Annotated in this window: 100 protein-coding genes and 1 pseudogene; 55 read left to right on the top strand and 46 right to left on the bottom strand. The window is 71.5% G+C overall.

The features are described 5' to 3' along the window. Nucleotides 1-86: 86 nt before the first annotated feature. Complete coding sequence (locus tag ABD932_RS05345) at nucleotides 87-674, bottom strand: sigma-70 family RNA polymerase sigma factor (protein ID WP_345009091.1); 588 nt, start codon at nucleotides 672-674, stop codon at nucleotides 87-89. A 364-nt stretch (nucleotides 675-1038) separates the two neighbouring features. Between ABD932_RS05345 and ABD932_RS05340 the strand changes: the two genes are divergently transcribed. Next, nucleotides 1039-1419 carry an STAS domain-containing protein gene (locus ABD932_RS05340; RefSeq protein ID WP_093904510.1) on the top strand — a complete coding sequence of 127 codons (381 nt, stop codon included), beginning with the start codon at nucleotides 1039-1041 and terminating at the stop codon, nucleotides 1417-1419. Nucleotides 1420-1598: 179 nt separating this feature from the next. Next, nucleotides 1599-2111, top strand: coding sequence for an EF-hand domain-containing protein (locus ABD932_RS05335; RefSeq protein ID WP_345009087.1), 513 nt, complete (start codon nucleotides 1599-1601; stop codon nucleotides 2109-2111). Between the two features lie 72 nt (nucleotides 2112-2183). Here ABD932_RS05335 and ABD932_RS05330 read toward each other — a convergent pair whose 3' ends face one another. Then, nucleotides 2184-3695, bottom strand: coding sequence for a class I adenylate-forming enzyme family protein (locus ABD932_RS05330; RefSeq protein WP_345009085.1), 1512 nt, complete (start codon nucleotides 3693-3695; stop codon nucleotides 2184-2186). A 124-nt stretch (nucleotides 3696-3819) separates the two neighbouring features. Here ABD932_RS05330 and ABD932_RS05325 point away from each other — a divergent pair, with 124 nt between their 5' ends. From ABD932_RS05325 to ABD932_RS05315, 3 genes are all read left to right on the top strand, one after another. Then, nucleotides 3820-4953 (top strand): acyl-CoA dehydrogenase family protein, encoded by a 1134-nt coding sequence (locus ABD932_RS05325; RefSeq protein ID WP_345009083.1) that lies wholly within the window; start codon nucleotides 3820-3822, stop codon nucleotides 4951-4953. 3 nt (nucleotides 4954-4956) lie between these two features. After that, nucleotides 4957-5832 (top strand): acyl-CoA dehydrogenase family protein, encoded by an 876-nt coding sequence (locus ABD932_RS05320; RefSeq protein ID WP_345009081.1) that lies wholly within the window; start codon nucleotides 4957-4959, stop codon nucleotides 5830-5832. Between the two features lie 493 nt (nucleotides 5833-6325). After that, the gene (locus ABD932_RS05315) at nucleotides 6326-6802 is read left to right on the top strand and encodes an ATP-binding protein (RefSeq protein ID WP_345009079.1); all 477 of its coding nucleotides are present in this window, start codon (nucleotides 6326-6328) and stop codon (nucleotides 6800-6802) included. 371 nt (nucleotides 6803-7173) lie between these two features. Here the strand turns inward: ABD932_RS05315 and ABD932_RS05310 are convergent, their stop codons facing one another. Further along, nucleotides 7174-8100 (bottom strand): cyclase family protein, encoded by a 927-nt coding sequence (locus tag ABD932_RS05310; protein ID WP_345009077.1) that lies wholly within the window; start codon nucleotides 8098-8100, stop codon nucleotides 7174-7176. 95 nt (nucleotides 8101-8195) lie between these two features. On the opposite strand from ABD932_RS05310, the gene ABD932_RS05305 reads away from it, so the two are divergent. From ABD932_RS05305 to ABD932_RS05290, 4 genes are all read left to right on the top strand, one after another. Continuing rightward, entirely contained in the window at nucleotides 8196-9107 is a 912-nt protein-coding gene (locus ABD932_RS05305) for an SDR family NAD(P)-dependent oxidoreductase (RefSeq protein ID WP_345009075.1), read from the top strand. Between the two features lie 133 nt (nucleotides 9108-9240). Then, nucleotides 9241-10392, top strand: a complete 1152-nt coding sequence (locus ABD932_RS05300; protein ID WP_345009073.1) for an acyl-CoA dehydrogenase family protein — start codon at nucleotides 9241-9243, stop codon at nucleotides 10390-10392. Further along, entirely contained in the window at nucleotides 10392-11441 is a 1050-nt protein-coding gene (locus ABD932_RS05295; protein ID WP_345009071.1) for an alcohol dehydrogenase catalytic domain-containing protein, read from the top strand. Before ABD932_RS05300 ends, ABD932_RS05295 begins: the two co-directional genes overlap by 1 nt. Before the next feature lie 147 nt (nucleotides 11442-11588). Then, a complete protein-coding gene (locus ABD932_RS05290; RefSeq protein WP_345009069.1) occupies nucleotides 11589-12857 on the top strand; it encodes an MFS transporter in 1269 nt (422 codons plus the stop codon). Here the strand turns inward: ABD932_RS05290 and ABD932_RS05285 are convergent. Continuing rightward, nucleotides 12765-13808 (bottom strand): GlxA family transcriptional regulator, encoded by a 1044-nt coding sequence (locus tag ABD932_RS05285; RefSeq protein ID WP_345009067.1) that lies wholly within the window; start codon nucleotides 13806-13808, stop codon nucleotides 12765-12767. The two genes, ABD932_RS05290 and ABD932_RS05285, sit on opposite strands and share 93 nt — an antisense overlap. A 71-nt stretch (nucleotides 13809-13879) precedes the next feature. Here ABD932_RS05285 and ABD932_RS05280 point away from each other — a divergent pair, with 71 nt between their 5' ends. After that, complete coding sequence (locus tag ABD932_RS05280) at nucleotides 13880-15208, top strand: MFS transporter (RefSeq protein ID WP_345009064.1); 1329 nt, start codon at nucleotides 13880-13882, stop codon at nucleotides 15206-15208. A 31-nt stretch (nucleotides 15209-15239) separates the two neighbouring features. On the opposite strand, the gene ABD932_RS05275 is transcribed toward ABD932_RS05280, so the two are convergent. Then, nucleotides 15240-15611 carry a VOC family protein gene (locus ABD932_RS05275; RefSeq protein ID WP_345009062.1) on the bottom strand — a complete coding sequence of 124 codons (372 nt, stop codon included), beginning with the start codon at nucleotides 15609-15611 and terminating at the stop codon, nucleotides 15240-15242. Between the two features lie 102 nt (nucleotides 15612-15713). On the opposite strand from ABD932_RS05275, the gene ABD932_RS05270 reads away from it, so the two are divergent. Next, on the top strand, nucleotides 15714-16484 hold the full coding sequence (locus ABD932_RS05270) for a TetR/AcrR family transcriptional regulator (RefSeq protein ID WP_345009060.1): 771 nt from the start codon (nucleotides 15714-15716) through the stop codon (nucleotides 16482-16484). Between the two features lie 46 nt (nucleotides 16485-16530). Here ABD932_RS05270 and ABD932_RS05265 read toward each other — a convergent pair whose 3' ends face one another. The 4 genes from ABD932_RS05265 to ABD932_RS05250 all read right to left on the bottom strand — a co-directional run bounded on the left by ABD932_RS05265 (nucleotide 16531) and on the right by ABD932_RS05250 (nucleotide 21419). Beyond that, on the bottom strand, nucleotides 16531-17175 hold the full coding sequence (locus ABD932_RS05265; RefSeq protein WP_345009058.1) for a hypothetical protein: 645 nt from the start codon (nucleotides 17173-17175) through the stop codon (nucleotides 16531-16533). A gap of 281 nt (nucleotides 17176-17456) precedes the next feature. Continuing rightward, a complete protein-coding gene (locus ABD932_RS05260) occupies nucleotides 17457-18065 on the bottom strand; it encodes a flavin reductase family protein (protein ID WP_345009619.1) in 609 nt (202 codons plus the stop codon). A 272-nt stretch (nucleotides 18066-18337) separates the two neighbouring features. Further along, nucleotides 18338-19168, bottom strand: coding sequence for an enoyl-CoA hydratase/isomerase family protein (locus ABD932_RS05255; protein WP_425587405.1), 831 nt, complete (start codon nucleotides 19166-19168; stop codon nucleotides 18338-18340). Nucleotides 19169-19193: 25 nt separating this feature from the next. Next, nucleotides 19194-21419 (bottom strand): acetate--CoA ligase family protein, encoded by a 2226-nt coding sequence (locus ABD932_RS05250; RefSeq protein ID WP_345009054.1) that lies wholly within the window; start codon nucleotides 21417-21419, stop codon nucleotides 19194-19196. A gap of 247 nt (nucleotides 21420-21666) precedes the next feature. On the opposite strand from ABD932_RS05250, the gene ABD932_RS05245 reads away from it, so the two are divergent. The 4 genes from ABD932_RS05245 to ABD932_RS05230 are packed head-to-tail and all read left to right on the top strand — an operon-like array spanning nucleotide 21667 to nucleotide 29037. Then, nucleotides 21667-21984 carry a CU044_2847 family protein gene (locus ABD932_RS05245; protein WP_345009052.1) on the top strand — a complete coding sequence of 106 codons (318 nt, stop codon included), beginning with the start codon at nucleotides 21667-21669 and terminating at the stop codon, nucleotides 21982-21984. 34 nt (nucleotides 21985-22018) lie between these two features. Then, nucleotides 22019-23923 carry a VMAP-C domain-containing protein gene (locus ABD932_RS05240; protein WP_345009050.1) on the top strand — a complete coding sequence of 635 codons (1905 nt, stop codon included), beginning with the start codon at nucleotides 22019-22021 and terminating at the stop codon, nucleotides 23921-23923. Between the two features lie 15 nt (nucleotides 23924-23938). After that, nucleotides 23939-24928, top strand: coding sequence for an AAA family ATPase (locus ABD932_RS05235; RefSeq protein ID WP_345009048.1), 990 nt, complete (start codon nucleotides 23939-23941; stop codon nucleotides 24926-24928). After that, a complete protein-coding gene (locus ABD932_RS05230) occupies nucleotides 24925-29037 on the top strand; it encodes an SAV_2336 N-terminal domain-related protein (RefSeq protein ID WP_345009046.1) in 4113 nt (1370 codons plus the stop codon). Before ABD932_RS05235 ends, ABD932_RS05230 begins: the two co-directional genes overlap by 4 nt. A 24-nt stretch (nucleotides 29038-29061) precedes the next feature. Here ABD932_RS05230 and ABD932_RS05225 read toward each other — a convergent pair whose 3' ends face one another. The 15 genes from ABD932_RS05225 to ABD932_RS05155 all read right to left on the bottom strand — a co-directional run bounded on the left by ABD932_RS05225 (nucleotide 29062) and on the right by ABD932_RS05155 (nucleotide 44000). Beyond that, nucleotides 29062-30588 (bottom strand): flavin monoamine oxidase family protein, encoded by a 1527-nt coding sequence (locus ABD932_RS05225; RefSeq protein ID WP_345009045.1) that lies wholly within the window; start codon nucleotides 30586-30588, stop codon nucleotides 29062-29064. A gap of 184 nt (nucleotides 30589-30772) precedes the next feature. Continuing rightward, nucleotides 30773-31984: a flavin-containing monooxygenase gene (locus ABD932_RS05220; RefSeq protein WP_345009043.1), complete on the bottom strand. Its 1212-nt coding sequence runs from the start codon at nucleotides 31982-31984 to the stop codon at nucleotides 30773-30775. 208 nt (nucleotides 31985-32192) lie between these two features. Beyond that, nucleotides 32193-32921 carry an SDR family oxidoreductase gene (locus ABD932_RS05215; RefSeq protein WP_345009041.1) on the bottom strand — a complete coding sequence of 243 codons (729 nt, stop codon included), beginning with the start codon at nucleotides 32919-32921 and terminating at the stop codon, nucleotides 32193-32195. A 1-nt stretch (nucleotide 32922) separates the two neighbouring features. After that, entirely contained in the window at nucleotides 32923-34545 is a 1623-nt protein-coding gene (locus tag ABD932_RS05210; RefSeq protein WP_345009039.1) for an MFS transporter, read from the bottom strand. Next, nucleotides 34542-34757: an FAD/NAD(P)-binding protein gene (locus tag ABD932_RS05205; RefSeq protein ID WP_345009037.1), complete on the bottom strand. Its 216-nt coding sequence runs from the start codon at nucleotides 34755-34757 to the stop codon at nucleotides 34542-34544. The genes ABD932_RS05210 and ABD932_RS05205 overlap by 4 nt, the downstream gene beginning before the upstream one ends. Next, nucleotides 34754-35665, bottom strand: coding sequence for an NAD-dependent epimerase/dehydratase family protein (locus ABD932_RS05200; protein WP_345009035.1), 912 nt, complete (start codon nucleotides 35663-35665; stop codon nucleotides 34754-34756). The genes ABD932_RS05205 and ABD932_RS05200 overlap by 4 nt, the downstream gene beginning before the upstream one ends. Nucleotides 35666-35668: 3 nt before the next feature. After that, on the bottom strand, nucleotides 35669-36226 hold the full coding sequence (locus ABD932_RS05195) for a hypothetical protein (RefSeq protein ID WP_345009033.1): 558 nt from the start codon (nucleotides 36224-36226) through the stop codon (nucleotides 35669-35671). Then, entirely contained in the window at nucleotides 36223-37908 is a 1686-nt protein-coding gene (locus ABD932_RS05190) for a class I adenylate-forming enzyme family protein (protein WP_345009031.1), read from the bottom strand. The genes ABD932_RS05195 and ABD932_RS05190 overlap by 4 nt, the downstream gene beginning before the upstream one ends. Next, the gene (locus tag ABD932_RS05185; protein ID WP_345009029.1) at nucleotides 37895-38782 is read right to left on the bottom strand and encodes a hypothetical protein; all 888 of its coding nucleotides are present in this window, start codon (nucleotides 38780-38782) and stop codon (nucleotides 37895-37897) included. The genes ABD932_RS05190 and ABD932_RS05185 overlap by 14 nt, the downstream gene beginning before the upstream one ends. Continuing rightward, a complete protein-coding gene (locus ABD932_RS05180; RefSeq protein WP_345009027.1) occupies nucleotides 38779-39972 on the bottom strand; it encodes a beta-ketoacyl-[acyl-carrier-protein] synthase family protein in 1194 nt (397 codons plus the stop codon). The genes ABD932_RS05185 and ABD932_RS05180 overlap by 4 nt, the downstream gene beginning before the upstream one ends. After that, nucleotides 39962-40225 carry an acyl carrier protein gene (locus ABD932_RS05175; protein WP_345009025.1) on the bottom strand — a complete coding sequence of 88 codons (264 nt, stop codon included), beginning with the start codon at nucleotides 40223-40225 and terminating at the stop codon, nucleotides 39962-39964. Before ABD932_RS05175 ends, ABD932_RS05180 begins: the two co-directional genes overlap by 11 nt. A gap of 8 nt (nucleotides 40226-40233) precedes the next feature. Continuing rightward, the gene (locus ABD932_RS05170) at nucleotides 40234-40509 is read right to left on the bottom strand and encodes an acyl carrier protein (protein ID WP_345009023.1); all 276 of its coding nucleotides are present in this window, start codon (nucleotides 40507-40509) and stop codon (nucleotides 40234-40236) included. Nucleotides 40510-40531: 22 nt separating this feature from the next. Beyond that, a complete protein-coding gene (locus tag ABD932_RS05165) occupies nucleotides 40532-41965 on the bottom strand; it encodes a class I adenylate-forming enzyme family protein (RefSeq protein WP_345009021.1) in 1434 nt (477 codons plus the stop codon). A 5-nt stretch (nucleotides 41966-41970) separates the two neighbouring features. Then, nucleotides 41971-43155 (bottom strand): 3-dehydroquinate synthase II family protein, encoded by a 1185-nt coding sequence (locus tag ABD932_RS05160; protein ID WP_345009019.1) that lies wholly within the window; start codon nucleotides 43153-43155, stop codon nucleotides 41971-41973. Then, the gene (locus ABD932_RS05155; protein ID WP_345009017.1) at nucleotides 43152-44000 is read right to left on the bottom strand and encodes a 2-amino-3,7-dideoxy-D-threo-hept-6-ulosonate synthase; all 849 of its coding nucleotides are present in this window, start codon (nucleotides 43998-44000) and stop codon (nucleotides 43152-43154) included. The genes ABD932_RS05160 and ABD932_RS05155 overlap by 4 nt, the downstream gene beginning before the upstream one ends. A 367-nt stretch (nucleotides 44001-44367) precedes the next feature. On the opposite strand from ABD932_RS05155, the gene ABD932_RS05150 reads away from it, so the two are divergent. From ABD932_RS05150 to ABD932_RS05125, 6 genes are all read left to right on the top strand, one after another. After that, nucleotides 44368-45717: an MFS transporter gene (locus ABD932_RS05150; RefSeq protein WP_345009015.1), complete on the top strand. Its 1350-nt coding sequence runs from the start codon at nucleotides 44368-44370 to the stop codon at nucleotides 45715-45717. A 39-nt stretch (nucleotides 45718-45756) separates the two neighbouring features. Then, nucleotides 45757-46167, top strand: coding sequence for an RNA-guided endonuclease InsQ/TnpB family protein (locus tag ABD932_RS05145; RefSeq protein ID WP_345009617.1), 411 nt, complete (start codon nucleotides 45757-45759; stop codon nucleotides 46165-46167). Nucleotides 46168-46375: 208 nt separating this feature from the next. Further along, nucleotides 46376-46822 (top strand): DoxX family protein, encoded by a 447-nt coding sequence (locus ABD932_RS05140; protein ID WP_345009013.1) that lies wholly within the window; start codon nucleotides 46376-46378, stop codon nucleotides 46820-46822. After that, nucleotides 46822-47211 (top strand): Zn-ribbon domain-containing OB-fold protein, encoded by a 390-nt coding sequence (locus ABD932_RS05135; protein ID WP_345009011.1) that lies wholly within the window; start codon nucleotides 46822-46824, stop codon nucleotides 47209-47211. Before ABD932_RS05140 ends, ABD932_RS05135 begins: the two co-directional genes overlap by 1 nt. A gap of 23 nt (nucleotides 47212-47234) precedes the next feature. After that, nucleotides 47235-47870 carry a GNAT family N-acetyltransferase gene (locus ABD932_RS05130; RefSeq protein ID WP_345009009.1) on the top strand — a complete coding sequence of 212 codons (636 nt, stop codon included), beginning with the start codon at nucleotides 47235-47237 and terminating at the stop codon, nucleotides 47868-47870. A 121-nt stretch (nucleotides 47871-47991) separates the two neighbouring features. After that, nucleotides 47992-48864: a GNAT family N-acetyltransferase gene (locus tag ABD932_RS05125; RefSeq protein WP_345009007.1), complete on the top strand. Its 873-nt coding sequence runs from the start codon at nucleotides 47992-47994 to the stop codon at nucleotides 48862-48864. Nucleotides 48865-48878: 14 nt separating this feature from the next. On the opposite strand, the gene ABD932_RS05120 is transcribed toward ABD932_RS05125, so the two are convergent. The 3 genes from ABD932_RS05120 to ABD932_RS05110 all read right to left on the bottom strand — a co-directional run bounded on the left by ABD932_RS05120 (nucleotide 48879) and on the right by ABD932_RS05110 (nucleotide 51294). Further along, nucleotides 48879-49580, bottom strand: a complete 702-nt coding sequence (locus ABD932_RS05120; RefSeq protein WP_345009005.1) for a pyridoxine/pyridoxamine 5'-phosphate oxidase — start codon at nucleotides 49578-49580, stop codon at nucleotides 48879-48881. A gap of 27 nt (nucleotides 49581-49607) precedes the next feature. Continuing rightward, nucleotides 49608-50033, bottom strand: coding sequence for a pyridoxamine 5'-phosphate oxidase family protein (locus tag ABD932_RS05115; RefSeq protein WP_345009003.1), 426 nt, complete (start codon nucleotides 50031-50033; stop codon nucleotides 49608-49610). Between the two features lie 88 nt (nucleotides 50034-50121). After that, nucleotides 50122-51294 (bottom strand): thiolase C-terminal domain-containing protein, encoded by a 1173-nt coding sequence (locus tag ABD932_RS05110; RefSeq protein ID WP_345009001.1) that lies wholly within the window; start codon nucleotides 51292-51294, stop codon nucleotides 50122-50124. A gap of 76 nt (nucleotides 51295-51370) precedes the next feature. On the opposite strand from ABD932_RS05110, the gene ABD932_RS05105 reads away from it, so the two are divergent. Both ABD932_RS05105 and ABD932_RS05100 read left to right on the top strand, forming a co-directional pair. Then, the gene (locus tag ABD932_RS05105; RefSeq protein ID WP_345008999.1) at nucleotides 51371-52564 is read left to right on the top strand and encodes an acyl-CoA dehydrogenase family protein; all 1194 of its coding nucleotides are present in this window, start codon (nucleotides 51371-51373) and stop codon (nucleotides 52562-52564) included. Between the two features lie 5 nt (nucleotides 52565-52569). Next, complete coding sequence (locus tag ABD932_RS05100; protein WP_345009615.1) at nucleotides 52570-53046, top strand: nitroreductase/quinone reductase family protein; 477 nt, start codon at nucleotides 52570-52572, stop codon at nucleotides 53044-53046. Nucleotides 53047-53062: 16 nt separating this feature from the next. Here the strand turns inward: ABD932_RS05100 and ABD932_RS05095 are convergent, their stop codons facing one another. Beyond that, nucleotides 53063-53686, bottom strand: a complete 624-nt coding sequence (locus ABD932_RS05095) for a LysE family translocator (RefSeq protein ID WP_345008998.1) — start codon at nucleotides 53684-53686, stop codon at nucleotides 53063-53065. 82 nt (nucleotides 53687-53768) lie between these two features. On the opposite strand from ABD932_RS05095, the gene ABD932_RS05090 reads away from it, so the two are divergent. Continuing rightward, nucleotides 53769-54221 carry an Lrp/AsnC family transcriptional regulator gene (locus ABD932_RS05090; protein WP_345008996.1) on the top strand — a complete coding sequence of 151 codons (453 nt, stop codon included), beginning with the start codon at nucleotides 53769-53771 and terminating at the stop codon, nucleotides 54219-54221. Nucleotides 54222-54328: 107 nt separating this feature from the next. On the opposite strand, the gene ABD932_RS05085 is transcribed toward ABD932_RS05090, so the two are convergent. After that, a complete protein-coding gene (locus ABD932_RS05085; protein ID WP_250090716.1) occupies nucleotides 54329-54976 on the bottom strand; it encodes a TetR family transcriptional regulator in 648 nt (215 codons plus the stop codon). Nucleotides 54977-55098: 122 nt separating this feature from the next. On the opposite strand from ABD932_RS05085, the gene kbpA reads away from it, so the two are divergent. The 3 genes from kbpA (at nucleotide 55099) to ABD932_RS05070 (ending at nucleotide 59183) form a co-directional block, all read left to right on the top strand. Continuing rightward, a complete protein-coding gene (gene kbpA, locus ABD932_RS05080; RefSeq protein WP_345008992.1) occupies nucleotides 55099-55860 on the top strand; it encodes an AfsK-binding protein KbpA in 762 nt (253 codons plus the stop codon). A 221-nt stretch (nucleotides 55861-56081) separates the two neighbouring features. After that, complete coding sequence (afsK, locus tag ABD932_RS05075; protein WP_345008990.1) at nucleotides 56082-58463, top strand: protein serine/threonine kinase AfsK; 2382 nt, start codon at nucleotides 56082-56084, stop codon at nucleotides 58461-58463. A 168-nt stretch (nucleotides 58464-58631) separates the two neighbouring features. After that, nucleotides 58632-59183, top strand: a complete 552-nt coding sequence (locus ABD932_RS05070; protein ID WP_345008988.1) for a hypothetical protein — start codon at nucleotides 58632-58634, stop codon at nucleotides 59181-59183. Between the two features lie 7 nt (nucleotides 59184-59190). On the opposite strand, the gene ABD932_RS05065 is transcribed toward ABD932_RS05070, so the two are convergent. Genes ABD932_RS05065 through ABD932_RS05055 form a run of 3 tightly spaced genes read right to left on the bottom strand, consistent with a single transcriptional unit; the run spans nucleotide 59191 to nucleotide 61533 of the window. Next, nucleotides 59191-59964, bottom strand: a complete 774-nt coding sequence (locus tag ABD932_RS05065; protein ID WP_345008986.1) for an enoyl-CoA hydratase/isomerase family protein — start codon at nucleotides 59962-59964, stop codon at nucleotides 59191-59193. Continuing rightward, nucleotides 59961-60377: a Zn-ribbon domain-containing OB-fold protein gene (locus tag ABD932_RS05060; RefSeq protein WP_345008984.1), complete on the bottom strand. Its 417-nt coding sequence runs from the start codon at nucleotides 60375-60377 to the stop codon at nucleotides 59961-59963. The genes ABD932_RS05065 and ABD932_RS05060 overlap by 4 nt, the downstream gene beginning before the upstream one ends. Before the next feature lie 7 nt (nucleotides 60378-60384). Beyond that, entirely contained in the window at nucleotides 60385-61533 is a 1149-nt protein-coding gene (locus tag ABD932_RS05055; protein ID WP_345008982.1) for a lipid-transfer protein, read from the bottom strand. 93 nt (nucleotides 61534-61626) lie between these two features. Here ABD932_RS05055 and ABD932_RS05050 point away from each other — a divergent pair, with 93 nt between their 5' ends. Continuing rightward, a complete protein-coding gene (locus tag ABD932_RS05050) occupies nucleotides 61627-63192 on the top strand; it encodes a FadD3 family acyl-CoA ligase (RefSeq protein ID WP_345008980.1) in 1566 nt (521 codons plus the stop codon). A 76-nt stretch (nucleotides 63193-63268) separates the two neighbouring features. Here ABD932_RS05050 and afsS read toward each other — a convergent pair whose 3' ends face one another. Beyond that, nucleotides 63269-63466 carry a regulatory protein AfsS gene (gene afsS / locus ABD932_RS05045; protein ID WP_345008978.1) on the bottom strand — a complete coding sequence of 66 codons (198 nt, stop codon included), beginning with the start codon at nucleotides 63464-63466 and terminating at the stop codon, nucleotides 63269-63271. A 217-nt stretch (nucleotides 63467-63683) separates the two neighbouring features. Next, nucleotides 63684-66653: an SARP-family global regulator AfsR gene (afsR, locus tag ABD932_RS05040; RefSeq protein ID WP_345008976.1), complete on the bottom strand. Its 2970-nt coding sequence runs from the start codon at nucleotides 66651-66653 to the stop codon at nucleotides 63684-63686. A gap of 185 nt (nucleotides 66654-66838) precedes the next feature. On the opposite strand from afsR, the gene ABD932_RS05035 reads away from it, so the two are divergent. The 3 genes from ABD932_RS05035 to galE all read left to right on the top strand — a co-directional run bounded on the left by ABD932_RS05035 (nucleotide 66839) and on the right by galE (nucleotide 70815). Beyond that, the gene (locus ABD932_RS05035; protein ID WP_345008974.1) at nucleotides 66839-68068 is read left to right on the top strand and encodes an amidohydrolase family protein; all 1230 of its coding nucleotides are present in this window, start codon (nucleotides 66839-66841) and stop codon (nucleotides 68066-68068) included. Between the two features lie 127 nt (nucleotides 68069-68195). Then, nucleotides 68196-69788 (top strand): glycosyltransferase, encoded by a 1593-nt coding sequence (locus ABD932_RS05030; protein WP_345008973.1) that lies wholly within the window; start codon nucleotides 68196-68198, stop codon nucleotides 69786-69788. Between the two features lie 61 nt (nucleotides 69789-69849). Continuing rightward, nucleotides 69850-70815, top strand: coding sequence for a UDP-glucose 4-epimerase GalE (gene galE / locus ABD932_RS05025; RefSeq protein WP_345008971.1), 966 nt, complete (start codon nucleotides 69850-69852; stop codon nucleotides 70813-70815). 30 nt (nucleotides 70816-70845) lie between these two features. Here the strand turns inward: galE and ABD932_RS05020 are convergent, their stop codons facing one another. After that, nucleotides 70846-71769 carry a TIGR03619 family F420-dependent LLM class oxidoreductase gene (locus ABD932_RS05020; RefSeq protein WP_345008969.1) on the bottom strand — a complete coding sequence of 308 codons (924 nt, stop codon included), beginning with the start codon at nucleotides 71767-71769 and terminating at the stop codon, nucleotides 70846-70848. A gap of 155 nt (nucleotides 71770-71924) precedes the next feature. Between ABD932_RS05020 and ABD932_RS05015 the strand changes: the two genes are divergently transcribed. The 3 genes from ABD932_RS05015 (at nucleotide 71925) to ABD932_RS05005 (ending at nucleotide 76656) form a co-directional block, all read left to right on the top strand. Beyond that, on the top strand, nucleotides 71925-74822 hold the full coding sequence (locus tag ABD932_RS05015; RefSeq protein ID WP_345008967.1) for a bifunctional glycosyltransferase/CDP-glycerol:glycerophosphate glycerophosphotransferase: 2898 nt from the start codon (nucleotides 71925-71927) through the stop codon (nucleotides 74820-74822). Next, complete coding sequence (locus tag ABD932_RS05010) at nucleotides 74819-75910, top strand: glycosyltransferase (RefSeq protein ID WP_345008965.1); 1092 nt, start codon at nucleotides 74819-74821, stop codon at nucleotides 75908-75910. The genes ABD932_RS05015 and ABD932_RS05010 overlap by 4 nt, the downstream gene beginning before the upstream one ends. Nucleotides 75911-76026: 116 nt before the next feature. Then, nucleotides 76027-76656: a LuxR C-terminal-related transcriptional regulator gene (locus tag ABD932_RS05005; protein WP_345008963.1), complete on the top strand. Its 630-nt coding sequence runs from the start codon at nucleotides 76027-76029 to the stop codon at nucleotides 76654-76656. Nucleotides 76657-76674: 18 nt separating this feature from the next. On the opposite strand, the gene ABD932_RS05000 is transcribed toward ABD932_RS05005, so the two are convergent. Beyond that, entirely contained in the window at nucleotides 76675-77466 is a 792-nt protein-coding gene (locus ABD932_RS05000) for a hypothetical protein (RefSeq protein ID WP_345008961.1), read from the bottom strand. A 70-nt stretch (nucleotides 77467-77536) separates the two neighbouring features. Further along, nucleotides 77537-78280 carry a hypothetical protein gene (locus ABD932_RS04995; protein ID WP_345008959.1) on the bottom strand — a complete coding sequence of 248 codons (744 nt, stop codon included), beginning with the start codon at nucleotides 78278-78280 and terminating at the stop codon, nucleotides 77537-77539. 176 nt (nucleotides 78281-78456) lie between these two features. Between ABD932_RS04995 and ABD932_RS04990 the strand changes: the two genes are divergently transcribed. From ABD932_RS04990 to ABD932_RS04970, 5 genes are all read left to right on the top strand, one after another. After that, nucleotides 78457-79227, top strand: a complete 771-nt coding sequence (locus tag ABD932_RS04990; protein WP_345008957.1) for an SDR family NAD(P)-dependent oxidoreductase — start codon at nucleotides 78457-78459, stop codon at nucleotides 79225-79227. Between the two features lie 122 nt (nucleotides 79228-79349). Beyond that, nucleotides 79350-80468, top strand: a complete 1119-nt coding sequence (locus ABD932_RS04985; protein ID WP_345008956.1) for an LLM class flavin-dependent oxidoreductase — start codon at nucleotides 79350-79352, stop codon at nucleotides 80466-80468. A 120-nt stretch (nucleotides 80469-80588) separates the two neighbouring features. Next, entirely contained in the window at nucleotides 80589-82319 is a 1731-nt protein-coding gene (locus ABD932_RS04980; protein ID WP_345008954.1) for an N-acyl-D-amino-acid deacylase family protein, read from the top strand. Continuing rightward, nucleotides 82316-83779 (top strand): aldehyde dehydrogenase family protein, encoded by a 1464-nt coding sequence (locus ABD932_RS04975; RefSeq protein ID WP_345008952.1) that lies wholly within the window; start codon nucleotides 82316-82318, stop codon nucleotides 83777-83779. The genes ABD932_RS04980 and ABD932_RS04975 overlap by 4 nt, the downstream gene beginning before the upstream one ends. Nucleotides 83780-83841: 62 nt before the next feature. Then, complete coding sequence (locus tag ABD932_RS04970) at nucleotides 83842-84648, top strand: alpha/beta fold hydrolase (protein ID WP_345008950.1); 807 nt, start codon at nucleotides 83842-83844, stop codon at nucleotides 84646-84648. Between the two features lie 15 nt (nucleotides 84649-84663). Here ABD932_RS04970 and ABD932_RS04965 read toward each other — a convergent pair whose 3' ends face one another. Continuing rightward, complete coding sequence (locus tag ABD932_RS04965) at nucleotides 84664-85059, bottom strand: nitroreductase/quinone reductase family protein (protein ID WP_345008948.1); 396 nt, start codon at nucleotides 85057-85059, stop codon at nucleotides 84664-84666. A gap of 111 nt (nucleotides 85060-85170) precedes the next feature. On the opposite strand from ABD932_RS04965, the gene ABD932_RS04960 reads away from it, so the two are divergent. Further along, nucleotides 85171-85998, top strand: coding sequence for an endonuclease/exonuclease/phosphatase family protein (locus ABD932_RS04960; RefSeq protein WP_345008946.1), 828 nt, complete (start codon nucleotides 85171-85173; stop codon nucleotides 85996-85998). A gap of 36 nt (nucleotides 85999-86034) precedes the next feature. Here ABD932_RS04960 and ABD932_RS04955 read toward each other — a convergent pair whose 3' ends face one another. Then, on the bottom strand, nucleotides 86035-86763 hold the full coding sequence (locus tag ABD932_RS04955) for a VOC family protein (protein WP_345008944.1): 729 nt from the start codon (nucleotides 86761-86763) through the stop codon (nucleotides 86035-86037). Between the two features lie 97 nt (nucleotides 86764-86860). After that, complete coding sequence (locus ABD932_RS04950; RefSeq protein WP_345008942.1) at nucleotides 86861-88375, bottom strand: CehA/McbA family metallohydrolase; 1515 nt, start codon at nucleotides 88373-88375, stop codon at nucleotides 86861-86863. Nucleotides 88376-88487: 112 nt separating this feature from the next. Between ABD932_RS04950 and ABD932_RS04945 the strand changes: the two genes are divergently transcribed. From ABD932_RS04945 to ABD932_RS04925, 5 genes are all read left to right on the top strand, one after another. Continuing rightward, nucleotides 88488-88967 (top strand): hypothetical protein, encoded by a 480-nt coding sequence (locus ABD932_RS04945; RefSeq protein WP_345008940.1) that lies wholly within the window; start codon nucleotides 88488-88490, stop codon nucleotides 88965-88967. 59 nt (nucleotides 88968-89026) lie between these two features. Next, the gene (locus ABD932_RS04940; protein WP_345008938.1) at nucleotides 89027-89875 is read left to right on the top strand and encodes an LLM class F420-dependent oxidoreductase; all 849 of its coding nucleotides are present in this window, start codon (nucleotides 89027-89029) and stop codon (nucleotides 89873-89875) included. Between the two features lie 165 nt (nucleotides 89876-90040). Beyond that, nucleotides 90041-92638, top strand: a complete 2598-nt coding sequence (locus tag ABD932_RS04935; protein ID WP_345008936.1) for a bifunctional FO biosynthesis protein CofGH — start codon at nucleotides 90041-90043, stop codon at nucleotides 92636-92638. A 108-nt stretch (nucleotides 92639-92746) separates the two neighbouring features. After that, nucleotides 92747-93298 carry a hypothetical protein gene (locus ABD932_RS04930; RefSeq protein WP_345008934.1) on the top strand — a complete coding sequence of 184 codons (552 nt, stop codon included), beginning with the start codon at nucleotides 92747-92749 and terminating at the stop codon, nucleotides 93296-93298. A gap of 82 nt (nucleotides 93299-93380) precedes the next feature. Continuing rightward, on the top strand, nucleotides 93381-94565 hold the full coding sequence (locus tag ABD932_RS04925; protein ID WP_345008932.1) for a DUF418 domain-containing protein: 1185 nt from the start codon (nucleotides 93381-93383) through the stop codon (nucleotides 94563-94565). Between the two features lie 6 nt (nucleotides 94566-94571). Here ABD932_RS04925 and ABD932_RS04920 read toward each other — a convergent pair whose 3' ends face one another. Further along, nucleotides 94572-95081: a DUF2165 domain-containing protein gene (locus ABD932_RS04920; protein ID WP_345008930.1), complete on the bottom strand. Its 510-nt coding sequence runs from the start codon at nucleotides 95079-95081 to the stop codon at nucleotides 94572-94574. 134 nt (nucleotides 95082-95215) lie between these two features. On the opposite strand from ABD932_RS04920, the gene ABD932_RS04915 reads away from it, so the two are divergent. The 8 genes from ABD932_RS04915 to ABD932_RS04880 all read left to right on the top strand — a co-directional run bounded on the left by ABD932_RS04915 (nucleotide 95216) and on the right by ABD932_RS04880 (nucleotide 104892). Then, on the top strand, nucleotides 95216-98515 hold the full coding sequence (locus ABD932_RS04915; protein ID WP_345008928.1) for a tetratricopeptide repeat protein: 3300 nt from the start codon (nucleotides 95216-95218) through the stop codon (nucleotides 98513-98515). Between the two features lie 245 nt (nucleotides 98516-98760). Next, the gene (locus tag ABD932_RS04910) at nucleotides 98761-99279 is read left to right on the top strand and encodes a toxin-antitoxin system HicB family antitoxin (protein ID WP_345008926.1); all 519 of its coding nucleotides are present in this window, start codon (nucleotides 98761-98763) and stop codon (nucleotides 99277-99279) included. A gap of 96 nt (nucleotides 99280-99375) precedes the next feature. Then, complete coding sequence (locus ABD932_RS04905; RefSeq protein WP_345008924.1) at nucleotides 99376-100221, top strand: DUF4097 family beta strand repeat-containing protein; 846 nt, start codon at nucleotides 99376-99378, stop codon at nucleotides 100219-100221. Nucleotides 100222-100306: 85 nt separating this feature from the next. Beyond that, nucleotides 100307-101308 carry an ATP-binding cassette domain-containing protein gene (locus ABD932_RS04900; protein WP_345008922.1) on the top strand — a complete coding sequence of 334 codons (1002 nt, stop codon included), beginning with the start codon at nucleotides 100307-100309 and terminating at the stop codon, nucleotides 101306-101308. Next, on the top strand, nucleotides 101305-102096 hold the full coding sequence (locus ABD932_RS04895) for an ABC transporter permease (RefSeq protein WP_345008920.1): 792 nt from the start codon (nucleotides 101305-101307) through the stop codon (nucleotides 102094-102096). Before ABD932_RS04900 ends, ABD932_RS04895 begins: the two co-directional genes overlap by 4 nt. A 187-nt stretch (nucleotides 102097-102283) precedes the next feature. Then, nucleotides 102284-103399 (top strand): ADP-ribosylglycohydrolase family protein, encoded by a 1116-nt coding sequence (locus ABD932_RS04890; protein WP_345008918.1) that lies wholly within the window; start codon nucleotides 102284-102286, stop codon nucleotides 103397-103399. A 12-nt stretch (nucleotides 103400-103411) separates the two neighbouring features. Then, complete coding sequence (locus ABD932_RS04885) at nucleotides 103412-104164, top strand: hypothetical protein (protein ID WP_345008916.1); 753 nt, start codon at nucleotides 103412-103414, stop codon at nucleotides 104162-104164. 182 nt (nucleotides 104165-104346) lie between these two features. Next, nucleotides 104347-104892 carry a hypothetical protein gene (locus ABD932_RS04880; RefSeq protein ID WP_345008914.1) on the top strand — a complete coding sequence of 182 codons (546 nt, stop codon included), beginning with the start codon at nucleotides 104347-104349 and terminating at the stop codon, nucleotides 104890-104892. A 53-nt stretch (nucleotides 104893-104945) separates the two neighbouring features. Here the strand turns inward: ABD932_RS04880 and ABD932_RS04875 are convergent, their stop codons facing one another. Together ABD932_RS04875 and ABD932_RS04870 are read right to left on the bottom strand one after the other, a co-directional pair. Then, nucleotides 104946-106526 (bottom strand): sodium:solute symporter family protein, encoded by a 1581-nt coding sequence (locus ABD932_RS04875; RefSeq protein WP_345008912.1) that lies wholly within the window; start codon nucleotides 106524-106526, stop codon nucleotides 104946-104948. Between the two features lie 126 nt (nucleotides 106527-106652). Next, complete coding sequence (locus ABD932_RS04870; RefSeq protein WP_345008910.1) at nucleotides 106653-107438, bottom strand: SDR family oxidoreductase; 786 nt, start codon at nucleotides 107436-107438, stop codon at nucleotides 106653-106655. A gap of 76 nt (nucleotides 107439-107514) precedes the next feature. On the opposite strand from ABD932_RS04870, the gene ABD932_RS04865 reads away from it, so the two are divergent. After that, complete coding sequence (locus ABD932_RS04865; RefSeq protein WP_345008908.1) at nucleotides 107515-108378, top strand: hypothetical protein; 864 nt, start codon at nucleotides 107515-107517, stop codon at nucleotides 108376-108378. A gap of 124 nt (nucleotides 108379-108502) precedes the next feature. Here ABD932_RS04865 and ABD932_RS04860 read toward each other — a convergent pair whose 3' ends face one another. The 3 genes from ABD932_RS04860 to ABD932_RS04850 all read right to left on the bottom strand — a co-directional run bounded on the left by ABD932_RS04860 (nucleotide 108503) and on the right by ABD932_RS04850 (nucleotide 110869). Then, nucleotides 108503-108694 (bottom strand): DUF397 domain-containing protein, encoded by a 192-nt coding sequence (locus ABD932_RS04860; protein ID WP_345008906.1) that lies wholly within the window; start codon nucleotides 108692-108694, stop codon nucleotides 108503-108505. A 232-nt stretch (nucleotides 108695-108926) separates the two neighbouring features. Next, complete coding sequence (locus ABD932_RS04855) at nucleotides 108927-109784, bottom strand: helix-turn-helix domain-containing protein (RefSeq protein ID WP_345008904.1); 858 nt, start codon at nucleotides 109782-109784, stop codon at nucleotides 108927-108929. Nucleotides 109785-110113: 329 nt separating this feature from the next. Further along, the gene (locus tag ABD932_RS04850; protein ID WP_345008902.1) at nucleotides 110114-110869 is read right to left on the bottom strand and encodes a GOLPH3/VPS74 family protein; all 756 of its coding nucleotides are present in this window, start codon (nucleotides 110867-110869) and stop codon (nucleotides 110114-110116) included. 251 nt (nucleotides 110870-111120) lie between these two features. On the opposite strand from ABD932_RS04850, the pseudogene ABD932_RS04845 reads away from it, so the two are divergent. Next, nucleotides 111121-112624, top strand: a pseudogene (locus ABD932_RS04845) (D-alanyl-D-alanine carboxypeptidase); the annotation flags it as partial.

The raw sequence follows: 112624 nt of genomic DNA, 5'->3' as shown, positions 1-112624 counted from the left end.
CGTCTCGCCTTTCTCGTACGGCTCCTCGCCCCCGTGTCCGCCCTGCCCCTCGTGCTCGTCGTACACCTCGAACCGTCCTGGCTCGTTCACACCGCACCCCCGTATCCCGGCGGTGCCCCTGGCGCGGCTCCGGCGTCGTGGGCCGTGGAGAGGAGCTGCAGGCCCAGGCGGAGGCGGCGGCGGGCCTCGTCCTCGGTGACGCCGAGGTCGACGGCGGTCTGGCGGTAGTCGCGGCGCTGGAAATAGGCCAGTTCCAGGGCGGCGCGCAGGGGGACGGGCATCGACTGGACGATGTAGTCGGCCCGGGCGGCGACCGAGGCGTGCCGCACCTTGCGCTCCAGTTCCTCGGTGGAGCCCTGGTCGCCGGCCTGGACGAGGGCGGCGGTCTCGGTGGCGCGCAGCCGCTGCACGGCGAGGCGGTGGGTCAGCGCGGCGACCCAGGAGCGCAGCGGGCCCTGCTTGGGGTCGTAGGTGTCCGGGTGCTCCCAGACATGGGCGAAGACGTCGCGGGTGAGGTGGTCGGCGGCGCGCTCGTCGCCCAGCACGGTGTGGGCGAGGCCGTGCACCAGCGAGGCGAACCGGTCGTAGAACTCGCCGAGGGCGGCCGCCTCACCGCGGGCGAGACGCTGCTGCATCTTGCGGTCCCAGCGGGGCGGTGCGTCCTTCTTCGCCATACGGCCCCCTCACCGGTCCGTCCCTGTCCAGCGTGTGTCCGCCGTCTCCCCGAATGTAGTCGGCACGGCTGACAGCGCACGCCCCTTTGTCGCAATGTGCGCCCCTGGAAGAGCCATGGCTGGTGACGCACCTCGCACTCGTGATAGGGGGCCTCGGCGGAGGGCACAGGGCCTCGCACCCGCTCGGTTACCCGGGCATCGTGCGATCAGACCCGATCGAACAGGATTGAATGCGACTGAAACAAGCCTCTTCTGATCGGTGACCGTTTTCTGGAGGGTGTTTCAGGGAACAGCCGCTGGGCAGCCGCGCTGCAAGGAAGCGTAGGAGTCGCTTCCGGTTCGGCGGGGTCGGCGAGCGAGGGGCGTGGTGGTGACGGTGAAAGTGACCGGCGGCGAGCGGGGCGACTGGGCCGTGCTCCAGGTGTCGGGCGAGCTGGATCTGGTGACCTCGCCGGTGATGCGTCAGCACATCCATGACGTGGTGGCCGAGGGGCGCCACAGCCTCGTCCTGGACCTCTCCGAGGTCCTGTTCTGCGACTCCAGCGGGGTCGGCGTCCTCATCGCCGCCCGCCGACTGATCCGCTCCTGCCAGGGCAGCCTGCGGCTGATACTCCCCGCGCAGGGCGCGGCGGACGGATCGCACGTCAACCGGGTCCTGGGGGCGCTGGGAGTGCGCCGGCTGTTCGAGGTCTACCCGGACGTCGCGGCGGCGGTCGCGGACGACGCGGGACCGCTGTCGGCCTGAGGAACCCGCTGTCGGCCCGAGGGGCGTGAACAGCGCACATTCCCTCGAAGTGCCACACGGTTGTCCCAAAATTCCCCCGGTCTTGGCACAACCGCCGCTTTCCCGCGCCCGGACGGCCCGAGGCGTCGTACGCTCCCTGCCAGAGGTACCCCACGTGACGTAAGGCGGCCCGATAAGACATGGTCAGCAGCGAGTACGAGCGCAGGATCGCCGCCCGGTTCGCCACCTTCGACCAGGACGGCAACGGCTACATCGACCGGGAGGACTTCAGTGCGGCGGCCAAGGCGCTGCTCGCGGAGTTCGGCACCACCGCCCGGTCCGACAAGGGCCAGGCCCTGTACATCGGGGCCGAGGCGTTCTGGCAGGGCATGGCCGGGATCGCGGACCGCGACGGCGATCAGCGCATCACCCGCGAGGAGTTCGTGAACGGCGCGGTCAAGCGGCTGCGCGACAATCCGGACCGGTTCGCGGAGATCGCCCGCCCCTTCCTGCACGGCGCCCTGGCCGTGGCGGACCCCGACGGTGACGGATACGCCACCGTCACCGACACCGCGCGCGTGCTCGGTTGCCTCGGGGTCGCGCAGGACGTCGCCCAGGCGGCCGCCGCCGCGCTCGACGCGGACGGCGACGGCAAGGTGGCGGAGAGCGAGATCGTGACCGCGTTCGCCCGCTACTTCACCGTTCCCGAGTGATCCGGGAATCCCCGGCTCCCGCCCGGGTCCCGGCTCCCGCGCCGGTCCCGGCTCCCGCGCCGGTCCCGGCTCCTACGCCGATCCCGAGAAGCGCTCCCTGAGCTTGTACTTGAGGACCTTCCGCAGGGTCTCGTTGCGCGGAAGGGCGTCGACCACCTCCAGTTGCTCCGGCAGCTTGTGCCTCGACAGCCCTTCCCCGCGCAGGTAAAAGGTCAGTTCCTCGAGCGTCGGCTGCTGCGTGACGCCGGGCGGCCGCTCCACGACCGCGCAGACCCGTTCCCCGCGCTCCGCGTCCGGCAGCCCGATCACCGCCACGTCCCCGACGGCCGGATGCCGGTGCAGCAGGTCCTCGATCTCCTTCGCCGAGACGTTCTCGCCCTTGCGGATGATCACGTCCTTGAGCCGGCCGGTCAGCACCAGATGCCCGCTGTCGGTCAGATACCCGAGGTCACCGGTGCGCAGGAACCCCTCAGCGTCGAAGGCCGAAGCAGTCTGCGCCGGGTCCAGATACCCCTGGCACACCGCCTCCCCGCGCAGCCGCACCTCCCCCTCCACGATCCGTATCTCCATCTCCTCGGGCGGCCGCCCCTCCGTCGTCGCCAGGTTGTCCGCCGTGTCGTCCGGCGCCCCCATCGTGATCATCGGCACCTCGGTCATGCCGTAGCCGTGCGTGAGCTGCACGCCCATCTCGCGCACCACCGCGTGATACAGCTCCGGCGGCTTCGGCGCCCCGCCGCCCGCCAGCAGCCGCAGCGAGGGGACGACCTTCCCGCCGCCCGGCAGCCTGCGCTGCTCCGTCAGGAACATCGAGTAGAACGCCGTCGACCCGCCGGCGATCGTCACGCCGTGCCCGCGGTACGCCGCCAGCGCGTCCGGCAGCGCGAACTGCTCGAACATCACCGCGGGGAAGCCGTACAGCAGCAGCATCACCATGTAGTCGGGGCCGCCTATGTGCGCGTACGGGAAGGCGATCGACCCGATGTCGTCGGCCGTCGGCCGCAACGCGTGTGCCAGGCAGGAGCCGCCCGCGATCAGTGAACGGTCCGTGTGCAGTACGCCCTTGGGGTCGGACGTCGTCCCCGAGGTCCAGTAGATCCAGCGGACGGAGGTGCCCTCGACGGGCGGCGGGGGGAGCACGGCGGGATCGCCGTCGGGCAGGGTGTCGTACGCCTCGAAGATCCCCTTCGCGCCCAGTCGCCGTGCCATCCCGGTGTGGTCGAAGCCCCGCCACTCGCCCGGCACCGCGAAGAACTCCGCCTTCGACTCCCGCAGCGCGAAGCCGACTTCGCGGTCCCGGTAGAACGGGATGACCGGCGACTGCACGGCGCCCAGGCGGGCCAGCGCGAAGGAGAGCAGGGCCGTCTCGATGCGGGTGGGCAGCTGCCAGGCGACGACCGTGCCGGGGCGTACGCCCATGTCGTACAGGCCGGCCGCCACGCGCTCGGCACGCGCGCGTAGGTCGCCGAAGCTCAGCGAGCGGTCGTCCTGGAGGAGGACGGGTCGGTCGGGGGTCAGTTCGGCACGGCGTGCGACCAGTTCCCAGAGTGTGCGTGAGGAACCCAGGGCGTGTGCGGTGTCGTTCACGACAACCCCCTCCAGCTGACGATGTGTCAGATCGTGCGGAGAGCGTAGGGCTCACCGCCTTGTCGGTCCAGGGGTGCGGGGCTAGCCTGCGGGTGAATCTGACGGATCGTCAGGCAGGTGGTGGATGGACCTCACGTACACGCGCGAAGAGGAGGAGTTCCGGGCGCGCTTGCGGGAGTGGCTGGGCAAGACCCTTCCCGCGCTCCCGCCGAAGCCGTCCCCCGACGACTGGCCGGGGCGCCGCGCCTACGACCTCGGCTGGCAGCGCAGGCTGTACGACGCCGGGTACGCCGACGTCCACTGGGACGCGTCGCCGACCATGCGGCTGATCTTCCTGGAGGAGACCGAGAAGGCGGGCGCGCCCTATGTGGGCGCCGGCTTCGTCGGGCTGCTGCACGCGGGGCCGACCATCGCCGCCGAGGGCACCGCCGAGCAGCGGGCGCGCTGGCTGCCGCCGATCCTGCGCGGGGACGAGGTCTGGTGCCAGGGCTTCAGCGAACCGGACGCCGGATCCGACCTCGCGGCGCTGCGCACGCGCGCGCGTAGGGACGGCGACGACTATGTGGTGAGCGGGTCCAAGATCTGGACCTCCCATGCGGAAGTGGCCGACTGGTGCGAGCTGTTGGTGCGCACCGATCCCGAGGCGCCCAAGCATCGCGGGATCAGCTGGCTGGCCATGCCCATGGGCGCGCCGGGCATCACCGTACGGCCGCTGAGGACCCTCGCCGGGTCGGCCGAGTTCGCCGAGGTCTTCCTCGACGACGTGCGGGTGCCGGTCGCCAACCGGGTCGGGGACGAGAACGACGGCTGGCGCGTGACGATGGTGACCCTCTCCTTCGAGCGCGGCACGGCCTTCGTGGGCGAGGTCGTCTCCTGTCGGCGCGTCCTGCGCGAACTCGCCGTGGAGGCCCGCAAGAACGGGCGCTGGGACGATCTGGTGCTGCGGCGAAGGCTCGGGCGGCTGAACGCCGAGTTCCGGGCGCTGTGGCGGCTGACGCAGTGGAACGTGAGTGAGGCGGAACAGTCCGGCGGGGTGCCGGGTGTCGGAGGTTCGGTTTTCAAACTGAGGTACTCGCACGCCCGCCAGGAGCTCTACGACGCGGCGGCCGACGTACTGGGACCGGAGTCCCTCGACCTCGACCGGCCGTGGGCCCTCGACCGGCTGTCCTCGCTGTCGTACACCATCGCGGCCGGCACCTCGCAGATCCAGCGGAACATCGTGGCCGAGCGGATTCTCGGGCTGCCGAAGGGGCGGTGACGGATGCGCTTCCAACTGACCGACGACCAGCGGGCGTTGCGGGACGGCGTACGGGAGCTGTTGACGCGCCGCTTCGGCGCCGAGGCGCTGCGGGCCGCGGTCGACGCGCCCGGACGCCTGGACCGGGCGCTGTGGCGCGAGCTGGGGGCGGCCGGGTTCTTCGCGCTGCGGCTGCCGGAGACGGAGGGCGGCGTCGGACTCGGGCTGCCCGAGGCGGTGTTGGCGTTCGAGGAGGCGGGCCGCGCACTGCTGCCGGGGCCGCTGGTGGCCACCCACCTCGCCGCGGGCGACGTCCCCGGCGCGGCCACCGGGGAGGCGGTCGTGACGGCCGCAGGCAACGGCCTGGTGGAGTGGCTCGCTGCGGCGGACGTCGTACGGGGCGACGCGGCGGGGGCCGTACCCCTGCGGTCGGTCGACCCGCTGACGCCCCTGCACCGGGTTCCCCTGGCCTGTGCCGTGGATCCCGTCGCCGTGCTCCTCACCGCGGCCGAGCAGCTCGGCAGCGCCGCGCGCGCGTGCGAGCTGGCGGTGCAACACGCCCGGGCGCGTGAGCAGTTCGGGCAGCCGATCGGCGCGTTCCAGGCGGTGAAGCACCTGTGCGCGGAGATGCTGGTGCGCACCGAGACGGCTCGCACGGCTGTCTACGCGGCGGCCGTCACCGCCGACCCGCTCGACATCGACGCGGCCCGGTTGCTCGCCGACGAGGCGGCCGTGCACGGCGCCCGCGACTGTCTCCAGGTGCACGGCGGCATGGGATTCACCTGGGAGTTCGAGGTCCACCTGCATCTGAAGCGCGCATGGGTGCGGACACACCGTTCCGGAGCCGCTACGGACAGTGAGGAACGGTTGGCTGCCGAACTTCTCGCACACTCGACCTAAAGAGGCTTGGTCTGCGATATCGCCGACGGCGCTCGTACGGATGTCGCGGATTGTGGCATACCGGAATTACGGAGCGTTGATATCGGGTTGTGTCCTACGCGTGACTCGTCACGGCCTGGAGTCGGCGGTCTGCTCCGGTACCTTGTGTGAGATGCGAGTGGTTCCGAGCATGAGCCATGGCGGAGTTGCCCTTGAGGTGGCCCCGGATCCGGCGGTGCGCCCCGCTGCTCGCAGGGCGGGAGGGCTTTCTGTCCCCGCCTGTTCGACTCCTCGCAACAAGCGTCGCACAGTATGCCGCACGGGTACTCCTTCGCGCTGGAATATGCCCGAAGCGCTTGTTGGGGTGACTGTACGTCAACCATGCTGTCAGCTAAGGGATTCACGTTCCGTGACCCTGGCTTTGGCCATTGTTCTGGCCATGAAAAAAATGGCTAGGATCGTGGCCCTCGTGAGGCGCGGGGTTATGTGTCCGCCGGTTCGGATGGTGTGAGCGGTGCAGGTGCTTCAAGTGCAGCTGGAGATCCGGCCCGACCCCGCTGAGGTGGGGCGAGCCCGGCGGTGGGCCCGCTCGCGGCTCGCCGGATCCGGGATAGGGGTCGACGAGCCGCTCGCCGAGACGCTGATCCTGCTCGTGTCCGAACTCGTCACCAACGCCGTGGTGCACACCGGTTGTCCGGCCGTGCTGCGGCTGTCCCTGCCGGGGGCGGCCCAGGAGGCCGCCACCGTACGGCTGGAGGTGGCCGACCGCAGCGACCGTGCGCCCGTGCCCCGGTGTGTTGACGGTGACGCGACGGGCGGCCGGGGCCTCGCGCTGGTCGACGGTCTGGCGGACCGGTGGGGCTGGAGCTCCGAGGGTGCCGGCAAGCGGATCTGGTGCGAACTGGATCGTGCCGCGGAGTCGGAGGGGCCTGCCTCCGCCTACGGGAGCGGGGCGTCGGCGTATGAGGGTCTCGCGTACGAAGCGGTGTGACGGGCGCACGTCGCCACAACTGCGCCGGGTTCGGTGCACGGTTGCAGAAAGCGCTGTCTCTCCTGCTCGGGTCGGCATCGGTGCGCCCGGGCATGCTTCTGTGCGCGCCTGCTACAAATAGGGCTTAAGTAACAAATCCCCGTGTGGGTGTTGACGCCGAGTGTCCGGTTGATCACGCTTGTGGTCAGCGATTCGCCGCGAGGGGACGACGAGGGCTTCGGTGACGGAAGCCCTCGCCGAGTGTGGGTCGTGATTCGGCGTCGGTTCTCTCAGGGCAGGGGGAGTCGAGGAACCGGGGCGGGTACGCCGGAGTCGGATGGTGGCGCGGCGCCGTGCTCGGGGCGGTCGGGCCGCGCCGCCAGCCGACCTCGTCAGAGCAGGGCCACGGGTGCGACGGGAGTCCCGGTGCCGCCGACGAAGGGCTCGGGCATCGCCGACAGCAGGAACGCGTAGCGGCCCACTTCTCCACAGGCTGTGGACAACTCTTCGAGATTCCAGTTCTGGCCCTGAAGCATCCCCATTTCCACCAGGTCGAGCGCGTGCACGGGCAGCCATAAATCCTCTGTCTCGGGCGGAAAGATCTCAAACGTGAGCGTGTCGTTCGCGACCGCGGCCACATCGCGCGCGTGGAACCACTCCGGCGTACGGATCGACAGGCCGGGCGAGGGGTAGCCGTACGCGTGCTTGTCGCCGGCGAGGAAGACCTGGATCTGCCCCGTCCGGACGAGCACGATGTCGCCGGCACGCACGCGCGTGCCCGCGAGTTCCTCGGCCGCCTCCAGGTCCTCCGGGGTGACCGCGTGCCCGCCGTCGAGCCGGGCGACGCCACGCGCGCGTGCCACGTCCAGCAGTACGCCCCGCGAGACGATGTGCCGCGCCTTGTCGATGCCGCTGAACTCGGCGCCGCCGTGCGGGGTGATGGTGTCGGCGGGGCGGCCGTTGTAGAGCCGGCCCGAGTGCGAGACGTGGGTGAGCGCGTCCCAGTGGGTGGCCGCCTGCAGGCCCATGGTCACGATGTCGTCGCTGCAGGCGACGGTTCCCGGGCCGAAGATCTCCTGGTTGATCTGCACCATGGCGTGCAGCGGGTTCACGCGTCCGGGGATCATCCCGGTCTGGACGCCGTCCTGTTGCAGGGGCAGGGCGAGGGGGATGCGGCGGCCGGTGCGGACGCAGGCGGCCGCCTCGCGGACGACGTCGTCGGTGATCAGGTTCAGGGTGCCGATCTCGTCGTCGGAACCCCAACGGCCCCAGTTGTTCACGCGCTTGGCGATCTCATGGAACGCGTCCGGCAGTGACATGAGTCCTCCCCGGGGCTTGTCTCCGCGTATCTGACGGGTCGTAGAATCGATTCGAATCTAACGGACCGTCAGAAACTGCGGGAAGGGGCCGGGGCATGGGGAACTTCTTGGCAGGCAAGGTCGTCGCCGTGACGGGTGCCGGGCGAGGGATCGGACGGGCGGTGGCCCTGGCGGCCGCGGCCGAGGGGGCGCGGGTCGTCGTCAACGACTACGGCGTCTCCATGGACGGCGCGTCGCCCACCAGCGCGGTCGCCGAGGCCGTCGTCAAGGAGATCGAGGCGGCCGGCGGGGAAGCGGTCGCGGTCGGGGACGACATCTCCACGATGGCGGGTGGACAGCGCGTCGTCGATACCGCGGTGTCGGCGTACGGGCGGATCGACGGAGTCGTGTGCGTCGCCGGGATCCTGCGGGAGCGGATGCTGTTCAACATGACCGAGGAGGAGTGGGATCCCGTTGTCGCCACTCATCTGAAAGGGACCTTCACGGTTTTCCGGGCTGCCTCCGCGGTGATGCGGAAACAGCGGGCCGGGACCTTGATCGGGTTCACCAGCGGGAATCATCAGGGGTCGGTTTCGCAGGCGAATTACAGCGCGGCGAAGGGTGGGGTCATCTCGCTGGTGCGGAGCGCTGCGCTGGGCTTGAACAAGTACGGGGTCACCGCGAATGCGGTGGCGCCGGTGGCTCGTACGCGGATGTCGGCGAACGTTCCCATGGAGTTGGCGGAGATCGGCGAGCCGGAGGATGTCGCGGCGTTCGTGGTTTATCTGCTGTCGGACGCGGCTCGGGAGCAGGGGGTTACCGGGCAGGTGTACACCGTGGCCGGGCCGAAGATCGCGGTGTGGGCTCAGCCGCGGGAGCTGCGCGCCGCTTATGCCGGTGGTTCATGGACGCCGGAGCGGATTGCGGAGGTATTGCCGGGGTCGGTGGGGGTGGATCCGATGCCGATGCTTGCGCGGGTGGAGGCGATGGAGAGGGCGGCACGGGACGGTTCTCGGCCGAACGCCTAATAGCTCGGGGGGATGTGTCGTGGGGCGGCTGCGGGTTTGTTGTGGCTGGTCGCGCCCACGCGGCGGAGCCGCATAGTGACACAGCCCCTCGCCCCTGAAGGTTGGATACCTGACCGGTGCCTAGGAGGTCCCTGTGGACTTTGGATTCACCGCTGAAGACGGGGCGTTTCGGGAGGAAGCCAGGGCGTGGCTCTCCGAGCATGTCGCGGGTGCTCAGGAGCGTCGTACCTGGGAACGCACCTTAGGGAAAGCCGGGTGGATCGGGCTCGGGTGGGCCGAGGGCGGGTACGGGAATCGGTCCGCCACGCTGACTCAACAGGTCGTCTGGGCCGAGGAATACGCGCGGTCGGGTGCCCCGCCGCGTTCCGGGCACATCGGGGAGAACCTGTTGGGGCCCACTCTCCTTGCCCACGGGACCGATGAGCAGAAGGCTCGCTTCCTGCCTCCGATCGCCGTCGGTGAGGAACTGTGGTGCCAGGGGTACAGCGAACCCGGTGCCGGGTCCGACCTCGCGGGGGTCCGTACGAAGGCCGAGCTCGCCTCGGACGGGACGTACCGGGTCACCGGGCAGAAGATCTGGACCTCGCTCGCCCGTGAGGCCGACTGGTGCTTCGTGCTCGCCCGGACGGATCCGGACTCGACCCGCCACCATGGGCTGACCTTTCTGCTGGTTCCCATGGATCAGCCGGGGCGTATCGAGGTGCGGCCCATCCGGCAGATGACCGGCACCAGCGACTTCAACGAGGTGTTCTTCGACGGTGCGCACGCGCGCGTGGAGCACGTCGTCGGGGGTGAGGGAGCGGGGTGGACGGTGGCGATGGGGCTGCTCGGGTTCGAGCGAGGGGTGTCCACGCTCGCCCAGCAGATCGGGTTCGCGCAGGAGTTGGGGCGGGTCGTGGAGGCGGCCGTGCGGTCCGGTGCCGTGGGTGATCCGGTCCTGCGGGAGCGGCTGGTGCGGCAGTGGGCCGAGCTGCGGGTGATGCGGTGGAACGCGCTGCGCACACTGGGGCGGGGCGGGGACGCGGGTGCGCCCAGTACGGCCAAGCTGCTGTGGGGTGGCTGGCATCAGCGGCTCGGGGAGCTGGCGATGCAGGTGCGGGGGGCCGCGGCGGGGATCGGGCCGGTGGAGTGGTCGCCCTCCGCGCCGTACGAACTCGACGAGGCGCAGCATCTGTTCCTGTTCTCCCGGGCCGACACCATCTACGGCGGCTCGGATCAGGTACAGCGCACGATCATCGCCGAGCGGGTGCTCGGGCTGCCCAGGGAACCCAAGGGGGTTGTGTGATGCGCGGCGTGGTGTTCGACGGGAAGCGGGTCGAGGTCGCGTACGACCTGGAGGTGCGGGATCCCGGGCCGGGTGAGGTGGTGGTCGGGATCTCGGCCGCTGGGTTGTGCCACAGCGATCTGTCTGTGGTGGACGGGACCATACCTTTCCCCGTTCCTGTGGTGTTGGGGCATGAGGGGGCGGGGGTGGTCGAAGCGGTGGGTGTGGGGGTCACCCATGTCGCACCGGGGGACCATGTGGCCCTGTCCACCCTCGCCAACTGCGGGACGTGCGCCGAGTGCGATCGGGGGCGGCCGACCATGTGCCGGCAGGCGATCGGGCGGCCCGGGCAGCCGTTCGTCCGAGGAGGGCGGCCCGTCTTCCAGTTCGCGTCCAACTCGGCTTTCGCCGAGCGGACCGTGGTGAAGGCCGTGCAGGTGGTCCGGATCCCGAAGGACATTCCCATGCCCTCGGCCGCGCTCATCGGGTGCGGGGTGCTGACCGGGGTGGGCGCCGTGCTGAACCGGGCGAAGGTGGACCGTGGGGACAGTGTGCTCGTCATCGGTACCGGGGGCATCGGGCTCAACGTCCTTCAGGGGGCGCGGATCGCGGGTGCGCTGCGGATCGTCGCCGTCGACGCCAATCCGGCGAAGGAGGCGGTGGCACGGCGGTTCGGGGCGACCGACTTCCTGACGTCGGTGGAGGGGGTGCGCGAGCTGCTGCCCACGGGGGCGGACCATGCCTTCGAGTGCGTGGGGCGCGTCGAGTTGATCCGGGCGGCCGTCGATCTGCTCGACCGGCACGGGCAGGCGGTTCTGCTGGGGGTTCCGCCGGCCGGCGCCGAGGCCTCCTTCGTCGTGTCGTCCATGTACCTGGACAAGTCGATCCTGGGGTGCCGGTACGGGTCGTCGAGGCCGCAGCGGGACATCGCGCTGTACGCCGACCTGTACCGGGAGGGGCGTCTGCTGCTGGACGAGTTGGTGACGGAGACGTACCCGGTCGAGGAGTTCGAGAGGGCGGCGGCGGATGCGGAGGCGGGGAAGGTGGCCAGGGGGGTGCTGACCTTCTGAGGCGGTCGGCTTTCCGGTTCTGAGCGGCCGGCCTTCCGGCTCTGGGACGGTTGGCTCTCCGGGGGCCGCGAGGTGGTCCGGCGCCGTTTTCCACAGGCCCGGAAATCGGCTGCCGGGTTGTCGGTGGCGGCGCTTACCTTCATCTCCATGACCTATCGAGACGTCGCCTCCAAGCAGGTCCTGATCTGGGCCTGCACCGCCGTCGCCTCTCGTATGCCGGTCGCCATGACGCCGTTGGCCCTGGTGTTCCTGGTGCGGGAGCGGCCCGGCGGCTACACGCTGGGTGCGACGCTCGCGGCCGCCTATGTGCTCGGCGAGATCATTGCCGCCCCGGTCCTCGGGATGCGGCTGGACCCGGCTCGCGGCCGGCGCCGTCTGGTCGCCGGGCTCGCGGGCGGGACGGTGGGGTTCGCGGGGCTCGGGGTGCTGGCCGGGGCGCATCCCGTGGTGCTGGCGGCGTTCGCGTTCCTGGCCGGTGGGGCACCGGCCGCGACCGCCGGCGGCCAGCGGGCGCTGCTGACCGCGCTGGTCCCGGAGCGCGCCGTGGCGCAGGCGCTGTCGGCCGAGTCGATGCTGATGTCCGGCGTGTGGGCCGTCTCCCCGGTCGCGGTGGCCGGCCTCGCCCTCGAGGTGGCGCCACGGGTGCCGCTGCTCCTCGCGGGCGCCCTGATGGCGTCGTCGATCGTGGGCCAGCTGCTGCTGCCGGCCGGCTGGTCGAACGGGGAGCAGGAGGGGGAGGCGGGCCGGGCCAGGACTCGCGTGCTGATACGCGCCTGGCCGGTGTACGTCACGGGCGCGGCCAGCATCACGTTGATGGGCCTGTCCGAACTCACCCTGCCGGCCCTGCTCGAACAGCGCGGTATCGGCGTGGGCTGGTCCGGCCCGATGCTGGCGGGCATGGCCCTCGGGGCGGGGCTCGGGGCGTTCCTGTACGGCCTGAGGTCGTGGCCGGGGCGGCTCCGCGCACGCAGTGTGGTGCTGATGTGCGGGATGTCGGTCTTCGTGTCCCTCGCCGCGCTGATACCGGGCGCGGCCGGGATCGCGATCGCCCTCGTCCTGGCCGGCATGCTCCAGTCGGGTGCCCTGATCACCCGTAACCTGTCCCTGCGTGAGGCGTTGCCGCCGAGCGCCCTGGCCGCCGGGTACTCCGTGCTGTACGCGGCCGCGGGCGCGGGCTACGCGGCGACGGGCTCCCTTGCGGGCGGCCTGCTCCAGGTGGTGACGCCGTCCACGGCCATCCTGGCCGGAGTGCAGCTGACGCTGGTGCTGACCGCGCTCGGCTGGTGGGGCGAGGCCCGCCGGGACGCCTCGAGTGCGGACGCCTCAAGTGCCGCCGTGGGCCCGGACGTCGTCACGGCTCCCGGCGCGGAAGGTGCGCCGATAGCTGGTGGGTGTGACACCGAGCGCCGTCTGTAGGTGCTGTCGCATCGACTGGGCCGTGCCGAAGCCGGCGTCCCGGGCGACCTGGTCCACGGACAGGTCGGTGGACTCCAGCAGGTGCCGGGCGCGTTCCACCCGCTGCTGGGTGAGCCACTGGCCGGGGCTGACGCCGACCTCCTCGCGGAAGCGGCGTGTGAAGGTGCGTACGGACATGGACTCCTGGTCCGCCATGTCGCGCAGCTGGATCGGCTCGTGGAGCCGGCCCAGCGCCCAGGCGCGGGCCGTGGTCGTGGACGCCTGCTGCGGGTCGGGGACCGGGCGGTGGATGTACTGGGCCTGGCCGCCGTCCCGGTGGGGCGGTACGACGGTGCGGCGGGCCACTTCGTTGGCGATCGCCGTGCCGTGGTCGCGGCGGACGATGTGCAGACACAGGTCGATCCCGGCCGCGACGCCGGCCGAGGTGAGGACGTCGCCGTCGTCGATGAACAGGACGTCCGGGTCGACCTCGATCTTCGGGAACAGCTTCTGGAAGCGCTCGGCGTCGGCCCAGTGCGTGGTGGCGGGACGGCCGTCCAGGTAGCCGGCGGCGGCGAGGACGTACACGCCCGTGCAGATGGAGGTGAGCCGGGTGCCGGGGCGGATGTGGGCGAGGGCGGCGGCCAGGTCGTCGGTGAGGACTCCCTGCTCGAAGACCGGGCCGAGTTCGTACGACGCCGGGACGACGACGGTGTCCGCGGTGGCCAGCGCCTCCGGGCCGTGCTCGACCTGGATGGCGAAGTCGGCGTCCGTCTGCACCGGGCCCGGCGGCCGGATCGAGCAGGTGACGACCTCGTAGAGACGCCGACCCCGGGCGTCCCTGGGGCGGCCGAAGATGCGGTGCGGGATGCCCAGCTCGAAGGGGAGGGCGCCGTCGAGGGCGAGCACGACGACGCGGTGCGGGCGGAAGGGTTCCTGTGGGGCGCCCGCCGAGCTGATGGCCGTATCCATGGCCCGATCCTAACGAATGCTGTCCTCCGGGCCACTCGTTCGGACCGATCACAGGCCTGAAGCTCTATGTCGTGACCCAGACAACCGAGGCGGCAGCCGCCGCAGAGGACACCCGGCCGATCAAGAAGTCCCGCCCGTGGCGGAGCCGCGGAGGGTCACTGCACCGCGCGTGGTTCGTCGCCGCCGTCGCCTTCGTCACGATCATCGGCGCCGCCGCCTTCCGCTCCCTGCCGGGCCTGCTCATCGACCCGCTGCACCAGGAGTTCGGCTGGTCACGCGGCACGATCAGCGCCGCGGTCTCGATCAACCTCGCGCTGTACGGGCTCACCGCGCCGTTCGCCGCCGCCCTGATGGACCGCTTCGGCATCCGGCGTGTGGTCGCGGTCGCGCTCACCGTGATCGCGCTCGGCTCGGGCCTGACCTACTGGATGACGGCGGCCTGGCAACTGCTGCTGTGCTGGGGCCTGCTGGTGGGCCTCGGTACCGGTTCGATGGCGCTGGCCTTCGCCGCGACGGTCACCAACCGCTGGTTCACCGAGCGGCGCGGACTGGTCACCGGCATCCTCACCGCCGCCTCGGCCTCCGGCCAGCTGATCTTCCTGCCGGTGCTGTCCTGGCTGGTGGACCAGCACGACTGGCGCCCGGCCGCGGTGACGGTGGCCCTGGCCGCCCTCGCGGTCGTCCCCTTCGTCTGGCTGCTGCTGCGCGACCACCCGGCCGACGTCGGCCTGAAGCCGTACGGCGCGAAGGAGTTCGTGCCCAAGCCGCCCCCCGTGCCGGGCGCCGCGCGCCGGGCGGTCACGGTGCTTTTCTCGGCGGCCCGCACCGGCCCCTTCTGGCTGCTGGCCGGCTCCTTCGCGATCTGCGGCGCCTCCACCAACGGCCTGATCCAGACCCACTTCGTGCCCGCCGCCCAGGACCACCACATGCCCATCCAGGCCGCCGCCTCGCTGCTCGCGGTCATCGGCGTGTTCGACGTGGTCGGCACGATCGCCTCCGGCTGGCTCACCGACCGTTTCGAGGCGCGCCGGCTGCTCGCGGTGTACTACGCGCTGCGCGGGATCTCGCTGCTGTTCCTGCCGATGCTGCTGGCCCCGAGCGTCCACCCGCCGATGATCTTCTTCATCGTCTTCTACGGCCTCGACTGGGTCGCCACCGTCCCGCCCACGGTCGCCCTGTGCCGGGAGCAGTACGGCGACGACAGCGCGATCGTCTTCGGCTGGGTCCTCGCCTCCCACCAGGTCGGCGCCGCGCTGGTGGCCTTCCTCGGCGGGGTCGCGCGGGACGTCTTCGGGACGTACGACATGGTCTGGTACTCGTCGGGGGCACTGTGCGCGGCGGCGACGTTGATGGTGCTGGTGATCCGGCGGCGTACGGCGGACGGTGTGGCCGTGGCCTGAGTGTCGGGGCCGGTGCCGGTGCCTGGGCCGGTCAGGCCCAGGCGACGAGCTGGAGGATCACGCCGTTCGGGTCGGTGACCTGGAAGAGGCGCTCGCCCCAAGGCTCCTCGCGCAGCGGCATGGTGATGGAGACGCCTTCGCTCTGCAGCCGCTCGTATTCGGCGTCCAGGTCGGCCACGGTGAACGCGGTGATCACACCCGCGGCGTGCTGGTCCCTGACCCCCTCGGGCAGCACCTCGATGCCGCGCTGCAAAAAGATCACGTTGACGGCGTCCTCGTGGACCAGGGAGGCGAAGCCTTCGGCGGCCACGGCCTCCTGGAAGCCGAAGTGCCTGGTCAGGAATGCGGCGGAGGCGGGGACGTCGTCGACGGTCAGGGAGACGGCGCTGGAAGTGATCTTCATGGGCTTCTCCTGGGCTCGCGAACAATCTCTGTACGTTGTACATTATACATAGTACGGAGTTGAAGGCGAGGGGGCGAGAGTCCTCAGGGGAAGATGGAGCGCATGGCCAAGGAACGAAGTGGTGCGGCCGACCCCGCTCGCACACTGGAACTGCTGTGGCGCGAGCCCGGAAAAGGTGGCCCGCGGCGTGGCCCCAAGCAGGGCTTGACGGTCGACGCCGTCGTCCAGGCCGCCATCGAGCTCGCCGACTCCGGTGGGCTGGACGCCCTGACCATGCGCAGCGTCGCCCAGCAGCTGGGCGTCACGCCGATGACGATCTACACGTACGTCCCGGGCAAGGCGGAGTTGCTCGACCTCATGCTGGACGCCGCCTATCTGCAGATGCCGCGTACCGATCACGCGGCCGCCCCGTGGGGTACGAGGGTGGAGGCCGTCGCGCGCGAGAACCGCGACCTGTACCGGCGCCACCCCTGGGTGGCGACCCTGCCCACCACACGCCCGCCGCTCGGCCCCGGGCTCATGGCCAAGTACGAACACGAACTGGCCGCGTTCGACGGCCTCGGGCTCGACGACGTCGAGATGGACGCGGCCCTCACGTTCCTGCTCGGCTTCGTCCAGTCCGTCGCCCGCGCCGACCTCGACAACCAGGCGGCCACCCGCGACAGCGCCATGTCCGACGAGCAGTGGTGGGCCGCCAACGCGCCACTTCTGGCCAGGGTCTTCGATCCTGCCCGGTTCCCCCTCGCGGCCCGGGTCGGAAGTGCCGCGGGTGAAGCTCACCAGGGCGTGTACAACCCCGAATACGCCTTCACCTTCGGGCTGCAGCGCGTCCTGGACGGCCTCACCCACCTCATCGAGAGCCGTTCGCGGTAGTCGCGGTCCGACAGATGCGGCCACTGCCCCGTCGGGCCCGGCGTGCCTACGCCCGGTCCAGGCCCGCGCGTTCCAGTGCCCTGGTCATGGCGGGCCGGTCCAGTTCCCGCCAGTCGGGCTCGGTGACGAGGGACATCAGGAGGTCCGGCGTCAGCCGGTAGCCCTCGGCGTGGCCCAGCAGTGTCTCGGCGTCGTGGTCCGGCATGGCGCCGTGGTCCTCGTCGCCGATCGTCCACAGCACCTCCTTCCTGTCGACGAAGCGGCTCATACCGCAGTCGAGCCCGTCGTCCTCCAGGGTCGCCGGGTACGGAGCCCGGGCCCAGGTGCCCTTCTCGTACCAGTAGACACAGCCCAGTTGCCAGCCCTTCAGCAGGTCCCGCAGCTCCTCGTGGGGGAGCCAGCCGGGGGCGTCGGCGAGCATGTCGACCGGCGGCTTGTGCCACTTGGCGCCGCTGGACTCGTCCTCGCCGAAGAGCACGTAGCGCCCCTCGCCCCGCTGTGCGAAGCCCCACCATGTGCAGCCGGCGTCGTCGAGATGGAGCCCCTCGTCGTCCACCCAGGTGCCTGTGCGATGAGGGCCCGCCTCCTCGTCGGCCGTGGTGGCCTCCAGCACGGCGATGAGCGCCCAGCGTGCCCACAGCACCTCCGCCGACGGCAGGTCCCCGGGCAGCCCCGGCCTGTTGATGGTCATGCGTGTTCTCCGGGCTCGACACCGATCACGATCAGCGAAAGGCTCTCATGGGCCGAACGGCCCCGGGGCCGGGCCCGATTGCCGGGTGCGAGGCCGCCATCGGGTACATCAGCGTCCACAACGGCCGCGGTCGTGCTGGTGCTGCTCGCGTGGATCGCCCACGGCTGGGATCCCGCATGGGCGTGGATCGGGGTCGTGGTGCTGTCCGTCGCCGTGACAACGTCGGCCACGACGGCCCGGATGGCCTGGACGACTTGGGCGGCCTGGGCGGCCTGTGTGGCTCAGAGGAACCGCCCCTTGTGGAACAGCAACGGCGCCTCGTCCCCGCCGCTCGCGCCCAGGGCGTCCACCCGGCCCACCACGATCAGGTGGTCGCCCCCGGTGTGCACCGCGTGGATCGTGCAGTCGATCCACGCGAGCGTGCCCGCGAGGCGGGGGGAGCCGGACGCGGGAGCCGCGTCGTACGCCACCCCCGCGAACTTGTCCGCGCCGCTCACCGCGAAGCCACGGCACAGCTCGCCCTGGCCGGCACTCAGGACGTTCACGCAGAAGACGCCCGCGCGCGCGATACGCGGCCATGTCGTCGACGTACGGCCGACCATGAAGGCGACCAGGGGCGGGTCGAGGGAGAGGGCGGAGAAGGACTGGCAGGCGAAGCCGGCGGGGGTGTGGGGGGCATCGGCGGAGGCCGGTGCCGTGACAACGGCCACGCCCGTCGCGAAGTTCCCCAGCACACGCCGGAACTCGGCCTGCCCGACGGGCGCCCGCTCGTCCTCGCCGACGCACCGCAGCTCAGGGCGCGGCAGCACTTCCACGGGCTCCCGTTCGGGAGCTGCCTCGACCGACCTGAGGTAGCGGACGGCGGCGGCCGCCATCCCTGCGTGTCCCATCACGCCACCCATTGAACCTGACGGTGCGTCAGATTGAAAGAGGCGTGCGAAGCGCGAGGCGCGCGCGTACGCTCCGCGCATGGGCAGGACACGTACTGGACGATCGGCGGGAGCGAGCGCGAGCCCGAGCCCGAGCCTCCGTCCGGTTCGGCGGCCCGGACGCGGGTGATTATTGGATCCTCGTGCGGGCTGAGCTCCCGCACTCACCGCCCCTCGTCCTTCCGCATCAGCGCTTGGCCTCACCGCCCCCGTCCTTCCGCAAGCGCTTGCGCTCACCGCCCCTTGTACTCGGCGCTCCTGCGCTCCACGAAGCTCGCCACCCCTTCCCGCGCGTCCTCCGTCGTCATGTTGATCTCCTGTGCGGTCGCCTCCGCCGCGAAGGCGGTGGTGCGGTCGGTGTCGAGGGAGGCGTTGACGAGCTGTTTGGTGAGGGCGAGGGCGCGGGTCGGGCCGGTGGCGAGACGCTCGGCCCACTCGCGGGCCGTCTTGCCCAACTCGCCGTCCGGGACGACGCGGTTGACGAGGCCGAGCCGCTCGGCGTCCGCGGCGGTGAGCGCGTCGCCGAAGAACATCAGCTCCTTCGTCCGCTGGGGGCCGATGAGGCGGGGGAGGAGATAGGCGCCACCGCCGTCGGGGACGAGGCCGCGGCGGACGAACACTTCGATGAACTTCGCCGATTCCGCGGCCAGTACGAGGTCGCAGGCGAACGCGAGATGCGCGCCGAGCCCGGCCGCCGTGCCGTTCACCGCGGCGATCACCGGCTTCTCGCAGTCCAGGACGGCCGCGATCAGCCGCTGGGCACCGAGCCGGATCGTGCGGGCGACGTCGCCGGCGAGGCGTTCCGTGCCGGTCGCGGTTCCGCGCAGATCCGCGCCCGCGCAGAACCCACGGCCCGTGCCCGTGATCACGACGGCCCGCACGGCGGGATCCGCGGAGGCGTCGGCGAGCAGTTGGATGATGCGTTCTCGCTGGTCAGGGGTGATGGCGTTGAGGGCCTCGGGGCGGTTGAGGGCGATGCGGCAGACCCGATTGTCAGTGGCGTGCAGTACCAATGAATCAACCGAATCAACGGAATTTCCGGGCACACGGGGGGAATCGGGCATGTTCATTTCATTGTTGGTTGGCATCTCAGCGACACACCACCAACGCGTCCAGCGCCACCGCGCCCTGTCCCCTGGGCAGCACCATCAGCGGGTTGATGTCGAGCTCCGCGAGGTCGTCCTCCAGTTCCAGGGCCATGCGCTGCACACGCAGGACGACCTCGACGAGCGCGTCGAGATCCGCCGGGGGGCGCCCCCTGACCCCGTCGAGGAGGGCCCGCCCGCGCAGTTCGGCGAGCATGTCCCGCGCCTGCTCCTCGCCGAAGGGCGGCACGCGTACGGCGGCGTCGCCCAGCACCTCCACGAGCACCCCGCCGAGCCCGACCGTCACGGTCGGTCCGAACAGCTCGTCGTGCGTGGCGCCGACGACCATCTCGACGCCCCGCTCGACCATCTGGCAGACCAGGACACCGTCCAGGGAGATGTCCTCGTAGCGCGCGATGTCGGTCAACTCCCGGTAGGCGTCGCGGACCTGACTGGCGGAGGTCAGCCCGATCTTGACCAGTCCCAGCTCGGTCTTGTGGGCGATCCGCGCGCCGGACGCCTTCATGACGACGGGGTAGCCGACCTGTCCCGCGGCCCGTACGGCCGCCGCGGCGCTGGTCACCAACTGCTCGCGCGGGACGCGGATCCCGTACGCCCGCAGCAACTGCTTCGCCGCGTGCTCGCTCAGCTGCTGACCCGGGCGCATCAGTGGCTGCGCCTTGCGGAAGGAGGGCGACGGGGTGCGCGGTGCACGGTCGAAGGGGGAGCGGTAGCCGGTGACGAAGCGATGGTGGTCGAGGTAGGCGCGCACGGCCGTGATGCAGTTCGCCACCGTGCGGAAGGTGGCCACGCGGGAGGAGCCGAGCAGGACCTCGCGGTACGCCTGCTCCGTGCCGACCGGCGACCCCCACACCACGCAGACCAGCTTGTCCGTCCGCTCGGCGGCGTCCACCAGGTCCTGGACGAGCCTGTCGCTGAGGGGCGGGAAGGGCCCGGTGATCGGGCAGATCAGCACACCCACCGCGGGGTCGTCGAGGATGGCGTCGATGATCTTCCGGCCGCGGTGGTCGCCGACCGGATGCCCGCCGTTGTCCACGGGGTTGGCCACGCTCAGGTACTCGGGTATCCACTGGTGCAGCTCGGCCTGCCTGGCCTCCGGCAGCACCGGCAGGTTCAGGCCCGCCTCGCTCGCCAGATCGGCGAAGTGCGCGCCCGTGCCGCCCGAGATCGAATAGACGACGACGCCGTCCGCGCGGGGCGGGCGCGCACGGGCCAACAGGGTGGCGGTGTCCTGGAGTTCGTCCAGGCCGTCGACCCGGATCACCCCGTACTGCCGCATCGCCGCGTCCACCACCGTGTCCGCGCCGGTCAGCTTGCCGGTGTGTGAGGCGGCCGTGCGGGCGCCGGTCTCGGTGCGGCCCACCTTGACGGCGACGACCGGTACTCCACGGCGGGCGGCGCGGTCGGCGGCGAGCAGGAAGGAACGGCCGTCCTTGAGGCCCTCCACGTAGCAGGCGATGGCGCCGACCTCGGGCTGCTCGGCGAAGTAGGAGATGAAGTCGGCGGTCTCCAGGTCGGCCTCGTTGCCGGTGGGCGCCCAGTGGGAGAGGCGGACGCCGAGCTCCTGGAGGGCGAAGACGGGGCGGCCCTGGTGACCGGACTGGGTGATCAGGGCGATCGCGGGGCCGTCCAGATCGTCGCGGAACTGCTCGAAGGCGTTGAGGTTGGTGTTGGGGCCCAGCAGCCGCATCCCGGACCGCGCGACGGCTGCGGTGAGCCGGTTCTGGGCGGCGGCGCCCTCCTCGCCGGTCTCGGCGAACCCGGAGGCGAAGACGACCGCGAACTTCACCTTGGCCTCGGCCAGTTCCTCGATCACCGGAAGGGGGTCGGCGACCAGCAGTACGGCGAGATCGACCTGCTCGGGCAGGTCGGCGACGGAAGGGCGGCAGGGGATGCCGAAGACGGACGGACGGCTCGGATGCACCGGATGGAGCCGGGCGCCGACCCGCTCGGACCAGGCGATCAGCTGGCGGGTGACACCGGTGTTCGGCCGGCCCTCGGCGTCCGAGGCGCCGATCACGGCGACCGACTCCGGCCGGAAGAAGCGGTCCAGATCGGGTACGTCGGAGTACAGGGAACGGCCGCTGACGTCGAGATCGTCGACCTCGGCCGGCCGGCCGTGGACGGCGGGTCCGGGCTGCTCGCCGCATGCGATGACCCGGGCCCGGAGGGAGTCGGTGGTGAGGGTGCCGTGGGTTGATCCAAGCATCGGTCCGCCCCGCTCCTGTGTGACAGCCAATTAACTGACGCACTGTCAGATTACAGAACTGACGCACAGTCAGGAACCGGTCGGAGCCTGAATTCGACTGTTCCGCCGGACCGTTGTGAGGGTTCGGTGCACTGTCGGGCGGTTGTTGCCGGTGCCCGTCGATTGCCCTGCGGGCTGCCGTGCGACACCTTTATCGTGGAAGCCGGGAACGCCGGAACAGGGCTGGACGGGGGATATGCAGCGATTAGTGGAAGTGCGGCTTCCGGACGGGCAGGAGATCTGGGCACGGATCGAATCCCCCGGCGGGCCGCAGGATTCCGGCCTTCTGGACGGTGGGGCCCGTGCACTGCGCGGGTTCGAGACGACGTTGCGGTCGGTGGCCGCCAACGTCCGCGACGCCGTGGCGCAGGCGGCCCCCCACGAGGTGAGCGTTGAGTTCGGGGTGGAACTGTCCCTGGGGAAAGAGGGACTGGTCGCCGCGCTCGCCGGAACGAGCGGCACCGCCGCCCTCAAGGTGACCCTTTCGTGGAGCAACGGGCCGACGGGGGACGGGGCGCAGCAGTGATGAGGCGCTGTCGACTCGAGCCGGAGACCGGTCCATGTCATCGGCACAGCTGATCAGATCCGCGCAGGACTGCCTCGTCCAGGTGCGGGGGAGGACGGCGGGGAGCGGATTCCTGGCAGCGCCCGGGTACGTCGTCACCTGCGCCCATGTCTCCGGGGTCACGGGAAGCGCCGTCGAAATGTACTGGCACGGGCGCCTGCTTCGAGGCACGGTACGGGCCGCCTCGCCCGCTCCCGACGACGAGGGCCTCTGGCCGTATCCCGACCTGGCCATCGTGGAACTCCAGGACCCGCCCGAGGGCCACCCGTGCGCCTGGTGGCACGACCAGATTCCCGTGGGCGGGCAGCACCTGACCGCCGCCGGGTACTCCGACAAGTACACCTACGAACCGGAAGTCGTCACTTCCACCTTCACCTATCAGGGCGACCAGAACTTCCACGACGGACCGATGTTCCGGCTGAAGCAGGACGAGGTCACCCCGGGCATGTCGGGCGGGCCGGTGCTCGACCTGAGCGCCGGCGGAGTCTGCGCGGTCGTGAAGGCCACGCGGATGGACAGCACGGACATGGGCGGTCTGGCCACGCCCGTAGGAGCGTTGCGCTGCCTGGACCCCACCGCGTACCGGGCGCTGGTACGGGCCCATGACGCCCATCACGCGGCGGATCCGAGATGGCCCGACACCCTGGCGTACCAGGACGCGCCCCGTGGGCGCGCGATCCTTCCGCCGCGCACGCAGCGCACCCTGTTCGGCCTGTTGGCCGCCGTTCCCGCACCCGCGCCGGAGAGCCTGCTGCCGGCCTTCCACGAGGCCGCCGGACGCTATGCGGCCCCGCCTCGACTCCCCCTGCACGAACACCGCGACGTCATCAGCGAGTTACAGGCATTCGTGGTCGCGGAGCGCCGTGTGCCGGGCTCCCTTCTGTATGCCGCCGCTGTCGCCCGCGAGTTGTCCGGTCCTGCTGCGGAAAGGCTCCGCTTCTGGATCGAGATGCGGGTCGAGTCACTGGGTCCGGACGGCCATGAGCTGGCCCGGGAGCTCAAGGCTCCGCGCACCCGCCCCGGCGTTCCGCGATCCGTGATGATCCGCCTCAAGCCGTCCGCGGTCGATCCGAGCCGCTACCACGTGGCGATGTGGCGCTACGAGGGCCCGGACGCCATCGCGCCCGCGGCTGCCGAGTCGGACGCGCTTCCCCTCCAGGAGGCACTGGAGCACGCGCGGAGCCTGCTTCCGGAGCAACTGGCCATACTGGGCCGCTCCGGCGGCGACCCCGTGATGGTGGAGCTGATCGTCCCCCAGGAGCTCATGGAGCAGGACTTCGACGAGTGGAAACCCTGGGCGCGCAAGGCCTGGTCCAGCCTGGGCCGCAAACATCCGGTGGTGCTGCGCGACCTGGAGCGGTTCGACGACGACGAACTCCACCAGTACTGGCGCAGCCGCTGGAAGCGGTTCATGGCCGGGGCCGCATCGGGCGGACCGGCGATGGCGCTCGCCTGCGACGCCGAGGCGGACCAGGAGATGCTCGAAGGGTGGATCGAGTCCGAGCCGTCCCTGGCCGCGCTGGTGCTCGCCGGTTCCTTGCGGATCCCCTCCTCCGGAGCCGTGCTGGAGGTCGCGCTGGCGTCGGGGGTCCCGGTGATCCTGTGGCGTCGGTCCGATCCACAGCGCTGCTCGGTTTCCGCGCACTCCGGATGCCCGCACCGGGTCCCGCGCGACTGCTCCGCCGCCGAGGACGCCGGGTCCTGCCCCGCCAAGGCCTTCTTCACCGGCCTGCGCACCGATGTGGCGGCCACCGAGCCCCCGCAGTGGCCCGAACGGGTCAGGCAGCTCCGGGGAAAGGCCGCGGCCGGCGCGGCGGGCGGACACCACGCAAAGGACCTTGTGCTGCTGTGGGACGACCCCGAGCGGCGGCTCCCGGAAGCCCCGTTGCGCTACGCGTAGGAAGAGGAACGCCCGATGAGTGACTGGCTGATCTACCGCGGTACCGGCGAACCCCACGACGGCATCGCGGATCTGCCGGAGCCCCCGCCCTGGCGTGTCTTCTACACGGACGAGCCGACCCGTTTCGACCGGGACCACGACTACGGCCTCTCCGCCCGCTGGCCGCTGCGGGCCGCCGCCTACCAGGTCGACGAGCACGCGGTGGAAATGGTCAACACCGCCTTGTATCTGCGGCGTCCGCTGCTCGTCACCGGCGATCCGGGGGTGGGAAAGTCCAGCCTGGCCTACGCGGTGGCCCACGAACTGCGGCTCGGCTCGGTCCTGCGATGGCCGATCACCAGCCGGAGCACCCTCAAGGACGGCCTCTACCGCTACGACGCCATCGGCCGTCTCGAAGAGGTCGACAAGGTGTCTGCGGCCACTCCCGCCGACGTCGGGCGGTACTTCCGGCTGGGGCCCCTCGGCACCGCCATGGCGCCCTACTCCCTGCCCCGGGTCCTGCTCGTGGACGAGATCGACAAGAGCGACATCGATCTCCCCAACGACCTGCTGGACGTCTTCGAGGAGGGCCTCTTCGAGATCCCCGAGTTGTCGCGGGTGGCCGACACCTTCGCCGACGCGGAGGTGCGCCCCGCGGACGACGGGGTACGGGTGGCGGTCAGGGCCGGCCGAGTGCGGTGCAGGGCGTTCCCGTTCGTGGTGCTCACCAGCAACGGCGAGCGTGACTTCCCACCCGCCTTCCTGCGCCGCTGTGTGCGCCTGCACCTTCCGGCGCCCGGCCCCGACCGGCTCCGCGCCATCGTCCATGCGCACCTGGGCGAGGCGGCCCCGCACGCGGACACGCTCATCTCGCTCTTCCTCGAGCGGCGCAACAAAGGGGAGTTGGCCACCGACCAGCTCCTGCAGGCCGTCTACCTGGCCCGCCACGCGGCCGGGGAGGCGGCGGCGGACCGTGGCCACGTCGCCGAACTCGTCCTGCAATACCTCAACCAGGACCGCCGATGAGCGTGGAGCCGTTCCGGTCCGTCCTCGCGGGGCTCGGGCTGGACCCCACGCCCAGGGAGGTCGCCGAGATCCTCTGGCTCGCGACCCGGCTGCCCGCCGCACCCTCCAGCGCTGCCACGGCCGTACCGGAAACCGACTCCCCGCGGCCACCTGCCCGGCCGGCGGCTGACACCCTCCCGGAGCCCTCGGAGGAGAAGCCGGCACCGGTCGCCACGCCGGAGGTCCCCGTCTACGCTCCGGCGACAGCCCCGACACCGGGCGACGCCTCCCGGCCGGCCGCCCAACCGGTGCGGCTGGCCGCCGATCCGCTCCTCCCCCGCCAACTGGAGCTGCTGCGCGCCCTTCGGCCGCTCAAGCGCCGGGTTCCCTCGTCACGCGTCGCCGAGTTCGACGAGGAAGCCACCCTCGAATCCATGGCCCAGCGGTCCGTACGGCATCGCAAGGGCGCCCTGCTGCCCGTCCTGCGGCCGTCGGCCGAACGCTGGCTCGACGCCGTCCTCGTGGTGGACGGCCACCCGACCGGCCTGCTGCTGTGGAGCCCACTGGCCCGTGAAGTGCACCGCCTGCTCATCCAGTTGGGGGCGTTCCGCGACGTACGGCTGCGCTATCTGCACAGTCGACCCGACGGCTCACCGGGGCTGAGCGCGCTCCCCGCCCCGCGTCCGGACCGGATACGGGGCACGTCCGAGATCCACGACCCGTCGGGCCGCCGGCTGGTGCTCGTCCTCACGGACGGTGTGGCTCCCGGCTGGCAGAACCCTGTCGTCCGGGAGGCGCTGAGGCAGTGGGCGGCGACCGGACCCCTCGTCGTACTCCAGGCGCTGCCGGAACGTCTCTGGAGCCGTACCGCCCTGCCGAGCGTCCCCGCCCGGCTGCGTCGCGCACCCCACTCGGCGGCGAACACGGATCTCGTGTACAGCGGACGTCGGCGCGGCAAGCGCGAGCTGCCCGCGGGCAGTATCCCCGTCCCCGTCCTGGAGCTGAGTCCGCAGTGGCTCAAGCCCTGGGCCCAGTTGGTCGCCGGGGGCGGCTCACCGGTCACCGACGCCGCGGTCACGCTTCTCGCCGCCGACCCCCGGCCGGCACAGGCCGTCACCGACGCCAGGTCGCCGGAGCGGCGCCTCCAGGACTTCCACGCCACCGCCACGCCGCAGGCGTTCAGGCTGCTGGCCTGTCTGTCGGCCGTGCCGCTGACGGTGGCCATCATGCGGGTCGTACAGGCGGCCATGCTGCCGGGGACCCCGCCCACCGTGCTGGCCGAGGTCCTGTTCAGCGGACTCATCACCCCGACGGCGACGGACGGCTCCACCGCGCCGGCGGACGCCCCGCACGACTTCCTGCCCGGCGTGCGGGCGGCGCTCCTGGAGTCGCTGCGCGCGCACGAGGTGGACCAGATCCTCCGCGAAGTCGCCCGCTTCGTGGAACGCGGTGGCGCCGTGGCCGGACGCGTCTCAGGTCTGCTTCCCGACCCCACCGGCGACGCGGAACTGTCCGCCGACGGGCTCCCCTGGGCGCTCCTCCGGGAAGAGGCCCTCCTCCGGGCCGGGCTGACAACGCCGCCCGCCGAACGCGCTCCGTCGTCGACCGCCGGCCACGCGGACCGCACTGTGCGCACTGTGCGCGCGGACCCCGCTGTGCGCCGCGCGGACAATCCGTACCGGCTGAGCGGGATCATCACCATCGCGGACTTCTCCGACGTGTACCTCGGGATCGACGCCGACGGCAACCGGGCCGTGGTGAAGACCCAGCCGCGCTACACCGAGCTGGACCCCGCGGTGTTCCCCGCGCTCCTGCGGGTGGAGGCGGAGGCACTGCGCCGTATGGCCGGCCGGTCCACGCCGCCGCTCCTCGGCATCGACCCGGACGCCGCACCGACCTGGCTGGCGATGGGCTACGTCACCTCGATCACCGGCCATGCGGCGCCCAACCTGATCCACGTACCGTGGTCGAGCAACGCCCCCGCGGACGACTTCCACGCCCTGTCCCACCTGGCCCGCACACTCGCGGAAGCCCTCGATCGGGCGCACACCGCGGGCATCGTGCACGGCAACCTCTCCCCGCACGCCGTGCTCGTCGTCCCCGACGCGGTGGTGCTCATCAGCTGGGTCTACGCCCAGTTCGACGGGCGCCCTCACCCCTACCCGCAGTACCGCGAACGCGCCACCGGCTACCGGCCGCCCGAGGGATACCCGCAGGACGAGCCGCTGGACCCGTCCTTCGACATGTACGGACTGGGGGCGATCCTGCTCCGCGAGGCCACGCGCGACAGCATCGGCAGCCTCTCGCCCCACCCTCGGGCCGTGTCGCGATTGCCGAGCCACCTGGGTGGCCTCCGGACGCTGATCGGCCGGTGCCTCGACCCGGACCCACGCCGACGCCCGACGGCCCGTCAGTTCCTCGACGAACTGGGAGAACTGGCCGCGTCCCGCGAGGCGGACCGGACCGAGGCGCCGGCCGATCGGGGTGGCCCCTGGGAGCGGCTGGCTGCCATGCCCGGGCTCGGCGGGATCAAGTGGTTCCTGGAGCACTTGAGGGCCCAGACCGAGATGGCCGAGGAACTCCGGGTGGCCGGTCTTACGGGCGCCGTCGACCAGGTGAACCCGCATCTGGTGTTCATCGGCAACCCCGGCACCGGAAAGACCACGGCGGCGAGGCTGGTCGGCGAGATCTGCCGTGACCTGGGCCTGCTCGACAGCGGGCACGTCGTCGAGGCGCGGGTGAGCGACCTCGTGGGTCAATATGTCGGCGAGACAGCCACATTGATGAACAGCATGATCGAACGTGCGGCGGGTGGCGTCCTGTTCATCGACGAGCTCTACGAACTGGTATCCCAGCACAGTCGGTTCGGTGACGAGGCGATCAGCGCCCTGCTCGGCCAAATGCCGCCCATGCCCAGGCGCATGGTCGTGATCCTCGCCGGATCTCCGCAGAAGATGAGGGATCTCCTGGCAGCCAATCCAGGACTCGCGAGACGGTTTCCGCCGGAGAACATCATCGAGTTCCCCGACCTCGACCCGGACACGCTGATGACGATCCTGGAAGGGCTCGTCGAGGAGCGTGGGCTGCGGTTCGACGAGGAGGCCGGGGACGGGCTGCGGATCGTCGTCGCGGCCATGCACCGGACGAGCGGCGAGGGCTTCACCAACGCCCGCGCCATGCGCGACCTCGCTGACGCCGTCGTCAACCGGTGGGCGGACCGGGTGGGAGGGGACGGGGAGGTACTGGTCACCGCCGACGACATTCCCGATGCCTACCGCGGCTATCTGCCCCGCACCGCGCCCGATCCGGCCGCGGTGCTCGCCGAACTCGACGACCTCGTCGGCATGCAACCGGTCCGGCAGGTCCTGGAGAACCTGGCCGACGGGCTGCGTATGCGGCAGGCACGGAACGACAGCGGGCTCGCCCCGCCCCACATGCTGTTCACCGGGCCGCCCGGAACGGGCAAGAGCACGGTGGCCCGGCTCGTCGGGAGGCTGCTCCACGATCTCGGCCTTCTCCGCAGGGGGCACTGTGTGGAGGTGACGCCTGCCGACCTGATGGCCCCCTATGTGGGCCAGACCGCGCTGCGGGTGCGTGAGACCGTGCAGACCGCTGTGGACGGCGTGTTGTTCATCGACGAGGCCTACGGCCTGGCTCGGCACACGGAGGGCGACGGCGGCTTCATGGCCGAGGCGATCGAGACCCTGATCCGCGAGATGGAGCACTGGGCGGGACGTCTGTGCGTGATCGCCGCCGGTTACTCGCGGCCCACGGACGCCTTCATCGCCGCCAACCCCGGGCTCTCCCTCCGCTTCGGCACTCGTGTCCGCTTCCCGGCCTACGACACCGCGGACCTCGTGGAGATCCTCCGGCGCATGGCCGCCGAGCGGAACTACGTCCTCGGTCCCGGTGTCCCGGCCCGCGCGGCCGCCTGGCTGGACGCCGTCCGCCTCGCCGACCCGTCCGGGTTCGGCAATGCCCGCACCGTCCGCCGTCTCTTCGACCTGATGGAGACGTACAAGGCCCTCCGCAACCACCGCGCCGCGCCCGTCGATCCCTCCCGTCCCTCCCGCGCCGAATTCCTTCCCGAAGACGTTCCGGAGCCTCCGACCTGGCCTTCCCCCGACTGAGATCACCGCACCCGCATCACAGCGTCACAGCACCGCCAGCACCTCTGCCGCCACCCGCTCCCCCGACCGCACCGCCCCGTCCATGAAGCCCATCCAGTAGGTGGAGGTCTCCGTACCGGCCCAGTGGATGCCGCCGACGGGTCGGCGCAGGGCGGGGCCGTACTGGGTCAGGGCGCCGGGGGCGGCGATGGAGACGGGGCCGCCGCGGGTGTAGGCCTCGTTGTTCCAGCGCTGCAGGACGAAGGAGGTGGGGGAGGCCGCCTTCTCGCCGAAGTACGTCGCGTAGTCCTTCAGCACGGCGGCCCGGACCTCCGCCTCGCTCGCCGCGTCCAGCTTGCGGGCCTCGTCGGCCTCGATGAAGCCCATCAGGGCGCCGTAGGAGGCGTCGGGCGGGGAGTTGTCGAAGGTGGAGCTGACGACGCCGGTGTCGCTGACGACCTGGCCGTTGAGTCCGTCGGCCCGCCAGAAGGGCGTGTCGTAGATCGCGATCGCCTTGCCGACCGAGGCCATGGGCAGGCGCTGGGTGAGCTGGTCGCGGGCGGCGGGGAGGAGCGGGTCGTAGGTGATGCGGGCGGCGAGGGGCGGGGGTACGGCGACGACGACCTTCTTGGCGGTGACGGTGACGCCGTCGGCCGTGACGACGTACTTGGCGCCGGACCTGGCGATCGTGCGCACCGGGGCGCTGAGCACCACCCGGTCGCCGAGCGTCGCGGCGAGTCTGACCGGCACCAGCTGGGAGCCGCCGACGAAGCGCAGTTCCTGGGCGCCGTTCGCGGTCTCGGTGAGGCGTTCCAGGGTGCCGGGGTTGGCGGCGTTGCCGGCGGCGGCGATGTAGAAGAGCACGAACAGGAAGGAGAGTTCGCGCGGTTCGGCCGAGAAGATCGACGTGCAGGCCACGTCGAAGAGGAACTTGGCCGACGGGATGACGGCGTTGGCGCGCAGCCAGGTCTCGAAGGTCTGCCGGTCCCATTCGTCCGCCTTGGCGGCGGTCCAGGGCGCGTCGACCGGGATCTGCTTGGCCAGGTCGTCGAGCGTGGCCTGCACGATCGCGGCGTTGGCGAGTCCGGCCGCGTCGATGGGCGGGACCGAACCGAGGATGCTGTCGGTGGCGTAGGGGGTCTTCTTGCCGTCCTTGTAGAGGAGGTTGTTGCCGGTGTTGTAGGTCGCGAAGGTCTGTACGCCGAGGGAGTCGGCGAGGGCCTTGATGCGGTCTTGGGTGGGGCCGATGAACTCACCGCCGCCCTCGGTGACGCCGCCGCCCGGGAGGTTCAGGCCGAGGACCCGGCCGCCGACCCGGTCCCGGGCCTCCAGGACGACGACCGACCTGCCGGCGGCGACCAGGTCACGGGCCGCGGTGAGGCCGGCGAGTCCGGCGCCGACGATCGCGACGTCGACATCGCGGGTGGCGGCGGCCGAGGCGGTGCCGGCGCTGGTCGCGGTGAGGGTCGCGGCGCCGGCGGCCGCGGCAGCGCTGCCAAGGAGGGAGCGGCGGGAGAGCCGGGGGGTCCGGGGGAGCCGGGAGGTTCGGGGGAGCTGTCTTTCGCTTGCCACGTGCGTCCTCCGTCAGGGCGAGAGGGGGCGGAGCAGAAAAGTTGAACAGTGCTCACATTCTGGCCCTGTGCGGCGGCGCGGTACAGCTCTCCCGTCACAACTGACCCGCAAGTAACAGGAGATATACGTAAGAGAGTTGAGGGCGTCTACGAGAGTTCAGGGTGGCTACGAGAGTCGAGGGCGTCTACGTCACCGGAAGCCGGGAGACCCGGCCGTCGCCGTCGCGGGCTATCACCTTCGCGATCTTCTGGGCGTCGATCGCCATCTCGCGGAGGTTGCCGCTGATGGGGTTGGTGAACCCGGTGAAGTACAAGCCGGGGGCGTCGGCCGGGGTGTGGGCGCCCTGGACGACCGGTTTGCCGCGGGTGTCGAGCACGTCGAGGTGGCCGACGAGGTCCTCCAGGGCGCGGACGTATCCGGTGGCGGCGATGACGGCGTCCGGCGATACGCGAGTGCCGTCGGCGAGGATGACCTTGCCGTCCTCGAACCCGTCGACGGCGGCCACGACCTCGATACGCCCCTTGCGCACGGCGTCGATGAGGCCGACGTCCAGGACGGGGATCGACCCTTCCTTGACGCGGCTGTAGAGGCCGGTGTCGGGGCGCGGCAGCCCGTGGTCCGACAGGTCCGGCACGCTGAGCTTCGCCACGGGCCTGGCCAGCCGGTCGACGAGGCCGACCGGCAGCCGCCGTACGAGGATGCTCGTGAACTGCGCGGCCCAGCCCGCGGTGGAGCGCCGCACGATGTGCGGGACCGTCCGCACCGCCAGCCGTACCCGCGCGGCCCCGCCCTCCACCAGGTCCACGGCGATCTCGGCACCGGTGTTGCCGACGCCGACGACCAGGACGTCGCGGCCGGCGTAGGGCGCGGGGTTGCGGTACTCCCCGGCGTGCAGGAACTCGCCGGTGTACGTGTCGCGGCCGGGCCAGTCCGGGACGCGCGGGGTGTGGTTGTGCCCGGTGGCCACGACGACCGCGGCGCCGGTCAGTTCACGCCCGCCGGTCGCGCGCAGCAGCCAGCCGGAGCCGTCGGGCGCGGGCTCGACCCGGGACACCTCGACACCGGTGACGATCTCCAGGTCGTGGTGCTCGGCGTACTTCTCCAGGTAGCGCACCACGTCGTCGCGGGACACCCAGCGCCCGAAGCGGCGGGGCATCGGCAGCCCGGGCAGACCCGACAGCCGCCGGGTGGTGTGCAGATGGAGGCGGTCGTAGTGCCGCCGCCAGGAGGCCCCGACCCGGTCCGACTTCTCCAGCACGACGGCGCGTATGCCCTGGGCGCGCAGGGCGTGTGCGACGGAGAGTCCGCCGGGGCCGCCGCCTATGACGTAGACGGGGCGGTCCGTTGCGGGCTGGTCCGTGGCGGGGCGGTCCGGGTGCTGGGGGGTGTCGGCCATGCTCCGGAGCGTAATCACGCTGTCGGTTGATGGGTCTCGGTCAAGCCCGGAATTGATTGCGGATCGATCACGGCTGTAGGAGGGGTGGGTGGGGTTTGTGGCGTAGGTCTCCTGGTTGTGGTGTTGGAGTGCAGGCGTTTCGGGGCTTAATCGCCCGATTGGTTCGGGTTGGAGCCCGCGTTTCAGTGGCTCGGGTCGGCCCCGTGTCTCAGTGGCCCAGTCCGGCGCCTCCGTCGACCGGGATCACCGCGCCGCGCACATAGCCGGCCCGGGCCAGGAACTCCACCGCGTCCGCGACCTCGTCGGGGTGGGCCGGGCGGCCCGCCGGGGTGCGCCTGAGCAGGTGCCGCCGCTGTTCCTCGGTGAGCTCTCGGCTCATGTCCGTGTCGGTCAGGCCCGGAGCCACCACGTTGCAGGTGATGTCGCGGGGGCCGAGTTCGTGGGTCAGCGACCGGGCGAAACCGACCAGCCCCGCCTTCGCCGCCGCGTAGTTGGTCTGCCCGGAGGCGCCGTGCAGTGCCGACGTGGAGGAGATCAGCACGATACGGCCGTGACGCTGTACGAGCATCCCGCGCACCGCGCGGCGGGCGACCCGGAAGGCCCCGGTGAGGTTGGTGTCGATGACGGAGGTGAAGTCCTCCTCGGCCATGCCCACGAGCAGCCGGTCGTTGGTGGCGCCCGCGTTCGCGACCAGGACGGTGACCGGACCGTGGGCGGCCTCGGCCTCCTTGAAGGCCTGGTCCACCTGCCGTTCGTCCGTCACGTCGCACCGCACGGCGAGGAGGTTCTCGACGGCGGGTGGCCGGTCGCCGCGGTAGGTCGCCGCGACCCGGTCTCCCGCCGCCGCGAAGCGGCGGGCTATGGACAGCCCGATGCCCCTGTTCCCCCCGGTCACGAACACCGACCGAGCCTCGGCCCGTTCTCCCGTTCCCGCCACTTCAGCCCTTTCCTCTCTTGCCTGCATCGCCTGCATCGCCTGCATCGCCCGCGCTGCCCGCATTGCCTGTACCGACAGTCCTGCTCTTGACGTTCTGTGCGCGCAGTCCCACGACGGCGACGACGAACCCGGCGAAGGCCAGTACGGCGGTCCAGAACGTGGCCGCGTACATGGCGTCCAGGAAGGCGCGGTCGGCCGCTGCCGCCAGCTCCGGCAGCCGCAGCGAACCGGCCAGCGAGCGGGCGGACTCGGCCGAGGCCCGGGCCTGCGCCGCCGTTTCCGCCGACAGCCCCTGCGGCCCGACGGGCAGGGCGGCGTCCGCCATGCGGTCCCGGTAGACGGCGGAGAGGATCGAGCCCGCCATCGCCACCCCGAGCGTTCCGCCGACCTGCCGCGTGACGCTGTTGACGGCCGATCCGGCGCCCGTGAGCTGAGGCGGCACCCCGCTCATCATCACGGCCGTGACCGGTGTGCCGACCAGGCCCATGCCGAAGCCCTGCACCCACAACAGGGCGGCGACGACGGGGATGGGGGTCCGTCCGTCGAACCACAGATAGCCGGCGTAGGTGGCCGCCGTGGCCAGGACGCCGGCCGCGATCGTCCAACGGGCCGACAGCAGCCTGCTCATCCCCGGGGACGCCTGGCTGCCCAGGACGATTCCGACCGCGGCGGCGATCATCACCGTCCCGGCCTCGGCGGGGGAGAGGCCGCGGGGGCCCTGGAGATAGAAGGCCGCGTAGAACAGGTGCCCTGCCAGCGCCATGAACGCGATCAGCAGCACCACGCTCCCGGCCGTGAACCCGGGCTGCCGGAAGAGGCGCAGATCCAGGCTGGGCGCCGGGGACCTGCGCTGACCGGCCACGAAGGCGGCGAGCAGGGCGCCGCCCAGGGCGAGCGGCAGCAGGACGTGGGCGCCGTACCACGTCCGTCCGTTGCCGAGCTCGATGATGCCGTAGACCACACCGCCGAGGCCGAGCACCGACAGGGCGAGGCCGGGCAGGTCGAGCACCCTGTGCCCGGGGCCCTTCAGCGCGGGCACCACGGCCACCACCCCGGCCAGACACAGGGCCACGATCGGCACGTTGGCCAGGAACACCGAACCCCACCAGAAGTGGTCGAGCAGCATCCCGCCCACGACCGGGCCGACCGCCACCCCCAGGCCGCTGGACGAGCTCCAGATCGCGATGGCCCGGGTGCGTTTCTCCGCCGGGGTGCTCTGCACGATGACCGACAGGGTCGCGGGCATCAGCAGCGCACTGCCTGCCCCCATGAAGGCCCGCGCCACGACCAGCCGGGCCGGGTCCGGTGCGAACGCGCCGGCCGCGGAGGCGACGCCGAACAGCGCCAGCCCGGCGACGAGGGTGGCCCGGGGGCCGAAGCGGTCCGCGAGCGCGCCGCCAGCGAAGAGGGCGCCGGCGAAGACCAGCGTGTAGGCGCTCGCCACCCACTCCAGTTCGGCGGGGGTCGCGCCCAGGCCCTCGGCCGGGTCGGCCAGCGTGGTGACCGCGACGTTGAGGATCGAGGTGTCCAGCCAGATCAGCATCTGGGCGCAGACGACGACCAGGAGGACGGGCCAGGAGCGGGTGGGCGCCGCCCGGTCCTCGGTGCTGCTGACGGCGGTCATCGCGTGCCTTCCCGGTGGCCGGTGACGCGGAGGTCCTCGTGGGCGGGGGTGATGCCGAGGTCCTCGTGGGCAGGGGAGTACGGGTCGACGAGGTGGACCGTGACCGGCCGGGCGGCGCCCGCGGCGTTGGCGCAGATCCGCTCCAGGACGGACAGCCCGCGCGGACCGGCACCGATCACACGGACGGCGAGGGCCTCACCGGGTCCGCTCATTCCTCGCCCAGCCCGTCCCGCCAGCTCGGCCGCAGTGGCTTCCAGCCCAGCGCCGTACGGGCCCGGTCGTTCGCCGCGCCGCGTGCCGCGGTCAGCTGATGGGCCGTGAACCAGCCCAGCAGCCGGGGCGCCAGCGCCGCCGGGACGGTGCGCGGGGGCGGGGCGCCGAGCGCATGGGCGTAGTGCGGGAGCCACTGGGCGGCCGGGGCCGGTTCGTCGTCGGTCGCGTGGAAGACGCCGGTCGCCGTCGACTCGACGGCCGCCACCGCTGCACCCACGGCGTCGTCCACGTGCAGGAACGAGGTGATGCCGGTGCCGCCCGGCAGCGGGAGCTTCCCGGCCAGCACCCGAAGCGCGGTCCCGCCGGCCCGGGCGTATCCGGTCCCGGGGCCGTACAGCGTGCCGTACCGCAGCACGACGCCCGCGAGGCCGCTGCCCGAGACCAGCCGCTCCAGCTCGGCGACGGCACGCACGGTGGCGGCCCAGCCGGGGTCGGGGGCGTCCACGTACAGCGGCGCGTCCTCGTCGAGGACCGGCGGCCCTTCCGGCGCGGCGGCGAAGGCGATGGACTGTGCGACCAGCCGCCGCGTACCGGCCGCGCGGGCCGCCTCGACCAGGTGGGCGGTGCCCTCCGTGCGCAGCCGCGCGGTCTGCGCGAAGGCCGCCGCAGGGTCGTCGCGCAGCAGACGCAACGCCGACAGCTGGTGTACGACGACCTCGGGCCGGGCGGCCGACACCGCCGACAGCACGGCCGCGCGGTCGAGTACGTCGGCGACCACGACCCGGTCCGCCGCCGGGGCCCGCGCCTCGTCCCGCACCAGTGCGCTCACCTCGTGACCCCGCGCCCGCAACGCGCCCACCAGGGGACGCCCGACCACACCGGTGGCCCCGGCGACCAGCACCCGCATACGTCAGCCCTCCCCGCCGGCGGAGAGGGGCGTGGCGACCCGCATCAGCAGCCGGCACGCCTGGTCGCCGTCGCGCAGACAGCTCTCGGCCCTGTTCTCCGTGAGGGTCACACCGAGGCCCTCCGACCAGCCCGCGTGGATGTCCGTGCACGGGCAGCGGTAGCCCTCCAGCGAACCGGCCATCCGCACCATGGTGATGGCGAAGTTCCGCCTCAGCGTGAGCACGATCAGGTCGTCGTCCTCCACCTCGGTGGCGGCGTTGCGCAGCTCCGGCGGGAACATCCGGTCACCGCAGTCGTCGTAGCGGCGGCGCAGTTCCTCCAGGTCCTTGCGGGTGTCACCGGTGTCGGGGAGCGGACCGGAGAGGCGGCCGACGCGCTGTCCGACGTGCAGGGCGACCTTGCGCAGCGCCTCGGCGTTGATCTCGTTCGCGACGTCCTGCCCGAACCGCGCGGCCACCCCCTGGTACCAGTTGGCGTCGTGCTGCCACCACAGCCGGTACGCCTCGCTCGCCCGGGCACGGTGATTGACGCCGTCGCCGCCGGTCGTGTTCGTGCTCATGCGTGCTGCTCCTCGGCGGCGAACCTGTCGCGCATCACTCGTTTGAGAACCTTGCCGGTGGCGCCCTTGGCCACGTCGTCGGGCTTCATCCGCAGGGCTCGGTGCACCGGCGGGAATCCGGCGGCCGCCAGCACCGAGTTGACGCGCCGGGTCCACGCCTCGTCGTCGCCATCGCCACCATCACCGCCACCGCCGTCCTCGTCGGTCAGCTGGAGCAGCGCGTACGCCTCGCCCTCTCCGTCGCCGTCCCAGTCCGCCCGTACGCCGTCCGGGGCGACCCCGACGACCGTGCAGTCGGCCAGCTCGGGCAGTTCGGCGAGCAGGAGTTCCTCGGTGCGGGTGCTGAAGACGATGCCGCCCCGGGTGCGGACGGCGTCCGGCGCCCGGTCGAGGTGGTAGAAGTTGCCGTCCTCGTCCTGGTGGGCGAGGTCCCCGGTGAGCCAGTAGCCGCCGAGCCGCATCCGGTTCCAGGTCAGGGAGTCGTTCCAGTAACCGGGCGTGAGCGTCGGGGACTTGAGGCCGAGGCGGCCGATCCGCCCGGGCGGCAGCGGGCTGCCGTCCTCGGCGAGTACGGCGGCCTCGGCGAAGCTGATCGGCCTGCCGACGCAGCGCGAGTAGGCCGAGGTGTCCTTGGTGTGCCGGTTGTGGAAGACGGAGTAGCCGGCCTCCGACGAGCCGAGCCCGTCCACGAAGACCGAGCCCTCCACGCGTACGCGGCGCAGGTCCCGGCCGATCTTCTGGTGGCTGCCGTACCGCACCAGGGCGCGGATGTGGGCCTCGTGCGCCGCGTCCCCGGTGTTGAACCACACCTGCACGCTGGACAGATCACGCCGCGTCAGGTCCTCGGTGGCCATCTCGCCGAACGTCCCGGCGAAGGCCAGCACGGTGGTCGCCCGGAACTCCTCGACGGCGTCGAGCACGTCGGCGCCGCGCTGGCTGGACAGGAGCTTGATGTCGGTGCGCAGCAGCAGGCAGTACAGCAGCGTCGCCACCATGGCGTTGTGCGCGCCCGGCAGCCCCACCAGGGTGCGCTCCATGTCGGTCCCGGTGGAGTAGCGCAGCCGGTGCAGCTGCGCGTACATCAGGGTCCGGTGGGTGTGCGGTACGCCCTTGGGCATGCCGGTGGTGCCGGAGGAGTGCGAGATGAGCACCGGGTCGGTCGGGTCGTGCCGGTACGGGTACGACGGCGGCAGCGACGCGCGGTGCTCCGGGCGGATGTCGGCGGCGGTGACGTGGAAGCCGAGCCCGAGCCCGCAGTCCGCGAGCGCCTCCCGGTGGGCCTCGTCGGTGAACGCGCCGACCGCGCCCTGCCGGAGCACGTACGCGCGTGCCGTGTCCGGGGCGAGGTTGCCGTTGACGAACGACGGGATCGCGCCGAGGGACGTCAGCGCCAGGAAGTTCACCGCGAACTCGGCGCTGGAGAAGGAGTGGATGGCGACCGGGTCGCGGGGCCGTACACCGTGGGCGGCGTACCAGCCGGCGTATGTCTCGACCACCTCGTACAGCTCGCCGAGCGTCAGGGTCTCGGGGCGGCTGCCGTCGGGCGCCCGCCAGGTGCCGTCCGTGCGCAGGACGGGTTCGTCGAGCGGGCGGCCGTACGCCCTCAGACGCGCCAGTACGTTGCCGGCGCCCAGTTCGGTGTCGGAGCAGATCCGTGCCCGCTCCTGCCTACTGATGAGCATGGGTCTCCGTCTCGTCTGCGGTGTCTGCGGTGCCTGAGGTGTCTGCGGTGTCGGAGGTGTCGGCGGTGAGGACGAATGCGGTGGCGGGGCCGGGCAGGAGCCGGATTCCGCCGTTCCGCAGCAGTTGTCGGTGGGCGGCGGCCAGGTCGAACAGGCCCTGGATGCCGCCGGGACGGTCGACGGCCCCGGCGTCGGCCCCGGGGGTCTGCGCCGACCGGACCGTCACGGGTGCCCCGGCCCCGGCGCGGCCGAGCAGCACCGCGGCCGCCAGCCCGGCGGACGGGGGGAGGTCCGGGGCCGGGAGAGCCCCGCCGTCGGTGAGTTCGCGGTGCATGGCGGCCGGCCGCTCGCCGCCGCCCAACTCCACGCCCAGCACCAGGACCCGCTCCAGCTCCGGGTCCTCCAGCAGCAGATCCGCCATGGCCAGCAGCTCGGTCAGCGGGTCGTCGAAGAAGGAGGTGCTGAACATCTGCCCGGTGATCCCGAACTCCCGGCTGGTGTGGCCCAGTACGGAGTTGGGCGTGGCTTGCATGAACAGCAGCGGGTTGTGGACCTGGCCGGACACCATGCGCCGGCTGGCCAGGTCGGCGGTGGTGGTGTCGCCCAGCAGACTGGCCAGCGCCACGGCGGTACGGGAGCCTCCCCCACTCTCGGCTTCGCTCGAGCGGGAGGTGCCCCCATCGGGCCGCTCGGTCAGGCACTGTCTGCTCACCTCGTACGCCAGCGGGCTGAACGCGGACTCCACGAAGCCGGGCAGCCTCGGCAGCGGGATGTCGTCGTCCCGGCCGGTGCCATGGGTCGCGGTGGCGGTGGCGAGGATGCCGAGGGGCGCCCGGAGCACGGTCTTCTCGCTCGTCGTCGTCGGCTTCGTCACGTCCGCTCCAGCACGAGTGCGGTGTTGGCGCCGCCGAACGCGGCGTTGACGGTGAGTGCCCGGCGCAGGTCGGCCCGGCGCGGCCGGTTCGGCACGTAGTCGAGGTCGCACTCCGGGTCCGGCGCGGTGAACCCGGCGGTCGGCGGCAGTAGGCCGTCCGTCAGGGCCAGCAGGGTGATCACGAACTCCACGACGCCCGCCGCCTCCAGGAGGTGGCCGGTGGTGCTCTTGGTGGAGCTGACCGGTATCGACTCCGCGCGGTCCGGGAAGGCGGCGCGCAGCCCACGGGTCTCGGCGCCGTCGTTGTACTTGGTGCCGGTGCCATGGGCGTTGACGTAGTCCAGGGCCGCCCCGTCCGGATCGCCGGCCAGCCGCATCGCCTGCCGCGCCGCCCGCGCCAGCCCCGCGCCCTCCGGGTGCGGTTGGGCGATGTGGTGGGCGTCCGTGGCCGCGCCCCACCCCACCACCGACGCCAACGGCCGGGCGCCCCGGCGCCGGATGTGCTCGGCGGACTCCAGCACCACGACCGCCACCCCGTCGCCCAGCAGCAGCCCGCTGCGGTCCGCGCTGAACGGACGCACCATGCCGTCCTTGGACAGTGCCCGGCCGGAGTCGAACTTCCCGAAGGTCTCCTCCTCCACCAGGTAGCCGCCCGCACAGACCGCCACGTCGGTGCGGCCCGAGGAGATCAGCCGACAGCCGTGGATGATCGCGGCGGCGGAGGCGACGCAGGCGTTGGTGAAGGTCAGCCGTGGTCCGGTCGACCCGAGGTGTGCGGCGAGCAGTTCGGTGAGCCGGGCGGGTACGGCGTCGGCGACCCGGTCGGTCGCGGCGCCGTCACCCGCGTCGGGGGTGTCGGCTCCGGCGGCGCCTCGCCAGTACCGCGTGACGCTCGTGTGGTCACCCGCGATGCCGAGCAGGACCGCCGCATCGGTGCCCGGGCGCAGTCCCGCCATGTCGAGGGCCTCGGTACCGCACTCGGCGAGGGCGTGGCGCAGGGCCCAGTGCTCGACCGCGTCGGGGCCGTCGGGGGCGGCGGCCGCCATCGGCGTACGGTACGGCCCGGTGTCGAACCTGGTGGTGGGCGCGAACGCGGGGACCCCGGCGAAGACCCCGCGCCGCAGGGCGTCGGCTCCGGTGCCGAACGCGGTGCGTACCCCGAATCCGGTCACCGTGACCTCACCGCTCATCGCGGCCGCCCTCCTCGACGGCACGCAGGTACTCGGTGAGCCGCCGCAGCGAGGTCAGCCCGGAGATCTCCTCGTCGCTGGGCTCCACGACCAGGCCGTGGCGTTCCTCGATCACATGCAGGAGCCACACCAACCCGAGCGAGTCCAGGACCAGTTCGGCGTCCTCGCCGAGGTCGTCGGGCAGGCCCGGGAAGATGTTCCGGTCCGACAGCAGGTCCCGGACGGAGTCGGTGGTGAAGGTGGCCGTCCTCATGCCTTCACTCATGCCTTCGCACCGCGACGGACCACCTCGGCGACGAGTCCGCCGAGGGTCAGGGAGGCGAGCGGCTCGATGTCGGTGTCCGGTATCTCCACGCCGAACCGCGACTCCAGCCGCAACGTCAGCTCGATCAGGCTCAGTGAGTCCACTTCCAGCCCGCCGACGGTCATCGGGCTGTCGTCCGTGATGCCGTCGCGGCTCAGCAGGACGTTCATCTCGTCGATGACCGCGGTCAGGACGAACTCGCGGATCTCGTCTTCCAGGGTCGACGTACTCATGATCGGTGTCTCCAGAGAAGGATCAGAGAGTGATTTCGGTGGGTACGGTGGCGGAGCTCGTGCGCAGTGCCGCCGCCTGGCGCAGCAGCTTCCCGTTGGAGGTGCGGGGCAGGGACTCCAGCACCCGGATGACGCGCGGCAGCTTGTAGTCGGCCAGTCGCTCCCGGCACCAGCGCAGCAGTTCCTCCGCGGACGGCGGCTCGGTGGTCCCGGCGACCATCGCGACGTAGGCCTCGGTCACGTCCTCGTGGACCAGGACCGCCTGCTGGACGGCCGGGTGCTCGCGCAGCACGTTCTCGACCTCCACGAGGTCCACCTTGAGGCCGCCGATGACGACGACGGAGTCCGCGCGGCCGTGCACGCGCACCGCCCCCGAGGCGTCCACCGTGGCGCGGTCCCTGGTGTGCAGCCAGCCGTCCGTGTACTGGGTGCCGCCGGAGTCGTACAGGTACGGCGACTCGGCGAGGGCGACGTCCAGTTCGCCGAGGTGCTCGCGTACGACGACACCCGGTGCGGCAGGGCCGACGGAGGGCCGTAGCGTGCCGTGGGCGTCCATGGCGACGACGCCGGTCTCCGTGGTGCCGTAGGACTCGCCGACGGCGATCCCGTAGCGTTCCGCGAACCGTGCCGCGACCTGCGAGGGCATCAGCTCGCCGCCGGACACCGCGACCCTCAGGTCAGGCAGGGCGGGAGGATCGGAGGCGGCGGCGAGCAGCTCGTAGTGCATCGGCACCCCGAACAGGGCGGTGATCCTGTGCTCCACGGCGGTCCGCAGGACGTCGCGGGCGGAGATCCGGGGGGCGAAGACCACGCGGACCCCGGCCGCGAGCGAGTGCAGCAGCCCGGCGATCAGACCGAAGCTGTGCGCCGTGGAGCTGAGCAGCAGCAGCCGGTCGCCCACACCCGGCATACCCGGGATCCGCGTGAACCGGTCCACTTCCTCGGCGATCGACTCCGCGGTCCGGCCGATCACCTTCGGCCGCCCGGTGGAGCCCGAGCTGAACTGGACCAGCCGATGGCCGGTGGCGGCCGGGCGACCGCCGCCGAGGCGCTCGGTCACGACCTCGTACTCGGAGCGGAAACCGAAGGTCGCCCGGACGTTGACCCCCGCGCTGACCATGAACTGCGGCCGGCAGGAGGCGCACAGCGCGCCGACCTCGGCCGGCTTGAGCCGGAAGTCGAAGAGCAGCACCTGCGCGCCGAGCCGCCACAGCGCGAGCAGCACCTCGACCTGGGTGAAGCTGGGCGGGGTGCGCAGCCCTACGGTGCTGCCGGCCTTGATGCCGTAGCCGGAGAAGACGGCGGCCTGCTTTCGCACCCGGTCGCGTAACTCCCCTCGAAGCAGGATCTCTTGACGGTGGGTCAGGTAGGGGAGTGCGTCATCGTGTGCGTCGAAGAGGTCACGGACGAGGGATTCCATGCCGTCGGCGGGTGCGCCTGCCCCGAGGTCGCCCATGAGGCTCAGACCTCCTTGCAGAACTCGCCGATGGGCAGGCCCACATGGCGTTTGTCCGTGGCCAGGTAGCCGAGCAGCTCGTCACCTGCCTGCAGTTCGGTGACGTTGAGGACCTTGCCGCCGGGGCCGAGCACCCGTACGTGCCAGTCGTCCTGCACGGTGAGGCTGACCAGCCGTCCGTCCTCGGCGTGGGTGCGGATCTCCAGCAGCGGCCGGGACTCCAGCTTGGCGCGGCCGACCACCACCCGCCGGGTGCGCCCGTCGGCGCCGACCGCCAGCAGGGCGGTGCCGGAGCCGACCTCGCTGAGGTAGTTGGTGCGGTTGTCGGGGCCGAGCGTGTACGAGTGCAGGGCACCGGCGTTGACCCGGAACGGCCTGGTCGGCATGTACGGCAGCGGGTGGGTCTCGGAGCAGCACAGCACGAACCCGGAGGAGTAGGAGCCGACGAGGATGCCCTCGTCCTCCTCGAAGTGCGAGCAGGTGTCCACGCAGACCCGGTCGCCGAGCCCGACGTGCCGGATGCTCTCCACGGTCAGCGTGGACAGCTCCAGCTGGGGTGTGGTGGCCTGGAGCAGCCGGGCCAGGGCGAACACCTCGTCGGCGCTGCGGGGTGTGAACAGGATGCCGTCCGAGCCGCGCTCCAGCACGTCGAAGACGATCGACGCCTCCTCCAGGCCGTCGACGACGGTCACCAGCTTGCCCTCGGCCGGCTCGGCCGCGGCGAGCACGATCTCCAGCGGGATCTTGGTCGGGTCGGCGAAGTGGATGACGGTGTAAGGCAGCGCCATGGCGCCCGCGCACGACAGCTGCAGGGTGCGGTCGTCCCGTACGTCGACGAAGCCGGCGACGGGCGTCCCGGCGCCGGTGGCACGGTTGTCCGCGGCGAGGGCGTCCAGCTCGCCCTGGGTGGTGAACGTCCGCAGCAGGACGTCGGCTCCGGGAGCGGACGGGGAGTTCCCGGGGTCGGCCTCGGCGGTGGATTTCGCCTCCTTGCCGGCCGGCTTCTTCGGGGCGGCGGCCGGTGCCGGGCCGTCGTCGGCCAGGATCCGGGTGACGGTCGGGGGCAGCGTGCCGAGCAGCTTCGCGTCGGCGGAGAGCACCCCGGCCATCCGGGCGTGGACGGCGGCGTCCACCACCGCCTGGATCTGCCGTGCCGGGACCTCACGCAGATCGATCCATGCGAACCTCATGCGACACCTGCCACGATCGTCGAGTAGTTGGTGGGGGGACCGGTGGGAGAACTCGTGCTCAGGGCGCCCGCCCCGGCGGTCCCCGGGACGCCGCCGTGCACCACTGCCGCCAGCCGGGACACCACGTCGCGGGGGGAGGGGGCGGAGAAGACGCGGCGGCCGATGGCCAGCCCCTGGCAGCCGGCGTCCATCACCGCGGTGCCGTACTCGACGAGGTCGGAGCCGTCGGGCGGACCGCCGGCCGCGAGGATCGGGAGGGGGCTGTCCGCCACCACCTCGGCCATCCGCTCCAGCGGCAGGGCGACGGAGGTCTTCACCATGTCCGCGCCCAGGTCCGCGGCCACATTGGCCAGATGCGCGAGCAGGGCCGGGTCGTGCGGATCCGCGATCCGGGGGCCGCGCGGGTAGATCATCGCGATCAGCGGCATGCCCCACGCGTCGCAGGAACGCGCCACCGCCCCGAGATCGGCGAGCTGCTGGGCCTCGGTGTCCGAGCCGATGTTGACGTGGACGCTCACCGCATCCGCACCGAGCCGCAGCGCCTCCTCGACGTCGGCGACCAGCACCTTGGCGTGCACGTCGGCGGAGTGGGCGGTGCTGGCGCTCAGGTGCACCACCAGCGCGCAGCTCTTGAGGATGTCCGGCGCGAAGGCGCCTGCACGTCCCTTGTGGACGATGATCCCGTCGGCCCCGCCGTCCACCAGCGCACGCAGCAGGTCGTCCCACTGGTCGGCGGGGACGATCGGTCCGTCCGAAACGCTGTGGTCGAGCGGTACGAGGAGATGCCGGCCGTCCCCGGCCAGCGAAAGTCTTCTCAATCGAAATAACTTGCCGGTTTTCAGCATGGGTAATACGCCTTCCCCGCCGGTAGTCCTTCCAATGTCCGAAAATCGATGGTCGTAGAACTTTCAAATTCCCTCGGAGGTCAGCATTCCGTGCGTGATCAGCCGTTGGCAAGGTGTGACATCCGGCAAATATTCATGTCGGAGAGTGCATGAATATTGACAGCGAGTTGACAGCGGGCCAGGGGTTGACGCCTCTTAGGGGTGCATGTTCGGGTGCAGTTCTATGCATTAGGCCGATCTGTCCGCACCAAAGGGGCGATCTCGCCGTCCGGCTTTTCGAACGGCGCGGTTTCCCCGTCGAATTCCTTGTCGAAATTGAATTCCCGGGCTTAGGGTGCCTCCCACTCCCCATCGGAATGGATTCCCCATGCCCGAATTACCATCCGCTGCCGCGCCCGCGATCGCCTCGTCCCCACGGCCGACCCCCGACGCCCGGCCCCGGGCGTCGCGGGTCGCGGCCGCGAGCCTGGTCGGCACGACGATCGAGTACTACGACTTCGCCGTGTACGGCACCGCCAGCGCACTCGTCCTCGGCCCCGCCTTCTTCCCCTCCGGCAACGCGACCGTCTCCTCCCTGGCCGCGTTCCTCACGTTCGCCGCGGCCTTCCTCGCCCGCCCCCTCGGCGTCGCCCTGTTCGGCACGATCGGCGACCGCCTCGGCCGCCGCCGCGCCCTGGTCGCCTCGCTCCTGCTGATGGGCGTGGCAACGGTCGGCGTGGGACTGCTCCCCACCTACGAGACCGCCGGACTCCTCGCCCCCGTCCTGCTGGTGACGCTCCGTCTGCTGCAGGGCGTGAGCATGGGCGGCGAGTGGGGCGGGGCGGTGCTGCTCGCCGCGGAGCACGCACCGCCCGGACGACGCGCGCTGTACGCGTCCATCCCGAACGTCGGCCCCTCGCTCGGCTTCCTGCTGTCCAGCGCGGTCATCCTGCCCACCCTGAACATCGCGGGCCGGGACGGCTTCACCGACTGGGCCTGGCGGATCCCGTTCCTGCTCAGCACCCTGCTCGTCGTGATCGGCCTGTGGGTGCGCACGACGGTCTCCGAGTCACCGCTGTTCACGCCGGCGACAGAGGCGTCGGCGCAGGTGCCCGAACCCACGTCCCGCTTCCCGCTGGGCACGCTCCTCACCCGGCACCCCGGCCGGCTGCTGCTCGGCATCGGTACCGCGCTGGGCGGCTCGGCCGTCTACTACCTGACGATCGTCTACAGCCTGTCGTACGGCCCGAAGGAACTCGGCATCCCGCAGAACACGATGCTGACCGCCGCGAGCGTCGGTGCGGCGGCCGGGATCGCCGTCACCCTCCCGGCCGCCAGGCTGGCCGACCGGATCGGCCGGCGCCCGGTGATGCTGACCGGAGCCGTGGGCTGCGTGCTGTGGGCGGTACCCATGTACGCCTCGCTGAGTTCGGGCGACGCCTGGGTGATCACCGGCGCCTACACGGTCGGACTCGTGCTGCTGGCGCTGATGTTCTCCCCGGCGGCGGCCTTCCTCACCGAGCTCTTTCCGGCGCGGCTGCGCTACACCGGCGCCTCCGCGGCCTTCATCCTCGCCAACACCCTCGGCGGCGGCTTCGCTCCGCTGGTCGCCACCTGGCTGAACAGCCACTGGGACTCACCGCTCGTCCTCGGCTTCTACACCGGCGGACTCTGCCTGCTGAGCCTCCTGTGCCTGCTGGCCCTGCCGGAGACCCGCGACCACGAGTTCGACGCCTGACGGCACAGGGCGTCCGACGACACGGCACGACGCCGAGCCCTGGCACGCGTCGCCGACCAACGGCGCGACTTCATCGGGCAGGAAACCACCCGCATCGTCCGCGAGAGCCAAGCGGTCTATGTGGAGGACCTGAACGTGAAGGGCATGGGATCGGCGAAGGGCAAGCGCGGCAAGTCCGTCCACGACCAGTCGCTCAGCATGTTCGCCAGCACCCTCGAAGCGAAGTGCGCACGGTACGGGCGCGGCTTTGCCAAGGTCTCCCGCTGGTTCCCCTCCACTCAGATGTGCTCCGCCTGCGGCAGCATCGAAGGACCCAAAGGGCAGGAAGGGCTGCGGATCCGGTCGTGGACCTGCTCATGCGGGGCCGTCCACGACCGGGATCAGAACGCAGAAGCCAACATCCGCGCCGAAGGGCGCAGGATCTTCGCGGCGGGGCTCGCCGAGAAGTAAAACGCCTGCGGAGCGCGTGTAAGACCCTGCCCAGCCGGGGCGGTGCGTGATGAAACAGGAACCCACCAGGGCCCGCACCATGCGGGCGGATGGAACCCCGGGCCTCCAGGCCCGGGAGGATGCCAGTGCCCTGTGCTTCACGACGACGCCCCTTCGCCGATGCACAGGCGATTGTCAGACTCCCTTTATCTGACGTACCGTCAGATTCATGGACGCGATCTGGCTCACAGGTGCGGAATGGCTGGCCGTGCTCCGCATAGGCCTCGGGCTGTGGTGGCTGGAGAGCTGGCGCCACAAGGACAAGAAGAGCTGGTTCGAGGGGGCGGGGATCGCCTGGGCGGCGGACGTGGCGGGCAAGCACCGCTGGAACGCCGTACGGTCCGGCTTCGAGGTCGTGGTGACGCCACGGCCGCGGACGATGGCGTACGTCGTCCTGTACGCGGAGCTGGCCCTGGGGCTCGGCCTGATCCTCGGCTTCCTGACCCCGGTCGCCCTCGTCGGCGGGCTGCTGCTCAACGGCCTCTACTTCGCCCTGATGATCCACGACTGGGCCGAGCAGGGGCAGAACTCGATGATGGCGCTGATCTCGGTGGTCGCGCTGTTCGGGATGTCGTGGCAGTCGTGGTCGGTGGACAGCGCGCTGGGGTTGTTCTGATGCGGTACGACCTGCCGGAGGCCGACGCTTTCACGCGGACCTACTGGGACGCCGCCGCGCAGGGGCGGCTTCTGTTCAGGCGCTGCCGGACCTGCGGACGCGCCCACCACTACCCCCGCGAGTTCTGCCCCCACTGCTGGAGCGAGGACGTCGACTGGGAGCCCGCGAGCGGCCGGGCCGCCCTCTACACGTGGTCCGTCGTCCACCGCAACGACCTGCCGCCCTTCGGGGCGCGCACGCCGTACGTCGCCGCGGTCGTCGATCTCGCGGAAGGGCCGCGGATGATGACCGAGGTCGTGGAGTGCGGGGACGGCTCGCGGCTGCGGGCCGGGACGGAGCTGGAGGTCGCCTTCCGGGACGGGATGCCGGTGTTCCGCCCTGTGAGGTGACCGACGCGGGCTTCAATGACCCCATGACCCACGCCGACATACGACCCACCGGGCACCCCTTCCCCGACCTGCACGGCCACGGTCTGCGCCTGCGCCCCTGGGACCCGGACTCCGAGGCCGACGTGGACGCCTGGTTCCGCGGGCGCACCGACCCCGATTTCCGGCGCTGGAACACCCCGCTGCGGATCACCACGGACCTCGACAGCGCCCGGAAGTCCCTGCGTGACGCGGCACGGAACTCGGCGGAGGGCTCCGCGGCGCCGTACTGCGTCACCGACGCGACGACCGGCGCACTCCTCGGACACATCGCCGTCAACGTCATCAACCCGATGATGAACTCCGCCCGCGTGGGGTACTGGGTTCTCCCCGAGGCCCGCGGTCGCGGCGTCGCCACCCGCGCCCTCGCCCTCATCGCCCGCTGGGCCCTCACCGACCTGGGCCTGCACCGCCTCGAACTCGACCACGCCGTCGGCCACGACTCCTCCTGCCACATCGCCGAGCGGTGCGGATTCCGGTACGAGGGGACCCTGCGCGGCGCGATGTGGGAGGCGGGGCGGCACGACGCGTACCGGGACATGCACCTGCACGCGAGGCTGGCGACGGACCCGGAACCGGGCCCCGACGGACACCCGGCCCAGGCCCCGGACGTCAACCTGTAGACCCGCCGGACCGTGAACCCCGAGCCCCTCAACCCCCGCCTGGGAGTGGGGTCTTGTGTCGGCTTGGTGTCCACGACGGAAAAGGGTGCACAACCTCCGCCCGGGCGCGGGATCATGAGGTATGCGCCCGGACGACTGGTACTGCACCCAGGATCTCACCGGCTTCCTCGCCCGCGCCGGTGGCTTCCTGCGCTCACGCCCCGACCTGCACACCGTCGCCCTGACGGTGACCGAGACGCTGCGCAGGAGCGGGTTGCGTGCGTACGGCGACGAGGCACCCGTCTTCGGCGTGCTGGAGGTGGGCGGACAGGTGCGCGCCGCCTACTTCCGCACCCCGCCCTACCGCCTGAACGTCACGCCCCTCAACCCCGACGAGGCCGAGTCCCTCGCCGCCCACCTGGTCGCCCTCGGCCACGCGGTCCCCGGCGTCATCGCGGCGAGCGAGACCGCCGAGGCCTTCGTCGCGGCCTGGCGCCGGCAGGCGGGCGCCCGGGGTGCGGTCAGCCAGCGCCAACGCCTGTACCGGCTCGGCAACCTGACCGTTCCGCAGCCTCTTCCGGCGGGCCGGGCGCGGGTCGCGGGCAAGGAGGACCGGGAGCAACTGGCCCGCTGGTACGGCGAGTTCGTCGAGGACGCCGGCCATGCCGCCGCCCGCGACGCCGCCGGGTGGGCCGACTCACGGATCTCCTACGGGGGCGTCACCCTGTGGGAGGGCGAGGACGGCACCCCCCTCTCCATGGCCGGCGTGACCCCGATTGTCGCCGGCCAGGTCCGGGTGGCCCCCGTCTACACCCCGGCCCATCTGCGCGGACGCGGCTACGCGGGCGCGGTCACCGCGCAGGTCAGCCGGGCCGTGCTCGCCTCCGGGGTGCGCGAGGTGCTGCTCTTCACGGACCTGGCCAACCAGACGAGCAACAGCCTCTATCAGCGCATCGGGTACCGGGCGGTGGCGGACTTCACGGCCTACGACTTCCGGGGCAACCGGGGCTTCTGACAGCCCACCGGTTCTCAGGGCCAGAGCAGCTCCTTGGCCCACCCCTCCTCCGTACGCCGGTAGACGAGCCGGACATGCCGTCGCGCCGCGTCGCCCTGGAAGAACTCGACCTCCTCGGGGCGCAGGCGGTAGAGGGTCCAGGACGGGACCGGGGCGTCCGGCTCCCGCTGGGCCCGCTCCCAGGCCGCCCGCGACTCGCGCGCCAACTCCTCGACCGAGGACAGGGCTTCGCTCTGCCGCCCGGTCAGCGCCGCCGCCAGCGCGCCGGTCGAGCGGGCGTGCAGGTCGGCCTGGGACTCGGCGGACGGGGCGCTCGTGACCGGCCCGCGGACCCGCACCTGGCGGCCCTGCGCCGGCCAGTAGAAGCCGAGGGCCGCGTACGGGCGGGCGGCCAGCTGGCGTCCCTTGCGGCTGCCGGCGTGCGTCGCGAAGGACCAGCCGGACGCGTCGGCGCCGTGCAGCATCACGGTCCGTACGTCCGGCAGGCCCGCCTCGTCGGCCGTGGCGAGGGACATGGTGTGGGGCTCCACCTGCCCGGCCGCGACCGCCTCCGCGAACCAGGCCGTGAAGAGGGCGAGTGGTGCGGCGGGTGCGGCCGCCGGGTCGAAGGAGGGCAGGTCGATGTCCCACACCCGCAGCGACCTCAGCAGTTCATGAAGATCCGGTTCATGAAGATCCGGCTCGTGAAGATCCCGCTCGTGATGATCCGTTCCCATGCCCCGATTGTCGCGTGCGGGGCCCGCTCAGTCCTGACCGAGGTCGGACGACACCCACCGTTCGGGCCGCAGGCGGATGACGACCTGCTCACCGTGGTTCTTCCAGCTGAAGTCGACGTACGCCTCCACCTTTTCGGCCGGGAGGTAGCGGGCCGAGATCTCGCGGAGCTCCTCCAGCGTGGCGGGCGTCGTCCCGACGACCGGCCCCTCGACCGACACGTACCGGATCGTGGGTTCGGTCCGGTCCACCAGCAGGGAGAACCGTCCGGCCGCCTGGATCAGCCGGCTCTTGCGGGAGTCCAGCCCGGTCATGATCCATACGTCGCCGCCGGGCTCGTACTGGTACCAGATCGGCACGGTCAGCGGAGCACGCCCCGCCCCCGCGTCGACCGCCAGCGCGGCGATGTGCGGCTCGGTCAGGAACTGTTCCCGCTCTTCCCGGGTCAGGGCCATTCCAGTCTCCTCCAGGGCGTCGGACGAACTTCCGATGCACCACAACACGCGCCCGTGCACCACGTGTTCCCCGCCCCGGCAGGAAGTCTCAATCCCGCCCCAGCACCACCGTCCCCGAAGAGCAGAACCAGCCCCCGGTCGCCGAAGCCACCCCCAGCCGCGGCAACTCCCCGTCCCGCCCCCGTACCTGCCGCTCCCCGCCCTCGCCCCGCAGCTGCCGTACCGCCTCCACCAGCAGGAACAGCCCTCGCATCCCCGGATGCTGGGCCGACAGCCCACCCCCGTCCGTGTTGACCGGCAGTTCTCCGCCCCGCACCAGCAGCCGCCCCTTCTCCACGAACGCGCCGCCCTCCCCCTTGCCGCAGAAGCCGAGGTCCTCCAGCGTCACCAGGGTCATGTAGGTGAACGCGTCGTAGATCTCCGCGAAGTCGATCTCCCGCGGCCGTACCCCGGCCCGCTCGAAGGCGAGGCGTCCGCTCACCGCCGCCGGGCCGGTCGTGAAGTCGGGCCACTCGGACATGGCGGCGTGCGAGACGTGCTCCCCGGTGCCGAGGATCCACACGGGTGCCGTACGGCAGTCCCGTACGACCTCCTCGGCGGCCAGCAGCACCGCCGCCCCGCCGTCGGAGCGGATGCAGCAGTGCAGCTTGGTGAAGGGGTCCGCGATCATCGGGCCGGACAGGACGTCGTCCACGGTGATCGGGTCGCGGAACATGGCCTGCGGGTTCAGCGCGGCGTTCGCCCTCGCCTGGACCGCCACCTCCGCCAACTGCTCGACGGTCGTGCCGTGTTCGATCATGTGGCGGCGGGCGGCCATGGCGTACTTGGCGATGAGCGTGTGGCCGTAGGGCACCTCGAACTGCAGCGGGCCCCGGGAGCCGAAGGACAGGTTCCCGGTACGCCGGCCGGCCTTGATGTCCGCGCGGGCGGTCGAGCCGTAGACCAGCAGCACCGCGTTCGCGTGCCCCCTCGCTATCGCGTCCGTCGCGTGGGCCGCCATGACCTCCCAGGTCGAGCCGCCCACGGAGGTGGAGTCGACCCAGGTGGGGCGCAGGCCCAGGTACTCGGCCACCTCGACGGGGGCCAGGGTGCCCAGACCGGCGGACGCGAGGCCGTCCACCACCGCCCGGTCCAGACCCGCGTCGGCCAGGGCGCGGCGGGCCGCCTGGGCGTGCAGGGCGTAGGGGGTCGCGTCGTCCACGCGGCCGCAGTCGGAGAGAGCCACGCCGACCACGGCGACTTTCCGGTTCCAGGGCGTCATGAGAGGCCTCCAACCCCTGTGCATCTCGCTGTGGCCCTCCTAATATGACGGCCCGTCAGATACGGAGGGAAGAGCCATGGACGCCAGCTTCACCCCCGAGCAGGACGAGATCCGCCGCACCCTCCGCGAGCTGCTGCACAGCCGCTGCGGCCCCCGTGAGCTGCGCGCGGCCCTCGACACCCCCGCCGGACACGACCCCGCCCTCTGGACCGACCTCGCCGGCCGGCTCGGCCTGCCCGGGCTCGCCCTTTCCGAGGCGTACGGCGGTGTCGGCTGCTCGGCGACCGAACTCGCCCTCGCCTGCGAGGAGACCGGGCGGGCCCTGGCCCCCTCGCCCCTGCTCGCCACCGCCGTCCTCGCCGCACCGCTGATCGGCTCGCTCGGCACCGAGGCCCAGCGCGCCGACCTGCTGCCCCGCATCGCCGCCGGCACCCTCACCGCCGCCCTCGCCGTCCCCGGCCCCGCACTCGCCACCGCCCTCGCCCTCACCGGCCCGGGCGACGGCGACTGGGCCGGCGGCGGGCGGGCCGGCGGCGTGCAGGCGCGGCGGGCCGCGGGCGGCTGGCGGCTGTACGGGCAGGTCGACCAGGTGCTGGACGGGCACAGCGCGGGGCTCCTTGTGGTCGCCGCGCACGCCGGGGGGTTCGCCCGGTCACGGACGCTGCTGTTCCTGGTGCCGGGGGACGCGGTGGGGGTCGTACGGGTACGGCAGACAGCGCTGGACGCCACCCGGCCGCAGGCCCGCGTGCAACTGCGGGACGTGGAGGCCGAGTTGCTGGGGGAGGAGGGCGCGGATGTGCCGGCCGCCCTCTCCCGCACGGGAGACGTGGCCGCGGCCGTCCTCGCCTGCGAGGCCGTGGGCGCCGCCGACCGGGCGCTGGAGCGGACCGTGGAGTACGTCAAGCAGCGGGAGCAGTTCGGGCGGGCGATCGGGTCCTTCCAGGCGGTGAAGCACCGGCTGGCGGATGTGTATGTGGGGGTGCAGGCGGCGCGTTCGGCGGCGTACTACGCGGCCTGGGCTGTCGCTCATGGGGAGCGAGTCGGTGGGCTCGCGCTCGCGCAGGCCCTGGAGGCGCTGCGCACCGCGTCGGCCGAGGGGATCCAGCTGCACGGCGGCATCGGTTTCACCTGGGAGCACGAGGCCCACCTGTACTTCAAGCGGGCGGCCGGCGACGAGCTGCTCTTCGGGCCGGTGCACCGGCTGCGGGCGTACGCCGCCGACACCGCCCGGCTCTTCGAGACGTCCGGTGCCCGGGAGGTGGCGGTGTGATCGGCATGCCAGTGGTCGTGCGAGCGGTACAGAAGGTGTCCTCGACACGGGGCTTCGCCAGGGTCGCCCCGCATGTCGTCCCCGCGCTCGACCGCGCCGTGCACCGGCTCACCCGCGGCAAGGTGCTGCTCAGCGCCCAGATGCTGCCCGGCGTGATCCTGACCTCCACCGGCGCCCGCAGCGGACTGCCCCGCCGCACGCCGCTCGCCTGCATGCCCGAGGAGAACGGCCGCTCCTGGATCCTGGTCGGCTCCAACTTCGGCCGCACCGGCCACCCCGCCTGGACCGCGAACCTGCGGGCGCATCCGGACGCCGAGATCAGCTGGAAGGGCGCCGACATCCCCGTCAGGGCGCAGCTGCTTCAGGGCGAGGAGCGGGCGGCCGTCTGGAAGAACTTGCTCGCGTTCTGGCCGCCGTACGCGACGTATCAGGCGCGGGTGGAGCGGGAGATCCGGCTCTTCAGGATCGTCCGCAGGTCATAGGGTCATCGTCCGCAGGTCACAGCGTCGCCAGGCGCTGTACGAGGAGGAACGCGCCGATCCCCAGCATCGCCGCCCCGGACGTGCGCGCGACCGCCCGTGCCGCCGCCGGGCGGGCGCCGAGGACCGCGCGGGCCGCGAGGCCCACCGTGAGATAGACGGCGGCGCAGCACGCCATGTGGAGCAGGCCGAGTACGGCGGTCTGGGCGGGGACCGGCAGATGGTCGCCCTTCGTCACCAGGAACTGCGGCAGCACCGAGAGGTAGAGCAGCAGGCCCTTGGGGTTGAGGCCGCTGATCGTGGCACCGCGCAGAAAGGCGCGGGCCGGGCTCGCGGCCACCGTCTCCTCGGCTGCCCCCGGCGTGCCCGGCCGGCGCAGCACCCCCCACCCGAGCCACACCAGGTACGCGGCGCCGGCGGCCGTCAGCACGGTCAGCAGCGCCGGCTCGCCCGCCACCAGCACCGCGAGTCCGGCCACCGCGAGGACCGTGTGCAGCGCGTACCCGGTGACCAGACCCGCCACCGCCGTCACCGGCGAGCGGTCGCGCAGCCCGGCGGAGATCGCGTACGCCCAGTCGGCGCCCGGTATGCAGACCAGCAGCAGGTCGATGGCGAGGAAGGAAAGGAGCAGCGCGGAGTCCATGCTGGGGACATTAGGCGGGAATGGCCCGAAAGTGTTGTCGAAGTTTGCCCATGATCGGTCGAAGTGAGGGAAGATCTGCCTCATGGACGACGTGGACAGAAAGATTCTTGCCGAGCTCCAGCAGGACGGGCGGCTGACCGTGACCGAGCTGGCCGCGCGGGTGCGGCTGAGCGTCTCGCCGTGCCACCGGCGGCTGCGGGAGCTGGAGCGGGCCGGCGCCATCAGCGGATACCGGGCCGTCGTGGACCCGGCCGCCGTCGGGCTGACCTTCGAGGCGCTGGTCTTCGTCTCCATGCGGCAGGAGGACCGGGACACCGTCGCCGAGTTCGAGCGGGCGATCGGCGAGGTGGCGGAGGTGCTGGAGGCGCAGCGGCTGTTCGGGGAGCCCGACTATCTGCTGCGGGTCGTCGCCGCCGACCTCGGCTCCTACCAGCGGCTGTACGACGAGCGGTTGGCCACGCTGCCGGGGGTGCAGCGGCTGACGTCGACGCTGGTGATGAAGCATGTGGTGAAGGACCGGCCGCTTCCCGCTTGACCCGGGGCGGGCACGAACGCGCAGCAGGCGGCGGCCCACGCGTGTGAACCACCGCCTGCAAGACAGGACTTGGAAGCCCGGAGGGCCGTCTGCCGGCCTCCCGGCCGCTATTTGGTCGGCTTCTTGCCGGTCACACCCAGGTGCACCAACAACGCGAGGTTCGGCTTGAGTTCAGCCTGTTTCACGCCCCACGTCTGGAAGCCCTTCTGGTGCGAGGCCACCGCCGCGAGCATCGCGACGATCGAACCCGCGACCGCGGCCGGGTTGACGTCCTTGTCGACCTTGCCCTTGGACTGCAGCTGAGTGACGGCTTCCGAAAGGGAGTTGTTGACGGAGTTCAGAATCTTCATGCGGATCTTGTAGAACCGTTTGTCGCCCTCGGACGCGCCGAGGTCGACGACCCTGAGGATCGCGTCGTTGCGGCGCCAGAACTCCAGAAACCCGTCGACGAGTTCCTGTGCCGTCTGCCAGCCGGCCTTGCCGACCCAGCTGCGGCCCTCGACGAGCTCGGTCAACCCGGCGCCCTCGGTGGCCATTTGCTCGGCGATCTCCAGGACGGCGCCCTCGACGTCCGGGAAGTACTGGTAGAAGGTCGCGGGTGAAGTCCCTGCCTTCCGGGCGACATCTATGACTTTGACGTCCCGGTAGGGGGAGGAGCTGAGCATCTCGCTGAGGCAGTCGAGCAGCTTCTGCCGGGTCGCCTGCCCACGCCGACCGGCCACGCGGCCGTCGACGGTACGCACTTGTCCTGTCATGCCGTCAGCTTACCGAGGCGTGATCGGGGCGCGATTCGGCCGACTGCAAATGGGGTGCACGGGGATGCGGAGGCTGGTGTGCCTGGTCTGCGGGTTGCGTGAGAGGCCGTTACTTTGGCGACATGGCCGAAAACAGGGCATCCGCAGACGGAACGGGATACGGAGAGGGCGTCCCGTGCTGGGTGGACGCGCAGCTTCCCGACGTCGAGGCGGGCAAGCGGTTCTACGGAGAGCTCTTCGGGTGGGACTTCGAGGAGGCGTACGACTCCACCGTGCTGGCCCGGCTGGACGGCGAGCCTGTGGCCTCGCTCGCCCGCAAGGCGGACGGGCGGTTTCCCACGGTGTGGACGGTGTTCTTCGCCACCCCGGACGCGGAAGCGCTGGTCAGGCGGATCCGGGCGGCCGGGGGTCAGGTGGTCACCGCGCCCGTGGAGATCGGGGCAGGGCTGGGGAGGGCCGCGCTGGTCACCGACCCGGAGGGCGCCGTCTTCGGGCTGTGGCAGGCGGGCGAGCACCAGGGCTTCGGGCGCCGGCACGAGCCCGGCACCTTCGGCTGGGTCGAGCTGTACGCCCGGGACACCGAGGTGGCCAACACCTTCTACGGCGGGCTCTTCGCCGACGCCCTGTTCGGGCCGGACGCGAAGCCGGACTTCGGGCGCGCGGCGGTCGCGGAGCGCTTCTCGGCGATGATGCCGCCCCATTTCGTCGTCCACTTCCAGGTGGCGGACTGCGCGGAGGTCCTCGCCACGGTGAACCGGCTCGGCGGACGGGTCCAGGTGCCGCCCTTCGAAACGTCGTACGGAACGGTCGCCGTCGTCACCGACAATCAGGGGGCGTCCTTCGCGGTCCTGGAGCGCCGGGCGGCCCGGGAAAATCTGACCTGACCCTTACCTCCGGCGTCCCACCATGCGAACCGGCGCTTTCCGTCGGGTGCCGGAGTGTGGTTTTGTCCCAAGACACCCCGTTCCGCCCTCGGGTTCGCAACCACGCCCTCGGACAGGAAGAATCGGGGTGCGTGCCGCCAAGGCGGTGCGGTGGTGAGACGCTGCACGGGGTCGCGTACATATCTGGGTGACGGGGCCCGTACGGGGAGGTGGCAGGCAGAGTGGTGGATCAGCTGACACAGCACGATCCGCGCAGGATCGGGCCGTTCGAGGTGCTCGGACGGCTGGGTGCCGGCGGCATGGGGCTGGTCTATCTCGCGCGCTCGGCTTCGGGCCGGCGCGTGGCGATCAAGACGGTCCGGACCGAGCTCGCCGAGGACCAGCTGTTCCGCGTCCGCTTCACGCGTGAGGTGGAGGCGGCCCGGGCGGTCTCCGGCTTCTACACGGCGGCCGTCGTCGACGCCGACCCGCGCGCGGCCGTGCCGTGGCTGGCCACCGCGTACGTCCCCGCGCCCTCCCTCGAAGAGATAGTGAACGAGTGCGGGCCGCTCCCGGCCCAGGCGGTGCGCTGGCTGGCGGCGGGTGTGGCGGAGGCGCTGCAGTCCATCCACGGCGCGGGGCTCGTCCACCGCGACCTCAAGCCCTCCAACGTGCTCGTCGTCGAGGACGGCCCCCGCGTCATCGACTTCGGTATCGCGTCCGGCGTCTCGAACACCCGTTTGACGATGACGAACGTCGCCGTCGGCACGCCCGCCTACATGTCCCCGGAACAGGCGAAGGACTCCCGCAGCGTCACCGGCGCCAGCGATGTCTTCTCGCTCGGTTCGATGCTGGTGTTCGCCGCCACCGGACACCCGCCCTTCCACGGAGCCAACCCGGTCGAGACGGTCTTCATGCTGCTGCGCGAGGGCCCGGACCTCGAAGGCCTCCCGGACGAACTGCGTCCGCTGATCGAGTCCTGTATGCAGATGGAGGCGACGGGCCGCCCCAACCCCGCCGACCTCCAGGCCCAGCTGGCCCCGCACCTCTTCGGTTCCGGCTCCGACGACAGCGGTACGGCGTCGGCGTGGCTGCCCGAGCGGGCGGTGAGCCTGATCGAGGCACGGCGCGGCGGCCGCCCGGCGACGAAGCCCTCGTCGTCCTCGGGCCGCAGCGGCGGCCGCATCGCCCCGGCCCCCGGCCCCGCGCCGGTCCCGCCCCCGCCCGCGCACGACCCGGTCGTCCCCGGCCCGCAGCCCGCCCCCGTCCCGGTCGGCGCCCCCGACACCGGCCCCATCCGGCTGGCCGGCGCAGCGGTCCCCATCGGCCCCGGCCCGCGCGTCGCGGACGCCCGCGCTGCCGCCATGCAGCCGCCCCCTCCGGAAGCCGGCCTGGTCGCCTCCTGGTCCAAACCCCGTCCCGGCGTCAACGGCACAGAGCCTGCCGTGGGCCCTGCCGTCCCGGCGGCCCCGCCCGTGGCCCCGGAGCCGGCGACCGGCTGGCGCCCCTGGCGTTTCCGCATGTCGAACGACGTCTGGGGCACCCCCTCCGTCGCCGACGACCTCGTGTACGTCACCTCCTTCGAGGTCCACGCCCTCGACGTGGCCACCGGCCGCCGCCGCTTCAAGACGCGGGACGTGGCCTGGTCGATGGCGGTCGCGGACGGCCGTATCCACGCCTCCGACGGCCCGACCCTGTTCGCCCTGAACCACCGCGAGGGCGCGGACCTCTGGCGGCTCCAGACGGATGCCTGGGTCTACTCGCTCAAGGCCGAGCGGGGCACCGTCGTCACCGGCACCCGCGGCGGCGGCGTCCAGGCCTGGGAGGCCTCGACCGGCCAGAAGCTGTGGGAGATCACCGGGGCGCAGTCCGACTTCGAGTCCCCGGAGGCGGGGCCCGCGCTGTACGACGGCACGGTGTACGTCTGGCAGGACGCCCGGCTGCGCGCCCTGGACGCCCGCACCGGCGAAGAGCGCTGGTCGTACCCCATCGGCGACGCGGCCTCCTGCGGCGGCGTCCCGGTACGGGTGGCGCAGGCGCCGGACGGCTATGTCTACGTCTCGGCCGGGACGCGTGTCCTCTCGCTGGACGTGGCGAGCGGTCATGTCCGCTGGCACTTCGAGGCCCCCGCGGTCTTCCTGTGCCCGCCGGCCTTCGTGCCGGGCCCCGCGGTGACCGGCGGCGGTGTGTACCTCGCCGACTACCTCGGCACGGTCTACGCCCTGGACGCCGCCGACGGCCGCGACCGCTGGCGCATCGCCACCGAGTCCCGGTCCTCGATCGAGCCGGTGCTGGTGGCCGCGGGCCATGTCCATGTCGGCAGCGGCAAGGGCCTGTACACGCTGGACGCGGTCACCGGGACGCCGAAGTGGCGATTCCAGGCGGGCGGCGACATCGTGGGCGCACCCGCGGTGGCCGAGGGCCGGATCCACTTCGGCTCCACCGACCACCTGCTGTACACCCTGAAGGCCGACGACGGCAGACTGCGCTGGAAGCTCGCGACCGGCGGCGAGATCACCGGATCGCCCGTGGTGAAGGACGGCGTCGTGTACGCGTGCAGCAAGGACCGGTGCGTGTACGCGCTGGACGCGGAGAAGGGCACGGGGACGGCGCGCAGCTCCTAGGCAAGGCTTGTGACGGCCGTCGTACCGGCGCACGGAAGGGGTCCGGACGGCGGCCGTCGCTGCCGGGAGCGGCATTGCTCACCGCTCCCACAGCAGACGCTACGCCGCGTGCGCAGCGGTCGCCACGCGGTGACATGACCGTGACAGTAGATCGCTAGGGTGGCCGTCATGCAGCGACGGGGGCACATTCTCAAACTCACGGCGGTTTCGGTTCTGGTCGTCATGGCGCTGACGGGCTTCTCCTCCAAGGGGCGGGGCCATGGCGGATCCGACGGCGACAGCAGCGGCGGCGGGGGCGGCGGTTGCAGCAGCTCCAGCCAGGACCACGACTCCACGTCCTCCAGCGGTGGCACGTCGGGTTCGACGTACGACGACTACGACGATGACGACTACGCCGGCACCAGCGGTGGCAGCGGCGACTACTCGCCGACGCCGACGTCGTCACCGGCCCAGGACGCCACCGTGGAACTGGTCACCTGCACCAGCGTGCGGCAGCCCTACGCGACGGTCACGGTCACCAACCCGAACGCCGAGAGCGAGTTCTTCACCGTGACGGTGGACTTCCTCGACGCCGAGAACCGCCGTGTGGAGCGGGGCACCAAGAACGTGTTCGTCGGCGGCAACCAGATGGAGCGGGTCGAGGTGGACCTCCCCAGCCCGGACCTCGTGGCGAAGGTCGACCACTGCCAGGCCGGGCCCGAGGCCCCGGCCACGTACTGACGGGCGCTCACCTCACCCGGTGCCCACCGGCCCGCCTAGCCGCGAACAACTCCGCCTGGCGTTCGGTGGGCAGGTTGCCGAGCGAGATCAGGTGCGGCGCCTGCGCGAACGCCTGCGTGAGGGCGGCCTCCCTGGCCGCCCACAGGGCCCGCACGGTCCCCTGCACCGCCTCCGTCGGACACCCGGCGATGACGGTCGCACAGCCGACGGCGGCGGCCAACGCCCCACCGGGTTCGGTGACTTCGGAGACCAACCCGATCTCATGAGCCCGCCGCGCCGACAACCTCTCCGCGCTCCCCATGAGCGCCATGCGCGCCACCTCCCCGTACGGCATCCGCAGCGCCATGAGCATCGACTCGTAGGCGCTGACCATGCCGTAGGTGGTGTGCGGGTCGAAGAAGGCGGCGGTCGGGTCGGCGACGACGAAGTCCGTCTCGCCGAGGAGGTAGAAGGCACCCCCGCAGGCCATGCCGCGCACGGCGGCGACGACCGGCTTCCACAGATCGTTGGACTTCGGCCCGACCCGCAGCAGCGGATCGTCCATCATGTACGGCGACCCGGGCTGCGGCACGACGGCGTCCCGGTCCAGCCCCGTGCAGAAGGCCCGCTCCCCGGCGCCGGTGAGCACGACGGCCCGTACGGTGTCGTCGAACCGTAACTCCCGCCAGGCCGCGACGAGTTCGTCCCGCAACGTGAGGTCGATGGCGTTGAGGCGGTCGGGCCGGTCGAGGGTGACGACGGCGACGCCGGTGTTCTTGTCGGCCGTGAGGTGGAGGCTCATGGGCGCTCCAGGACCCACCGCGGCAGCCCGGTGCCGCTGAAGACGGCCTGGACTTTCGCACCGATGCGGATCCGCGCCGGGGGAAGGGAGTTCAGCGGTGCGTCCGGGCCGGTGACGAGGTTGCCGACCAGGCGGATGCGGGGCGCGTCGACGAGTTCCACGACCACGACGTTGTACGGCGCCTGCTCCGCGTAGTCGGGCAGCAGGGGCGGGTGCGGGACGACGTACGACCAGACGCGGCCCTGGCCCGAGGTCTTGCGCCACTCGCACGCGAAGGACTGGCAGTGCGGGCAGCAGGGGCGGGGCGGGAAGCGGGGTTCGTCGCAGTCGGCGCAGGTCTGGACGCGGAGTTCGCCCTGGGCGGCGTACTGCCAGAAGGGGGCGCCGTCGGGGTCGGTGACGGGGGAGAGCATCGCTCGGTCAACTCCTCAGGAGCAGCGCGGAGGTGGGGACGCCTTCGCCGGCGGTGACGAGACAGGTGGCGGCGCCGGGGACCTGGGCCGTGCTGGTGCCGCGCAGTTGCCGTACGCCTTCGTTGATGAGGTTGAACCCGTGGACGTAGGCCTCGCTGAGTCCGCCGCCGCCGGTGTTGAGCGGCAGCCGCCCGCCGATCTCCAGGGCCCCCTGCTCGGTGAACGCCCCGCCCTCGCCCCTGCCGCAGAAGCCGTAGCCCTCCAGCGAGAGCGGGATGAGAGCCGTGAACGCGTCGTAGATCTGGGCGACGTCCACATCCTGTGGAGTGACGTCGGCGTGCTTCCACAGATGCCGGGCGGCGGTCCAGGCGGGCCCGGTGAGCGGGTCGTCGTTCCAGTAGTTGACCATGCCGTGGTGCTGGGCGGGCAGGCCCTGGGCGGCGGAGTGGACGTAGACGGGAGCGTGCCGGCAGTCGCGGGCCCGCTCGCGGCTGACGACGACGCAGGCCAACGCCCCGTCCGTCTCCAGGCAGTTGTCGAACAGGCAGAGCGGCTCGCTGATCCACCGGGAGGTCATGTACATCTCGCGGGTGAGGGGCCGTTCGTACATCACCGCGGCCGGGTTCTGGTTGGCCCGGTTGCGGCAGGCGAGGGCGACGTTGAACAGGTGGTCGCGGGTCGCGCCGTACTCGTGCATGTAGCGGCGGGTGAGCATGGCTATCTCGTCGACGGGCCGGAGCAGCCCGAACGGGCGGGTCCACTGGGCCGGGGTGGGGAGCTGGACGCCGGTGTCGGTCCAGGGTCGGGGTCCGGAGCCGCGTTTCCGCGAGCGCCAGGCGACGCCGACGGAGGCCTGTCCGCTCGCGATGGCGGCGGCGAGATGCGCGACGGTGGCACAGGACCCGCCACCCCCGTACCCCACCTTGCTGAAGAAGGTGAGGTCCCCGAACCCGACCGCCTTCGCCAGCTCCACCTCGTCCGTCTCCTCCATGGTGTAGGAGGCGAGGGCGTCGACCTCGCCGGGTGAGATCCCGGCGTCGTCGAGGGCGGCGAGGACGGCACGGCAGGCGAGGGTCTTCTCGTCCTCGGGGAGGTGCCTGGCGAAGGGGGTCTGACCTATGCCGACGATCGCGGTGGCGTCCTTGAGTCCGGCCATGCGCACACCTCCACGCTGCTGAAGGGCTGCTGACAGGCCGTCAGGGTACAGCTAATCTGACGGGTAGTCAGCTACGGGGTTGGGAGGCGTACTGTGCGCGGTGATCTGGAGTGGGGCAGCATCCCGGAACTCGTCCGGACCGCGGCCGAGCGGTACGCGGACGCCGAGGCGGTGGTGGAGGGCCGCACGAGGATCTCGTACGCCGAACTGGGCGCCCGCGTCGAGCGCTCGGCGGCGGCCTGCATGGCGAACGGGATCGAGCCCGGCGACCGGGTCGCCGTCTGGGCGCCGAACACGCTCGACTGGATCGTGGCGGCGCTGGGCGCGGTGTCGGCGGGCGCGGTGCTGGTGCCGCTCAACACCCGCTTCAAGGGCGGGGAGGCGGCCGACGTGCTGCGGCGCAGTGGGGCGCGGCTGCTGTTCGTGACGGGCACGTTCCTGGGGACGTCGTACGTGGCGTCGCTGCGGCGGGCGGTCGCGGAGGGGCCCGCTCTGCCGGACCTGGAACAGGTGGTGGTGCTGTCGGACGACGCCCCGGCGGACTTCCGTACCTGGAAGGACTTCCTGGCGAGCGGGGACGGGGTGGGCGAGGCGGAGGTGCGGGCGCGGGCCGAGTCCGTGGACGGCTCCTGGCCGTCGGACATCGTCTTCACGTCCGGGACGACGGGCCGCCCGAAGGGCGCGGTGATCACCCACGCGCAGACGCTGCGGGCGTACGAGGTGTGGAGCGATCTGGCGGGCCTGCGGCAGGGCGACCGCTATCTGATCGTGAACCCCTTCTTCCACACCTTCGGCTACAAGGCCGGGGTGATCGCCTGTCTGATGCGGGGCGCGACGATGATCCCCCAGCCGGTGTTCAACGTGAGCACGGCCCTGGCGAACATCGCGGCGGAACGGGTCTCGGTGCTGCCGGGCCCGCCGACCCTGCACCAGTCGCTCCTCGACCACCCGGCTCGGGACGCGCACGACCTCTCCGCGCTGCGGCTCGTGGTGACGGGGGCGGCGGTGGTGCCGTTGCGGCTGGTGGAACGGCTGCGCGGGGAGCTGGGCGTGGAGACGGTCCTGACCGCGTACGGCCTCTCCGAGGCCAGCGGCATCGTCACGATGTGCCGGCGCGGCGACGCCCCGACGGTCATCGCCTCGACCTCGGGCCGCGCGATCCCCGGCACGGAGGTTCGCGTCGAGGCCCCGCTCGGCGAGCCCGGCGAGGTCCTGGTCCGCGGCTTCAACGTCATGCGGGGCTACTACGAGGACGCGGCGGCCACGGCGGAGGTGCTGACGCCGGACGGCTGGCTGCGGACGGGGGACGTCGGGGTGCTCGACGCCGACGGCTGTCTGCGCATCACCGACCGCATCAAGGACATGTTCATCGTCGGCGGCTTCAACGCGTACCCGGCGGAAATAGAGCAGGTCCTGGGGCTGCACCCCGAGGTGGCCGACGTGGCGGTGATCGGCGTACCGGACGCACGGCTGGGCGAGGTCGGCAAGGCGTACGTGGTGCGCCGGCCGGGAGCGGTGCTCACCGGGGACGACCTGATCGCCTGGGCACGCCGGGAGATGGCGAACTACAAGGTGCCGCGGGAGGTGGAGTTCCTGGGGGAGTTGCCGCGGAACGCCGGCGGCAAGGTGGTCAAGGGGGAGTTGCGCGGGAGGGGGTGACCAGCCACCCCGGACATGCCTCGGCCGCGGCAGCTTCCCCTCCGAGCCGCCGCGGCCGATCCCCGTGGGATGAGGCCTACTTGTCGTCCAGGTCCAGAGCGGCGGGCCCGGCCGGCATGGAGTTGTTGAGCGTCGTGATCGTCTCGCCCTTGACCTTGGCCGGCTCGCTCGGCATGGAGTTGTTCAGCGTGGTGATCGTCTCCTCCGCAACGGGCTCGCTGGGCATGGAGTTGTTGTCCGGAGAGACGGTCTCGTCCTTCTTCTGGTCGCTCATGGGCTCGTGTTCCTCTTTTTCGGTGATGAGTGAGGAACGCCCGCCCGGTAACTCCCCCGAGTATTGCCGGACGGGCGTCCGGAGCCGCAGGCTAACCGGCCGGGCTCCGCGTCGAACTGCCTGCCCCCCGTGGCGACGGTCCGACTGGGTATGAGTCTGTAGGGCGGAGATAAACGAACGCTGAACGCCCGAAATCCCCAGCTGGGGAGCCCGCCTGCTAAGCCGCCGCGGCCGACGTGAGCAGGACGCGCACCTCCTCGGCCTCCGGCGAGCCGTTCTGCTCGTAGAGGTTGAGCGCCTCACGCCAGCATGCGCGCGCCCGGTCCGCCTGACCGAGTGCCGCCAGCGAACGCCCCAGCAGCGTCAGGACGTTGCCCTGCATCCGGTCACCGCCGATGCAGCCCAGCGCGAGAGCCTGTTCGGCATGCTGGGCGGCCTGCGCCGGGCGGCGGTCGGCCGCGTGCACCTCGGCGATACGGAAGTGGGTGACGCCCTCCCACAGCCGCTGCCGATGGTCGTTGAAGAGGCCGAGCGCGTCGGAGAACTGGCTCAGCGCCTCGGTGGAACGGCCCGCCCGGGTCAGCGCGACACCCAGCTGGAAGTGGCCGTTGGCCAGGCGCACGGTCCGGCCGACCGCGGTGTGCACGGCGAGACCGCGCTGCGCGATCTCCACGGCCTTCGCGATGTTGCCCATACCGAGGTGGGCACGGGACAGATTGCCGAGGACGGTCGCCTCGAACAGCCGGTTCCCCGCCGCCCGCAGACCTTCGAGGGCCTGGTCGAAGAAGACCTTGCCGTCGGCGAACCGGCTCTCGTGCAGGCAGATGAGCCCTCGGTTGTTGGCGACCCAGCTGACGGCGATGGAGTCCTGCGCGCGCGCCGCGAGCTCCATGGCGACACGCGCCTCCTGCTCCGACTGCTGGACCCGGCCGGATACCAGCAGCACATCACTGAGCACCGTGCGGGCCCTGCCCTCCGCCCGTTCGTGGCCCGCGACCCGGGTGGCCTCACAGGTGGCCCTCGCCGTCATCTCGTACTGATGCGAGTTGGCGCCCGACTCGGTCAGGTCCTTCGCCGCCCAGAGCAGATCGACGGCCCGCCGCAGCCGCTCCGTCCCCGCCGCCTGCCGTACGCAGGCCAGCAGTTGCCCGGCCTCCGTGTACAGCCAGTCGAGGGCCGCCGCCGCCTCGGTGAAGCGCAGCCCCGGATAGCGGGTGGGCTCCAGGTGGTCGGTGAGCCGGTCCTCGCCGTGCTCGATCGCGTACACCTGCGCGGTCGTCGCCAGATAGAAGTCCAGCAACCGCGACAACGCCTCGTCCCTCTCGCCGGGCGGCTGCTCGTCCCGCTCCGCGCACGCACGCGCGTAGAGCCGGACCAGATCGTGGTACCGATAGCGCCCGGGCGCCGCCGACTCCAGCAGCGAGGTGTCGACGAGGGACTCCAGCAGTTCCTCGGTGTCCTCCGGCGGCAGATCCAGTACGGCCGCGGCGGCCGCGAGCGAGATGTCCGGCCCGTCCGCCAGCCCCAGCAGCCGGAACGCCCGGGCCTGGGCCGGCTCCATGGCGCCGTACCCCAGCTCGAAGGTCGCCTTCACCGCGAGGTCGCCGGCCTGGAGCTCGTCCAGCCGGCGCCGCTCGTCGGCGAGCTTGGCGGCGAGCACGGACACCGTCCAGGTGCGGCGGGCCGCCAGCCGGGACGCGGCGATGCGGATGGCCAGCGGCAGGAAGCCGCACGCGGCGACCACGTCCAGCGCGGCCTCCCGCTCGGACGCGACCCGTTCCTCACCCACGATCTTCGTGAAGAGGGACAGCGCCTCGTCCGGGGACATCACGTCCAGGTCGACCAGATGCGCCCCGGCGAGATCCACCATCCGCACCCGGGACGTCACCAGCGCCGCGCAGCCCTCCATGCCCGGCAGCAGCGGGCGTACCTGGGCGGCGTCGCGGGCGTTGTCCAGCAGGACCAGGATCCGGCGGCCGTCCAGGAGCGAGCGGTACAGTGCGGCCCGCTCCTCCAGCGAGTCCGGGATCGCCGAGTCCGCGGTGCCCAGCGCGCGCAGGAAGGAGCCCAGGACCGTCTCCGGTTCCGCCGGCCGCGGGCCGGCGCCCTGCAGGTCGACGTAGAGCTGCCCGTCGGGGAAGGCCGACCGCGCCTGGTGGGCCACGTGCACCGCCAGCGTCGTCTTGCCCACCCCGCCGATGCCGGCCAGCGCGGACACCGCCATCACCCGGCCCTCGGCGGCGGAGGCCGCCGCCAGGACTTCGCTCAGCTCACGTACGAAGGCGGAGCGCCCCGTGAAGTCGGGGACGCTCGCCGGAAGTTGCGCCGGGCGCACCGGGACCACCGTCGGCTCCGCGGCCGGTGCCGACGGTTCCGCGAGGCCGGGGTCCGCCTGCAGGATCCGCTGCTGGAGCTCCTTGAGGCCCGGGCGCGGGTCCACGCCCAGCTCGTCCGCCAGCAGGCGCCGCGTGTCCGCGTACACCGCCAGCGCCTCCGCTTGCCGCCCGCTGCGGTACAGCGCGAGCATCAGCAGCTCCCGCAGCCGCTCGCGCAGCGGGTGTTCCGCGGTCAGCGCCGTCAGCTCCGAGACCGCCTCGGCGTGGCAGCCCTGCTCCAGGTCCATGTCGAGGCGGGACTCCAGCAGTTGGAGCCGCCACTCCTCCAGCCGGACCCGCTGAGCCTCCGCGTACGGCCCCGGGATCCCCGCCAGTGCCTCGCCGTCCCACAGCGCCAGCGCCCGCCCGAGCACCTCCCGGGCATGGCACAGATCCCCGGCGCCGCGCGCCTTCTCCGCCTCCGTCGCCAGCTCCTGCGCCACCGCCAGGTCCAGCGTGCCCTCGGCCAGGCCCCGCACCGCGTAGCCGCCCGACTCGCTCACCAGGACCTGGGGGTCGAGCACCTTCCGCAGCCGGGAGGCGTACGTCCGGACCGCCGCCAGCGCCTGCGAGGGCGGCTCCTCGCCCCACAGGGCGTCGATCAGCTCCGCCGCGGTCGCCGTACGGCCCTCGCGCAGCAGCAGGGCCGCGAGCAGGGCGCGTTGCTGGGGGGAGCCGGTGGAGAGCCGCTCGTCCCCGCGCCACGCGCGTACCGGACCGAGCACGCTGAAGCGCAGCGCCGCCGCAGGCTCCGCCGCATCTGTCGAGGAGCCGGGACGCCTCTGCTCCGGCACTCGCGGTACCCCGTCCATCGCAGTCCCCCTAGGACCCGTTTACATCCACGCCAGTTTGCCTTGTTCCGGCTGATGCGTCAGCTGTGGAAGGGCTGATCACAGGTAGACGCGCGGGATATCACAAGGCCCTCACGCGGTCTCCGCATGACGGTGCCCCTCCCGCGTAGCTGACGGACCGTCAGATCGGCGCTACCGTGAGCGCCATGGACACCGAGACGACGTTTCCCCTGATCATCTCCGTCGACGACCACACGGTGGAGCCGCCGACCGTCTGGCAGGACCGGCTCCCGAAGAAGTACCAGGACGTCGGTCCGCGCATAGTCCGGGCGCCACTGAAGGAAATGACCTTCCTGGGCGGGCGGTTCAAGCCGGTCATGGGCCGGCCGGGCGACGACGGTCCGATCGGCGACTGGTGGGTGTACGAGGACCTGCACCGGCCGATCACCCGCCTCGACACCGCCGTCGGCTACAGCAGGGACGAGATCAAGCTGGAGGTCATCACCTACGAGCAGATGCGCCCCGGTTCGTACGACGTCCCCGCCCGGCTCGCCGACATGGACGTCAACCACGTCCAGTCCGCCCTCTGCTTCCCGACCTTCCCCCGCTTCTGCGGCCAGACCTTCACCGAGGCCCAGGATCACGAGCTGGGGCTGCTGTGCGTGCAGGCCTACAACGACTGGATGGTGGAGGAGTGGTGCGGCCCGGACGCGCGGGGCCGGCTCATCCCGCTCACCCTCATCCCGCTCTGGGACGCCGAGCTGGCCGCCGCCGAGGTCCGCCGCAACGCGGCACGGGGCGTGCGCGCCGTCGCCTTCTCCGAGATACCCCCGCACCTCGGGCTCCCCTCCGTGCACACCGACGCCTGGGACCCCTTCCTCGCCGCCTGCGACGAGACCGGCACGGTGGTCGCCATGCACATCGGCTCCTCCAGCCGGATGCCCTCCACCTCCGCCGACGCGCCGCCCGCCGTCGGCTCCACCATCACCTTCGCCAACTGCTGCTTCTCGATGGTCGACTGGCTGATGAGCGGCAAGTTCGAGCGCTTCCCGAACCTCAAGGTCATGTACGCGGAGGGCCAGATCGGCTGGATCCCGTACATCCTGGAGCGCGCCGACGTCGTGTGGGAGGAGAACCGCGGCTGGGGCGGGGTCGCTGAGAAGGTGCACCGGCCGCCGTCCGAGCTGTTCGCCGACCACGTGTACGGCTGCTTCTTCGACGACGCCTTCGGGCTCAGGAACCTGGACGCGATCGGGGTCGGGAACGTCCTGTACGAGACCGACTACCCCCACTCCGACTCGACCTGGCCGAAGTCCCGCGAGGTCGGCGAGGCGCAGATGGGGCACCTGGACGCGGAGGTCGTCGAGCGGATCGTGCGCGGCAACGCCATCGAGCTGCTGGGGCTGACGCGGGAGGGGCTGTGGTCCGGGCGGTAGGCAATCAAAACGTAATCAAGGACTTCTGAACGGAACCCCGACCCCAGAGGCACCGTCTTCCCGGCCGAGGTGCGAAGCATCTCGTAAGTGAGAAATCGGCACATACCACACTTCGGTCGGGGCAGACATGGCTCTTCAGCGCGCGCAGGTCACCGTCGTCGTCATCGGCTACGACGACGCCGCCCATGTGGCGGACGCGGTGCGCTCGGCGCTGGCGCAGGGGCCGGCCGTCCGCGAGGTGATCGCCGTCGACGACTGCTCGACGGACGGCAGCGGGGAGCTGCTGGAACGCCTGGCCGCCGAGGAACCGCGCCTGAAGGTGATCCGCCGCCCGACCAACAGCGGCGGCTGCGGCACCCCCCGCAACGACGGACTGAACGCCGCCACCTCGCCGTATGTGATGTTCCTGGACAGTGACGACCTGTTGCCGCTGGGCGCCGTCGACGCGCTGCTGGGCGCCGCCCTGGACGACGACGCCCCGGTCGCGGCCGGGCTGTGCCTGCGCAAGGAGCTGCCGTCCGGGCGCGAGACCCCCTGGCAGCCCAAGGTGTACACCAGGCGCACCCTGGTCACCCACCCCGCGCGGCGGGTGCGCCTGGTCCACGACACGCTCTGCGTCAACAAGCTCTACCGCACCGCGTTCCTGCGCGAGCGGGCGATCCGCTTCCCCGAGGGGGCCTTCCCGTACGAGGACTTCGTGTTCACCGCACGGGTGCTGGCCGCCGGGCCCCGCGTCGCGATCGTCCCGGAGCCGGTGTACGTCTGGCACGTGCGCCGGTCGGCGGACCGGCTGTCCATCTCCCTCGATCGGTCGGGCATCTCCAACTGGCGGGCCCGGATCGAGGCCGAGCAGCTGTCGTACGACATCCTGTCCGGCTCCGGGGAGAAGCGGCTGGCGCGGGCCGCCAGGGCGCGCTTCCTCGACCACTCGCTGCGCATGTACGCGCGCGAGCTGGGACAGCGCGACGCGGAGTACCGGCGCGAGTGGTGGACCCTCACGCGCGCGTACCTGGCCTCCTTCGACGAGGGCGACTTCGCGGCGTCGCCCTCGCCCGGCAGCGTCGTCGCCCGGGTGGTGCTGGCCGCCGAGGAGCCGCGCGACGTGGGCCGGCTCAGGGAGATCGCGGCCCGCCCGGCCCGGCTGAACCCGCCGTACGCGCGCGCCGACGACGGCTGCCCGGTCTGGTCGGCGGACCTTCCCCAGGTGGAGCTGGACCACCTCCTGGTCCGCCCGGTGCACCTGCTGCCCGCCGCCGTCGACGCCGAACTGCGGCCCCGTGTACGCGGGACGGCGCTCCGGCTGCGCCTGCACGAGCTGTACGGGCGGATGGCGGACGCGGGGCCGCAGAGCGTTCAGGCGCAGTTCGCGGAGCGGGAGAGCGGGCGGGTGGGATTCGCCGGTACGGCGCCCCTCGCGGCCGACTCGGTCTCCGACACCTGGTCGGCCGAGTTCCCCCTGGACCTGGCGGCGCTCGGCCGCGGCACCTGGGACCTGCGGCTGCGGCTGTGCTTCAAGGACGGCACGCACCGGGAGACCACCGCCCACGCGGTCGCGGGCGCCGGGCTGCTGCGCCGGAGCGCACTGCCGAGCGCGCGCCACGGTGTGCTGCTGGTGCAGCCGTACGCCACCCACTCGGGGGCGCTCGCGGTGCGGCTCGCGCCCGGCTGGCGTGGCCTGGCCGACGTCGTGAACCGCCGCGTCAAGCGCCTCTTCCGCTGACTGCGCGACCCCCCTCGCACGCACCCGCGACATCACCTACCCGGGAAGGAACAGTTCGTCCATGACTTGGCTGATCACCGGCGGCGCCGGCTACATCGGGGCGCATGTCGTGCGCGCGATGCTCGACGCGGGCGAACGAACCGTCGTCTACGACGACCTGTCCACGGGCGTCGCCGAGCGCGTGCCCGAGGACGTGCCGTTGGTCGTCGGCTCCACGCTGGACGGTGAGCGGCTCGGACGCGTCATCCGGGACCAGGGGATCACCGGCGTCGTCCACCTCGCGGCGAAGAAGCAGGTCGGCGAGTCCGTCGAACTGCCGCTGCACTACTACCGGGAGAACGTCGAGGGCCTGCGCACCCTGCTGTCCGCGGTCACGGACGCCGGGGTCGCGTCGTTCGTCTTCTCCTCGTCGGCCGCCGTCTACGGCATGCCGGACGCCGCGCGAGATGACGCCCTGGTGACGGAGGAGACGCCGTGCGCGCCGATGTCGCCGTACGGCGAGACGAAGCTGGCCGGCGAGTGGCTGGTCCGGGCCACGGGCCGGGCCACCGGTCTGTCGACGGCCTCGCTGCGCTACTTCAACGTGGCCGGCGCGGCCACCCCCGAACTGGCCGACACCGGCGTCTTCAACCTCGTCCCCATGGTCTTCGAGAAGCTCACCGAGGGCGCCCCGCCGCGCATCTTCGGCGCCGACCACCCGACCCCCGACGGCACCTGCGTCCGCGACTACATCCACGTCGTCGACCTGGCCGAGGCCCATGTGGCGACCGCGCGGCGCCTGCGCGAGGCGCCGGGCACGGACCTCACGCTCAACATCGGGCGCGGTGAGGGCGTCTCGGTGCGCGAGATGATCGACCGGATCACCGCGCTCACCGGCCACGCCCTGGCCCCCGTGGTCGTGGACCGGCGGCCGGGCGACCCCGCCCGGGTCGTCGCCTCGGCCGACCGCAGCATGGCGGAGCTGGGCTGGAAGGCGCGGTACGGGGTGGACGACATGATCTCGTCGGCTTGGGCGGGCTGGAACTGAGCCGTCCTGCGCGGTCGCACCCCGAGGGCTCTACAGCAGGACCCCCACCTCCGCCCCGAACGCCCCGATCTGGTCGGTGAGTTCAGTGCGGCTCCGGCTCCGGAACCGCACCTGGATCTGGTCCACCCCCATCGCGCGGTAGGCGCGGAGGGACTCGGCGAGGGCGTCCGGCGGCCCGGTGAGCGTCCGGCGGCCGACGTCCCAGGTGGGCGTGCCGACGTACAGGGGCTCGACGATGGCGCCCATGACGTACGGCCCCTCGATGCCGGCCTCCTGCCTGAGCCGCCGGATCCGGGCGATCTGCGCGGGCAGCCGGTCCCGGGGATCGCCCTGCGGCAGCCACCCGTCCGCCTTGAGCGCGGCCCTGCGCACGGCGGCCGGCGACGACCCGCCGACCCAGACCGGGACACGGTCCTGAGCGGGCCGCGGGCGTTGGCCGAGCCCCTCGAAGTCGTAGAGCTTGCCGTGGTGTTCGGGGAACTCGTCCGACCCGAGGGCGGCCCGCAGGGCGTCGATCGACTCGTCAAGGACGAACCCGCGCCGCTCGAAGTCGACCCCCAGCGCCTCGAACTCCTCCCGCACATGACCGGCCCCGACCCCGAGGATCAGCCGGCCGCCGCTGAGGTGGTCGAGGGTGGCGTACTGCTTGGCACCGAGCAGCGGATGCCGCAGCCCCGTCACGGCGACGTGCGTGAGCAGCCGTACACGTTCGGTGGCCGCCGCCAGGAAGGCCAGCGTGGCGACCGGGTCGTACCAGACCGTGCTCATCGCGGACGCCAGGCGGCGCGGGATGCCGACGTGGTCGCAGCTCGCGAGGTAGGCGAAGCCTGCGCGGTCGGCGGCGCGGGCGACGGCGAGGAGGTCCTCGGGGCCGGCCGCGGCCTCCCAGGGTTCGGCGTAGATCGTGCTCTGCGACTGGACGGGGAGTTGGATGCCATACGACAGGGCCGGCATGGTGCCCCCTTCGTTCGCGGTCGAGGTCCGGCAGGTGGACTGACGCGGACTACATCGTCGTAGCTGACGGTCCGTCAGGCAACCCGGGCGTCGCCATTGACATCTTCTGAAGTGACCCTCAAGCGGATCATCGCGCTCACAGGGTGGAAACAGGGATGAATGGGGTGAAGGTGGACGCGGATCAGCGACCCTCCATATCCGACGTCGCCGTGCCCGACGTCGCCATGTCCGTCGTCGTGATCGTCTACAACGACGAGGCCAGGCTGCCCACGGCCGTACGCTCCGTGCTGGAGCAGACGCTGCGCGGTGTCGAGGTCGTGATCGTCGACGATCACAGCACGGACGGCTCGTACGAGGTGGCCCGCCGTCTCGCCGCGGAGCACCCCGACCGGGTACGGGCGTACCGGCTCCCCGAGAACAGCGGCGGCTGCGGCGCACCCCGCAACCACGGCATCCTGAAGACCCGCGGCGACTACGTCCTCTTCCTCGACAGCGACGACGTCCTGGAGCGCGACGCCTGCCGCAACTTCCTGGACGCGGCCGAGACCACCGGCGCCGACCTCGTCTCCGGCCTCTGTGTCCGCGTCCACGTCGACTCGCGCCACCGCAAGGAGGTCAGGTGGTACCCGTGGCTGTACGCCCGCACCCGCACCCTCGACTCCATCGCCGAGCTGCCTGACCTGCTGGTCTACGACACCCTGTCGACCAACAAGTGCTACCGCCGGGAGTTCCTGGTCGACAGCGGCCTGGACTTCCCCGTCGGCATCCACTACGAGGACCTGCTCTTCTCCGCCCGGGCGTACACGGCGGCCCGCCGCATCACGCTCATACCGAACCGGGTCTACGACTGGAACGTGGTCGAGAAGGCCGGCACCAAGTCGATCAGCAACCGGCGGGCCGAGATCGCCAACTTCGCGCACCGCATGGAGATGCACCGCCGGGTCGACCGGCTGCTCGCCGACAACGGCCTGCCCGAGCTGAAGTTCCGCAAGGACGTCAAGTTCCTCAAGCACGACCTGGTGCTGCACCTGCGCGACCTGCCCATGCGGGACGCCGTCTACCGCCAGGAGTTCGCCGCCCTCGCCCGCACCTACCTGGCCTCCATCGACCCGGCCGCCTACGACGAGGTCGAGCCGATCCACGCGATCTGCGCGTATCTGCTGCGGATGAGCGACTGGGACAACCTGCTGCCCGCCGTGGACACGCTCACCAACCGCGACAAGGTCTCCGCCCCGCTCGCCGAGCGCGACGGGCGCGTCTACTGGTGCGCCGAGCACATCGACGAGGACCCCTTCGCCCGCCGGGTCCTGGACGTCACCGCGCTCGGCTACCACGCCCGGCCGGTCGGCAAGCTGTTCCTGCGCAACGAACTGACCGAGTACCGGCACGAGGCGGGCAGCGGTGCCGTCCGGCTCGCGGGCCGCGTCACCAACCCCCTCGGTGTCGTCCCGCCCGGCGCCCGGCTGACCGCCGAGCTGGAGTTCTACGCCCGCCGGCAGGGCGTACGCCTCCAGACCTTCCGCTTCCCGGTGGGGACCGTCCGGCACGAGGGCGCACACGTGTCCTGGGAGGCCTCGGCGGACCTGACGAAGGGCCTGCGCCCGCTCGGCATCGTGGACGCCGTCTGGGACGTACGCCTCCACCTGGACGTCGACGGCGAGCGCACGACGACGCGCCTCACCGCAGCCCGGTCCGGTCTGGCCTCCGGCGAGGTGCCGGTGCGCCCCCGCCTCACCCGGCTCGTCGCCGACCGGATCGAGCCGCAGGTGTCCGCGCGAGGCCACCTCGCCTTCCGCCTGGTCCCCGACAAGAAGGCGAACGCCGTCGTCACCCGTGGCCTGCAGGGCGCCCCCGGCCGCCTGGCCAAGACCGGCTACCGCAAGGCGAAGGCGCTGCGCAAGAAGGCCACCTCCGGAGACACCAAGCTCCGCCTCTATCACGACCTGTTCCTGCGCATGCCGGTGCACAAGCGCCTGGTGGTCTTCGAGAGCCATCTGGGCCGGCAGTACAGCGACAGCCCTCGGGCGATCTACGAGGAGATGCGCCGCCAGGGGCTCGACTTCGAGGCGGTGTGGTCGTACACGGGCAGCCCGAAGGGCTTCCCCGCCGATGCCACGCCGGTGCGCCGCTGGTCGCTGCCCTACCTCAGGGCGCTGGCCCGCGCCGAGTACTGGATCGACAACCAGAGCTACCCGCTGAAGCTGACCAAGCGCCCGGGGACGACGTACATCCAGACCTGGCACGGCTCCGCGCTCAAGCGGATGGGCTTCGACGAACCCGGCTGGAAGCTCAAGTCCCGGCCCGAGCAGGCGGAGCAGCAGCGCTCCCTGGACCGCTTCGACCACTTCCTGGTCCGCTCCGAGCACGACGTCCGCACCCTCGCCCGCGCCTTCCGGCTCCGGGAGAAGGCGCTGCTACGGGTGGGCTACCCGCGCAACGACGAACTCGTGCGGGCCCGCGAATCGGCTGAACGCCCGCCGCTGGCAGCCGAGTTGGGCATCCCGGCCGACAAGAAGGTGCTGCTGTACGCGCCCACCTTCCGGCAGCACGGCGGGCGGCGCTTCGAGCTGCCCTTCGACGTGGAGCGCTTCGCGGAGGAGTTCGGCGACCGGTACGTCCTCCTCGTCCGCGCGCACTACCTCAACCACGTCGTCCTCCCGCCGTCCGTACGAGGCCGCGTCATCGACGTGTCGGACCACCACGACGTGACCCCCCTCCTCGCCGTCGCCGACGCACTGATCACGGACTACTCGTCGGTGATGTTCGACTACGCCCTGCTGGACCGGCCGATGCTCTTCTTCCCGTACGACTACGAGGAGTACGTGCACACGGGCCGCGGCACCTACTTCGACCTGCTGGAACGGGCACCGGGCCCGGTCGTCCGCACGGAGGACGAGCTGACCTCCGTACTGCGGGAGTCGTCGCTGGCGGAGCAGACGGTCAAGTACGCGGCGGAGCGGGAGCGGTTCGTGGCCGACTTCGGCGAGTACGACAAGGGCACGGCCGCGCGGGACATCGTCGAGGAGTTCTTCGCCGAGTGGAGGAAGGCATGACGGGGCGGGACATCTTCCTGGTCTCCAACAGCGTGGACGAACTGGGCGGGGTGACCAGCTGGTCGCATCAGATGGCCCGGCTCTTCACCGAGCGCGGCCACCGCGTGCACGTCATCGGCATCACCACCCCCGACGACCCGCACGACCTCGGCGAGCTCCCCTACCCCACCACCCGGCTGTACGACGGCCAGCCCCCGAGCCCCGGCCGGGCACGGGACGCGAGCATGCGGGAGCGGGCCACCGTGCTGACGGGCCTGTTCCGCGCCGCCCGCCCCGGTGCGGTCGTCATCGTCACCCAGGTGTGGGCGATGGAGTGGGTGAAGCTCGCCGACACGACCGGTCTGACCGTCATCGGGATGAGCCACGAGTCCTTCGAGGCCTCGAAACGGTCCTCGCGCTTCCAGCGGGTCCTGCGGCACTACCGGGACGTCGACCGCATGCTCGTCCTCACCCGCGAGGACGCCGACCTGTGGATCGGCGCGGGCCTCAACAACGCCTCGTTCCTGCCGAACGCCGTGCCCTGGCTGCCGGACGAGCCCTCGCCGCGCACCGCGAAGGCCGTCGTCAGCATCGGCCGGCTCAGCGACGAGAAGGGCGTCGACATGCTCCTCGACACCTGGTCCGAGGTCGCCCCCCGGCACCCCGACTGGGTCCTGAAGGTCTACGGCTCCGGGGAGGACGAGGAGATCCTGCGCAAGCAGTGCACCGCTCTCGGCCTCGACGACTCGGTGGCGTGGCTGGGCCGTACCGGCGATGTGCCGGGCGCATTGCGGGGCGGCTCGGTGTTCGCGCTGTCCTCCCGGAGCGAGGGCTTCCCCCTCGCGCTCATGGAGGCCATGGCCATGGGCGTCCCCTGCGCCGCCTTCGACTGCGCTCCCGGCGTCCACGAGATCGTCCACGACGGAGAGGACGGCCTCCTCGCCGCCCCCGGCAACACCGGCGAACTCGCCCGCAAACTGGACCTGCTGATGTCGGACGCGGGGCTGCGGGACCGGATGGGGGAGGCGGCGCGGGAGAACATCCGGCGGTACGGGGCGCAGGAGATCGCCGAGAGGTGGGAAGCGCTGTTCGGCTTCCTGGAGAGGTAGGCGGCACATCACCTCCGTTGTGCGGAACTCCGGAGCTTGAACTTTGAACATGTCCACGCCGGTTCGCGTATGTACGAACGTACGGACGTCATGGCTCCGGCGGAAGGACACGTGAAGTGCGATCCTCCCAGCGACTCTCCGTCGCCCTCGCCTGCTCCGGCACCGAGTGGCCGCACGACTGGCCGGCCCGCGACGATCCGTACGTGGGCCGCGTCGTGCGGCTGGACCCGCCCTTCCGGGTGCCCGAGGGCACGGATGCCGTCGTCCTGTGCTGCGACGACCCGGTGGACGCCCTCGCCGGTCTGTCGGCCGCCGACGTCCCCGTGATCGTGATCAGCCCTCGCAGGGACACCGAGACCATCGTCGAGGTGTTCCGCGGCGGGGCCGGCTATCTCGTCGAGGGCGACTACTGCACCTGCATGCTGTCCTCGGCCGTCGTGGGCGCCGGCGTCGGGCACACCTACCTCTCCCCGGCGGCCTGCGCCGCCCTGCGGGAAGGCGCCCTGCGGGGGCAGGCCGGCGGTGAGGTGATGGAGCGACTGCGGGCGCCGCTGTCACCGCGCGAGCGGCAGATCATGGAGCTGCTGTCGACCGGCCTGGGCGCGCAGGAGATCGGGCTGCGATTACGCCTGAGCGAGAAGACCGTCCGCAACAACCTCAGCAACATCTACGCCAAGCTGGACGCACGCGGAAGGACGGACGCGGTCCTGCGATGGCTGGGAGCCGCGCCCGCGCTTCGCACCTGAGAACAGTGATCTCCGTGACTACGGTGCCGGAATCTCCGACAGCGGGACTTCCACGTCGGTGACGTTCTCGCCGCCCTCACCGAATGCCGGTTCCGACCTGAGGGCCCGCGTGGAATTCCGCAGTCCCGCGGCCTCCGGGGTCCCGCACTTCACATTGCGCAGCCACAGACGCCCGTCGGGGGTGCCGTTGTTCAGGATCTGCGGATAGAAGACGTGCACGCTCGCGGCGCCCTCGCTCGGCGAGAAGAACACCTTCTGGCCGTCCTGGGCCTCCTTGTACGTGGCCTTCAAAAAGCCGCTCACGTCGGTGCGCTTCGCGGACCACATGAAGAAGCCGATGCTGTCCGCCTGTACGGTGTCCGTCCTGCTGAACGCCAGAGTGGTCGTCTTGTCGTCACGCGTGATGTTGATCTCCGAGGTGCTGAACTTCACGCCGATCTCGAAGAAGGAATTGCCGAGCTTGGTGTCGGCCCCCGCGGTGAAACCGTCCTCCAGCTGGATGGTCCGGGTGACGGACGCGCTCACATTGAAGGTCTTCGAGGCGGTACTCGTCGATCCGCAGTTGTCGGTCACCGCGGAGACCCGCTGATTGGGCCCGAGGTTGTTCCGCTTGAACTGGACGTCGACGAACTCGCAGTTCTCCAGCTTGTCGGAGTCCGCCGAGCAGTCGGCGGTCACTTCGGAAGGGGTGGCGGCACCCGCCGGGTTCATCAGCGGAACGGCCACCGCGACGGCCGCCAGCGGGGCCAGGGCGAGGGTGAGGCGCTTCTTCTTGCTCCGGTGGCTTCTCTTGCGGCCGGCGCGTGTCATGGGGTTCTCCTGTGGGGGAAAGAGGGGCGGTGCTCGGTCAGCAGTCGGTCAGCAGCCGACCAGCAGTCGATCAGCAGTCGGTCAGTACGGCCTTGGAGGTGCCGTCCACGACACCCGGAGCACCCGCGGCGCCCGGCAGGACGACCGGGCCCTCGACGACCTCCGGTGCCACGAAGTTCTGCTCGGGCGAGGGGTTCGTGGCGAAGCCGCCGGGGTCGGCGTCGATGCGTACGCGCCATTCGCCGGTCATGCGCTGCAGCTTCGGTGTGAACTCCATGTGGAGCACCTTGCCGACCGGCACTTCACGCTGCTCCGTGTCACCGGCGGTCGCCGACTTCACGGTCATGTCGAGGGTGCCCTTGTGCTTGAGCCAGGATCCGCTCAGGGCACCGAAGAGACCTCCGCCGCCGCCCTGTTGAGTGACGGTGTACTTGCCCTGTCCCTGCGCGGCAGTCGCCGACCAGGTGATCGACACCTTCGCCGGTTCGGTGGCGTTCGGTTCGCAGTTCGGGAAGTCGATGGAGGCCTTTTCGGCCGGCCCGTCGAAGGTCTCGAACTTCGTCTCGACGAAATCGCAGTTGTCGGACCCGAAACTCGGGCCGGCGATCGGGTGGCCGCCGAAATCGAAAATGGACTGCTGCTTTCCGTTGAGCACCTCGGCCCGCTGGCAGAGCGACATGATCTGCTCGGGCGTCTTCTCCTCGGCGGCGTTCGCCGACGGCAGCAGTACGGTGGCGACGGCTCCGCCGGTCACGATCGCCGACCCGACAGCGACGATCCTGATCTTCCTGTTCCTCAGTCTTCTCTTGGCCATGAGCAGGATTTTGGATTCCCTTGACCGGCCCCGACAGGGTCAAACATCCCTACTTGTGAGTCACGTGAGATTCGCCTCAGCAACGGCCAGGGCTTGCAGGACGGGCATCTGACGCATCGTCAGGTATGGCGCTACGATGCGGAGTTCACCGTGTCCACCGTGCGAAGGGGACCGTAATGGGCAAGCTCGACGGACAGGTCGTCATCATCACCGGGGCGGCGCGCGGACAGGGGGAGCAGGAAGCGCGCCTCTTCGCCGCCGAGGGTGCGAAGGTCGTCGTGGCCGACGTACTCGACGAACAGGGACGGGCGCTCGCCGAGGAGATCGGCGCGCTGTACGTCCATCTCGACGTGGGCGAGGAGGCGGACTGGCGGGCCGGCGTGGCCGCCGCGCGGCAGGCGTACGGCCGCGTCGACGGGCTCGTCAACAACGCCGGCATCCTGCGCTTCAACTCCCTCGTCGACACGCCCCTCGACGAGTTCATGCAGGTCGTGCGGGTCAACCAGGTCGGGTGCTTCCTCGGCATCAAGACCGTGGCGCCCGAGATGGAGGACGGTGGCACGATCGTCAACACCGCCTCCTACACGGCCGTGACGGGCATGGCGGCCGTGGGGACGTACGCCGCCACCAAGCACGCCATCCTCGGCCTCACCCGCGTCGCCGCGCTGGAGCTGGCGCCGCGCAACATCCGGGTCAACGCGATATGCCCGGGCGCGATCGACACCGCGATGTCCAACCCGGCGCAGCTGGACCCGAACGCGGACGTGGAGGGGATGAGCCGCGCCCTCGACGAGCTGTACCGCAAGCTCGTGCCGCTGGGGCGGATCGGGCGGCCCGAGGAGGTGGCGCGGCTCGCACTCTTCCTGACCTCGGACGACTCCTCGTACATCACCGGACAGCCGTTCGTGATCGACGGCGGCTGGCTGGCCGGGGTGAGCGTCATCTGACCTTCGTCCCGCCATCATCTGACGTGCGGTCAGCTATTGACGGTCCACGTGGGCGGTGCCACAGTCGGCGGCAAGTGAATCTGACGGTATGTCAGAAACAGACGTGGGGACGGTGAACCTCCTTGGAATTCGGGCTCTTTGTACAGGGATACGTGGGCAAGCGCGCCGAGACCGACCCGCTCGCCGAGCACAAGGCGCTGATGGAGGAGACCGAGTACGTCATCCAGGCGGACAAGTCCGGCTTCAAGTACGCGTGGGCCTCCGAGCACCACTTCCTGGAGGAGTACTCGCACCTCTCGGCCAACGACGTCTACCTGGGCTATCTGGCCCACGCGACCGAGCGGATCCACCTGGGGTCCGGGATCTTCAACCCCCTCGCCCAGGTCAACCACCCCGTGAAGGTCGCCGAGAAGGTCGCCATGCTCGACCATCTCACCGGCAACCGGTTCGAGTTCGGCAGCGGGCGGGGCGCCGGGTCGCACGAGATCCTCGGGTTCCTGCCCGGCATCACCGACATGAACTACACCAAGGAGATCTGGGAAGAGACCATCGCCGAGTTCCCCAAGATGTGGCTCCAGGACGAGTACGTCGGCTTCCAGGGCAAGCACTGGCAGCTGCCGCCGCGCAAGGTCCTGCCGAAGCCGTACGGGAAGTCGCATCCGGCGATGTGGTACGCGGCCGGGTCCCCGCCGTCGTACGCCATGGCGGCGAAGAAGGGGCTCGGGGTGCTCGGGTTCAGCGTGCAGAAGGTCGCCGACATGGAGTGGGTGCTGGAGCAGTACAAGACGGCGATCGTGGACGCGGAGCCGGTGGGGGACTTCGTCAACGACAACGTGATGGTGACGACGACCGCCATATGCGCGCCCACGCATGAGGAGGCCGTGCGGATCGCGGCGAGCGGGGGATTGCACTATCTGCCGTCGCTCGTGTTCCGGTACCACGACACCTTCCCGCGGCCCGAGGGCTTTCCGGTGTGGCCGGAGACGCTGCCGGAGTACACCGAGGAGTTCGTCGAGCTCCTGATCGAGGAGGAGCTGGTGATCTGCGGGGATCCGGACGAGGTGCTGCGGCAGTGCAAGCGGTGGGAGCAGGCCGGGGCCGATCAGTTGAGTTTCGGGTTGCCGGTGGGGGTGCCGAAGGAGGAGACGTTGCAGACGATTCGGATGATCGGGGAGCACGTGATTCCGAAGATCGATACGGATCCTGTTCATCGGACTTCGCGGTTCCGGAGTGCTGCTTGATCGCCGTCGGCGGCTGCGGGTTCGTGAGGGCTGGTCGCGCACACGCGGCGGAGCCGCAAATCGATACGGCCCCGCGCCCCTGAACGGCACATCCCGCACGTGAGTTGAGGAGTTGACGTCATGCTCGATCACCTCATCAAAGGGGCGACCGTCGTCGACGGGACGGGCGCTCCGGCATACATCGCCGACGTGGGGATACGCGACGGCCGTATCGCCGTCATCGGCACTTTCACCGAGGAATCCCGGACCAGCGAGGACGCCTCCGGCCTCGTCCTCGCCCCCGGCTTCGTCGACCCCCACACGCACTACGACGCCCAGCTCTTCTGGGATCCGTACGCGACCCCGTCCCTCAACCACGGGGTGACGACCGTCGCCGGCGGGAACTGCGGCTTCACGCTGGCGCCGCTCAATCCCGCCCGGCCGGAGGACGCCGACTACACGCGCCGCATGATGTCCAAGGTGGAGGGGATGTCCCTGGTCTCGCTCGAGGAGGGGGCTCCTTGGAGCTGGAACTCCTTCGGTGAGTATCTGGATGCCCTCGAGGGGCGGATCGCCGTCAACGCCGGGTTCATGGTGGGGCACTGTGCGCTGCGGCGGTACGTGATGGGGGCGGACGCGGTCGGAGGGCAGCCGAGTGAGGAGCAACTCGGCGAGATCGTATGGCTGTTGCACGACGCCATGGACGCCGGCGCCTGGGGCTTCTCCACCACCCAGTCGTCCACCCACTCCGACGGGGACGGGAAGCCGGTCGCCTCGCGGCACGCCGGCCCGGCGGAGCTGCTGGCGCTCTCGCGGGCCGTCGGGGAGCACGAGGGGACGCAGATCGAGGCGATCGTCGCCGGGTGTCTGGATCAGTTCAGCGATGCCGAGATCGAGCTGTTCGCGGAGATGAGCGCCGCTGCCGGGCGGCCGCTCAACTGGAACGTGCTGACCATCGACTCGGCGGTGCCCGAGCGGGTGCCCCGGCAGTTGCTGGCGAGTGAGCGGGCGCGCAAGGCGGGCGGGCGGGTCGTGGCGCTGACCATGCCGATCCTCACGCCGATGAACATGTCGCTGGGCACCTTCTGCGCGCTGAACCTGATTCCCGGGTGGGGACCGGTCCTGGGGCTGCCCGTGCCCGAGCGGATCGCCCGGCTGCGGGACCCGGACGTGCGGGCGGAGCTGCTGCGGCACGCCGGGTCCAAGGAGGCGGGGGTCTTCCGGCGGCTGACCAACTTCGGGCGGTACGTCATCGGCGACACCTACAGCGAGGCCAACCGCGGCCTGAGCGGGCGGGTCGTGGAGGACATCGCCGAGGAGCGCGGGCTCGAACCCTTCCAGTGCCTGGTGGAGATCTGCGCCGCCGACGATCTGCGTACGGTCCTTTGGCCCATGCCCACCGACAACGACCCCGCGTCCTGGGCGCTGCGCGCCGAGGCCTGGCAGCACGAGGACGTCATGCTGGGCGGCTCGGACGCGGGGGCGCATCTGGACCGGATGTGCGGGGCGCCGTACACGACGCGGTTCATCGGGGACTGTCTGCGCGGGCGCCGGCTCACGAGCCTGGAGCAGGCCGTCAAGATGCTGACGGACGACCCCGCGCGGCTCTTCGGGCTGCGGGAGCGGGGGCGGGTGGCGGAGGGCTTCCATGCCGACCTCGTGCTCTTCGATCCGGAGCGGATCGACGCCGGTACGGCCACCCTGGTGCACGACCTGCCGGGTGACAGTCCGCGGCTGGACTCCAAGGCGATCGGGGTGCGGGCCGTGTGGGTCAACGGGGTCGAGGCGATCCGCGACGACGTGGTGACCGGGGCCGTGCCGGGGCGGGTGCTGCGTTCGGGGCGGGACACCAGGACGGTGGCCACACGGTGAGCTTCAAGGCGGTCGATCGGCAGCGGTTGTTCGTCGGGGGCTCGTGGGTGGAGCCGGACGGCGGGTACTACGCCGTGATCGATCCGGCGTCCGAGGAGACCGTCGGATGGGCTCCGGAGGCCTCGCGGGATCAGGTGCACGCGGCCTGTGCCGCGGCCCGCGAGGCCTTCGGGCCGTGGTCGCGTACCGCGCCCGAGGAGCGGGCGGCCCTACTGGCGCGGGCGGCGGACATCATCCAGGGCCACCTCGCGCCGTACGCCGAACTGGCCCAGGCCGAGACCGGCGCGACCACGGGGACGGCCCGCGGCATGCAGGTGGGCGTCGGGGCCGCCCGGTTCCGGCGGTACGCGCGCGTGGAGCCCGCCGAGTGGGCGATCCCGCCGCAGATCAACGAGGCAGGCCCGATGGGGAAGGCTGGCGTGATGGGCGCGCTGGCCGTGCGGCAGCCCGTCGGGGTCGTCACCTGCATCACCTCGTACAACAATCCCTGGGCCAATCCGGCGGGCAAGATCGCCCCCGCGCTGGCCATGGGCAACACCGTGGTCGTGAAGCCCGCCCCGCAGGATCCACTGTCCGTCTACCGGATGGCGGAGGCGCTGGAGGCGGCGGGGGCTCCGGCGGGTGTGGTGAACGTGGTCTCCGGGCGGGCGGTGGAGGTGGGTGAGGCGGCCGTCGGCTCCCGTGACGTCGACATGGTGAGCTTCACCGGGTCCACGGCCGTCGGGCAGCGCATCGCCGAGGCGTGCGGACGGGACATGAAACGCCAGTTGATGGAGCTCGGCGGAAAGGGCGCGGCCGTCGTCCTCGACGACGCCGACCTCGCCTCGGCGGTGGCCGGGATCGGGACGACGTTCTCCTTCTACAGCGGGCAGATCTGTACGGCGCCCACGCGGGTGCTGGCCCAGCGGGGCGTGTACGACCGGCTGGTCGAGCAACTCGCGGCGTATGCACGCCGGTTGACGGTCGGGGACCCGCGCGAGGCGTCCACGATCGTCGGGCCGGTGATCTCGGCGGAGCACCGGGACCGGGTGGAGTCGTACGTGGAGGCGGGCCGCAAGGAGGGCGCGGTGGTGGTGGCCGGGGGTGAACGGCCGCCGCACGAGCGGGGTTTCTACGTCGCGCCGACTCTGCTCGCGGACTGCTCCAACGACATGCGGGTCGCCCGGGAGGAGATCTTCGGGCCGGTGGTGTCCGTCATCCCCTTCGACGAGGAGGAAGAGGGCATCGCCCTCGCCAACGACACGGACTACGGCCTGATCGACTACGTCTGGTCCGGCGACGTGGCCCGCGCCTTCCGGGTCGCGCGGCGGCTGCGGGCCGGCGGGGTGGGGGTGAACACCGTCGGGCGCAACATGGAAGCGCCGTTCGGGGGCTTCAAGAAGAGCGGGGTGGGCCGGGACGTCGGGTCGTACGCGCTGCACGCGTACAGCGAGGTGCAGGCGATCGTGTGGCCGGGGTGAGACGCGGGGAATGACCGGGCGGTGGCTGTCGGCCGGGGGAGGCGGCGGGCAGAGTGTCCGGTATGGGACACATGGTGCAGGTCAAGGGTGGCGAGATCTGGGCGGACGACACGGGGACGGACGGGGTGGCGGGGGCGGCCGTCGCCGGGCCGCCCTTGGTGCTGCTGCATGCGGGTGTCGGGGACTCCCGCATGTGGGACCCAGTACTGCCCGCCCTGGCCGCACGCCACCGGGTGATCCGCTACGACGCCCGCGGCTTCGGGAGTTCACCGGCGCCCACCGTCTCCTACACCCAGGCCGAGGACCTCAGGAGCGTCCTGGACCACTACGAGCTGGATCGGGTCGTCCTGGTCGGCTCCAGCATGGGCGGCAGGACGGTCATCGATCTGGCGCTGAACGACCCCGGCCGGGTGGCGGCCCTGGGCCTGTTGGTTCCCGGCGTCAACGGCTACGACGGCCTTGATTCGCCGGAGGTGATGGAGGAGATCGGACGTCTGGCCACCGCCGGTGACATGGACGGCCTCGTCGCCCTGGCGCTGCGCCTGTGGGGCGGAGCGGGCCCCGACCCCGACACCGAGGCCGAGGCGCTGCTGCGGGCGGCGATTCCCGCCTGGTTCACGACGTACGGCCACGAGACCCCCGGCGCCCCGGCCTTCGACCGGCTCGGCGAGCTCGACCTCCCCAGCACGCTGCTCCTCGGCGAGCAGGACCAGCCCGAGGTGATCCGCTGCAACGAGGCGATGGCCGCGCGGATCCCCGGCTGCGAGCTGGTCCGGCGGCCGGACTGCGACCACTTCCCGACGCTGCGGGCGCCGGAGGCGGTTGTGGAGTCGGTGACGGGGCTGGCCGAGCGGGCGGCCGCCGGCTGACCCGCGCCGCCCGCGTCAGTCGGTGAGGTCCACCCGGATCGTCAGCAGGTTCGTGCCGAGCGCCCGCACCCCGGCGCTGTTGAGGCGGGGCAGGCCGCGCAGGCGGGCGACCGGGTCGTCGTCCGGCAGCAGCTGTGCCGTGCCGTTGTGCCAGCGCCCCCGCACGCGCACCCGCACCCGCGGATCGGCCTTGATGTTGCGGACGTACTGCGACTTCTCGCCGAACTCCGAGACCAGCCAGAAGGAGTCACCGACCCGGCGGCCGCCCACGGGTGTCTGCCGGGGCAGGCCGGAGACGCGGCCCGTGGTCTCCAGGACGGTCTGGAGGGGGAGGCGGCGGAGGACCGGATTGCCGACGTGGCGCTGGAACGTGGTGGCGGCGCGGAATCTGAGGTCGGCGAGGCGGGACATGGTGGGTGCGTCTCCTGTCTCGTGCTGTCTTGTTCTGGTGTCACGGCGCGAACGGTCGAACTGTTGCTTCAATGGTCCCCGACGCGGCGTGACGAGAGCGGGTGGCTGCCGATGCGGGTCGTGACCTGGAACCTGTGGTGGCGCTTCGGCCCCTGGGAGGCCCGGCAGAAGGCCATCCTCGCCGAGCTGCGCGACCTGCGCCCCGACATCGTGGGCCTGCAGGAGGTGTGGGCCGCCGACGGGGAGAACCAGGCCGAGTGGCTGGCCGCCGAACTCGGCATGCACTGGGCGTGGGCCCCCTCGCCCGCCCCCGAGCGCTGGCGCCGCCGGATCGGCGACCCCACGGTCGACATCGGAAACGCGGTACTGAGCCGCTGGCCGGTCGTCGCCCAGCGCACCCTGCGCCTCCCCGCCCCCTCCGACGTCGACGACGGCCGCCTCGCCCTCTACACCCGCCTGGCCACCCCCTCCTACGACATCCCCTTCTTCACCACCCACCTCACCTCCGCCCTGCACGCCTCGGCCGTACGCTGCCGCCAGGTCACCGCGCTCGCCGAGTTCGTCGGCGAGAACCGCGGCGACACGCCCTTCCCGACGATCGTCACCGGCGACTTCAACGCCTGGCCCGACTCCGACGAGATCCGCCTCTTCGGCGGCTACCGCACCGCGCCGGTCGTCCCCGGCCAGGTCTTCTTCGACGCCTGGCAGTACGCCGACCCGCACGCGCCCTCCGCCACCTGGGACCGCGAGAACCCGTACGTCGCGGCCGGCCTGGAGCCGAGCGTGCGCATCGACTACGTCCACGTGGGACCACCCGGGACGGGCGGCCTGGGCCACGTACGCGGCGTACGGCGGGCGGGAGACGGCCCGGTCGACGGCGTCTGGCCGTCCGACCACGCGGCGGTCGTGGCCGACCTGGGGGATGGGCCGATGCCCTGACGGCGGCGGTCACCCCCCGTTGCCCGGCCGCCCTGTTCACCCCTCCAGGCGGCACACCCGGACCGTCAGCCCCTCCGGGCCGTGCAATCGCACGACGTGACGGCCGGCCTCTTCGTACGTGGTGGCCGCGTGCTCCCCGCCGAGGGTTCGGGCGCGGGTGACGACGCCGGCCGGGTCGTCGACGGCGACCGTGAGTTCCCACTGTGGGGCGGGCACGGTCGGGGCGGGCGTTGCGGTGAAGTCCGCGTGGGGCAGAGAGGCCCCGATCGTCTCGCGGTAGAAGTGCCGGGCCCTGTCGGGTTGTTCGCAGGTCAAGGTCATGCGGTGCGGGGCGCCCGACAGGCGGGGCGGGAGATTCCATCCGGTGAAGCGGTGTGGCTGCCACAGGGAGACGGCGGCGCCGACCGGGTCGATCAGTGTCGCCATGCGGCCCTGGTCGCCCGCGTCGAAGGGGGGTACGACGACGCGGGCGCCGTTCGACGCCGCCGCTTCGGTGCGGTGGTCCACGTCGTCGACGGCCAGGTAATAGGCGATGTGGGCGGGCGTTCCCGGCGGGTACACCGGGTTCGCCAAGTCGCTCACGCCGCCGATCGGATGGCCGTCGACGGATATCTTCGTGGCCTTGCGCCAGTCCTGCTCGTCCACCGCGAAGCGCCAGCCCAGCGTCTTCGAGAAGAAGGCGGCGGTGCCGGCCGGATCACGGGTCTTGAGGTCGAACCAGCAGAACTCGTTCGGTGAACCCGGGCGGGCCGGACGGGGCGTCATCCTGTGCTCCTAACGGTCCCGAAGAGGGGTACCGGGCGCCGGGACGACTCCGCAAAGGGATTTCCGTAAAGGCATTTCCGGAAGGGGATTCCGGCCTCTATGAACGGCCCAGGAAAATCGGGTTCGTGAGCGCCGCCGGTGTCCCCGGCAGCGGCCCCACCGCCGCCTCGTGCCGCAACTCCGCCCGTACGTACGCCGCGTACGAGGGCGTCGTACGCCACTCCACGACCCCCGATCCCGCCACCGGCAGCGGTGCGCTGGTGAACAGCACGCCCTGGTCGGTGACGAAGCGGACCGTGCAGCGGGGCGCGCCGGTGACCTCCAGGCGGACCGTCACCGGTGTGTCCCGGTCGACCTCCAGCCGTCCGCCGATGCCCGCCTGCCGGCCCCGGCCGCCCGACGCCGTGAAGGTGAGGGAGACGGTCTTGGACTCGGCGATGTACGAGCGGCCCGCCCTGATGCCCTCCTGGATCGCCTCGCGCGTGAGGTCGTCGGCGAGGACGACGGTCTGGGGGTAGCCGACCGGGTCGGGGCTGCGGTGGGCGTCGCTGTTGCCCATCGCCGGGATCCAGCCGCGGCCGTTCTCGCGCACCGACGCCACCAGCGTGCTGTCCCAGTCGGCCAGCGCCATCTCGTCGTCCGGCGTCCAGATCCCGTTCCAGACCTCGATCGCGTCCGCCTCGCCGAAGCCGAACTTCCAGTTGCAGCCGACGCAGGTGGCGTGCGGGTGGGCCGGCACGACCAGGCCGCCCGCCCTGCGGATCTGCCGGGCGAACTTGCCGAAGCGGTTGTCCCGCGCCCGGTAGCGCCAGTCGATGAACGTGCCCGGCTCGACGCCCAGCGCCACCACGTGGCCGTTGCGGGTCGTGATCTCCTCGCCCAGCATCACGAGCAGGTCGTCGCCCGCCACGTCGGCCCAGTGGGCGTGCGCGGAGTGCGTGTTGTGCTCGGAGCTGTTGATGAAGTCCAGGCCGGCCTCGCGGGCGAGGGCCGCGATCTCGGCGGGGGTGCGGCGGCCGTCGGAGTACCAGGAGTGCAGGTGGCAGTCGCCGCGATACCAGGCGCGGCCCCGGCCCTTCGCCCGCTCCGGCGGGTACGTCGGTTCGACGGGCTCCGCCTGCTCGCCGTACGTCAGCGTGATCGTGATCTCGTAGCCGAGGCCCTGTGGGGCCACCGTGTAGGGGCCGAGGGCGATCTGCCAGGTGCCCTCGTCGATCGGCCCGGGGAGGTAGCCCGGGGTCGCCTCGTCGGCGCGGATGAAGAACTCCGTGCGCGCGCCGCCCGACCAGCCCCTGAAGCCCCTGCCGCCGAGTTCGGTGCCGCGCTGGTCGAAGATGCCGATGTCGAGGGCGTTGCCCTGGGTGCCGGCCGGGACCGACGGACGGTCGTAGGTGTAGGAGACCTTGATCTCCCGGACCCCGTCGGGGACTTCGAGCGGCACGTACACGAAGTCGGGCGATCCGGGCGGCAGAGTCCCGCGCACCGTGCGGGTCTCGGCGTCGTGCATGTCGTCCGCCCCTCTCGCAAAGGTCACGCTTCCCAACGTAAGCGCGGCCGCGGCGCCCGTCACGAACAAGGCGCGTCTTCCGAGTCTTGCGTCGTCATCACACATGCCCGTGAGCGTTCCCCGTGGGTGTGAACTCGTAAGGAAGGGAAGGAAATCAGCGGGCATCGAGCGAGGGGGAGGCGCTGTGGCGAGTGGGGTTTCGGACAGATTCCGGTACGTGCTGACGCACACCGCGGTGATACGGCACACCGGTGACGGGCGCACACTGACGAAGACCTCGGCGAACGATCGGGTGAGCGGCCTGGACCGGCTCGCCGACCGGCCGAGCGAGGAGGCCGTGAGCTGCGACCACTGCGCGGCACGGCTGCGGGTGACGCTCCGGTCCGCGGCCGAGGTGGAGCGCAGGCGGCGTCCTTACCGGCCTTTGTGGAAGGTGGGCGTCCTGCTGACCGTGCTGAGCGGGTGGGGCCTCGTCGAGGTGGTCCGCGGCGGGGACGGGCTGGGCGACGGGGAGTTCCTGGCGATGGCCGGCAGCGCTGTCGCCACCGTCCTGTTCGGCTGGGGCACGTTGTGGAGCCTGCTGCTGAGCCGCAGTTTCGACACCCCCGAGGTCGCCCGCACCGACGGCCCTGAGCCGACCGGCGTCCGGCACGGCTGGGGGTCGGCGGCGGGGAGGTCGGCGGAGCGCACGTCCTGAGTGATTTGTGCCGACCGGTCGGTATCGACATCTGACTGCCGGACCGGTACAGATGGGGCATGCGCATCTCCGTCACGATCTTCCTCACCGACGAGACCGTCACCCCCGTCCGGCTCGCCCGTGAGCTGGAGCAGCGCGGGTTCGCCGGGCTGTACCTGCCCGAGCACACCCACATCCCCGTCGAGCGCACCACCCCGTACCCGGCCGGCGGCGAGCTGCCGCCCGAGTACGGCCGCACCCTCGACCCCTTCGTCGCCCTCGGCCAGGCGGCCGCCGTGACCGAGCGGCTCGGGCTGGGCACCGGCATCACGCTGGTCGCCCAGCACGACCCGATCGACCTGGCCAAGCAGATCGCGACCCTGGACCACCTGTCCGGCGGGCGGTTCACCCTCGGCCTCGGCTTCGGCTGGAACGTCGAGGAGGCCGCCGACCACGGCGTCGACTGGCAGGCCCGCCGCGAACTCGTCCGGGACCGGATGGCCCTGATGCGGGCCCTGTGGGCCGACGAACCCACCGCGCACGAGGGCGAGTTCGGCTCCGTACGCGCCAGTTTCGCCTACCCCAAACCCGTACAGAAGCCGCGTGCGCCCAAGGTCAACGGCCCCCGCACACTCATCGGCGGCGCCGCCGGACCGAAGCTCTTCGCGCACATCAGCGAGTACGCCGACGGCTGGCTCCCCGTCGGCGGCCGAGGATTGTCCGAAACCCTTCCCCGGTTGCGCACCGTCTGGGCCGACGCCGGCCGCGACCCGAACGCCCTCCAGGTCGTGCCGTACGCCGTGTACCCCACGCCCGGCAAGCTCGCGCACTACGCGGAGTTGGGGATCGAGGAGGTCGTGGTGCAGCTGCCTCCGGCTGGGGAGGCCGAGGTTCTGCGGGTGTTGGACGACTGTGCCGAGTACTTGTAGGCCGACGGCAGGATGCCCAGCCCAGGGCGCGGGGCCGTATCGATATGCGGCTCCGCCGCGTGGGCGCGACCAGCCACAACCGATCCGCACCCGGCAGCGCACCGGCGGCCCCAGGAGCACCCCCGGCCCCGCTGAACCGGCGGAGCTCGACCGTATGCTCGAAGGATGACGACCTCCGCGACCTCCGGAACCGGCTCGACCCCTGGCCCGACCGAGAACTCCATGCGTCGCGCTCTCAAACGCGCCCGGGACGGCGTCGCCCTCGACGTCTCCGAGGCCGCCGTCCTGCTCCAGGCCCGCGGCGAGGCGCTCGACGACCTCGTCGCGTCCGCCGGCCGGGTGCGCGACGCGGGCCTCGAAGCCGCCGGCCGGCCCGGTGTCATCACGTACTCGAAGAGCGTCTTCATCCCCCTCACCCGGCTGTGCCGGGACAAGTGCCACTACTGCACCTTCGTCACCGTCCCCGGCAAGCTGCGCCGCGCCGGGCACGGGATGTTCATGTCCCCGGACGAGGTCCTCGACATCGCCCGCAAGGGCGCGGCCCTCGGCTGCAAGGAAGCCCTCATCACCCTCGGCGACAAGCCCGAGGACCGCTGGCCGGAGGCGCGCGAGTGGCTCGACGCGCACGGCTACGACGACACCATCGCCTACGTCCGCGCCATCTCCATCCGCATCCTGGAGGAGACGGGCCTGCTGCCCCACCTCAACCCGGGCGTCATGACCTGGACCGACTTCCAGCGACTGAAGCCCGTCGCCCCGTCGATGGGCATGATGCTGGAGACCACCGCGACCCGCCTCTGGTCGGAACCCGGCGGCCCGCACTACGGCTCCCCGGACAAGGAACCCGCCGTACGCATGCGCGTCCTGGAGGACGCCGGCCGTTCCTCCGTGCCCTTCACCTCCGGGATCCTGATCGGGATCGGCGAGACGTACGAGGAGCGCGCGGACTCCCTGTTCGCGCTGCGCCGGGTCTCCCGGGCCTACCACGGCATCCAGGAACTCATCATCCAGAACTTCCGCGCCAAGCCGGACACCGCGATGCGCGGCATGCCGGACGCGGAACTCGACGAACTGGTCGCCACGGTGGCGGTGGCACGGCTCATCATGGGCCCGTCCGCCTGCCTGCAGGCCCCGCCCAACCTCGTCGACTCCGAGTACGAGCGGCTCATCCGCGCCGGGATCGACGACTGGGGCGGGGTGTCGCCGCTCACCATCGACCACGTCAACCCCGAGCGGCCGTGGCCCCAGATCGAGGAACTGGCCGAACGGTCGGCGGCCGTCGGCTTCGAGCTGCGGGAACGTCTCTGCGTGTACCCGGAGTTCGTCCGGCGCGGCGAGCCCTGGCTGGACCCGCGGCTGCGCCCGCACGTCCGCGCGCTCGCCGACCCGCAGACGGGCCTGGCCCTGGCGGACGCGACCGTCGAAGGGCAACCGTGGCAGGAGCCGGAGGAGGCCTTCGAGGCGTCCGGCCGCACCGACCTGCACCGCACCATCGACACCGAGGGCCGTACGTCCGACCGCCGCGACGACTTCGACGAGGTGTACGGCGACTGGGGCGCCCTGCGCGAGGCGGCCGCGCCCGGCATGGCACCGGAGCGCATCGACACCGACGTCCGCCAGGCGCTGCGCGTCGCGGCCGACGACCCGACCCGGCTGACCGACGACGAGGCACTCGCCCTGCTGCACGCGGACGGCCCGGCGCTGGACGCGCTGTGCGCGGTGGCGGACGACGTCCGCAAATCGGCGGTCGGCGACGACGTCACGTACATCGTCACCCGGAACATCAACTTCACCAACGTCTGCTACACGGGCTGCCGCTTCTGCGCCTTCGCGCAGCGCAGGACGGACGCCGACGCCTACACCCTCTCCCTGGACCAGGTCGCCGACCGCGCCCAACAGGCCTGGGACGTGGGCGCGGTGGAGGTCTGCATGCAGGGCGGCATCCACCCGGACCTGCCCGGGACGGCGTACTTCGACATCGCGAGGGCGGTGAAGTCCCGTGTCCCCGGCATGCACGTCCACGCGTTCTCGCCCATGGAGGTCGTGAACGGCGCGACCCGCACCGGCATGTCCATCCGCGAGTGGCTGACGGCGGCGAAGGAGGCCGGCCTGGACTCCATCCCCGGGACCGCCGCCGAGATCCTCGACGACGAGGTCCGCTGGGTCCTGACCAAGGGCAAGCTGCCGACGGCGACGTGGATCGAGGTGATCACCACGGCGCACGAGGTCGGCCTCAGGTCGTCCTCGACCATGATGTACGGCCACGTCGACCAGCCCCGCCACTGGCTCGGCCACCTGCGCACCCTGGCCGGCATCCAGCAACGCACGGGCGGCTTCACGGAGTTCGTGACCCTGCCGTTCATCCACACCAACGCGCCGGTGTACCTGGCGGGCATCGCCCGCCCCGGCCCGACGACCCGCGACAACCGCGCGGTCACGGCGATGGCCCGCCTCCTCCTGCACCCCTGGATCCCCAACATCCAGACCAGCTGGGTGAAGCTGGGCACGGAAGGCGCGGCCGAGATGCTCCGCTCCGGCGCCAACGACCTCGGCGGCACCCTGATGGAGGAGACGATCTCGCGGATGGCGGGTTCGTCGTACGGCTCGTACAAGTCCGTACGCGACCTCGTGGCCGTGGCCGAGGCAGCCGGCCGCCCGGCCAAACCCCGCACCACCCTCTACGGCGAGGTACCCGAGGAACGACAGCAGGCGGCGACAGCCTCGGACGGGCATCTGCCGGAGCTGTTGCCGGTGCTGGACTGAGAAGGACCGTGTCGTGGAGGTCGGTACGATGATCGGACCCCCGCTGGAGGGGGTCCGTAGCCATCCATGGCGTTCCATAGCTTTCCGTAGCCGAGGAGATGCGTGCCCGTGCCTGCGTCCAAGGTCTGGGTGACCGGTCTGACGGTGGGTGCGACAGCCGCCGTCGCCGTTCTCGCCGTGCAGGCCGACAAGGGGCCGCATCCGACGGCCGCGGCGGCCCGGCCGAGCGCGTCGGCGTCGGCGGGTGCGAGTCCCGCCCCGACGAAGTCCGCCGGGCCCGTCGCCGTGCCGGACGGCTCGGGCACGGGGGCGCGGATCGTCTACTCCCTCGGCCAGAAGCGGGTCTGGCTGGTCGACGCGAGCGACGCGGCCCGCCGTACGTTCACCGTCTGGCCGGGCACGGTGAGCCCGGACCTCGGCAGCTACACGGTGTCGTCCCGCAACGAGGCCACCACCGGCTCGGACGGCGTGGAGATCGAGAACATCGTCTACTTCGCCGCGAAGTCCGGTATCTCCATAGCCTTCTCCAACGCCGTGGACGGCTCCTCGCCGCCGCCCGCCGAGGGCAAGCAGACCGGCGGGGTCCGGATGCGGGCGGCCGACGGGGCGGCGCTGTGGACGTTCGGGGAGACGGGTACGACCGTGGTCGTGGTGAAGTAGGTCTTCTCTGCATCCTTCGATGTAGGGCAGGTTCGGCTCCGCTCATGACGATCGGGGCCGGTGCCGCCGTGACGATGAATGCATGACGCACACGGACGCGACGACCCCGCGGACATCGGAGTCCGCGCAGCCAACGGGACGACGACTTCCCCTCCTCGACGTACTGCGCGGGGCGGCCATCCTGGGCACGCTCATGACGAACGTATGGATCTTCACCGGTCCCGGCGCGGAGTGGGGCGCCTTGCAGTCGGAGTCGGGCGAGCCGTCGTTCGGGTCGGCCGCGGGGGTCGTCGAAGGCACGTTCAGCGTGCTGGCGAACGGCAAGTTCCTGTCGCTGCTGACGATCCTGTTCGGCGTCGGGCTGGCCATCCAGTACGGCTCGGCGGCGCGGCGCGGGCAGCCGTGGCCGGGGCGCTACCGGTGGCGGGCACTGTTCCTGTTCGGCGAGGGCACGGTGCACTTCGTGCTGGTCTTCGCGTGGGACGTGCTGATGGGGTACGCGGTCACCGCACTGCTCGTCGCCTGGCTGCTGACCCGCTCCGAGCGGGCGCAGCGCCGGGTGATGTGGTGGGCGGCGGGGTTGCATCTGGCGGTGATCGGTCTGCTGACGGCGGGGCTGGCCCTCTCGGACGACGACGGCGGCGGTGCCGTCTCCCGGGACGTCGTCGACCTGTACGCGCACGGCAGCTACACCGACCAGATCGCCTTCCGCCTGGAGAACGCGATCGCCCTGCGCATGGAGCCGGTGCTGACCTTCTTCCTGCTGGTCTTCCTGTTCCTGCTGGGCGTCCGGCTGTTCAGGGCGGGGGCGTTCGGCGCGGACGAGACGGGCCGCCGGCTGCGGTCCCGGCTGCTGGTGTGGGGGCTGGGGCTCGGGCTGCCGCTCAACGTGGCGGCGGTACTGGCCGGTCCGGACCTGTTCCTGCTCGCCCGCTACGGCACCGCCCCGCTGCTGGCCCTCGGGTACATCGGGCTGATCGGTGCCGTGGTGGACCGGGTACGGCGGCCGGGCCCGCTGATGACGGGGCTCACCTCCGTCGGCCGGACCGCGCTGTCCGGCTACGTCCTGCAGAACGTGCTGTGCGTGCTCGTCTCGTACGGCATCGGGCTGGGCCTCGCGCAGCGGCTGGACGGCACGGGCCCGTGGTGGGTGGTGGGACTGTGGGTCACGGTCTGCGCGGTGCTGATGGTGGGCTCCACGCTGTGGCTGCGGCGGTTCTCGGCAGGGCCCCTGGAGGCGTTCCAGAAATGGGCCCTGCGCCACTGATACCGGTCAGACGTCGCCCTGTCGTCCCTGCCCGAAGGGCAGGTGGTTGACGATCAGCACGATCCCGCTGAACAGGAACACCCGGGTCGCCGCGTCCAGCCCGTTCCAGTCCCCGGACTGCCACATGGCGAACCACTCGCCGCCGATCGCGATGAATCCGGCGCCGAACAGCAGCATCAGCATCAGCAGGCCGTAGGTGGAGAAGCGGCGGGCACGCGAGTCGTCGCGGCGGAACCAGAGCCAGGTGCCGTATATGAGCACGAGGGCGGCGACGGTCTCCCAGACGATGATGGCGACGTACGCCGTGTCCTGAAGTCCCTTGCTGGTGATGGCTCTCCACATCAGGTCCTCGTCCTTGAATGTGGTGTCCATCGCCAGGACGTGCTGCACGAACTGCTGGTTCGTCCCGAAATCGGTGATGTTCCCGAAGGCGACGAGGGTGATGTAGAGGGCGGCGGTCGCCGTGAGGAGGGTGGCGGCGAGGTGGAGGGCGGTGCGTGGGGGTGTCGTAGGCATGATGGTCATCTTCCCTGTGCGGCCCCTGTGTTCGGAACGCATTGAGCCAGAATCGTGGGCCAGAATCGGAGCGAGGCTTTCGGGCGACCGGCTGCGGGGGTACGGGGGTACGGGTGAGGACGACACGGCCGTCGATGCAGGAGCTGATCGGGCGGCGCAGACGTGCCGGGTTCGTGGGGCGCAGCGACGAACGGGCCGTGTTCCGGGCGAACTTCGACGTCGCGCCCGAGGACGAGCGGCGCCGGTTCCTGTTCCATGTGCACGGAAACGCCGGGGTCGGGAAGACCTTCCTGGTCAGGGAGTGGGAGCAGCTGGCCCGGGAGAAGGGGGCGCTCACCGCCTACGTCGACGAGACCGTCGGCAGTGTGCCGGAGGCGCTGGCGGCGATCAGCCGTCAGTTCGCCGCGCAGGGACACAGGTTCAAGGAGCTGGAGCGGCTGCTCGCCGCCCATCGGGAGCGACGGCACGAGGCGGAGGCAGCTGCCGCCGCGCTGGAGCCCGAGCCGCAGGGACCGTCGGCCGGCAGTACGGCGGTGGTGCGGGCCGGGTTGGTGGGGCTGGGCATGGTGCCGGGGGTCGGTGCCTTCGCCGGGGCGCTGGACGCGGCCCAACTCGCGCAGAGCGCCGACCGGTTGCGTGCCGGGCTCAGTGCCCGCTTCCGCAACCAGGACGACGTGCAACTGGTGCTGTCACCGGATCGCGTACTCACGCCGGCGCTGCTCACCGAGCTGTCCGACGCGGCATCGGCGGCCCCGGGCATCGTTCTGCTCTTCGACACCTACGAACGCACCGGCCCGTTCCTCGACGGCTGGCTGCACGAGGTGATGACCACCGACCGCCACGGCACGCTGCCCGCCACGGTCGTCGTGGTCACCGCCGGCCAGCACCCCTTCGACACCGCCCGCTGGGCCGGCTTCGCCGACTTCATGACCGACGTACCGCTCGGCCCGTTCACGGACGCCGAGGCGCGCGGACTGCTCGCGGACAAGGGGGTGGTGGCCGAGCCGGTCGTCGAGGAGGTGCTCCGTCTCACCGGTGGGCTGCCCGTGCTGGTCTCGACCCTGGCCGAGCAGCGGCCCACCGGCCCGGACGACATAGGCGATCCCAGCGCCACGGCCGTCGAACGCTTTCTGAAGTGGGAGCAGGATCCCGTACGCAAGGCGGTGGCCCTCGCGTGTGCGCTGCCCCGGCGCCTCGACGTGGATGTCTTCCGGGCAGCCGTGGAATGCCCGGACGAGGACGTCGACCCGCTCTTCGGCTGGCTGCGGGGCCTGGCGTTCGTGGACGACCGCGGGGACCGGCTGCGCTATCACGACCTGGTGCGTGAGCCGATGCTCCGGCTGCAGCGGCGGCTCTCTCCGCGCGGCTGGACCGAGCGCCACGAGAGGCTCGCGGGGGTCTTCGGGCGCTGGCGCGAGGAGGCGGCGAGTGGCCTGGGTGCCCATCAGGAGTGGGCCAACGAGCCGTGGCGCGAGCTGCGTCTGGAGGAGACGTACCACTCGCTGTGCGCCCGCCCGCGCACGGCGCTCGCCGGGGCACTGCGGGATCTGGTGTGGGTCTGCGGCGCCGACGCGGCCGCCGGCCGGCGCTGGGCGCGGATGCTGGCGGAGGCGGGTGACGCGACGGACGACACCGCGCTGCGTGAGTGGGGCCGACTGTTGCGCGAGGCGCTCGCGGACGACGCGACCGCGATGACCGCGGTGGCGGATCTGGTCCTGTGCCGTCCCGGGCCGGACAGGCGCGGCCGCGCGGCCGCGTACTCCTTCCGCGCGAGGGAACTGCGCCGCGAGGGGAAGTACGAGCTGTCCCTGGCCGACGCCGACCGGGCGATCGAGCTCGATCCGGAACTGACCTGGGCGCACACCGGTCGCGGTCTCGCCCTCCAGTTGCTCGGTGACTTCCCGGCGGCGCTCGCCGCCTTCGACGTCGCGGACGGGCTGACTCCCGACGTCGACTGGATCATCGCGGAGCGCGCGGAGACCTGCCGGCTGGCCGGCCGCTACGAGGAGGCACTCGCCGGCTTCGACCGGGCCATCGCCCTCGACCCGACCGATCCCGAGTACCTGACCGGCAGAGCGGTGTGCCGACAGGAACTAGGGCGGTACGACGAGGCACTCGACGACTTCGACCAGGCGCTGCGGCTCGACGAGGAGTACTTGTGGCCGCTGGTGCGCAGGGCCCGGCTGCACCGCGCCATGGGGGAGTGGGACAAGGCGTTCGCGGACTTCGACCGCGCGGTGCAGATCGCGCCCGACAATCCCTGGGTGGCATCGGAGCGCGGTGACGCCTACCGGCTCGCGGGCCGGTTCCAGGAGGCCGTCGAGGAGCTGAGCCGAGCCATCGCCCTCCAGCCCGACTACGGATCGGCGCTCGCGGGCCGGGGCCTGACCCAGCATCATCTGGGCCGACCCGAGGAGGCTCTGGCGGATCTGGGCCGCGCCGTCGAGTTGGCGCCCGACTACGCCTGGGCGTTGGTGATGCGGGCTCGGGTGCGGGACGGACTGGGTGACCAGGAGGGCAGGTTCGAGGACCTCGGACGAGCCGCGGAGGCGGCCACGGGATCCGGGTGGGCCGCCGGCGAACTGGGCGAGGCCTACCGGCTCGCCGGCCGCTACGACGAGGCGCTCGCCGCCTTCCACCGGGCACTGGAACAGGATCCGGACTACGACTATGCGAGGGCTTCCCTCGGGGCGACCCACCGTGGCCTGAAGAACTACGAGGAAGCGCTGCGGAATCTGGACCGCGCGCTGGCGTCGGATCCGGACTACGCGTGGGCTCACGGCCAGCGGGCCCAGGTCTGGCTTGCGCTCGGGCGGAGCGAGCGGGCCCTCGCCGATCTGGACCGGTGCGTCACCCTGGAGCCGCGGATGCACTGGGCGCACCGCAGAGCCGTCGAGGTGCTGGTGCTGTGCGGCCGCTGGGACGAGGTGCCGGCCCGCCTGGCCGAGGCGGAACGGGCCGGGACGCCCGACACCGAGCTGGACGATCTGCGCATCGAGATGCACCGGCACGGCGGACAGTGGGCGGACGCGCGGCGGATCGCCGAGCGGCTGCGCGAGACGGAGCCGCTGGCCGGGATGTTCCAACTGGCCGTGACCGTGAGCCGGTCCGAGGGCCTGCGAGCCGCGGAACCCCTCTGGCGGGAGCTGGCCCGGTCGGTCCACGAGGACGACGACCTGGGAGAGCCGGAACGCGCCCAGGCACGGTGCTTCATCCCCTGCGCCCTCGCCGAGTGGGGCGAGGCCGATCAAGCGCTGGCCGACCTCCTGGCCCTGGAACCCGGCTGGGACGAGCTGGCGAATCTCGCCGCCATCCTCACCGACATCCTGGACAGCCCCGACACGGACCGCACCCGCCTCGCCCCTCGCCTGGCGGCGGTCACCGAGGCCGGCGAGGCGGTACGGGCGCGTTACGTGGGAACCGGCATCACCTGACATCAGGTGGTGCGGTGTTGGCGTCAATCTGGCGTCGCGTGGCGCCATCCGGCGTCAGGTGGCGCCATTGAGTGCCATTGAGTGCCATTGAGTGCCCCTGAGAGTCCGCGGGTGCGCGTGGCGCCACGATCGGTCAGGTGGGTGCCAGGGTGTTTATGCAGGTCAGGCGCACCTCTCGGACTAACGGACCGCAAATGGCGCGGCATGGCTTGCGGATGGCGCCAATGTGGTGCCATGATGGCGTCATGGACCTCACCCCGTATGTCGACACCCTCCGCCGCGAACTCGCGGTGGCCGCCGAGGCGGGCGGCGACGAAGCCCGCGAGCTGGCAGAGAGGCTCACCGCTCCCCTGGAGTCGGCGACCCGGCTGACCATGCTCAACGTGCTCTCCGCCGCGATGGACGAGATCACCCGCGAACTCGCCCCCGGCTCGGTCGACGTACGGCTGCGCGGGCTCGACCCCGACTTCGTGGTGACACCGCCGCCGATCTACGACGGTGCCGTCGAGGAGCGGGCCGCGCCCGCCGAACCGCTCAGGGCCCCGGCCCCGGCCGAGGGTGACGAGAGTGGCACCGCCCGCGTCAACCTGCGTCTTCCGGCCCACCTCAAGGCGCGCGCCGAGGAGGCCGCGAGCCGCGAGGGCCTGTCGGTCAACGCGTGGCTGGTGCGGGCCGTGTCGGCGGCGGTCGACGGTGGCACGCGGCCGCGGACGACGGAGCGGACCCAGACCGTCGGACAGAGCTTCACGGGCTGGGTGCGCTAGCCGCGCCCCCGCCCGCACCACTTCACTGGCACCACTCCACCCACACCACGTCCCACCTGCGGGGACGCCCCAAAGACTCAAGAGGACGGGACAGCCATGCCTGCTTTCGACACTCCCGCACCGATCTCCGCCACGGCCCATGTCGAGGCCGGTTCCATCCAGTTCGTCGCGGGCGACCGCGTCGACACCGTCGTCGAGGTGCGGCCTCGCGACCCGAAGAAGGACCTGGACGTGCGGACGGCCGAGCAGACCGAGGTCACGTACGCGAGTGGCGCACTGACCGTCAGGACGCCCAAGCCCGGTCTGTTCGGCATCCGTACCGGCGTCGTCGACGTGACGGTCGACCTGCCCACAGGCTCGCGCATCGACATGACCGGCGCCTGGACCCAGGTGCTCGGTGACGGCCGGCTCGGCGAGGTGCGCGTGAAGACCTCGTCCGGCGACGTCCGTCTCGACACGACCGGCCCGCTGCAGCTGACCGCCTCGCACGGCTCGATCACCGTGGACCGGGTCGACGGCGAGGCCGGGATCACCACCAGCTCCGGCAGCCTGCGCGTCGGCCTCGTCGACGGGCCCGCCGTCCTGAAGAACTCGCATGGCAGCACGACCGTCGGCGCCGTCACCGGGGAGTTGCGGGTGAGCGGCGCACACGGCGACATCGAGATCCGGCGCGCCGAGGACTCGGTCACCGCCACCACCGCCCACGGCACCCTGCGTCTGGACGACGTGGCCCGCGGCACCGTCCAGTTGGAGACCAGCTACGGAGCCATCGATGTCGGCGTCCGCGAGGGCACGGCCGCCTGGCTCGACGTCCACGCCGGCTCCGGGCAGGTGCGCAACACGCTCACCACGTCCGAGGCCCCCGGGGAGACCGAGGACGCCGTCAAGATCCGGGCCCGCACCCGGCACGGCAACATCGACGTCCGCCGCGCCAAGGCCTGACCTCGCAGGCGCGGGCCTCGACCCGCCTATCCCACCTGCCACTTCACCACCCCTCGAACGGGAGGGCCTCATGCCTTCTTCTGTCATGCCCACGACCAGTCGGAGGGGCGGTCACCCGTCTCCCGCCGCCGTCTCCACCATCGGCCTGCGCAAGTCGTACGGCGACAAGACCGTCCTCGACGGCATCGACCTGCACATCCCGGCCGGCTCGGTCTTCGCGCTGCTCGGGCCGAACGGTGCCGGCAAGACCACCGCCGTGAAGATCCTGTCCACACTCATCTCCGCCGACGGCGGACAGGCCCAGGTCGCGGGCCACGACGTCGCCGCGTCACCGGACGGAGTGCGTGCCGCGATCGGCGTCACCGGGCAGTTCTCCGCCGTCGACGGGCTGATCACCGGCGAGGAGAACATGCTCCTCATGGCGGACCTGCACCACCTGTCCAAGCGTGAGGGGCGGCGGGTCACCGCCGAGCTTCTGGAGCGCTTCGACCTCGTCGAGGCCGCAAAGAAGCCCGCCCAGAGCTACTCCGGCGGCATGAAGCGCCGCCTCGACATCGCCATGACCCTGGTCGGCAGCCCGCGGATCATCTTCCTCGACGAGCCGACCACCGGTCTCGATCCGCGCAGCCGGCACAACATGTGGCAGATCATCCGCGAGCTCGTCTCCGACGGCGTCACCGTCTTCCTCACCACGCAGTACCTGGAGGAGGCCGACGAACTCGCCGACCGGATCGCGGTGCTGAACGACGGCCGGATCGCCGCCGAGGGCACCGCCGAGGAGCTCAAGCGGCTGATCCCCGGCGGACATGTGCGGCTCCGCTTCTCCGACCCCTTCGCGTACCGGTCCGCCGCCGAGGCCCTGCGCGAGGTCACCCGGGACGACGAGGCGCTCGCGCTGCAGATCCCCAGCGACGGCAGCCAGCGCGAGCTGCGCTCCGTCCTCGACTGGCTGGACTCGCTCGGCATCGAGGCGGACGAGCTGACCGTGCACACCCCCGACCTCGACGACGTGTTCTTCGCCCTGACCGGCTCCACCGTGCCGAGCCCGCGCGGCCGACTCGACCAGCCCAAGGAAGATGCCCGATGAGCACCCTTTCTCGCACCCTGCGCGACTCGTCCACGATGCTGCGCCGCAACCTCCTGCACATGCGGCGCTACCCGTCCCTCACCCTGAACCTGCTGCTCACACCGGTGATGATGCTGCTGCTCTTCGCCTACATCTTCGGCGACGTGATGAGCGCCGGCATCACCGGCGGCGGGGCGGACCGGTCCCGGTACCTTGCGTATCTCGTCCCGGGCATCCTGATGCTGACCATCGGCGGCACCACGATCGGCAGCGCGGTGTCCGTCGCCATGGATATGACCGAGGGCATCATCGCCCGCTTCCGCACGATGGCGATCCACCGCGGGTCCGTGCTCATCGGGCACGTCGTCGGCAGCGTGCTGCAGTGCGTGATGAGCGTGGTGCTCGTCGGGGCCGTCGCGGTGGCCATCGGCTTCCGGGCCAAGGACGCGACCGCCCTGGAGTGGATCCTGGCGGTGGGCCTGCTGGCGCTCGTCTCCCTGGCGCTCACCTGGATCGCGGTCGGGATGGGCCTGTCCAGCCCGAACGCCGAGGCGGCCAGTAACAACGCACTGCCGCTGATGATCCTTCCGCTCCTGTCGAGCGCCTTCGTGCCGGTCGACGCGATGCCGGGCTGGTTCCGCCCGATCGCCGAGTACCAGCCGTTCACCCCGGCCATCGAGACCGTACGCGGCCTCCTGCTCGGCACCGAGATCGGCCACAACGGCTGGCTGGCCGTGGCCTGGTGCCTGGGTCTGGCCGCGCTCGGCTACCTCTGGTCCAGGTCACTGTTCGGCCGCGACCCGAAGTAGCGCACGACCACGAGAAGCGAGGCGGCGTACACCGGCACCGGGTCGGTGTACGCCGCCTGCGTCACTTGACCGCTTGAGCCCACTTCGGGCACACCTCGCATACCGATCAGCCCCCTGAACCGATCGTCTCCGGTCGATTACAGTGGCGAACTGTCGAACGGGCGGACGGTGCCACGGGGAGGTCTTGATGGGTGCGACAGCCGGCGCCGTCTGGGGCCGAACCGAACAGCAGGACTTCCGCAGCCGGGTGCGCGGGACGCTGCTGGGCGCGGCCGTCGGGGACGCCCTCGGAGCGCCGGTCGACGGGCTCGGGCTGGAGGAGATCCAGGAGCAGTACGGCGCCGAGGGCCTGGTCGATCTCGGGTTCGGGTACGGACGGCGCGGTGCCGTGAGTCATCTCACGCAGCTCACCCTCTTCTCCGTGGACGGGCTGATAAGAGCCCAGGTCAGACGGGACACCGGCGCCTGGCATCCGCCGACCGACGTGCACCGGGCGTATCTGCGCTGGGCCGCCACGCAGCGCGACTGGGGGCCCGACGAACGCCGTAAGGACGACGGGTGGCTGGCGCGCGAGGAGTGGCTGTACGCCCGCCGCGACCCCACGCGCGCCCTCCTGCTCGGCCTCGGTGACGACACCATGGGCACGCTGGAGTCACCCAAGAACACCGCCGAGCTCGGGCCCGAGGCCGTCGCCCGGTCCGCGCCGTTCGGACTGCTCGTCGGCTGGGAGCCGCAGCTCGTCGTCCAGCTCGCCGTGGAGTGCGCGACGCAGACCCACGGGCACCACGTCGCCTACCTGTCGGCGGGCGCGTACGCCGCGATCGTGCACGGGCTCGCCTGCGGGGAGAGCCTCGACGGCGCCGTGCAGCGGGCGCGCGCCCTGCTCGCGCTGCGGCCCGGGCACGAGCCCGTGTCCGACGCGCTGCAGCACGCGCTCGGCGCCGTACGGCAGGGCATGCCCACGCCGGCCCGGGTGGAGGAGCTCGCGGCCGACGGCTCGGCGGACGGGCTGCTCGCGGCCGCCGTGTACTGCGCCCTGGTCGGCGAGGACGTCCGGCACGGCCTGTGCCTCGCCGTGAACCACGACGGGCCCTCCGCCGCCGCGGGCGCCCTCACCGGTGGCCTGCTCGGCGCCCTGCACGGCGAGACGGCCCTGCCCCCGGCCTGGCTGGCCGAACTGGAGGGCCGCCCCACCATCCTCGAACTCGCCGACGACTTCGCGATGGAGATGACCCAGGGGCCTGCCCTGCACGGGCCGGGGGGCTCGTCTCCGGGGTGGCTGGCCAGATATCCGCGGGCTTAGGGAGCGAGCACGGTGGGGGAGACAGGGAACGCGGTCGTACGGACCGTCATATGGCTGGTGCTGTCTGGCGTGGCTCTCGTCGCGGGAGTGGTGATGGCCTTCGAGGTCCGCGGAGCGCTGGAGCGGGAGCGGGAGTTCCGTGCCGCGCCGACGTGCGCCTCCGTCCCGGTGAAGGCATCGGGGTGCCTGTGGGAGCAGGACTTCACCGTTCGGAAGGCCGATTTGAACCGCGGTAGGAGGAACGGGGGGCCGGAGGCGGAGCTGCTGCTGCCGACCGGAAAACCGTGGGGCGTGACCTTCCGGGACACGGATCCGGTGGTGTCCGAGATGGAGCCGGGCGACAAGGTCGTCGGCCTGATCTGGCACGGGCAGGTCGTCGAGGTCCGGGACGCCGACGGACGGCGGCAGCAGACCTCGTCCGGCCCCGTGGGATGGCCCGAGGACCGCCTCGGCGGCGCGCTCGCCTGTATCGCGTTCGGCCTGCCCGCCCTGGCCGGATCGCTGTGGCCGCTCTTCGCACGGGGCAACCGGCGGCACGCGAAAGCGGCGACCGTGGTGCGGTGGCACGGCGTCGGTATCGGCGGCGCGGCCATCCTGACGCTCTGGGCGCAGTCGGCCAACGACTGGCCGATGTGGGCGATCCCGGCGATCTGGGGGCCGCTCGCGCTGCTCCTCCTGGCATGCATGGTGGCCTTCGTCCTCGCCGCCCTGCGCGGCGACCTGGACGACGAGGCCCCGTCCACCCCGCCGGTACTCCAGTCCTGAACTCGTCCGTCCCACCTGCCCGCTCCTGCCTCGGGAGCTCACGGGGCGGCCGGGGGGAGCGGTCAAGGTGGTGCGGGTGCGGGAGCGCGCCGGGCGCGATGTCCCTCGGGAGGGGTCCCGAGCAGCCGCTGGTACTCCCTGGTGTGCCATCGCCTTCCATCCTCTCGAGCCAGGGAGCCCCCGTGCACCGTCCCTCCGTAGGCGTCCTCGCCCTTGTGCTGCTCCTGGCCGGCTGCGGCTCCGCGTCGGACGGCGGCACCTCCGCCGATCCGCGCCCCTCCGGCCCCGCCACCGCCTCGACGGCCCCCGACGAACCGCCCTCGACGCCCGCCCCGCCCACCACGTCGGCCCCGCCCTCGACCGCCCCGCCCTCGACCGCCCCGACCGCGGCCGACGGCACCCGGTACTCGGCGTGTACGGACGGCACCTGCGAGATCCGCGTGACCGACGCGGCCAGAATCCCGGTGCCGGACCGGTTCGGCCTCGGCCCGGTCACGGTGACCGCGGTCAGCGGCGGGACGGTCACGATGTTCGCGCCGCTGACCCAGTCGGAGTTCTCCTCCGACGGTGGGTGCGAGGCGTCCTTCACCGGACCGGCGGCGGACTCCTCCGCGGTCGCGCAGCTGACCTGCGACAGGGGCGCCGAGGCGGTGGTCAACCGGATGGGACTTCAGGTCGTCCACGTCGGTGACGGGGCCGCCGTCCTCCGCATCCGGCCCGCGACGTGACCGAGGCCGGTGTGGGCGTCGCCCCGGCAGGCGCCCACACCGGCCACGGGATGTCAGTCCTTCGCGCGCGTGCCCACCGCGTCTTCGACGCCCCCGGCCGGCGCCGGCGCCGGCACCGCGGCCGCCGCGGCCCCGTCGTCGTCCGTGTTGATGCGCTCGACGATCGCGAGCCGCTCCGGGGTGTCCTCCGGCTTGATGAAGCCGATGAGGATGTACAGGACCAGCGAGACGGCCAGCGGGATGGAGACCTGGTACTGGAGCGGCACGCCGCCCTCGATCTGCCAGCTGATCGGGTAGTTGACCAGCCAGAAGGCGAGCAGGCCCATCGACCAGCTGGTGAGCGCGGCCGTGGGGCCGGAGCGGCGGAACGGCCGCAGCAGGCCCAGCATCATCGGGATCGCCATCGGGCCCATCAGACCGGCGACCCACTTGATCACGACCGTGATGATGTCCTTGAAGGTGGGGGAGTTGACCTGCGTCGCAGCCGCCATGGACAGCCCGAGGAAGACGACGGTGGCGATCCGGGCGACCCGCAGCCCCTGCCCCTCGCTCCAGGTACGCGCCCTGCGCCAGATCACCGGCGCGCAGTCCCGGGTGAAGACGGCGGCGATGGCGTTGGCGTCGGAGGAGCACATGGCCATGGTGTGCGAGAAGAACCCGACGATGACGAGGCCCAACAGGCCGTGCGGGAGCAGCTGTTCGGTCATGAGGCCGTACGAGTCCGACCCGTCCGGCATCTGTGACTCGACCAGCAGCGGCGACATCCACATCGGGAAGAACAGCACCACCGGCCAGACCAGCCACAGCAGCGCCGACAGCCGCGCCGAGCGCTCGGCCTCGTACGGAGTGGCCGTGGCCATGTAGCGCTGGGCCTGGTTGAGCATGCCGCCGTTGTACTCGAAGAGCTTGATGAAGAGGAAGGCGAGCAGGAACACGGTCCCGTAGGGGCCGACCAGCGGCTCACCGTGGCCCTGCAGCTCCGGCCGGTCCCAGGCGTCGAGGAAGCCGATGCCCTTGTCGTTCAGTTCCATGATCACCGCGATGAACATCGCGACGCCGGCCAGCAACTGGATGACGAACTGGCCGAGTTCGGTCAGCGCGTCCGCCCAGAGCCCGCCGATGGTGCAGTAGACCGCCGTGATGCCGCCGGTGATGAGGATGCCCTGGTTCAGCGACACACCCGTGAACACCGACAGCAGCGTGGCGATGGCGGCCCACTTCGCGCCCACGTCCACGATCTTCAGCAGCATGCCGGACCAGGCCAGGGCCTGCTGGGTCTTCAGGTCGTAACGGTTCTTCAGATACTCCAGCGGAGAGGCCACATGGAGCCGTGAGCGCAGCCGGTTGATGCGCGGCGCGAACAGCTTCGAGCCGATGGCGATGCCGAGCGCGATGGGGAAGGACCAGGTGACGAAGGACGTGACGCCGTAGGTGTAGGCGATGCCCGCGTACCCGGTGAACATCACCGCGCTGTATCCGGACATGTGGTGCGAGATCCCGGACAGCCACCACGGCATCTTGCCGCCCGCGGTGAAGAAGTCGCTGACGTTGTCCACCCGCTTGTGCGACCAGACGCCGATCGCCACCATCACGCCGAAGTAGCCGATGAGCACGGCCCAGTCGAGACCGTTCATGTGCGCCCTCCCAGGGTTCAGCCCGGCGCTCATCCTGGGCGCTGTCGCGTGAACACGACAAGTGAGCGTAAGGTCAAGGGAAGGTAAAAGTGTTCGAGATGAGAGTCTACGTTCATCCATGTGAACTCAGCGCATCAGCTCCCCCGCGTTGACCAGCAACGACTGCCCCGTGAGGGAGCGTGCTCTGTCCGACGTCAGGAACACCACCGCGTCCGCCACATCCCCGTCCGTGGCGAGATCGGGCAGCGCCATCCGTTCGGTCAGCCGTTTCAGCACGTCGGCCTCGGGCACGCCCTCCGTCTGCGCCGTGAACCGGACGAACGCCTGCACCGGAGGTCCCCACATCCAGCCCGGCAGCACGGTGTTCACCCGGATCCGGTACGGGCCCAACTCCCGGGCCAGCGAGTACATCGCGCTCGTCAGCGCCCCCTTCGACGCCGCGTACGCCGCCTGCCGCACCTGCGAAGGGGCGGCGACCGAGGACTGAGTCCCGATGAAGACGACCGAGCCCCCGCCCTCCTTGAGGGCCGGCAGGCAGGCCCGTGTCATCCGCAGCGACCCCAGCAGGTTCACGTCGATCACCGACTGCCACGTGGTGAAGTCCGCGTCCTCCAGCCCGCCGAAGTAGCTGTCCCAGGCGGCCACATGGACGACCGCGTCGATCCGCCCGAACCGCTCCCGCGCGAGCGCCGCCAGCGCCTCGCACTGCGCCTCGTCGGTGATGTCGGTCGCCCGGTACGCCGTGTGCGCCCCGTCCGGATCGATCTCGGCCGCGCTCTTGGCGAGGTTGGCCTCCGTGCGCGCTCCGAGGACCGCGTTCCCGCCGTCGCGCACCACCGTGGCGGCGACCTGGTGACCGAGCCCGGCGCCCACTCCCGACACGACGACGGTCTTGCCCGCGAGCAGTGACATTCCGCTGCCTCCCGACTCTGGACGCAATATCTGACGGCCCGTCAGAGTATGGGTGACCGCAGGAAAGGGGAACCGCATGAGCGAGGACACACGCAGCGAGACGTACGCCGAACTGGCCGCCGTCGGCCCGTACGGAGTCCGCCCCGGCCATGCCCTGATCACCATGGTCGAACCGCATCCGGGCCATGAGTACGCCTACAACCGCTGGTACGAGGACGACCACTACTACGCCGGCGCCATGGCGATGCCCTGGATGTACTCGGGCCGCCGCTGGGTGGCGACCCGGGATCTCCAACTCCTGCGCTACCCGGAGAAGTCGGCGATAGCCCAGCCGGTCACGGCGGGCTGCTACCTCTCGACCTACTGGATCACGGCCGGCCGCTACGCCGACCACATGCGCTGGACGGTCGCCATCAACAAGCGCCTCAACCGCGACGCCCGCGTCTACCAGGACCGCACCCACGTCTTCACGGCATTCCAGGACCACGAGGCGACGGTGTACCGCGACGGCGCGGCCGGCCCCCGCGACTTCCACGCCCTGGACCACCCCTACGCGGGCCTGGTGGTCGAGGTCATCGACGCCGACTCACCGGAGCAGCGCGCCGAACTCCTGGAGTGGCTGCGCACCCGCCACCTCCCCAAGCGCCTGGCGGGCTCCCCGGCCGCAATGGTGACCGTCTTCCGGCCCACACCGCTTCCCCTGGACCGCATGTCGTACGTGAAGCAGGTCGAGGGCGTCGACACCCGCCTGACCCTGCTGTGGTTCCTGGAGGTGGATCCGCGGGAGTGCTGGGAGGGGCACTTCACCGACCTGGGAACGGCCGTCGGCGCCGCATCCACCAGCGGCTCCGCCGCGGGGGGCCTGGGGCGGGTGGAGCTGGTGGCGCCGTTCGTCCCGACGGTGCCGGGGACGGACCGCCACGTCGCCGAGCTGCGCTGAGCGCGGGCACGGCAGAGCCCCCTCGGCAAGGACGGCGGGCTGGTCGAGAGGGCTCTACCTGTGGTGCTTGTGCAGTTGTTGATCGCGAGGTCGGTAGTGGGCGTGGGTCAGACAGATCCGCCCCTTACGCTTTCACCGACGCCACGAAGGTGTTCCACGCGTCAGCGGGGAACCCCAGGATCGGGCCCTCGGGAACCTTGGAGTCCCGCACCGCCATGGCCGCCGTGACCGGTGACTTGACCTCGACGCACGCGCCGTTTCCTGTGGAGTACGAGGACTTGGTCCACGTGTCCGTGGAACCCTGACGAATTGCCATGTTTGCTCCGAATTGCCAGATGTTGAGTTGCTGTCATCGCCCCACGCGTCCGGACCGGGACCGCAGGGCGATTCACGCCAACGTTGTTGCTCGGTGGCGTGATCGACGCTACTCGCCAACATCGGCTGACGAAGCGACTATTCACTCGGGTGGGTGGCATATTCCAGTGGAGTCTTCCGTCCCGGCCGGGGGACGTGTACCGTGCGGCATTTTTCCGACCGAGACGGGGCTCTCAGCGCGCGTACTCCTTCGCGATGTCCGCGATGAACTGGCGTGACTGCTCCACGTTCAGGGCCTGCGCCCGCAGGTGCTCGTACATCACGCTGTACTTCTGGACGTCGTTCGCCTTCTCCAGGTACAGGTCGCTGGTGACGCCCTCGATGTAGACGACGCTGGAGTCGGCCGCGTCCGGGAACTCGAGGATCGCGTACTGGCCGTTGAGGCCCGGGTGCGCGCCCATGTCGAAGGGGATGACCTGTACGGTGACGTGCGGCAGCTGGGACTGCTCGACGAGCTGTTCCAACTGGTCACGCATGAGGGAGCGGTTGCCGACGACGCGACGCAGGGCGGCCTCGTCCAGGACGGTCCACAGGCGCAGCGGGTTCTCCTCGGTGGAGATTCGTTCCTGTCGGCGCATCCGCACCTGGACCCGTTTCTCGATCTCGGCCGACGCCGTCTCCGGCAACGCCCCGGCGATCAGGGCCTCCGCGTACTGCTTGGTCTGCAGGAGCCCCGGGACGACCTGCGGGTCGTACACGCGCAAGCTCGCGGCATCGGTCTCCAACCCGATGTAGACGCTGTACGGAATGTCCCCGAAGGAGTGCCACCACCCCTGCTGCCGCGAGTCCTTGGCCATCTGCATCAGCGAATCCACGATCCGGTGGTCCTCCACCTCGTAGACCCCGCACAGATCGCGGACGTCGCGCTGGCTGATGCTGCGCCGGCCGTTCTCCAGCCGGCTGATCTTGGACTGCGACACCAGCAGCCGCTCGGCCACCTCTTCGGCCGTCATGCCCTTGAGCTCGCGGAGCCGGCGCAACTCCTGGCCCAGCCGGCGTCGCCTGACGGTGGGATTGACATTGGACGCCACGGGACGTGCACCTCCGGCTGGCCTGTGATTTGCCACTATGCGTATCTGCTGTTGAGCAGACTGCCACCAAGGTGCTTACTACCGCTGGGAAACGGTGGATATGCGCTGGATACACGCCAGTTCGGGAACATCACCGGCACATGCGGCCGCGCGGGGCGGCGGGACCGGTGTCGTCGTCCGGACGACGGTCCCGTCACCCCGCGCGGACCAGCGGCTCCCGTACCGGTCTCGGGACTGCGGTGCGGCGCTCGGTGTGCGAGATGGAACGTGTGGTGCCTGGTCGAGCGAAGAGCGAACGGCTCCTGTGGTGCGGGTCGTGGAACTGCGGCTCAGTGGGCCACGACGCGCGCCATGGATCCGCGGCGCGGTTGCACCGGAACGCCACGTGCGGGTTCCGCTGCGGTCCTGCCTCCCGGGGCGGCCTGACGGCCGGTCGGGGCCGGGCTGCGGCGCGGCTGTGCCGCCGCACCGTTCTGGACGTCCATCACCGCGTGCGCGACGAGACCGCCCATGGGGTCGTGCCTGATCAGATCCCGCAACCGGGAGCGGGACGAACGCCCCTCGTTCCCCGGATACAGGTGCTTGCCGAGGCCGACCGCGTGTGCCAGGGCGGCGAGCGCCGCGGTCCGCGGGTCCGGCGGTACGCCGGTGCGGATCGCGGAATCCAGCCGGGCCCTGATCTCCCGGCTGATGGCGGTGTCCGTCGCCTGGTAACGAGTCGTCGGCAGCACTCCGCACATCTGTCCCGGCACGGCGGCAACCATGCCGCACCGCTCCAGATGCGAGAGGTAGGTCTGGCGCAGCCCGAGACGCGGCCCGCCAATCCAGTTCACTGCCCGCACGGGAGCGCCACGCCTTCGCAGCAACTCCAACGCGCAGTCCAACGTTGGATCTCCAGTCGGCCGTGGGGCTACCACGGCGATACGATCCCCGTCTGGGGCTATCCGTCCGGCCAGCGCCAGCTCCACTAGCTGTGCTCCGGCCAGACCGAGGTCGAGCGACTGCGGCTGTGCGGTGGTACCCGTGGCCGGGTCCAACGCCAGCAGCAGAAGCTCCTCCGGAATAGTTCTGCGGCTCCTGCCCATCCATGCCTCCCCGCGTGGATGAAAGACAGGGTGACCCCTCTCACATTGGTCTGTCGAGGGTGCGTGACCTGTTTGTGAGGGAACCGGTAGGTATGTCGTTCTCGTCTACCGGTGGAGCAGAGCGCCGCGCACAGGACACTGGTACATGGTTCGGACAGCGGCACGGGGGCCGTACGGGCGCCGTGTCCGGGCGACGGCTCATGGTTCGACATCCGCACGCAGGGCGTGCGAGGCACATGGAGGAGGCATCGGTGGCGGGCGAGTCCCCCGACAGGTCGAAGCAGCGCGAGTCGTCGGCAGAACCGACGTCGGGGAGCACGGGTCCGGTTCCCGACTCCACCCCCGAACCCCCCGCCCCGTCGCGCCCCGACGCGACCGAGAGGCGAGACCCCCGACTGGCGATGGCCCGCGAGAACTCCACCCCACAGCAGCCGGCGACGGCGACGTCGCAAGGCGGCGTGGACACGGCGACCCGCGTCCTGTCCCGAGGCGAACTGGAGGCGGTACGGGCGAAGCTGGCGGAGGCCGGGGACGCCGGGGACGCCGGGGACGCCGAGGGCGGGAGCGTGGGGGGCGGAGGCTCCGAGGACGTGAGCGTGGCGGCTGGGAGTGCCGGGGGTGCTGCGAAGGCCGGCAGTGCGGAGGCTGAGCCCGACCGCGCCGAGGGCGAGGACGCTGGCGCGGCGGCCGGCAGTGCCGGGGCCGGGGACTCGGTGGCCGGGGATTCCGCTGGTGCGGGTGCCGAGCGCTCTGGGGACTCGGGCGCGGTGGCCGAGGGCTCTGGGGACTCCGAGGACGTGAGTGTGGCGGCTGGGAGTGCCGAGGGCGCGAAGGCCGGGAGCTCGGGTGCTGACGCCGGCGGCGTCGACGCGGTGGCCCGGGACGACGTGGACGCCGAGGGTGCCAGGACGGCGGCGGAGGCGGACGACAGCTCGGCCGAGGCCGAGGCCGAGGCCGAGGCGGAGGCGGAGGCGGAAGCAGCCGGCGAGGTCACCGACACCGAGACTGCCGAGGACGCTCAGAGCGAGCCCGCAGAGGCTTCCGACGGCGCCGGCGCGGCTGAGGGCGAGAGCTCGCAGGGTGCCGAGGCTGTCGGGGCGGGTGACGATCGGCTGAGGGCGGCTGTGGCGGCTTGGGTGGCCTCCACGGACGCGGAGGGCGACAAGGCGGCGGGCGCGGACAAGGGCGACGAGGCCGACGTCGAGGCGGACGCGGAGCCGGCTGACGAGGCCACCGAAGTCGAGCCTGCCGAGGCTTCCGACGACGCCGACGAGACCCCCGAAGACGCGTCCCCCGATTCGGCCGCAGCCGAGGACACCCCCGTTGACGACGCCCCGCAGGGGCCACCCGCAGCCGACGACGAGAGCGGCACGGGTGGTGCGGGTGGGAACACCAAGGCCGAAGGCGCAGCCCCGGCCGTCGATCAGCCGACCGCCGTCTTCAAGGCCGTACGCCCCACCAAGCCCCCCGTCGACCACCCCACCACCACGCTCAAGGCCCCCAAGCCCGAAGGCGAGGGCAAGGGCAAAGCCGAAACCCCCGCCGAACGCACCAGCAAGTTCGTCGCGCTCAAGCCGGACATCAGGCAGGACGCCCCCAAGGCCCCGGAAGCCCCCAAGGCCCCGGAAACGCCCCAGGCCCCGGACACCCCCAGGCCCCCGGACGTCACCGCCGCCATCCCCCAGATCGGCCCCGAGCGCACGACCCAGCAGCCCCTGCCCCCCAAACCCCCGCTCGACCTGCTGGCCGAGCTGA

The organism is Streptomyces shaanxiensis (genome assembly GCF_039537145.1).
GTDB lineage: Bacteria > Actinomycetota > Actinomycetes > Streptomycetales > Streptomycetaceae > Streptomyces > Streptomyces shaanxiensis.
This window is presented reverse-complemented; position numbering and strand designations above follow the sequence as displayed.

What these genes read in the sequence shown, in the direction of transcription:
- ABD932_RS05120 (WP_345009005.1), bottom strand. Translation starts at nt 49,580, where the DNA reads ATGGGAACGGATCATCACGAGCGGGATCTTCACGAGCCGGATCTTCAT.
- ABD932_RS05220 (WP_345009043.1), bottom strand. Translation starts at nt 31,984, where the DNA reads ATGGCCGACACCCCCCAGCACCCGGACCGCCCCGCCACGGACCAGCCC.
- ABD932_RS05320 (WP_345009081.1), top strand. Translation starts at nt 4,957, where the DNA reads ATGCGCTTCCAACTGACCGACGACCAGCGGGCGTTGCGGGACGGCGTA.
- ABD932_RS05165 (WP_345009021.1), bottom strand. Translation starts at nt 41,965, where the DNA reads ATGGGCGACCTCGGGGCAGGCGCACCCGCCGACGGCATGGAATCCCTC.
- ABD932_RS05095 (WP_345008998.1), bottom strand. Translation starts at nt 53,686, where the DNA reads ATGGACTCCGCGCTGCTCCTTTCCTTCCTCGCCATCGACCTGCTGCTG.
- ABD932_RS05310 (WP_345009077.1), bottom strand. Translation starts at nt 8,100, where the DNA reads ATGTCACTGCCGGACGCGTTCCATGAGATCGCCAAGCGCGTGAACAAC.
- ABD932_RS05345 (WP_345009091.1), bottom strand. Translation starts at nt 674, where the DNA reads ATGGCGAAGAAGGACGCACCGCCCCGCTGGGACCGCAAGATGCAGCAG.
- ABD932_RS04915 (WP_345008928.1), top strand. Translation starts at nt 95,216, where the DNA reads ATGCAGGAGCTGATCGGGCGGCGCAGACGTGCCGGGTTCGTGGGGCGC.
- ABD932_RS05250 (WP_345009054.1), bottom strand. Translation starts at nt 21,419, where the DNA reads ATGCTTGGATCAACCCACGGCACCCTCACCACCGACTCCCTCCGGGCC.
- ABD932_RS05135 (WP_345009011.1), top strand. Translation starts at nt 46,822, where the DNA reads ATGCGGTACGACCTGCCGGAGGCCGACGCTTTCACGCGGACCTACTGG.
- ABD932_RS05195 (WP_345009033.1), bottom strand. Translation starts at nt 36,226, where the DNA reads ATGAGCACGAACACGACCGGCGGCGACGGCGTCAATCACCGTGCCCGG.
- ABD932_RS05065 (WP_345008986.1), bottom strand. Translation starts at nt 59,964, where the DNA reads ATGAGCCTCCACCTCACGGCCGACAAGAACACCGGCGTCGCCGTCGTC.
- ABD932_RS05235 (WP_345009048.1), top strand. Translation starts at nt 23,939, where the DNA reads ATGAGTGACTGGCTGATCTACCGCGGTACCGGCGAACCCCACGACGGC.
- ABD932_RS05305 (WP_345009075.1), top strand. Translation starts at nt 8,196, where the DNA reads ATGGGGAACTTCTTGGCAGGCAAGGTCGTCGCCGTGACGGGTGCCGGG.
- ABD932_RS05260 (WP_345009619.1), bottom strand. Translation starts at nt 18,065, where the DNA reads ATGGGACACGCAGGGATGGCGGCCGCCGCCGTCCGCTACCTCAGGTCG.
- ABD932_RS05210 (WP_345009039.1), bottom strand. Translation starts at nt 34,545, where the DNA reads ATGACCGCCGTCAGCAGCACCGAGGACCGGGCGGCGCCCACCCGCTCC.
- ABD932_RS04850 (WP_345008902.1), bottom strand. Translation starts at nt 110,869, where the DNA reads ATGGGCAGGAGCCGCAGAACTATTCCGGAGGAGCTTCTGCTGCTGGCG.
- ABD932_RS05140 (WP_345009013.1), top strand. Translation starts at nt 46,376, where the DNA reads ATGGACGCGATCTGGCTCACAGGTGCGGAATGGCTGGCCGTGCTCCGC.
- ABD932_RS05200 (WP_345009035.1), bottom strand. Translation starts at nt 35,665, where the DNA reads ATGCGGGTGCTGGTCGCCGGGGCCACCGGTGTGGTCGGGCGTCCCCTG.
- ABD932_RS04860 (WP_345008906.1), bottom strand. Translation starts at nt 108,694, where the DNA reads ATGGCAATTCGTCAGGGTTCCACGGACACGTGGACCAAGTCCTCGTAC.
- ABD932_RS05030 (WP_345008973.1), top strand. Translation starts at nt 68,196, where the DNA reads ATGGCTCTTCAGCGCGCGCAGGTCACCGTCGTCGTCATCGGCTACGAC.
- ABD932_RS04955 (WP_345008944.1), bottom strand. Translation starts at nt 86,763, where the DNA reads ATGACGCCCCGTCCGGCCCGCCCGGGTTCACCGAACGAGTTCTGCTGG.
- ABD932_RS05175 (WP_345009025.1), bottom strand. Translation starts at nt 40,225, where the DNA reads ATGAGGACGGCCACCTTCACCACCGACTCCGTCCGGGACCTGCTGTCG.
- ABD932_RS05105 (WP_345008999.1), top strand. Translation starts at nt 51,371, where the DNA reads ATGGACGCCAGCTTCACCCCCGAGCAGGACGAGATCCGCCGCACCCTC.
- ABD932_RS04965 (WP_345008948.1), bottom strand. Translation starts at nt 85,059, where the DNA reads ATGTCCCGCCTCGCCGACCTCAGATTCCGCGCCGCCACCACGTTCCAG.
- ABD932_RS04910 (WP_345008926.1), top strand. Translation starts at nt 98,761, where the DNA reads ATGGACCTCACCCCGTATGTCGACACCCTCCGCCGCGAACTCGCGGTG.
- ABD932_RS05335 (WP_345009087.1), top strand. Translation starts at nt 1,599, where the DNA reads ATGGTCAGCAGCGAGTACGAGCGCAGGATCGCCGCCCGGTTCGCCACC.
- ABD932_RS05110 (WP_345009001.1), bottom strand. Translation starts at nt 51,294, where the DNA reads ATGACGCCCTGGAACCGGAAAGTCGCCGTGGTCGGCGTGGCTCTCTCC.
- ABD932_RS04875 (WP_345008912.1), bottom strand. Translation starts at nt 106,526, where the DNA reads ATGAACGGTCTCGACTGGGCCGTGCTCATCGGCTACTTCGGCGTGATG.
- ABD932_RS04950 (WP_345008942.1), bottom strand. Translation starts at nt 88,375, where the DNA reads ATGTGTGATGACGACGCAAGACTCGGAAGACGCGCCTTGTTCGTGACG.
- ABD932_RS04935 (WP_345008936.1), top strand. Translation starts at nt 90,041, where the DNA reads ATGACGACCTCCGCGACCTCCGGAACCGGCTCGACCCCTGGCCCGACC.
- ABD932_RS05190 (WP_345009031.1), bottom strand. Translation starts at nt 37,908, where the DNA reads ATGCTCATCAGTAGGCAGGAGCGGGCACGGATCTGCTCCGACACCGAA.
- ABD932_RS05205 (WP_345009037.1), bottom strand. Translation starts at nt 34,757, where the DNA reads ATGAGCGGACCCGGTGAGGCCCTCGCCGTCCGTGTGATCGGTGCCGGT.
- ABD932_RS04995 (WP_345008959.1), bottom strand. Translation starts at nt 78,280, where the DNA reads ATGGCCAAGAGAAGACTGAGGAACAGGAAGATCAGGATCGTCGCTGTC.
- ABD932_RS05265 (WP_345009058.1), bottom strand. Translation starts at nt 17,175, where the DNA reads ATGACCATCAACAGGCCGGGGCTGCCCGGGGACCTGCCGTCGGCGGAG.
- ABD932_RS05010 (WP_345008965.1), top strand. Translation starts at nt 74,819, where the DNA reads ATGACGGGGCGGGACATCTTCCTGGTCTCCAACAGCGTGGACGAACTG.
- ABD932_RS05295 (WP_345009071.1), top strand. Translation starts at nt 10,392, where the DNA reads ATGCGCGGCGTGGTGTTCGACGGGAAGCGGGTCGAGGTCGCGTACGAC.
- ABD932_RS05160 (WP_345009019.1), bottom strand. Translation starts at nt 43,155, where the DNA reads ATGAGGTTCGCATGGATCGATCTGCGTGAGGTCCCGGCACGGCAGATC.
- ABD932_RS05020 (WP_345008969.1), bottom strand. Translation starts at nt 71,769, where the DNA reads ATGCCGGCCCTGTCGTATGGCATCCAACTCCCCGTCCAGTCGCAGAGC.
- ABD932_RS05070 (WP_345008988.1), top strand. Translation starts at nt 58,632, where the DNA reads ATGCAGCGACGGGGGCACATTCTCAAACTCACGGCGGTTTCGGTTCTG.
- ABD932_RS05085 (WP_250090716.1), bottom strand. Translation starts at nt 54,976, where the DNA reads ATGACAGGACAAGTGCGTACCGTCGACGGCCGCGTGGCCGGTCGGCGT.
- ABD932_RS04990 (WP_345008957.1), top strand. Translation starts at nt 78,457, where the DNA reads ATGGGCAAGCTCGACGGACAGGTCGTCATCATCACCGGGGCGGCGCGC.
- ABD932_RS05150 (WP_345009015.1), top strand. Translation starts at nt 44,368, where the DNA reads ATGCCCGAATTACCATCCGCTGCCGCGCCCGCGATCGCCTCGTCCCCA.
- ABD932_RS04900 (WP_345008922.1), top strand. Translation starts at nt 100,307, where the DNA reads ATGCCCACGACCAGTCGGAGGGGCGGTCACCCGTCTCCCGCCGCCGTC.
- ABD932_RS05255 (WP_425587405.1), bottom strand. Translation starts at nt 19,168, where the DNA reads ATGCCCGATTCCCCCCGTGTGCCCGGAAATTCCGTTGATTCGGTTGAT.
- ABD932_RS05325 (WP_345009083.1), top strand. Translation starts at nt 3,820, where the DNA reads ATGGACCTCACGTACACGCGCGAAGAGGAGGAGTTCCGGGCGCGCTTG.
- ABD932_RS05155 (WP_345009017.1), bottom strand. Translation starts at nt 44,000, where the DNA reads ATGCTGAAAACCGGCAAGTTATTTCGATTGAGAAGACTTTCGCTGGCC.
- ABD932_RS04895 (WP_345008920.1), top strand. Translation starts at nt 101,305, where the DNA reads ATGAGCACCCTTTCTCGCACCCTGCGCGACTCGTCCACGATGCTGCGC.
- ABD932_RS05270 (WP_345009060.1), top strand. Translation starts at nt 15,714, where the DNA reads ATGGCCAAGGAACGAAGTGGTGCGGCCGACCCCGCTCGCACACTGGAA.
- ABD932_RS05090 (WP_345008996.1), top strand. Translation starts at nt 53,769, where the DNA reads ATGGACGACGTGGACAGAAAGATTCTTGCCGAGCTCCAGCAGGACGGG.
- ABD932_RS05130 (WP_345009009.1), top strand. Translation starts at nt 47,235, where the DNA reads ATGACCCACGCCGACATACGACCCACCGGGCACCCCTTCCCCGACCTG.
- ABD932_RS04920 (WP_345008930.1), bottom strand. Translation starts at nt 95,081, where the DNA reads ATGCCTACGACACCCCCACGCACCGCCCTCCACCTCGCCGCCACCCTC.
- ABD932_RS05015 (WP_345008967.1), top strand. Translation starts at nt 71,925, where the DNA reads ATGAATGGGGTGAAGGTGGACGCGGATCAGCGACCCTCCATATCCGAC.
- ABD932_RS05115 (WP_345009003.1), bottom strand. Translation starts at nt 50,033, where the DNA reads ATGGCCCTGACCCGGGAAGAGCGGGAACAGTTCCTGACCGAGCCGCAC.
- ABD932_RS05180 (WP_345009027.1), bottom strand. Translation starts at nt 39,972, where the DNA reads ATGAGCGGTGAGGTCACGGTGACCGGATTCGGGGTACGCACCGCGTTC.
- ABD932_RS05275 (WP_345009062.1), bottom strand. Translation starts at nt 15,611, where the DNA reads ATGAAGATCACTTCCAGCGCCGTCTCCCTGACCGTCGACGACGTCCCC.
- ABD932_RS04865 (WP_345008908.1), top strand. Translation starts at nt 107,515, where the DNA reads ATGAGCGAGGACACACGCAGCGAGACGTACGCCGAACTGGCCGCCGTC.
- ABD932_RS05100 (WP_345009615.1), top strand. Translation starts at nt 52,570, where the DNA reads ATGCCAGTGGTCGTGCGAGCGGTACAGAAGGTGTCCTCGACACGGGGC.
- ABD932_RS05290 (WP_345009069.1), top strand. Translation starts at nt 11,589, where the DNA reads ATGACCTATCGAGACGTCGCCTCCAAGCAGGTCCTGATCTGGGCCTGC.
- ABD932_RS05000 (WP_345008961.1), bottom strand. Translation starts at nt 77,466, where the DNA reads ATGACACGCGCCGGCCGCAAGAGAAGCCACCGGAGCAAGAAGAAGCGC.
- ABD932_RS05240 (WP_345009050.1), top strand. Translation starts at nt 22,019, where the DNA reads ATGTCATCGGCACAGCTGATCAGATCCGCGCAGGACTGCCTCGTCCAG.
- ABD932_RS04925 (WP_345008932.1), top strand. Translation starts at nt 93,381, where the DNA reads ATGACGCACACGGACGCGACGACCCCGCGGACATCGGAGTCCGCGCAG.
- ABD932_RS04905 (WP_345008924.1), top strand. Translation starts at nt 99,376, where the DNA reads ATGCCTGCTTTCGACACTCCCGCACCGATCTCCGCCACGGCCCATGTC.
- ABD932_RS04940 (WP_345008938.1), top strand. Translation starts at nt 89,027, where the DNA reads ATGCGCATCTCCGTCACGATCTTCCTCACCGACGAGACCGTCACCCCC.
- ABD932_RS04970 (WP_345008950.1), top strand. Translation starts at nt 83,842, where the DNA reads ATGGGACACATGGTGCAGGTCAAGGGTGGCGAGATCTGGGCGGACGAC.
- ABD932_RS05125 (WP_345009007.1), top strand. Translation starts at nt 47,992, where the DNA reads ATGCGCCCGGACGACTGGTACTGCACCCAGGATCTCACCGGCTTCCTC.
- ABD932_RS04870 (WP_345008910.1), bottom strand. Translation starts at nt 107,438, where the DNA reads ATGTCACTGCTCGCGGGCAAGACCGTCGTCGTGTCGGGAGTGGGCGCC.
- galE (WP_345008971.1), top strand. Translation starts at nt 69,850, where the DNA reads ATGACTTGGCTGATCACCGGCGGCGCCGGCTACATCGGGGCGCATGTC.
- afsR (WP_345008976.1), bottom strand. Translation starts at nt 66,653, where the DNA reads ATGGACGGGGTACCGCGAGTGCCGGAGCAGAGGCGTCCCGGCTCCTCG.
- ABD932_RS04890 (WP_345008918.1), top strand. Translation starts at nt 102,284, where the DNA reads ATGGGTGCGACAGCCGGCGCCGTCTGGGGCCGAACCGAACAGCAGGAC.
- ABD932_RS05285 (WP_345009067.1), bottom strand. Translation starts at nt 13,808, where the DNA reads ATGGATACGGCCATCAGCTCGGCGGGCGCCCCACAGGAACCCTTCCGC.
- ABD932_RS05060 (WP_345008984.1), bottom strand. Translation starts at nt 60,377, where the DNA reads ATGCTCTCCCCCGTCACCGACCCCGACGGCGCCCCCTTCTGGCAGTAC.
- ABD932_RS04960 (WP_345008946.1), top strand. Translation starts at nt 85,171, where the DNA reads ATGCGGGTCGTGACCTGGAACCTGTGGTGGCGCTTCGGCCCCTGGGAG.
- ABD932_RS05035 (WP_345008974.1), top strand. Translation starts at nt 66,839, where the DNA reads ATGGACACCGAGACGACGTTTCCCCTGATCATCTCCGTCGACGACCAC.
- ABD932_RS05055 (WP_345008982.1), bottom strand. Translation starts at nt 61,533, where the DNA reads ATGGCCGGACTCAAGGACGCCACCGCGATCGTCGGCATAGGTCAGACC.
- ABD932_RS05230 (WP_345009046.1), top strand. Translation starts at nt 24,925, where the DNA reads ATGAGCGTGGAGCCGTTCCGGTCCGTCCTCGCGGGGCTCGGGCTGGAC.
- ABD932_RS05170 (WP_345009023.1), bottom strand. Translation starts at nt 40,509, where the DNA reads ATGAGTACGTCGACCCTGGAAGACGAGATCCGCGAGTTCGTCCTGACC.
- ABD932_RS04980 (WP_345008954.1), top strand. Translation starts at nt 80,589, where the DNA reads ATGCTCGATCACCTCATCAAAGGGGCGACCGTCGTCGACGGGACGGGC.
- kbpA (WP_345008992.1), top strand. Translation starts at nt 55,099, where the DNA reads ATGGCCGAAAACAGGGCATCCGCAGACGGAACGGGATACGGAGAGGGC.
- afsS (WP_345008978.1), bottom strand. Translation starts at nt 63,466, where the DNA reads ATGAGCGACCAGAAGAAGGACGAGACCGTCTCTCCGGACAACAACTCC.